Annotated in this window: 104 protein-coding genes, 1 other RNA gene and 1 pseudogene (1 of these 106 running past the window's edge); 27 read left to right on the top strand and 79 right to left on the bottom strand. The window is 38.9% G+C overall.

All coding sequences use genetic code 11. From position 1 onward, the window contains the following. The 4 genes in view from I6N95_RS22675 to I6N95_RS22660 are tightly spaced (at most 36 nt apart) and all read right to left on the bottom strand, a layout consistent with a single transcriptional unit that may run on beyond the window. On the bottom strand, positions 1–216 hold the start of the coding sequence (locus tag I6N95_RS22675; RefSeq protein ID WP_209531720.1) for a GNAT family N-acetyltransferase. The gene continues 780 nt to the left of window position 1, outside the view; only the first 216 of its 996 coding nucleotides appear in the window; the start codon lies at positions 214–216; the stop codon falls past the left edge of the window. 1 nt (position 217) lies between these two features. Next, a complete protein-coding gene (locus I6N95_RS22670) occupies positions 218–1,036 on the bottom strand; it encodes a DUF2785 domain-containing protein (protein WP_209531717.1) in 819 nt (272 codons plus the stop codon). A gap of 10 nt (positions 1,037–1,046) precedes the next feature. Then, positions 1,047–1,535: a Cys-tRNA(Pro) deacylase gene (gene ybaK, locus I6N95_RS22665; RefSeq protein WP_209531715.1), complete on the bottom strand. Its 489-nt coding sequence runs from the start codon at positions 1,533–1,535 to the stop codon at positions 1,047–1,049. Positions 1,536–1,571: 36 nt separating this feature from the next. Beyond that, positions 1,572–2,747 carry a class I SAM-dependent rRNA methyltransferase gene (locus tag I6N95_RS22660; protein ID WP_283809013.1) on the bottom strand — a complete coding sequence of 392 codons (1,176 nt, stop codon included), beginning with the start codon at positions 2,745–2,747 and terminating at the stop codon, positions 1,572–1,574. A gap of 417 nt (positions 2,748–3,164) precedes the next feature. Between I6N95_RS22660 and I6N95_RS22655 the strand changes: the two genes are divergently transcribed. The 3 genes from I6N95_RS22655 to I6N95_RS22645 all read left to right on the top strand — a co-directional run bounded on the left by I6N95_RS22655 (position 3,165) and on the right by I6N95_RS22645 (position 6,717). Next, positions 3,165–5,267: an LTA synthase family protein gene (locus I6N95_RS22655; RefSeq protein WP_209531751.1), complete on the top strand. Its 2,103-nt coding sequence runs from the start codon at positions 3,165–3,167 to the stop codon at positions 5,265–5,267. 129 nt (positions 5,268–5,396) lie between these two features. Further along, the gene (locus I6N95_RS22650) at positions 5,397–6,161 is read left to right on the top strand and encodes an FtsX-like permease family protein (protein WP_209531711.1); all 765 of its coding nucleotides are present in this window, start codon (positions 5,397–5,399) and stop codon (positions 6,159–6,161) included. Between the two features lie 13 nt (positions 6,162–6,174). Beyond that, positions 6,175–6,717, top strand: coding sequence for a P-loop NTPase family protein (locus tag I6N95_RS22645; RefSeq protein WP_209531709.1), 543 nt, complete (start codon positions 6,175–6,177; stop codon positions 6,715–6,717). Between the two features lie 83 nt (positions 6,718–6,800). On the opposite strand, the gene I6N95_RS22640 is transcribed toward I6N95_RS22645, so the two are convergent. The 15 genes from I6N95_RS22640 to I6N95_RS22570 form a co-directional block, all read right to left on the bottom strand. After that, positions 6,801–15,929, bottom strand: a complete 9,129-nt coding sequence (locus I6N95_RS22640; protein WP_209531707.1) for a SpaA isopeptide-forming pilin-related protein — start codon at positions 15,927–15,929, stop codon at positions 6,801–6,803. A gap of 516 nt (positions 15,930–16,445) precedes the next feature. Beyond that, on the bottom strand, positions 16,446–17,813 hold the full coding sequence (gene rlmD / locus I6N95_RS22635; RefSeq protein ID WP_209531705.1) for a 23S rRNA (uracil(1939)-C(5))-methyltransferase RlmD: 1,368 nt from the start codon (positions 17,811–17,813) through the stop codon (positions 16,446–16,448). A 148-nt stretch (positions 17,814–17,961) separates the two neighbouring features. Further along, complete coding sequence (locus tag I6N95_RS22630; protein ID WP_347340596.1) at positions 17,962–18,984, bottom strand: diacylglycerol kinase; 1,023 nt, start codon at positions 18,982–18,984, stop codon at positions 17,962–17,964. Between the two features lie 71 nt (positions 18,985–19,055). Further along, the gene (gene gatB / locus I6N95_RS22625) at positions 19,056–20,486 is read right to left on the bottom strand and encodes an Asp-tRNA(Asn)/Glu-tRNA(Gln) amidotransferase subunit GatB (protein ID WP_209531700.1); all 1,431 of its coding nucleotides are present in this window, start codon (positions 20,484–20,486) and stop codon (positions 19,056–19,058) included. Further along, a complete protein-coding gene (gene gatA / locus I6N95_RS22620) occupies positions 20,486–21,955 on the bottom strand; it encodes an Asp-tRNA(Asn)/Glu-tRNA(Gln) amidotransferase subunit GatA (RefSeq protein ID WP_209531698.1) in 1,470 nt (489 codons plus the stop codon). The genes gatB and gatA overlap by 1 nt, the downstream gene beginning before the upstream one ends. Further along, a complete protein-coding gene (gene gatC, locus I6N95_RS22615) occupies positions 21,955–22,260 on the bottom strand; it encodes an Asp-tRNA(Asn)/Glu-tRNA(Gln) amidotransferase subunit GatC (RefSeq protein WP_209531696.1) in 306 nt (101 codons plus the stop codon). Before gatC ends, gatA begins: the two co-directional genes overlap by 1 nt. Before the next feature lie 146 nt (positions 22,261–22,406). Next, the gene (locus tag I6N95_RS22610; RefSeq protein ID WP_209531694.1) at positions 22,407–23,501 is read right to left on the bottom strand and encodes a CamS family sex pheromone protein; all 1,095 of its coding nucleotides are present in this window, start codon (positions 23,499–23,501) and stop codon (positions 22,407–22,409) included. Then, positions 23,491–25,515 (bottom strand): NAD-dependent DNA ligase LigA, encoded by a 2,025-nt coding sequence (gene ligA, locus I6N95_RS22605; RefSeq protein ID WP_209531692.1) that lies wholly within the window; start codon positions 25,513–25,515, stop codon positions 23,491–23,493. The genes I6N95_RS22610 and ligA overlap by 11 nt, the downstream gene beginning before the upstream one ends. A 152-nt stretch (positions 25,516–25,667) precedes the next feature. After that, complete coding sequence (gene pcrA, locus I6N95_RS22600) at positions 25,668–27,914, bottom strand: DNA helicase PcrA (protein ID WP_209531689.1); 2,247 nt, start codon at positions 27,912–27,914, stop codon at positions 25,668–25,670. A gap of 312 nt (positions 27,915–28,226) precedes the next feature. After that, positions 28,227–28,427 (bottom strand): cold-shock protein CspD, encoded by a 201-nt coding sequence (gene cspD / locus I6N95_RS22595; protein ID WP_209531687.1) that lies wholly within the window; start codon positions 28,425–28,427, stop codon positions 28,227–28,229. A gap of 280 nt (positions 28,428–28,707) precedes the next feature. Continuing rightward, positions 28,708–30,546 (bottom strand): translational GTPase TypA, encoded by a 1,839-nt coding sequence (gene typA, locus I6N95_RS22590; RefSeq protein WP_209531686.1) that lies wholly within the window; start codon positions 30,544–30,546, stop codon positions 28,708–28,710. 229 nt (positions 30,547–30,775) lie between these two features. Beyond that, positions 30,776–31,543 (bottom strand): inositol monophosphatase family protein, encoded by a 768-nt coding sequence (locus tag I6N95_RS22585; protein WP_209531685.1) that lies wholly within the window; start codon positions 31,541–31,543, stop codon positions 30,776–30,778. 4 nt (positions 31,544–31,547) lie between these two features. Beyond that, positions 31,548–31,829: a UPF0223 family protein gene (locus I6N95_RS22580; protein ID WP_209531684.1), complete on the bottom strand. Its 282-nt coding sequence runs from the start codon at positions 31,827–31,829 to the stop codon at positions 31,548–31,550. A 133-nt stretch (positions 31,830–31,962) separates the two neighbouring features. Further along, the gene (locus I6N95_RS22575; RefSeq protein WP_209531683.1) at positions 31,963–33,432 is read right to left on the bottom strand and encodes a sensor histidine kinase; all 1,470 of its coding nucleotides are present in this window, start codon (positions 33,430–33,432) and stop codon (positions 31,963–31,965) included. Further along, on the bottom strand, positions 33,429–34,151 hold the full coding sequence (locus I6N95_RS22570) for a response regulator transcription factor (RefSeq protein WP_209531682.1): 723 nt from the start codon (positions 34,149–34,151) through the stop codon (positions 33,429–33,431). Before I6N95_RS22570 ends, I6N95_RS22575 begins: the two co-directional genes overlap by 4 nt. A gap of 271 nt (positions 34,152–34,422) precedes the next feature. On the opposite strand from I6N95_RS22570, the gene I6N95_RS22565 reads away from it, so the two are divergent. Next, entirely contained in the window at positions 34,423–35,199 is a 777-nt protein-coding gene (locus I6N95_RS22565; protein WP_209531680.1) for a Cof-type HAD-IIB family hydrolase, read from the top strand. A gap of 101 nt (positions 35,200–35,300) precedes the next feature. Further along, positions 35,301–35,661, top strand: a transfer-messenger RNA (tmRNA) gene (gene ssrA, locus I6N95_RS22560). 233 nt (positions 35,662–35,894) lie between these two features. Here the strand turns inward: ssrA and I6N95_RS22555 are convergent. From I6N95_RS22555 to I6N95_RS22545, 3 genes are all read right to left on the bottom strand, one after another. Then, positions 35,895–36,659, bottom strand: coding sequence for a hypothetical protein (locus tag I6N95_RS22555; RefSeq protein ID WP_209531671.1), 765 nt, complete (start codon positions 36,657–36,659; stop codon positions 35,895–35,897). 275 nt (positions 36,660–36,934) lie between these two features. After that, complete coding sequence (locus I6N95_RS22550) at positions 36,935–38,503, bottom strand: terminase large subunit domain-containing protein (RefSeq protein WP_209531669.1); 1,569 nt, start codon at positions 38,501–38,503, stop codon at positions 36,935–36,937. 373 nt (positions 38,504–38,876) lie between these two features. After that, a complete protein-coding gene (locus tag I6N95_RS22545) occupies positions 38,877–39,305 on the bottom strand; it encodes a hypothetical protein (protein WP_209531667.1) in 429 nt (142 codons plus the stop codon). Between the two features lie 233 nt (positions 39,306–39,538). Here I6N95_RS22545 and I6N95_RS22540 point away from each other — a divergent pair, with 233 nt between their 5' ends. Next, a complete protein-coding gene (locus I6N95_RS22540) occupies positions 39,539–39,946 on the top strand; it encodes a hypothetical protein (protein ID WP_209531666.1) in 408 nt (135 codons plus the stop codon). Positions 39,947–40,230: 284 nt separating this feature from the next. Here the strand turns inward: I6N95_RS22540 and I6N95_RS22535 are convergent, their stop codons facing one another. The 3 genes from I6N95_RS22535 to I6N95_RS22525 form a co-directional block, all read right to left on the bottom strand. Continuing rightward, positions 40,231–40,875, bottom strand: a complete 645-nt coding sequence (locus I6N95_RS22535; RefSeq protein WP_209531665.1) for a deoxynucleoside kinase — start codon at positions 40,873–40,875, stop codon at positions 40,231–40,233. Between the two features lie 127 nt (positions 40,876–41,002). After that, on the bottom strand, positions 41,003–42,181 hold the full coding sequence (locus I6N95_RS22530) for an MFS transporter (RefSeq protein ID WP_209531664.1): 1,179 nt from the start codon (positions 42,179–42,181) through the stop codon (positions 41,003–41,005). 3 nt (positions 42,182–42,184) lie between these two features. Beyond that, positions 42,185–43,195, bottom strand: a complete 1,011-nt coding sequence (locus I6N95_RS22525) for an ROK family transcriptional regulator (protein WP_209531663.1) — start codon at positions 43,193–43,195, stop codon at positions 42,185–42,187. A 410-nt stretch (positions 43,196–43,605) separates the two neighbouring features. Here I6N95_RS22525 and I6N95_RS22520 point away from each other — a divergent pair, with 410 nt between their 5' ends. Both I6N95_RS22520 and I6N95_RS22515 read left to right on the top strand, forming a co-directional pair. Next, positions 43,606–45,000 carry a PTS sugar transporter subunit IIC gene (locus I6N95_RS22520; protein WP_209531662.1) on the top strand — a complete coding sequence of 465 codons (1,395 nt, stop codon included), beginning with the start codon at positions 43,606–43,608 and terminating at the stop codon, positions 44,998–45,000. A gap of 69 nt (positions 45,001–45,069) precedes the next feature. Continuing rightward, positions 45,070–45,273: a DUF3188 domain-containing protein gene (locus I6N95_RS22515; protein WP_209531661.1), complete on the top strand. Its 204-nt coding sequence runs from the start codon at positions 45,070–45,072 to the stop codon at positions 45,271–45,273. A gap of 98 nt (positions 45,274–45,371) precedes the next feature. Here I6N95_RS22515 and tnpA read toward each other — a convergent pair whose 3' ends face one another. Together tnpA and I6N95_RS22505 are read right to left on the bottom strand one after the other, a co-directional pair. Continuing rightward, positions 45,372–45,893: an IS200/IS605 family transposase gene (tnpA, locus tag I6N95_RS22510; RefSeq protein WP_209531659.1), complete on the bottom strand. Its 522-nt coding sequence runs from the start codon at positions 45,891–45,893 to the stop codon at positions 45,372–45,374. A 188-nt stretch (positions 45,894–46,081) separates the two neighbouring features. Next, positions 46,082–46,630, bottom strand: coding sequence for a helix-turn-helix domain-containing protein (locus tag I6N95_RS22505; protein WP_209531657.1), 549 nt, complete (start codon positions 46,628–46,630; stop codon positions 46,082–46,084). Positions 46,631–47,380: 750 nt separating this feature from the next. Here I6N95_RS22505 and I6N95_RS22500 point away from each other — a divergent pair. From I6N95_RS22500 to I6N95_RS22480, 5 genes are all read left to right on the top strand, one after another. Beyond that, entirely contained in the window at positions 47,381–48,616 is a 1,236-nt protein-coding gene (locus tag I6N95_RS22500; RefSeq protein ID WP_209531655.1) for a GGDEF domain-containing protein, read from the top strand. A 42-nt stretch (positions 48,617–48,658) separates the two neighbouring features. Beyond that, positions 48,659–49,435 carry a 4Fe-4S cluster-binding domain-containing protein gene (locus I6N95_RS22495; RefSeq protein WP_209531653.1) on the top strand — a complete coding sequence of 259 codons (777 nt, stop codon included), beginning with the start codon at positions 48,659–48,661 and terminating at the stop codon, positions 49,433–49,435. A gap of 445 nt (positions 49,436–49,880) precedes the next feature. Then, positions 49,881–52,334 (top strand): trans-4-hydroxy-L-proline dehydratase, encoded by a 2,454-nt coding sequence (gene hypD, locus I6N95_RS22490; protein ID WP_245249821.1) that lies wholly within the window; start codon positions 49,881–49,883, stop codon positions 52,332–52,334. 239 nt (positions 52,335–52,573) lie between these two features. Continuing rightward, a complete protein-coding gene (locus I6N95_RS22485; protein ID WP_209531652.1) occupies positions 52,574–52,840 on the top strand; it encodes a hypothetical protein in 267 nt (88 codons plus the stop codon). Beyond that, entirely contained in the window at positions 52,837–52,974 is a 138-nt protein-coding gene (locus I6N95_RS22480) for a hypothetical protein (protein WP_209531651.1), read from the top strand. Before I6N95_RS22485 ends, I6N95_RS22480 begins: the two co-directional genes overlap by 4 nt. A gap of 121 nt (positions 52,975–53,095) precedes the next feature. On the opposite strand, the gene I6N95_RS22475 is transcribed toward I6N95_RS22480, so the two are convergent. The 6 genes from I6N95_RS22475 to I6N95_RS22450 all read right to left on the bottom strand — a co-directional run bounded on the left by I6N95_RS22475 (position 53,096) and on the right by I6N95_RS22450 (position 59,615). Continuing rightward, positions 53,096–53,662: an NADPH-dependent FMN reductase gene (locus I6N95_RS22475; RefSeq protein ID WP_209531648.1), complete on the bottom strand. Its 567-nt coding sequence runs from the start codon at positions 53,660–53,662 to the stop codon at positions 53,096–53,098. Between the two features lie 15 nt (positions 53,663–53,677). Further along, positions 53,678–54,700, bottom strand: a complete 1,023-nt coding sequence (locus I6N95_RS22470; RefSeq protein ID WP_209531749.1) for an LLM class flavin-dependent oxidoreductase — start codon at positions 54,698–54,700, stop codon at positions 53,678–53,680. Between the two features lie 48 nt (positions 54,701–54,748). Further along, positions 54,749–55,687 carry a ring-cleaving dioxygenase gene (locus I6N95_RS22465; RefSeq protein ID WP_209531647.1) on the bottom strand — a complete coding sequence of 313 codons (939 nt, stop codon included), beginning with the start codon at positions 55,685–55,687 and terminating at the stop codon, positions 54,749–54,751. A gap of 143 nt (positions 55,688–55,830) precedes the next feature. Further along, the gene (locus I6N95_RS22460; RefSeq protein WP_209531645.1) at positions 55,831–56,487 is read right to left on the bottom strand and encodes a hypothetical protein; all 657 of its coding nucleotides are present in this window, start codon (positions 56,485–56,487) and stop codon (positions 55,831–55,833) included. A 225-nt stretch (positions 56,488–56,712) separates the two neighbouring features. Then, on the bottom strand, positions 56,713–58,050 hold the full coding sequence (locus I6N95_RS22455; protein WP_209531643.1) for a M20 family metallopeptidase: 1,338 nt from the start codon (positions 58,048–58,050) through the stop codon (positions 56,713–56,715). A 71-nt stretch (positions 58,051–58,121) separates the two neighbouring features. After that, positions 58,122–59,615 (bottom strand): YfcC family protein, encoded by a 1,494-nt coding sequence (locus I6N95_RS22450; protein ID WP_209531641.1) that lies wholly within the window; start codon positions 59,613–59,615, stop codon positions 58,122–58,124. Positions 59,616–59,960: 345 nt separating this feature from the next. On the opposite strand from I6N95_RS22450, the gene I6N95_RS22445 reads away from it, so the two are divergent. Next, positions 59,961–60,278: a DUF1700 domain-containing protein gene (locus I6N95_RS22445; RefSeq protein ID WP_209531639.1), complete on the top strand. Its 318-nt coding sequence runs from the start codon at positions 59,961–59,963 to the stop codon at positions 60,276–60,278. A 130-nt stretch (positions 60,279–60,408) separates the two neighbouring features. Here I6N95_RS22445 and I6N95_RS22440 read toward each other — a convergent pair whose 3' ends face one another. The 4 genes and pseudogenes from I6N95_RS22440 to I6N95_RS27550 all read right to left on the bottom strand — a co-directional run bounded on the left by I6N95_RS22440 (position 60,409) and on the right by I6N95_RS27550 (position 61,218). Continuing rightward, positions 60,409–60,657, bottom strand: a complete 249-nt coding sequence (locus I6N95_RS22440) for a Beta-galactosidase C-terminal domain (RefSeq protein WP_209531637.1) — start codon at positions 60,655–60,657, stop codon at positions 60,409–60,411. Beyond that, positions 60,631–60,753 (bottom strand): annotated as a pseudogene (locus tag I6N95_RS27560) (beta-galactosidase trimerization domain-containing protein); the annotation flags it as partial. The pseudogene I6N95_RS27560 and the gene I6N95_RS22440, both read right to left, overlap by 27 nt. A gap of 38 nt (positions 60,754–60,791) precedes the next feature. Beyond that, entirely contained in the window at positions 60,792–61,061 is a 270-nt protein-coding gene (locus I6N95_RS27555) for a beta-galactosidase trimerization domain-containing protein (RefSeq protein ID WP_209531635.1), read from the bottom strand. Continuing rightward, on the bottom strand, positions 61,054–61,218 hold the full coding sequence (locus I6N95_RS27550) for a beta-galactosidase trimerization domain-containing protein (protein ID WP_209531633.1): 165 nt from the start codon (positions 61,216–61,218) through the stop codon (positions 61,054–61,056). Before I6N95_RS27550 ends, I6N95_RS27555 begins: the two co-directional genes overlap by 8 nt. Before the next feature lie 81 nt (positions 61,219–61,299). On the opposite strand from I6N95_RS27550, the gene I6N95_RS22425 reads away from it, so the two are divergent. Further along, a complete protein-coding gene (locus I6N95_RS22425; RefSeq protein WP_209531632.1) occupies positions 61,300–61,836 on the top strand; it encodes a CDP-alcohol phosphatidyltransferase family protein in 537 nt (178 codons plus the stop codon). 140 nt (positions 61,837–61,976) lie between these two features. On the opposite strand, the gene fucO is transcribed toward I6N95_RS22425, so the two are convergent. The 10 genes from fucO to I6N95_RS22375 form a co-directional block, all read right to left on the bottom strand. Then, on the bottom strand, positions 61,977–63,128 hold the full coding sequence (gene fucO / locus I6N95_RS22420) for a lactaldehyde reductase (RefSeq protein ID WP_209531631.1): 1,152 nt from the start codon (positions 63,126–63,128) through the stop codon (positions 61,977–61,979). Position 63,129: 1 nt separating this feature from the next. Next, positions 63,130–63,708: a hypothetical protein gene (locus I6N95_RS22415; protein WP_209531630.1), complete on the bottom strand. Its 579-nt coding sequence runs from the start codon at positions 63,706–63,708 to the stop codon at positions 63,130–63,132. After that, the gene (locus tag I6N95_RS22410) at positions 63,695–65,764 is read right to left on the bottom strand and encodes a BglG family transcription antiterminator (RefSeq protein ID WP_209531628.1); all 2,070 of its coding nucleotides are present in this window, start codon (positions 65,762–65,764) and stop codon (positions 63,695–63,697) included. The genes I6N95_RS22415 and I6N95_RS22410 overlap by 14 nt, the downstream gene beginning before the upstream one ends. Before the next feature lie 25 nt (positions 65,765–65,789). Continuing rightward, positions 65,790–66,836, bottom strand: coding sequence for a 2-hydroxyacid dehydrogenase (locus I6N95_RS22405; protein WP_209531627.1), 1,047 nt, complete (start codon positions 66,834–66,836; stop codon positions 65,790–65,792). Then, positions 66,836–68,257, bottom strand: a complete 1,422-nt coding sequence (locus I6N95_RS22400; protein WP_209531625.1) for a PTS galactitol transporter subunit IIC — start codon at positions 68,255–68,257, stop codon at positions 66,836–66,838. Before I6N95_RS22400 ends, I6N95_RS22405 begins: the two co-directional genes overlap by 1 nt. A gap of 242 nt (positions 68,258–68,499) precedes the next feature. Continuing rightward, positions 68,500–68,802 (bottom strand): PTS sugar transporter subunit IIB, encoded by a 303-nt coding sequence (locus I6N95_RS22395; RefSeq protein ID WP_209531623.1) that lies wholly within the window; start codon positions 68,800–68,802, stop codon positions 68,500–68,502. Between the two features lie 20 nt (positions 68,803–68,822). Then, positions 68,823–69,659, bottom strand: coding sequence for a rhamnulose-1-phosphate aldolase (rhaD, locus tag I6N95_RS22390; RefSeq protein WP_209531620.1), 837 nt, complete (start codon positions 69,657–69,659; stop codon positions 68,823–68,825). 5 nt (positions 69,660–69,664) lie between these two features. Further along, positions 69,665–70,147, bottom strand: coding sequence for a PTS sugar transporter subunit IIA (locus I6N95_RS22385; protein ID WP_209531618.1), 483 nt, complete (start codon positions 70,145–70,147; stop codon positions 69,665–69,667). A 345-nt stretch (positions 70,148–70,492) separates the two neighbouring features. Then, entirely contained in the window at positions 70,493–71,086 is a 594-nt protein-coding gene (locus tag I6N95_RS22380) for a class I SAM-dependent methyltransferase (RefSeq protein ID WP_209531616.1), read from the bottom strand. Positions 71,087–71,305: 219 nt separating this feature from the next. Beyond that, positions 71,306–73,657, bottom strand: coding sequence for an ABC transporter ATP-binding protein/permease (locus I6N95_RS22375; RefSeq protein WP_209531614.1), 2,352 nt, complete (start codon positions 73,655–73,657; stop codon positions 71,306–71,308). 177 nt (positions 73,658–73,834) lie between these two features. On the opposite strand from I6N95_RS22375, the gene I6N95_RS22370 reads away from it, so the two are divergent. The 3 genes from I6N95_RS22370 to I6N95_RS22360 all read left to right on the top strand — a co-directional run bounded on the left by I6N95_RS22370 (position 73,835) and on the right by I6N95_RS22360 (position 75,930). Further along, entirely contained in the window at positions 73,835–74,506 is a 672-nt protein-coding gene (locus I6N95_RS22370; protein WP_209531611.1) for a response regulator transcription factor, read from the top strand. Continuing rightward, positions 74,503–75,537, top strand: a complete 1,035-nt coding sequence (locus I6N95_RS22365) for a HAMP domain-containing sensor histidine kinase (protein ID WP_209531609.1) — start codon at positions 74,503–74,505, stop codon at positions 75,535–75,537. The genes I6N95_RS22370 and I6N95_RS22365 overlap by 4 nt, the downstream gene beginning before the upstream one ends. 105 nt (positions 75,538–75,642) lie before the next feature. After that, positions 75,643–75,930, top strand: coding sequence for a hypothetical protein (locus tag I6N95_RS22360; RefSeq protein WP_209531608.1), 288 nt, complete (start codon positions 75,643–75,645; stop codon positions 75,928–75,930). Between the two features lie 458 nt (positions 75,931–76,388). Here the strand turns inward: I6N95_RS22360 and I6N95_RS22350 are convergent, their stop codons facing one another. Then, entirely contained in the window at positions 76,389–78,044 is a 1,656-nt protein-coding gene (locus tag I6N95_RS22350) for a peptide ABC transporter substrate-binding protein (RefSeq protein ID WP_209531606.1), read from the bottom strand. A gap of 262 nt (positions 78,045–78,306) precedes the next feature. Here I6N95_RS22350 and I6N95_RS27235 point away from each other — a divergent pair, with 262 nt between their 5' ends. Beyond that, positions 78,307–78,633 (top strand): HIT family protein, encoded by a 327-nt coding sequence (locus I6N95_RS27235; protein ID WP_347340595.1) that lies wholly within the window; start codon positions 78,307–78,309, stop codon positions 78,631–78,633. 612 nt (positions 78,634–79,245) lie between these two features. Here the strand turns inward: I6N95_RS27235 and I6N95_RS22340 are convergent. Together I6N95_RS22340 and deoC are read right to left on the bottom strand one after the other, a co-directional pair. Next, positions 79,246–79,809 carry a recombinase family protein gene (locus I6N95_RS22340; RefSeq protein WP_209531605.1) on the bottom strand — a complete coding sequence of 188 codons (564 nt, stop codon included), beginning with the start codon at positions 79,807–79,809 and terminating at the stop codon, positions 79,246–79,248. A gap of 457 nt (positions 79,810–80,266) precedes the next feature. Further along, positions 80,267–80,935 (bottom strand): deoxyribose-phosphate aldolase, encoded by a 669-nt coding sequence (deoC, locus tag I6N95_RS22335; protein WP_209531603.1) that lies wholly within the window; start codon positions 80,933–80,935, stop codon positions 80,267–80,269. A gap of 150 nt (positions 80,936–81,085) precedes the next feature. Here deoC and I6N95_RS22330 point away from each other — a divergent pair, with 150 nt between their 5' ends. Beyond that, complete coding sequence (locus tag I6N95_RS22330; RefSeq protein WP_209531601.1) at positions 81,086–81,826, top strand: DeoR/GlpR family DNA-binding transcription regulator; 741 nt, start codon at positions 81,086–81,088, stop codon at positions 81,824–81,826. A gap of 320 nt (positions 81,827–82,146) precedes the next feature. Continuing rightward, a complete protein-coding gene (locus tag I6N95_RS22325) occupies positions 82,147–82,368 on the top strand; it encodes a hypothetical protein (protein ID WP_209531599.1) in 222 nt (73 codons plus the stop codon). Between the two features lie 101 nt (positions 82,369–82,469). Here I6N95_RS22325 and I6N95_RS22320 read toward each other — a convergent pair whose 3' ends face one another. The 3 genes from I6N95_RS22320 to I6N95_RS22310 all read right to left on the bottom strand — a co-directional run bounded on the left by I6N95_RS22320 (position 82,470) and on the right by I6N95_RS22310 (position 85,333). Continuing rightward, the gene (locus I6N95_RS22320) at positions 82,470–83,240 is read right to left on the bottom strand and encodes an ankyrin repeat domain-containing protein (RefSeq protein ID WP_209531597.1); all 771 of its coding nucleotides are present in this window, start codon (positions 83,238–83,240) and stop codon (positions 82,470–82,472) included. A gap of 14 nt (positions 83,241–83,254) precedes the next feature. Further along, complete coding sequence (locus I6N95_RS22315) at positions 83,255–84,289, bottom strand: hypothetical protein (RefSeq protein WP_245249819.1); 1,035 nt, start codon at positions 84,287–84,289, stop codon at positions 83,255–83,257. Between the two features lie 81 nt (positions 84,290–84,370). Next, positions 84,371–85,333 (bottom strand): DUF4822 domain-containing protein, encoded by a 963-nt coding sequence (locus I6N95_RS22310; RefSeq protein ID WP_209531593.1) that lies wholly within the window; start codon positions 85,331–85,333, stop codon positions 84,371–84,373. Between the two features lie 312 nt (positions 85,334–85,645). On the opposite strand from I6N95_RS22310, the gene I6N95_RS22305 reads away from it, so the two are divergent. Continuing rightward, a complete protein-coding gene (locus I6N95_RS22305; RefSeq protein ID WP_347340597.1) occupies positions 85,646–86,992 on the top strand; it encodes a HAMP domain-containing sensor histidine kinase in 1,347 nt (448 codons plus the stop codon). Continuing rightward, positions 86,989–87,684 (top strand): response regulator transcription factor, encoded by a 696-nt coding sequence (locus I6N95_RS22300; protein WP_209531588.1) that lies wholly within the window; start codon positions 86,989–86,991, stop codon positions 87,682–87,684. Before I6N95_RS22305 ends, I6N95_RS22300 begins: the two co-directional genes overlap by 4 nt. A gap of 64 nt (positions 87,685–87,748) precedes the next feature. Here I6N95_RS22300 and I6N95_RS22295 read toward each other — a convergent pair whose 3' ends face one another. From I6N95_RS22295 to I6N95_RS22285, 3 genes are all read right to left on the bottom strand, one after another. Further along, on the bottom strand, positions 87,749–88,168 hold the full coding sequence (locus I6N95_RS22295) for a phosphate-starvation-inducible PsiE family protein (protein WP_209531587.1): 420 nt from the start codon (positions 88,166–88,168) through the stop codon (positions 87,749–87,751). A 248-nt stretch (positions 88,169–88,416) separates the two neighbouring features. After that, complete coding sequence (locus I6N95_RS22290; protein WP_209531585.1) at positions 88,417–89,223, bottom strand: histidine phosphatase family protein; 807 nt, start codon at positions 89,221–89,223, stop codon at positions 88,417–88,419. Positions 89,224–89,490: 267 nt separating this feature from the next. Then, positions 89,491–91,227 (bottom strand): glycoside hydrolase family 2 protein, encoded by a 1,737-nt coding sequence (locus tag I6N95_RS22285; protein ID WP_209531583.1) that lies wholly within the window; start codon positions 91,225–91,227, stop codon positions 89,491–89,493. A gap of 94 nt (positions 91,228–91,321) precedes the next feature. Between I6N95_RS22285 and I6N95_RS22280 the strand changes: the two genes are divergently transcribed. Continuing rightward, entirely contained in the window at positions 91,322–92,143 is an 822-nt protein-coding gene (locus I6N95_RS22280; RefSeq protein WP_209531581.1) for an AraC family transcriptional regulator, read from the top strand. An 84-nt stretch (positions 92,144–92,227) separates the two neighbouring features. Here the strand turns inward: I6N95_RS22280 and I6N95_RS22275 are convergent, their stop codons facing one another. The 3 genes from I6N95_RS22275 to I6N95_RS22265 are packed head-to-tail and all read right to left on the bottom strand — an operon-like array spanning position 92,228 to position 93,563. Next, a complete protein-coding gene (locus I6N95_RS22275; RefSeq protein WP_209531579.1) occupies positions 92,228–92,929 on the bottom strand; it encodes an LXG domain-containing protein in 702 nt (233 codons plus the stop codon). Next, positions 92,926–93,279: a DUF3958 family protein gene (locus tag I6N95_RS22270; RefSeq protein ID WP_209531577.1), complete on the bottom strand. Its 354-nt coding sequence runs from the start codon at positions 93,277–93,279 to the stop codon at positions 92,926–92,928. Before I6N95_RS22270 ends, I6N95_RS22275 begins: the two co-directional genes overlap by 4 nt. Beyond that, positions 93,276–93,563, bottom strand: coding sequence for a TIGR04197 family type VII secretion effector (locus tag I6N95_RS22265; protein ID WP_209531576.1), 288 nt, complete (start codon positions 93,561–93,563; stop codon positions 93,276–93,278). Before I6N95_RS22265 ends, I6N95_RS22270 begins: the two co-directional genes overlap by 4 nt. 579 nt (positions 93,564–94,142) lie before the next feature. Between I6N95_RS22265 and I6N95_RS22260 the strand changes: the two genes are divergently transcribed. Beyond that, positions 94,143–94,376, top strand: a complete 234-nt coding sequence (locus I6N95_RS22260) for a hypothetical protein (RefSeq protein ID WP_209531574.1) — start codon at positions 94,143–94,145, stop codon at positions 94,374–94,376. 173 nt (positions 94,377–94,549) lie between these two features. Here I6N95_RS22260 and I6N95_RS22255 read toward each other — a convergent pair whose 3' ends face one another. The 5 genes from I6N95_RS22255 to I6N95_RS22235 form a co-directional block, all read right to left on the bottom strand. After that, on the bottom strand, positions 94,550–95,359 hold the full coding sequence (locus tag I6N95_RS22255; protein ID WP_209531572.1) for a metallophosphoesterase family protein: 810 nt from the start codon (positions 95,357–95,359) through the stop codon (positions 94,550–94,552). 1 nt (position 95,360) lies between these two features. Continuing rightward, complete coding sequence (phnE, locus tag I6N95_RS22250) at positions 95,361–96,143, bottom strand: phosphonate ABC transporter, permease protein PhnE (RefSeq protein ID WP_209531571.1); 783 nt, start codon at positions 96,141–96,143, stop codon at positions 95,361–95,363. Further along, on the bottom strand, positions 96,140–96,919 hold the full coding sequence (gene phnE / locus I6N95_RS22245; protein ID WP_209531570.1) for a phosphonate ABC transporter, permease protein PhnE: 780 nt from the start codon (positions 96,917–96,919) through the stop codon (positions 96,140–96,142). Before phnE (I6N95_RS22245) ends, phnE (I6N95_RS22250) begins: the two co-directional genes overlap by 4 nt. Then, positions 96,909–97,682 (bottom strand): phosphonate ABC transporter ATP-binding protein, encoded by a 774-nt coding sequence (gene phnC / locus I6N95_RS22240; protein WP_209531569.1) that lies wholly within the window; start codon positions 97,680–97,682, stop codon positions 96,909–96,911. The genes phnE (I6N95_RS22245) and phnC overlap by 11 nt, the downstream gene beginning before the upstream one ends. Positions 97,683–97,748: 66 nt before the next feature. Beyond that, entirely contained in the window at positions 97,749–98,660 is a 912-nt protein-coding gene (locus tag I6N95_RS22235) for a phosphate/phosphite/phosphonate ABC transporter substrate-binding protein (RefSeq protein ID WP_245249824.1), read from the bottom strand. A gap of 225 nt (positions 98,661–98,885) precedes the next feature. Here I6N95_RS22235 and I6N95_RS22230 point away from each other — a divergent pair, with 225 nt between their 5' ends. Further along, positions 98,886–99,551, top strand: coding sequence for a cyclic nucleotide-binding domain-containing protein (locus I6N95_RS22230; protein WP_209531567.1), 666 nt, complete (start codon positions 98,886–98,888; stop codon positions 99,549–99,551). A 254-nt stretch (positions 99,552–99,805) separates the two neighbouring features. Here I6N95_RS22230 and arfA read toward each other — a convergent pair whose 3' ends face one another. The 5 genes from arfA to I6N95_RS22205 all read right to left on the bottom strand — a co-directional run bounded on the left by arfA (position 99,806) and on the right by I6N95_RS22205 (position 106,513). Further along, a complete protein-coding gene (gene arfA, locus I6N95_RS22225) occupies positions 99,806–101,305 on the bottom strand; it encodes an arabinosylfuranosidase ArfA (RefSeq protein WP_209531566.1) in 1,500 nt (499 codons plus the stop codon). A 49-nt stretch (positions 101,306–101,354) separates the two neighbouring features. Beyond that, positions 101,355–102,203, bottom strand: a complete 849-nt coding sequence (locus I6N95_RS22220) for a carbohydrate ABC transporter permease (protein WP_209531565.1) — start codon at positions 102,201–102,203, stop codon at positions 101,355–101,357. 133 nt (positions 102,204–102,336) lie between these two features. Continuing rightward, the gene (locus I6N95_RS22215; RefSeq protein ID WP_209531564.1) at positions 102,337–103,227 is read right to left on the bottom strand and encodes a carbohydrate ABC transporter permease; all 891 of its coding nucleotides are present in this window, start codon (positions 103,225–103,227) and stop codon (positions 102,337–102,339) included. Positions 103,228–103,324: 97 nt separating this feature from the next. Beyond that, positions 103,325–104,584: an ABC transporter substrate-binding protein gene (locus I6N95_RS22210; RefSeq protein ID WP_209531563.1), complete on the bottom strand. Its 1,260-nt coding sequence runs from the start codon at positions 104,582–104,584 to the stop codon at positions 103,325–103,327. Between the two features lie 18 nt (positions 104,585–104,602). After that, a complete protein-coding gene (locus I6N95_RS22205; protein ID WP_209531562.1) occupies positions 104,603–106,513 on the bottom strand; it encodes a glycoside hydrolase family 127 protein in 1,911 nt (636 codons plus the stop codon). A 153-nt stretch (positions 106,514–106,666) separates the two neighbouring features. Between I6N95_RS22205 and I6N95_RS22200 the strand changes: the two genes are divergently transcribed. Then, the gene (locus I6N95_RS22200; protein WP_209531561.1) at positions 106,667–107,551 is read left to right on the top strand and encodes a helix-turn-helix domain-containing protein; all 885 of its coding nucleotides are present in this window, start codon (positions 106,667–106,669) and stop codon (positions 107,549–107,551) included. A 92-nt stretch (positions 107,552–107,643) separates the two neighbouring features. On the opposite strand, the gene I6N95_RS22195 is transcribed toward I6N95_RS22200, so the two are convergent. The 10 genes from I6N95_RS22195 to I6N95_RS22155 all read right to left on the bottom strand — a co-directional run bounded on the left by I6N95_RS22195 (position 107,644) and on the right by I6N95_RS22155 (position 115,062). Then, on the bottom strand, positions 107,644–108,291 hold the full coding sequence (locus I6N95_RS22195) for a FusB/FusC family EF-G-binding protein (RefSeq protein ID WP_209531560.1): 648 nt from the start codon (positions 108,289–108,291) through the stop codon (positions 107,644–107,646). 224 nt (positions 108,292–108,515) lie between these two features. Further along, complete coding sequence (locus I6N95_RS27545; protein WP_283809012.1) at positions 108,516–108,650, bottom strand: hypothetical protein; 135 nt, start codon at positions 108,648–108,650, stop codon at positions 108,516–108,518. A gap of 240 nt (positions 108,651–108,890) precedes the next feature. Next, positions 108,891–109,625, bottom strand: a complete 735-nt coding sequence (locus I6N95_RS22190; protein ID WP_209531559.1) for a response regulator transcription factor — start codon at positions 109,623–109,625, stop codon at positions 108,891–108,893. Positions 109,626–109,744: 119 nt separating this feature from the next. Further along, positions 109,745–110,476 carry a YusW family protein gene (locus I6N95_RS22185; protein WP_209531558.1) on the bottom strand — a complete coding sequence of 244 codons (732 nt, stop codon included), beginning with the start codon at positions 110,474–110,476 and terminating at the stop codon, positions 109,745–109,747. A 120-nt stretch (positions 110,477–110,596) separates the two neighbouring features. Then, positions 110,597–112,462, bottom strand: a complete 1,866-nt coding sequence (locus I6N95_RS27770; protein WP_209531557.1) for an ATP-binding protein — start codon at positions 112,460–112,462, stop codon at positions 110,597–110,599. A 172-nt stretch (positions 112,463–112,634) separates the two neighbouring features. Further along, positions 112,635–113,159: a uracil-DNA glycosylase family protein gene (locus I6N95_RS22175; protein ID WP_209531556.1), complete on the bottom strand. Its 525-nt coding sequence runs from the start codon at positions 113,157–113,159 to the stop codon at positions 112,635–112,637. Beyond that, the gene (locus tag I6N95_RS22170) at positions 113,146–113,859 is read right to left on the bottom strand and encodes a MerR family transcriptional regulator (protein ID WP_209531555.1); all 714 of its coding nucleotides are present in this window, start codon (positions 113,857–113,859) and stop codon (positions 113,146–113,148) included. Before I6N95_RS22170 ends, I6N95_RS22175 begins: the two co-directional genes overlap by 14 nt. A 2-nt stretch (positions 113,860–113,861) precedes the next feature. Continuing rightward, positions 113,862–114,497 carry an Hsp33 family molecular chaperone HslO gene (locus I6N95_RS22165; RefSeq protein ID WP_209531554.1) on the bottom strand — a complete coding sequence of 212 codons (636 nt, stop codon included), beginning with the start codon at positions 114,495–114,497 and terminating at the stop codon, positions 113,862–113,864. Positions 114,498–114,537: 40 nt separating this feature from the next. After that, the gene (locus I6N95_RS22160) at positions 114,538–114,714 is read right to left on the bottom strand and encodes an NADAR family protein (RefSeq protein ID WP_209531553.1); all 177 of its coding nucleotides are present in this window, start codon (positions 114,712–114,714) and stop codon (positions 114,538–114,540) included. Between the two features lie 24 nt (positions 114,715–114,738). Next, complete coding sequence (locus tag I6N95_RS22155; protein WP_209531552.1) at positions 114,739–115,062, bottom strand: hypothetical protein; 324 nt, start codon at positions 115,060–115,062, stop codon at positions 114,739–114,741. Positions 115,063–115,343 lie beyond the last annotated feature (281 nt).

Below are 115,343 nucleotides of genomic sequence, written 5' to 3'. Positions count from 1 at the left end.
AAACTCTTTAGTTGCAGGGTAACCATTTAAACAAAAGAAGCCTACCACTACTTCTTCATGACAGATAAAAAGTGGAAACAGTTGGCCATCTTCGGTTAACTCTTTGACTTTTTCTTTTGGGTGAGCAGTAAAGGTGGCATTCGTTAGCTGATAGTTTGCTACAACTGATTGATCTTTTTGTGGGTTGTATTTTCTAAGGGACACCTGGGTACTCATTTTATCCCCCTTTGTGTTTAGATAGAATTAACGTTAGAAGTTGTTCACTGATTTCTGGTTTATTGCTTATGACTAATCGAAAGTAAAGTGCTTCGATAAACTGAAAAATTTTCCGTTCAAACTGATATGTTTCAAAGGGATCTTCCTCATTTTGCTTTACAGCCAAACGTACTAACATCTCTTTTAGCCACAAAACTAAATAATCAGCACTCTGTGGATATTTGACCAGTTGGGTCACGATTATTTGACATAAACGGCCTTCTTCATCGGCCATAAATGGTTCTGTTTTTCTGAATAAAACACATTCAATCGTCTGTTGAATCTCCGGTATCATCGCTTGAGTAAAACTAGGATGAGACACGATGCTTACAAGTAAATCCGCCCCATGAGCTACGCCATGCGCCCACCCCTTTGATTCCACATAACCCCGGGTGTCCTGTTCGGTTCTTAAATAAGTATTAGCTAACCTAAAAATCAACGCCAATTGCACCTCTGAAATAAACTGGGACTTACTGTCTTCTGCTATAATTAAGGCTAGAACCAATAGACTAAAGGTTCTTGTGAAAACACGATCTCCTGTCACTTCGTTAATCCCTGTCATAATCAGCTGTTTATCGAGTATTTGATCCAGCAACCACTGCTGTTGCTTCACTGATATTTCCCCTGTTGGAATCCCTGCATAAAATAAGTTACAAATAATTGAATCTCGCAACTCACTGTCTGGATGGCCAATGTATGTCAACATCTTTACTAACAACTCGTCTGAAAAAACAATGGTCGGTTGCTGGAGAACATTCTGTAATTCTGTTTTAATTTCCATCTTTTCTCCTTTACTTCACACTAAGCTCTGCGAACTCCCCTTTGACTAAATTAGCTAAGTCCTCGGCAGCAATTCCCAATTGCAAGCCTCTTTTGCCTGCCGAAACATGAATAATGCCTTTTTCTAAAGCTAGTTTATCAATATACGTTGGAAAAAGCTTTTTCATTCCAATCGGCGAACAACCACCACGAATATAACCAGTGGTCTGCTCTAACTCTTTTAATGGCAACATCTCAACTTTTTTATTGCCACTGACTTTTGCCAAGCTTTTTAAGTCAAGTTCCTGATTGCCAGGGATAACGGCCACAACTGGCCCAGTCTTATTGCCAACTGTTAGCAGTGTTTTAAAGACTGCGTCGACAGCCATCCCTAAATTATGGGCCGCTGTTACAGCGTCAATATGATCTTCGCTCCATTGATACTCTCGTTCTGTGTAAGGAATCTTGTGTTGCTCAACGATCCGAATCGCATTGGTCTTTTGAATTTTCTTTTTAGCCACCTTCAGTTCCTCCCTAAAAATTATGACAGATCATTGCTAGATAACCTCATAAATCAATACTTTTAAATAATTCCCCTCTTTAAAATGAGGATTGATCACAAAATCAGCCGGTAGGCGATGGGTTTCCATGCGTTTAAAGGCTCTCCCTTGATTCCTAAGAGCTGTTTCCACCATATTTCGGTACTTATCAAAGCTGACATTGGCAGCGTTGGTAGAGGCAATTAAGATCCCCTTGGTCACGAGTAAACCAGCAATATCTTCCACTAAGTCGCCATAGTTTTGGGCAACTGAAAAATTACGCTTCTTACTACGAGCAAAGCTCGGTGGATCTAAAATAATCATATCAAAACTCATTTTTTTGCGTTTCGCATAATTGAAGTATTCAAATACATCCATCACGACTATTTTATTGTTATCCAGTGACAATCCGTTAATTTCAAACATTTCCTTGGTTTTTGCTAAACTCCGTTTGGCTAAGTCCACACTGACGGTGCTTGCAGCCCCTCCCATCGCAGCCGCCACGGAAAATGCCCCAGTATAACTGAAGGTGTTCAACACATTTAGCCCTAAAGCTAAACCGTCAACTAAACGTCCACGAACGTCTTTCTGATCTAAAAAGATTCCCGTCATCATGCCATCATCTAGATACGTCGCAAAGGTCACCCCGTTTTCTTTGACCAATAAAGGGGTCGCTGCCTCTGCACCGTAAATGTGTTGACTTTCAGGTAGTCCGGCCAAATCAAAACGATTTTTTTCATAGGCCCCGGAAATAAAGGGAGCTTCTGCTAAAAGGGCGGCTATAATGATATCCCTCTGCTGATAAATGGTCGTATTATACCAGGTAAACAGCGCAAACGTATCATACACGTCAACGGTGACGCCCCCTAAACCATCTCCTTCACCATTAAACAAACGATAAGCAGTAGTCAGCTGATTGTCTATCTGTTGCCGTTGAACCACTGCTTTTGCAAATAGGTCACAGAAAAAATCCTGATCAATCAGCTCCTCCTGATTCTGACTTAACAACCAACCACAGCCTTTATTTTGTTTACCTAAATAGCCGGTTCCTAAATAATTTCCCTGAGGGTCCGTAAATCTCACCCAACCAGCTACTAATTGATCTGCTTCATTGATCAAATCCTGACTAGTAATTAAGGGGTATCCCTTTGTCAATTGCAGTGCTGCTCGCTTCGTTACTTTCACTTTTTTCATAATTATTCTCATTTCTGATATAAATTTCTTCACACTTTTTTAGTATTATTGTCTCAAAGACTATTCTATCACACTTAATACTAGTAGATAAGGTCATATGTATGACTTTTCAATCATAAATTTAGGATTATTTCTTAACACGTAAAGCTGAATTTTTTCTTAACATTTTCATGAAAATGATACAAATTGACTTTTTACTAGTATACTTGGTAAAATAGATAGTATGGGTTATTCTGCCCAGTGCTTATACCGCATTTTTGCACAGGAAGATGAGCTTTATTCGTGTACGATCAAACGTTCTGTCTTTCCTGATGATCAAATGCCTATTAACTTGAATCCATCATTTAATACCTTTAAAATTGAAAGGAAGTTTTGACATTGAAAAAATCGCATTACCCTAATTGGTTAAATACACGTATGGGGTTCTTTGCTCTCCTAGTTATTCTAACGTGGGCCAAAAGTATCTTCGCCTACTTAGTTGACTTTAATTTAGGAGTGGAAGATGCTTTCCAATACTTAATACTATTCATTAACCCATTTGCTACCACCATCTTTATGTTATCGGCTGCCCTCTATATTAAAAAGACCAAGGGCTCTTATATTACGATGCTGATCCTTTATTCACTGTTGACATTGCTCCTTTTCTCCAATGTCATTTATTATCGTGAATTCACTGATTTCATCACCATTAATACCATGTTAGGCGCTGGTAAAGTTTCCTCTGGATTAGGTGAAAGCGCGTTGCGTTTATTTAGACCTTATGATGTCTTGTATGTTGTCGATATTGTGGTGCTAATCGGATTATTGGCCACTAAAAAAATTAAAATGAGCACCACGCCAATCCGTGCTCGCTGGGCTTTTGCTATGACCGCTATGTCCTTCTTGTTATTTGCTGGAAATTTGTCTTTAGCTGAAATGAGCCGTTCCGAATTACTTAAACGGACCTTCTCCCGTAACCACATTGTTAAGTATTTAGGATTGAATGTCTTTACAGTATACGACGGTGTTCAAACATACAAAGCCAATCAAAACCGTGCGCAAGCAAGTGAAAATGATGTGGTCAGTATCAAAGAATACGTTGACCAACATCACGCAGCTCCTAACGCTGACAAATTTGGTATTGCCAAAGGGCGTAACGTCATTTACATTCACTTGGAAAGTCTGCAACAATTTATGATTGACTATAAATTAACAGACGAAAACGGTGTGGAACATGAAGTAACACCTTTCTTAAACAGCTTATACCATGCTCAAGATACCTTTAGCTTTGAAAATTCGTTCCATCAAGTTAAAGCTGGTAAAACCAGTGATGCGGAAACATTGTTAGAAAACTCCTTCTTCGGATTAGATCAAGGACCATTGTTTACCCAGCTAGGTGACAAAAATACCTTCCAAGCTGCTCCAGCTATCTTAGGCCAGGAAGCAGGCTACACAAGTGCTGTGTTCCACGGCAACGCCGGAACTTTCTGGAATCGTAATGAAACTTATAAACGATTTGGTTATAATTATTTCTTTGACGCTAGCTACTATGATGTTAATGAAAACAATTCATTCCAGTACGGTTTGCATGACAAACCATTTTTCCAACAATCCGTACAGTATCTGGAACATTTGCAACAACCTTTCTATACGAAGATGATCGCTGTCTCAAATCATTATCCTTACTCTGAATTTAAAGATGACGAGGCCGGTTTCCCGATGGCGAACACCAAAGATTCAACAATCAATGGCTACTTCGCAACCGCTAATTACCTTGATAAATCTGTTGAAGAGTTTTTCAACTATTTAAAAGCAAGTGGTTTGTATGAGAATTCAATGATTGTCTTATATGGTGATCACTACGGTGTCTCCGATTCTCGTAACACAGAGTTAGCTGAATTGCTTGGCCAAGATCCTACTACTTGGAGTAACTTCGACAACGCTCAAATGCAGCGTGTACCGTTGATGTTCCATATTCCAGGTAGAACTGATGGTAGCATTCAATCAACTTATGGTGGCCAAGTAGACATCTTACCGACATTATTAGGCTTGTTGGGCATTGACAGCTCTAAGTACTTACAACTGGGGCAAGATTTATTCTCCAAAGAGAACGAACAAGTGGTTGCTTTTAGAAATGGAAACTTCGTCACACCTAAATATACTGTTCTTGGAGACAAAATTTACATCAATGAAACCAAAGAATTAGTTGAAGAGCCTGGTGAAGAATTAACCCAAGAAATTGATGCGCTACGGGAAAAAGTGCAACTCCAGTTAAAAACCTCTGATGCCATCACCAATGGCGATTTGCTTCGTTATTATGATAGTGGCTTGAAAGAAGTTGTACCTGAAGATTATAATTACAAAAATCAATTGCAACAGATTGAAGATATTGAAAAAGAAAAAGGGGCGGCTTCAACGAGTGTTTACAGTAAACACAATAATCAATCAACGGTTGACTTATATGAAACAAAAACCTATAAACAATATCATCCTGATGCAACAGATCAAACTGCTACTTCTTCTTCGGAAGACAAAAAATAATCACTATCTAAGCAAGGAATCACATAAGATTCCTTGCTTTTTTGTACTTTATCCTTTTTTTTTCATATATTTTTCACATGTATTCTTTATACTATAGATATAAGGTTACCTTCTATACGGCGAATGGGGATGAGCAAAATTAAGAATGTATTTTCAAGTATCACTTATTACAAAAAATACAATATTATTCTATTTATCTTTTTCTCCATGGCCTTGTTGTGCCTGACTTGTCTCATCGTTTTAGATACGACGAGAGAATTAAAAGTCAGTGAGATTTCAGCCCGTTGGGATATTATCTACAAATTTTTACCTGGGATGAAGGCTAACGGTTTTGAAACTTTTTCTGCGGCTAGTCAAGCGCTTAAATCACGTTATTATCTGGTGGCAAAATTAGTCGTGGCGGGGATCAGTTTATTGCTGATACTCCTAACAGGAACACTGCTAATTAAACGCAGACGAGATATTAACTCTTTGCTAAACTTAGGTATCAAAAAATGGCGAGTCACGTTTCAATTAGTTGTAGAAGCCCTCTTTCCAATCATATTTAGCTTTTTTGCTATATTAGCTTTATTGTTAATTTTTCAATCAAGCTTCAAAACAGCAACCGTCTCTATCAATGATCATTTATTCAACGCTGAATTGCCTTATGAGTTAAACTTCGATACAGCTCATACGACTGCCATCGAATCAGATCAGGACAAAGAAAAAGTCCTTTTGCCTTTCAATGAACGCTCATTCTACTTTGTTGAAGCAAGTGACAAAACCTTTTCTTATCACAATGTCTTTTCAATTGTCTCACTCAGTTTTATCTTTTTATTATTGCTAAGTTCTCTGGCAGTGACACTGACCACTGCATTTCTTGTTAACTTTTTAGCGCAAACAATGTACTACTAAAGGTGGTGTTTTAATGGAACAACAAATCGATTATTGTCAGCACAATTTCCCTCCGGAACAGCCCTTTACCCTACTTTATTTAGAGTCTAGTGCCAAACACGGGGTTGAAAAAAAGAAAAAAAAACTATCTGATACGTTTGACAACTTTTATTACATTGGGCACAACAATTCTCTTTTACCATTTCTTACAATTGAAGAAAACATGATGCTAGGAGTCCATAAAAAAGAGCTGACTGGATACCAGCAAAAGCTTAAACAATGGGGGCATTATTTCAAACTTAAATCAACGCTGTCTTCTCTAAGACCTGATTCCATTACAGCCGAGACATGTATGTTAATTCATTTAGTTAGAGCTTTTTCCTTAGAGCGAGAGTTAGTTTTTATTGACGAAATTGCTTTGGGATTATCACATGATTTTGTTGATACCTTAATTCCTACGCTGATTAATTTAGCACATGATCAGCAACTATCGATTATCTTTGTTACAAATCGCATGGAGCTGATAGAAAAGTATCCTCAACAAGGAATTATTTTAGATGATAAACACAGCCTTTGAGGGGTTGTGTTTTTGGTTATGCAAAAAACCCCAAAGCTTAGAAAAGCTTTGGGGTTTTTATTCAGATCTGCATATTGACGATCTTAAGACACTCGCCGTTTTCTTCTAATTATCACATTCACCGCGATGATGCCTACCCCTAGAAGGGGGATAAATGGCCTTTGGTGATTGCTGGCTTGTGGTAAATCACCACGTCCTTTAGTTGATGTTGCTGGGTGTTTCACTGATTTCAATGGATCATTGTATTTGATTACTTGGACCGTTGGCAAACCAGTCCCCTCTTTAAGCGTTTCTTCAGCTTTAGCATTAATCTTAAAGGTGGTTGGCTCACTATTTAAGCGATAACCTGCTGGAGCCTTTGTTTCAATAAAGGCATAGTCTCCTGGTGCTAAGTCCTTAATCGTAATCTGCCCCTGAGAGTCAGTTATTATTTTTTTCTCAATGACATCGCCAGTATCATTAATTAACATAAACTCAGCGCCCTCTAAGGGTTTCATCGTCCCTGTGGCTTTTTTCGTTAATTTGACAGACCCTTGAAGATTGATCGCTTCAACTGTGACCACTTCTGGTTTATGACTACTTTCAGCTGGAATAGTAAAACTGAACTTATTGATTGATAAGACGTATCCAGCTGGCGCCTTTGTCTCTTTAAAGTAATAAGTACCAGGCGCTAAATCAGTCACTGAAATCGAGCCTTTAGCGTCAGAAACCAGCTCTTTGGCTATTAAGGTATCTTTTCCTTTATTTTGCAAATACAGCTCAAATTCGGCTCCTATTAACTCTTTTCCGTGATCGTCAACTTTGTTAAGGACGACTGAGCCTTGATAATTGACCAGACGTAAATTATTAATATCCTCATGACCATCTTGGCTTTCGGCAGCAATCGTAAAGGCCACTTTCTCGGTGTTAATCAGATAGCCTTTTGGTGGGACGGTCTCGACAAAGTAATAGGTTCCTGGCGCCAGATTTTCCGCTTTTACCCGACCATCTTGATCGCTTGTTAGACCGGTTTTGATTAGCTGATCATCACTGTCCACAATATTGAAGACTGCTCCTTGCAGACCTTCGCCGGCTTGATTGGTTTTTGTCAATTCCGCTGTCCCTTGATAGTTTTCAAAGATTAATTCTTTATTTAATCGATAAGCATTCTGTGGTTGTTCATCAGCACTGACCCCAATTTCAAATTCGATTGGTTCCAGACGCTTGATAAAACCAGCCGGTGCTAAGGTTTCTTCTAGGATGTATTTACCTGGAGCTAAGCCCGTTAATTCAATTTTGTCTGACCCTTTTAATGTCACCACATGGTCATCCAAGATCTCTTTGGTTTGCCCAGTGATCTTGCTCAATTTGAAGATCGCATCTTTTAAAACTCGTGTTGTTTCCACGCCGGATACTTTTTCAAAACTGATTCGGCCTTGATAATTGGTAAATAGGCCAGCTTTAACGACAGCAGGTTCCCCTTGAGCGCTATGAGCAATTGTAAAGGACTGCTTTTTAGTATTTAAAAGATAGCCATCAGGGGCCTGAGTTTCCACAAAAGCGTAATTGCCAGGCGCTAATCCTTCAACCGATACTAGCCCTTGATCATTTGAAACCAGTCCTTCGGCAACAACTGCCTCTTCCTGATTGATGACCTTAAACACAGCCCCTGCTAATGGTTGCCCATTCTCCGTTACTTTTTCAAGCTGAGCGACTCCTTGGTAATTGATTAAGGAAGGGCCTTTTGAGACTTCTGGTTGGCCATCGTCACTTTCTTTTACAACCACTCTGACTTTTTCCTTATTGACAAGATACCCCTCCGGGGCTTGAGTTTCCTCAAAGAAATAGGTTCCCGGCGCTAGGTCGGTCGCTATCACAATTCCTTGAGCGTTTGTTTCCAAGTCTTTGCGGATGGCCTTTCCTTCACTATCCAGAAGCTGGAAGTGAGCCCCTGTTAAAGCCGTCCCCTCGTGATTAACTTTTGAAATCTGAGCTGACCCTTGATAGTTAACAGCCGTTACTGCTACTTCTTCTGGCTTTTCTGTGACATTATCACTAATCGTAAACCAAACCTTTTCCGTGTTTATCAAGTAGTTACTTGGGGCTGCTTGTTCACTAAAATAATACGTTCCTGGGGCTAGATCAGCGACTTGTATTTTGCCAGCTTGATTAGTCAGTAAATCCTTAAAGACTAATGTGCCGTCTGCGCTATACAAATTAAAGATCGCATTTGCCAGTTTTTTATCTGCTTGATTAACTTTAGTTAATTCAACCTGTCCTTGATAATTGACTAACTGACCACCAAAGACCACTTGAGGGCCATTTAAGGCACGATCAGCGATGGTGAAGGCAATCGGTGTCTCATTTAACATGTAGCCCTTAACTGCCTTTGTTTCAACAAAGAAGTAGTTTCCTGGAGATAGGTTTGTCGCCTTCACGATTCCCTCTTGATTGGAAACAAGATTTTCTACTACAGTTTGTTTGTTTTCGTTTACGACCTTAAAAACAGCTCCTGCTAATCCTTGGCCTTTTTGATTCACTTTTGACAATTGTGCTGTCCCTTGATAGTTAGAAAAATTGCCTGCCATCACTACTGCAGGTTCGCCAATCGTTTCATTGACAATCGTAAACGGTAATTTTTCATCGTTTAATAAGTAGCCTGACGCCGCTTTAGTTTCGACGAAAAGATAGTTCCCTGGTGCTAATTGATTCGCCGTTACTAATCCTTCGTCATTTGACATCAGACCGCTTTGAACCAGTTTGCCATCAGCGGTCAGCACACTAAATTCAGCTCCTGCTAACTTTTGTCCTGCTTCGTCTACCTTAAGAAGTTGGGCGGTTCCTTGATAATTAGTGGCCGTAACCCAAAGTGTTTCAGGTACTTGATTAGCTTCTCCTTCAATGGTAAAGCTGATTTTTTCCCCATTAATCAGATAACCTGACGGTGCTTTCGTCTCTTTAAAATAATATGATCCTGGTGCTAAGTCGCCGACACTAATAAGCCCTTTTTCATTTGAGACTAACTCTTTGGCAACTAATGTGTCTTCGGCGTTATTTTGCTTAAATAGGCTAAACCTTGCATTGGCTAATGTTCCACCAGCTTGATTTTGCTTCGTCAGGGTTACTGACCCCCGATAGTTAATTAACTCCAAGCCTGAAATATCTACCCGTCCACTATCACTTGTTTCAGCAATAACAAACGGCACTTTTTCTTTGTTTAAAACATAACCAACAGGTGCTTGGGTTTCTACAAATACATAGCGACCTGGTGCTAAATCACCGGCCTTAACAACACCTTGACCATCTGATATCAGATCTGTTTGAATCACGTTCCCTTGACTATCTAAGATATTAAATACCGCACCAGAGATCCCTTTCCCCTTGGAATCCCGTTTGGTCAATTGGGCTGTCCCTTGATAGTTTTCAAATAACTCGCCGCCACTGCCATCGAACACACTACTAGGTATGCCACTGTTTTCAGGGGCAACTTCAAATTCAAAGGTCTTGGTTCTCGTAATAAAACCGACCGGTGCTTCGATTTCTTTGATTTCATAGTGCCCTGGCATTAAGCCAGTCAGAACAACTAGCCCTGTCGCATCTGCCGAGATTACTTGTTTCTCTAATTTTTCGCCTTTAGCCAAGCGACTTAGCTCAAATTTGGCGCCTCTCAACCCAAAGTTAACTGAATTTGGTGATTGACTACCATTTACTTTTCTAAAGCTAAATCTGCCTTGATAGTTCTTTAAGCTACCACTATTGACAACTGCCGGTTGTCCTGCCGCTGCTTCATCAATGGTAAACTCTTTTTCAATCGTATTTAAAATATAACCAGCAGGTGCTTTGGTCTCAACAAAAGCATAACGACCTGGGGCTAAATCAGTCACTGACACGACACCGTTAGTGGCCGACTGAAGCCCTTCACGAATCACAAGATCCTGACCAGTTTCATCTTTCTGATCTTTGCTGATAACCTTAAACTTAGCCTCGGATAAGGGCTGGCCGGCTTCATTTTCTTTTAATAACTGGGCTGATCCTTGGTAATTAATCGCCGTCACTTCAACGGAGTCTATTTGACTTTTGGCCGATGAGACCACTTCGAAGTTAACTTTTTCAGTATTGATTAAATAGCCAGCAGGCGCTGCCGTCTCTTCAAAATAATACTTCCCTGGCGCTAAATTCTCGACGACTAATTTACCTGCCTGATTCGTCATTAGTTTACTAGCTACTAGCTCTTTATTTTCCTTGTAAAGTGTAAATTCTGCGCCCTCTAATGGTTTCTTTTTATCATCACTCTTACTTAATTCAACGCTTCCTTGATAATTGATCAGTTCACCAGCTTGTTCCACCACTGGCACTCCTAGGTAACCACTCTTAATCGTAAAGGGCTGCGGGGTTTGATTTAACATAAAGCCAGCTGCTGCTTGTGTTTCCACAAAGGCATATTCCCCAGGGGCTAATCCAGCGACTTCCACAATCCCATTTTGGTTTGAAACTAACTCTTCAACGACTGTCTTACCTTGCTGATCGACTACTTTAAAAACGGCACCTGCCAAGCTATTTCCTGATGCTGATTTTTTGATTAATTGAGCCTTACTTTCGTAGTTTGTCAATCTGCCTGCCGCGACTTCCACAGGTTCCCCATAGCTAGATTCAACAATCGTAAAGGCGATTTTTTGCTGATTCAGAGCATAGCCATTAGGTGCTTTGGTTTCTTCAAAGAAATAATTCCCTGGTGCCAAGTGTTGAATCGAAACTTCCCCATCTTGATTCGCCACTAATCCAGCTTTGACTAATTCGCCAGTTTCTTTTATTACGTTGAACTCAGCTTTAGCTAATCGCTCACCTGCTTCATCTTGTTTAATCAAGCGGGCGGCCCCTTGGTAATTAATCGCTTGACGCGTTTTTACAACTGTCGGTTCTGTTTTGGCTTCTTGGCTGATAGTAAATTCATATTTTTCCGTATTGATCAAATAGCCAACAGGCGCCTGTGTTTCTTGGAAATAATATTCTCCACTGGCTAACCCACTAACCAGAACTTTACCATTACTATCTGAGACTAAAGCTGATTTTACCTTAGTGCCGTCTTTTTGGAATAAACTAAAGATCGCCCCTTTTAATGGTAATTTCGCCGCCGAAACTTTTTCAAGTTCAGCTGAACCTTGATAGTTTTCCAAAGCATCTAATGTGATGACTGCCGGTTCCCCTTCAGCGGTTCCACTGATCTCAACAGTCTTCGGTGTCTGATTTAATAAATAACCTGACGGTGCTTCTATCTCAACAATCGTGTAACGTCCTGGTGGTAACTCGACTGACACAAGCCCTTTTTCATCAGAGCTTACCACTTTGACAACCTTCAAGTTGCGATCTAAAACATTGAACTTGGCCCCTTGTAGGCCCTTGCCTTGATTATCAATTTTGCGAAACTCAACGGTTCCTTGATAATTAATATAGGCTCCTAAGGAAAGTTTGCTGGTCTCCTGACCAGTTATATTAAACTCAACCGTTGCCAAATTTTTAATAAATCCTGGAGCAGGGCTGACTTCTGTCAGACGATAAGCTCCTTTTAAGAGTCCTTCGATCAACACTTTCCCTTGTTGATTACTAGTCAACTCCTGATAGCCAAGAACTGGTTGATACCGGCCTTGAGAATCTTTCATACTAAGGTTAAAAATAGCTCCCGCCAACGGATTGCCTTTAACATCTTGTTTAATCAATTCGACTTGATTAAGTTGATTGGTGACAATCAGTGGATGAGCGACATCTGCATTGGCCTTGCTGACAGTAATAAGTTTGCCATCTCGCAATTCTTCTGACACCAGATAGCCATCTTGCTGAACAACTTCTTTTAGTATGTAAGTACCGGTTAACATGTTTTGGACGAATGCCAAACCATTGTCATCGGTTGTGATCGTCCGCATTAACTTGCCGGTTTTACTATTTAAGATTTCAAAAGTAATCCCCTTTAAAGGCTGGCCATGGTCATCTGTTTTCTTCAAATAAAAATGAAGTTTTTCACCACTCCCTGTCCCTCCACCTTCAGAGGTTTCAACTTGGATTGTACTTTCTTTATCTTGAGTGACTGTTCTAACGTTATCGCCAGAAATTGAGACTTTATTACTTACTGCTTTTTCGCCTTTGGCCAGCATTAAATCCGCTGTATAACTGATTTGATAGGCCTTCGAAATTTTGTGATTAAAACTGATTGTCATAACTTCTTCCCCAGTTGTATCATCACGGGTTACTGAAAGTTGATAGTCGTTGTCTTTAGTTAAAATGGTGTCTGTCAATGACAATTCGCCTTTGTCATTGCTCGCCAGTTCGACGACTTTTACACTCTCTGGATTGAGTTGCTGATTAACTGATGGATAATCTTTCAAGACAACATTACTTAACGTGGACTGGCTTGGATTAACGAGAATATCCCAACTAATAATATCTGGATTATTCGGATCTTGTCGACCACCCTTGCTAGCAAACGTTCCCCCATTTTTAATGGAGACACTGCCAGTAATCGTATCTTTAACTTTTCCCTCTTCTTCTAAAGTCGCCGTATTTTGATAGTTTTTGTCAGCATCAACAATTTGATCGGCTAAAGTTGTTTTAAAGACCAGTTGATAGCCAACTTTTTCGCTATTTTCTGGTAAATTTACAATTAAGGTCTTAACTTCTTCATCATTTTGTACGATAATGTCTATAGGGGTTATTTCTTTCAGTTCTTTGATTTCGCCGTCAGAAGATACTGTATAAGAATATAACTTTGCTGAATTTGGGACGTATTGCTGATTTCCTCGGATAGGGTCTACAATACGTCCTTTATTAATGGTGTCACGATTAAAATTTGTATTAAGGGTCCAAGTAATTTCTTTTGAGACCGCACTATAAGAACCATACTTACTGCCGTTGACATAGGTTTCTTTTTTAGGTGTAAATTTATCCTCAGATGTATTGGTTTTCTTGTCGCCCTTTTTATCGGTCCAATTTGCCACAGCACGATTGAGGTAAGGAAGATTTTCGCCAATCAATTCCTTCTTATCAAAGGCAGTTTGATACTCAATGGTGAAGGCTTTGTTCGTTGTTTGATACTGGCCTATCAGTTTAATTCTAAAACCATCTTTTGGCTCTGTTTTGATAAACTCATAGTCCACGCCTTCTTTGAGTAATTCGCCACCCTGCTCTTTCATCACAAATGTTTCTGGTAGAAAGGTTAGTCCTTTGTTGGGAAAACTATCGGTTAATTCCCAATTTGTCATCTGGTAGTTATTATTATTGACCGTCATTCCCCAAGATAAGGTTTTATTCGCATAATCCACACCAGCGTAGCGTTTAATTAATCCTTGTTTAGTTGTTGTGCCACTTGTCCCTGATTCGATGTCACCGACTGTTTGAATCTTATTACTCACTTTTTGCTGAGTATCATCAATAATTAGACCATCTTTGATCTTCGTCGTATAAGTCATGTTAATCGCTTTGGTCACATCATTCACAAAATCGACTCGGAAACCTTGATCAACTGGTGTTAATTTATAATCTTTATCCACTATCAATTTAGCACCGAGTTTATAGGTGCCGTCTGCTTGGGCATCCATGAAATGAAGGGCTACCGATTGATCCACTAGGACGAGATTATCAGAGAATTGATCTGCTAAATAAGCATCACTGGCTTTAATCGTCTTTTCACCATAATTGTATTTAACAGTCCAATCAAAACTCAAATCGGCTGGTCGGTATATCGGCTGCTCTTTTTCAAGTACTTTACCGTATTGACCTGTCACCGTGGCAGTTGCTTTTAGCTCACTGCCGTCAGCAGCAGTCGTTGTCACATGATTAACAAATTCTAAGGGACCCCCCTCATCTGGTTTGCTATCTTCATTGATGCTGGTTTCATAAACAATTCGGTAAGCTTTCCTACTAGTTCCAGAAAATAAGACTTCTTGGCCTGACACTTGATACTCCGATGGAGGGATTTCTCCTAGATTCTCGTTCGTCACATTCCCTTCAAAGTCCACAGCAATTTCGTAAACTTTAACCCCTTTTAGCGTTAAGCCTGCTGGTAATTCTTCTTTCACCAATAAATCGGTGCGTTCAGCTTTCGTTTTATTCACAAATACTTCCCAGGTGACCTGAGTTGGATTAAGAGCTTTATCGAACTTCCCACGTTTATCAATCGATTCATTTTCTTCCGAATAAATTGGCACTTTTATGGTGACATCTTTCTCTTTAACAGGGAAAACAATGTCCACATCTTCTGGTGAGGTAATCACTTTTTCATTAAATTTTGTCGTAAACCAAAAATCACCCGCAATATTTTGCAAATGTTCCACTTCTTCGGTAAAGGTGAAAACAACTTTCCCATCAGTGGTCACTGTGTATTTGGCAACAACTTCACCATCACTATTTGTTAATTCCTTATCAATCGCAGCGGCTGTCACCTTTAATTCTGGTGGCAACTGGAAGGTATAAGTATCGCCAGCTTTGATAGTTTGACGCAGTTCTTCAGTTAAGGACCATTTGTATGTCACCTTAATTTCAGAGGTAAGTGTCGGTTTTAATGGATCTGGTGTAATCTCCAGGGTTACCCCATCAAAGATGTTTTCCAAAATAGCATTGCTGACTGTTCTGTTAAGGTTGTTCTTGTTGACCTCTTCTTTAGTTTGACTAGTTGAAGTATTATCAGCTGATTCAGCAATGGCTGAATCAACTGCTGAGTCACTTGACTCTAACGTTGACTCTTGAAACACTGGAAAATCAATAGCCATTTCTCCCAATTGACTGCTTAGTACAAGCTGATCGCTTTCCACGCCTTGGCCTTGATAACTAAAAGGAATCTTTAGATCAAATAGTTGACTGCCAATAACTTCAGGTAAGATTTTAAGGGAGACTTTTTGCCCTTTGATAATAGCCTCTCCAATAAGTTGGTTGTCATTATTAATTACCTCGACTGACTCTTCTATCATCTTGATATTGGAGCTAACTGATATGTCAATTGACTCTGTATTTTCTGTAACTTTGTGTAGCGTTCCTTTCAGAGCTAACCAATAAGTTTGGGCCTTTTTTAATGGCCGTTCTTGATTAACTACTTCCTGATGTTCATCCATAACCTCCCCATCAAGTTCTTTTAAGGTTAAAGGTGACACTGGTTGCTCATTAATTGACTCCGCTACAGCCACAACTGGCACCAAAATACTTTGTAACAACAGCACAATCAGTGCAATCAGCGGTATGATTTTTTTCATTATCTCTCCGTCCTCTCCTACTAAATATGATTAAAATGCAAGATTCGTTATGTTTAACAGCTCATTATCGAGAGTATTAACGAACACAAAAAAAGTCAGCCTATTTAGTATATGTTTAGACATCCAGATATTCATTTCAAAAAATTCACATCAATATCACATTTTTGAATCTCATTACTTTTTGTTAGTTACCCTCAAACAGTTTCACGCTTACATCATGATAAAATAAGAACTTCAGAGAATTGTCTGAAAATTAAAACCGTTATCAATCTATTCCCTATCATAGTACAAAAAATTTGACATTAATCTTTTTTTAAGTATAATTTAATCTTCAACTAGTTCACTTAGCGTAAATAAACATGTTCGTAAACAGATGCACAAAGTTCCTTTTCCAAAGATGACTTCTTCCTACCTCGTAACATTCACAAAAAAAGAATATTTATTCAAAATTAATTCAACCAAGACGACAAAAAAAGACCACATTTCCGATTGATATGTGATCTTTTTCCTTATCTATTATTTCTTAACGAGTTCCGCAACGACTTCCACATGTGGTGTTTGAGGGAACATATCAACTGGTTGAACTTGCTTAACTTCATACCCGTGAGTAGCAAACAATTGGCAATCACGAGCTAAGCTAGCTGGGTTACATGAGACATAGACAACCTTCTTAGGTTGCAGCTCAACCGCTGCCTCAATGAAACTTTCAGCTAAGCCTTTGCGAGGTGGATCAACAATTAGCACATCTGCTGTGACCTCATCTGCTAGCCAAGCTGGCATGATGTACTCAGCTTTGCCTACTTCAAATTTAACATTGCTAATATTGTTCATCTGAGCATTTATTTTAGCATCAGAAATCGCGTCTGGATTGACTTCCATCCCCAGAACCTGTTGCACTTTGTCCGCAAGAGAGAGACCGATCGTGCCAATGCCACAATAGGCATCAATGACTGTGTCCGTCTTTTTTAGTTGAGCAAAATCGATGGCTGTTTGATACAACACTTCTGCTTGGACAGTATTCACCTGATAAAATGATTGTGCTGAAATTCGATAGGTTTTACCTAATAATTGATCCTTAATGTAGTTTTGACCAAACAACGTTTTATTGGTTTTACCTAGAATAACATTGGTTGCATCTGGGTTAATGTTTTGAACGATCGACACGACTTCCGGCAATGCCAGATGTATTTCTTGGACCATTTTTTCATAGTTAAATAATTTGGGTGTACGAGTAACCAAGACAATCATCATCTCATGAGAATAATGACCGCGTCGAACGATAATATGGCGTAAATTCCCGGTATTTTCTTCTTCGATATAAGCTTTAACACCATACTTTTCCAAGACATCTCGGACGATAATAATCGCTTCATCGATCTTTTTATCTTGAATGTAAAAATCTTCAAGAGGAACTAAGTCATGACTGTTTTTGCGGAAGAAGCCTGTCGTTAGTTCACCGTTCACTTTACGGACAGGAATTTGGGCTTTATTACGGTATTCCAGCGGGTTTTCCATCCCTTTGATCGGATGAATCTTAACCTCAGGCATTTTAGCAATACGTTGAAAAACATTTTTCACTTGTTGTTCTTTAAACGCTAATTGAGCGTCATACGACATGTGATTTAATGGCGCAATGCCGGTTCTAATCAAGGTTTCATTAACCGCTTCAACACGATCTGGACTTTTTTTTGTCAATGTGATTACTTTGGCAAATCCAAATTTTTTACCGGCTTTTAACACCAGTACCTCAGCCGCTTCGCCAGGCAAGGTATTTTCAATAAATAACGGATAGCCAGCTACTTTAGCAACCCCAAGTCCTTCATGTGACAAGTCAATAATGTCCACATTGAGTGTTTGATTCTTTTCTACAGGTAAGTTTTTCATTTATTTGCTCTTTTCTTTTTTTATCTATTCTCTATTCTAAGGGCTAAAGAGGTAAAACACAATCTTTATCGCCTATTTCTAATTAAAGACAAGCAATCCGATCCATTAGACCAGATTGCTTGTCCATTTTTCCAGCTATATATCGCCCTCAGGAAATTTTGCCATCACCGTCAATATCTTCATCAGTCAAATGTTCAACTTCCTTAATAAACGCATCTGAGGCTTCCAACATATCATGATTATCACCTGTCACTGCTTCCTCTGGAATTTTATCCAAATTGGCATACATCTCGATATGCTGGTGTAAATTCGTAAAGTGCATCGGCGCATCGCCACCATATTCGCCGTCTAAATTAATCATCATGCGGACCCCTTCATCAAGGGTTTCAGCGTACAAATGAGAGGTTTTAGCATAGATAACTCGCGGATCATTGACATGTTTCCCGCCATTAATCATCAGAGCAACCAAATGCATGATTTCCACAATGTTAGCCGTTTTAACGACGATTAGCGAAAACTTGCCATCGTCTAATTGGGCATTGGGGGCAATTTGCTCAAAGCCACCAACCGAGTTAGTTAACCCTAAAAAGAACATGGACGCTTTGCCGATATATTCTCCTCCATCATATACGAGCCGCATATTAATGGGTTTAACGCGAGGTAACATCTCGGCTCCTTTAACTAAATATGCTAAATACCCAAAAACACTTTTAAGTTGGGAGGGCACCTCATAAGTTAGTTCTGTTAAGTTGCCTCCCGCTCCAATGTTCATAAAATACGTCTCGTCTGCTTTGCCAATGTCCATGCGAATCGTTTGTTTCTTAGCGATCACACGAGCCGCTTCGACAATATTATCGCGAGGGACTTTTAAAGCCCGAGCATAATCGTTGGTTGTTCCTCCTGGAAGAATGGCCATCTTTGGTCGCTTTTCAAGAGGAGCAATTCCATTGATGACTTGATTAATTGTGCCATCACCACCGGCGGCAACGATCAAGTCAAAACCAGCTAAGGCAGCTCGTTCTGCTTCTTTTTGAGCAGAATTTGGTGCGGCAGTTGTGGCAAAAGCGCTCGCTTCATACCCAGCCCCCTCCAATATGTCCAAGACATCAGGTAGACTTTTTTTGATGGTTTCTTTTCCTGATGTGGGATTATAAATCACTCTAGCTTTCACGGAAATGAACTCCTTCTTCTTCATAGTAAACGAGCCAGTTGAGACTGTCACCAATAAACTGGCTGCGGTTTTTACTTTTTAGCCAATTCTTCTTGTAAAAGTTTATTAACTACGCCAGGGTTGGCCTTACCTTTAGTTGCTTTCATAATTTGTCCCACTAAGAAGCCAACCGCACGGTCTTTACCGTTTTTAAAGTCGTCGATTGATTGTTGATTATTGGCCAAAATCTCATTGATCACTGGCAATAACTGAGCCGGATCGGATAATTGGACTAAGCCTTTTTTCTCTACCACGTCTTTGGCTTCGCCACCATTTTCAATTAATTCTTTAAAGACTTTTTTCGCAATTTTAGAACTAATTGTTCCATCTGCAATCAAATTGATCATGCCTGCTAAATTGCTCGGCGTCAATTTCGTATCATGTAATTCCACATGTTCACTGTTTAAATAAGCTGATACTTCACCCATCAACCAGTTGGAAGCTTGTTTGGCGTCCGCCCCATTGGCCAGAGTCGCTTCAAAGAAATCTGACATTTCTTTTGACAAGGTTAGTACCATGGCATCGTACTCTGGTAAGTCTAATTCTTCAACATAGCGGGCCCGACGAGCAGTCGGCATCTCAGGTAAAGAGGCACGAACTTCTTCGATCCATTCATCACTGATCTCAAAGACAGGTAAGTCAGGTTCTGGGAAGTAGCGATAGTCACTTGCCCCTTCTTTAACACGCATTAACAATGTATCTCCTGTAGCATCATCGTAGCGGCGAGTTTCCTGCTCGATCTTACCACCGGATAATAAAACTTTGGCCTGACGTTTTTCTTCAAAAGCTAAGCCTTTACGGACGAAGTTTAACGAGTTTAAGTTTTTAATCTCCGCCTTAGTCCCAAAAGCCTCTTGACCGTATGGACGCAATGAAATATTGGCATCACAACGCATGGAGCCTTCTTCCATTTTGACATCGCTGACGCCGGTAAACTGGATCACTGAACGGACAGCTTCTAAATAAGCATAGGCTTCTTCTGGTGAACGCATATCTGCTTCAGAAACGATCTCAATTAACGGCGTTCCTTGACGGTTTAAATCAACGTATGAAAACCCTTCTGATCCGTGAATATTTTTACCAGCATCTTCTTCTAAATGAACTCGTTCAATGCGAATTTTTTTCTTTTTACCTGCGACTTCAATCTCAATCCAACCATCATGGCCAATCGGATGAGTATCTTGAGAAATTTGATAGGCTTTCGGATTATCTGGATAAAAATAATTTTTGCGATCGAAGTGAGTTTCTTGCGTAATGCCACAATTTAACGCCAGCGCGGCTTTAATCGCGAACTCAATCGCTCGTTCATTGGCGACTGGTAAGACCCCAGGATAACTCCAATCGACCACATTGGTGTTGGTATTTTGTTCAGCACCGAAGTGAGCAGGTGCTGATGAAAAGATTTTTGATTCTGTTTTTAATTCAACGTGGATCTCTAGTCCAATAACTGTCTCAAAGTTCATTATGCATGCCCCCCTAAAATAGCTGGCTGTTGCTTGTGGAAATTCGTTGCTTGTTCGAAGGCATAAGCCGCTTGATACATTGTTGCTTCATCAAAATGTTTACCGATCAATTGGAGACCAACTGGTAAGCCGTCAACAAAGCCACATGGAACTGACATACCTGGCAAGCCAGCCAAGTTTACCGGAATCGTTAAAACATCCGCCGTGTACATCGTAATTGGGTCTTCAATATTTTCACCTAAACCGTAAGCAACAGTTGGGGTTGTTGGGCCAATGATTAAGTCATAGTCATTAAAGACCGCGTCAAAATCACGGCAAATCAACGTTCGAACTTGTCCAGCCTTTTTAAAGTAAGCATCGTAATAACCAGCACTTAATGAGAATGTGCCTAACATAATGCGACGTTTCACTTCGAGACCAAATCCTTCAGAACGTGAATTGACATAGACATCTTCTAAATCCTTCACATTTTCAGAACGATAGCCGTAACGAATTCCATCAAAACGTTGCAAATTAGAAGACGCTTCAGACGAAGCAATAATATAGTAAACTTCGACACCATATTTAGAGTGGGGTAAGCTCACTTCATCAACCGTTGCCCCTAATCCTTTAAAGGTAGTGACCGCTTTTTCCACGGCAGTGCGAATCTCTGGCGCCACTCCTTCTGTCATAAATTCTTTTGGTACAGCAATTTTTAGTCCTTTAATATCGCCAGTTAGCCCCGCTGTAAAATCAGGCACCTCAATTTTAGCACTACTGCTGTCTCGTTTATCCCAACCACTAATGGCATTTAACAGGAAGGCATTGTCTTTAACAGTTCGCGTCAAAGGCCCAATTTGGTCTAAACTTGAAGCGAAAGCAATCAACCCAAAGCGTGAGACTCGTCCATAAGTTGGTTTCATACCAACAATCCCGTTAAAAGCGGCTGGTTGGCGAATGCTCCCCCCGGTATCACTCCCGAGAGAGGCACCGATTTGCCCAGCGGCAACAGCGGCCGCTGAACCACCTGACGAACCACCAGGGACTTTTGTTTGATCCCAAGCATTTTTCGTTTTCTTAAAATAAGAAGTCTCTGTACTGCCACCCATGGCAAATTCATCCATGTTTAGTTTCCCAACCGGAATCATGCCAGCAGAGTATAGTTGCTCCATAACGGTTGCATCGTAGATTGGCTCAAAATTGAACAACATTTTGCTGCCGGCTGTTGTCAGTAGGTCTTTTGTGACAATATTATCCTTAATCCCAATAGGTAAACCTGCCAAAGGTTGGGTCTCATCAATGCCTGCAACATCTAGCTTTGTGGCTAATTCAATGGCTCGCTCTTCATTTAACGTAATAAAGGCATCTACTTGTGGTTCCGTCTCCTTGATTCGTTTAAACGTGGCTTCCGCAATTTCTTTCGCTGTCACTTCTTTTCCAGTCAATAAATCATGCAACTCTGTTAAATTCTTTTTGTACAGTTCCGTCATTATGCGCCAGCCTCCCCATTTTCAATAATTACTGGCACTTTAATATAGCCATTTTCTTTTTCAGGTACATTTTTCATCAATAATTCGCGATCTGTTCCAGGAACAGCCACGTCTTCCCGCATTACACTCTTATTATAGATAACATTAGTCGTAACAGGTACACCCTCAGTGTCAACCTCTCCTAATGTTTCGACCATGTCAATGATCTTACCTAATTGTTCGGTAAAACCGTGAAGCTCTTCTTCTGGAAAAGCCAATTTCGATAATTTTGCTACATGTTTAATTTGTCCTTCACTAATTGCCATACTTAGCCTTCTTTCCATTCATTTTCATGAAACCATTTTACCATAAGTTTCTGTAATATGCTGAAACTCTTATCATTTAATTGCTAGCAGATAAAGCTTTTCCGTGAAAAAACGGTAGCTGTTACCTCTATGCTTTCGCTTATTCGTTAGTTAAAAACGTGACCAACAGATTTATCCGAACCAACTTGCTTCTCAACAAAACCTTGAGGGCCTTCTAACGTATTAACTTGGACTTCTATATTGGCATTAATATTGAAAATGGTGTCCACTGTCGTTGAAATAAATTGCGTAAAGTTTAAGATTTCTGTTTCACTAAAATACTTCGTTTCAATCACGATAGTCAGCTTTTGTAACTCATTATTACGGTAAGCTGCTACGCCAGAAATACCACTAGAATTAGGAAAAAAACTTTGAATACTGTTTTTAAAATCAGTAAATTTATTGGATAAGCCATCATTTGTCGCATTGTTTTGTTCGCCTTCTTTAGCCGGCAAAACAAGGTACGCTTCATTAACTTCTTCCCAACCACTTAACTCATTGCCACTTTTACTCGTAGCTTTAGCAAAGTAACTGCCTCCACCAATATCATCTCTGGTGGCCTGTTTAAACAAGCCAATGGTGATCGGGATATTCTCCAGCCCCTTAATAGTCCGAACTCTCTCTAATACCTTCCCAGCAATGCGCTGTCCTTCTGAGTTAACCGTTCCATCGTCAATTTCAACTGGTGGGGTGGTACTATAATCCACAGAATTTAAGACAATCCCTAAACTAACACCACCTAACTGCTCGTTCTCTTTGCTTAAATAGTTTTGTTCTACGATTTGTTCGAAAATAATGGGGCCACCTCCCTCTGCAGGATTTAAGCCTAAAGGAGCACCATCACTTTGACGACTGATCAACTGAATGATGTCCTCACGACTGATGTATTGCCCTTCTTGAAATAAAAATTTGTCTACTGGATAAGGAGTCTTAGACATCTCCATCAACCCTTTTTCAACATTTGACAAATTGTAGTTACTATTTACAGTACTTTTTGAGACACCTCTCGCTTTTCCTGTCTTATATTTACCGTCAACCAGTAGGGCTTGATAAGACGAGTCGTTCAGCTGTCCTGTGGTGGCAGTTTTATCGCCACTTGCTTGATTAGGCGAAATATTCGAGGTCCCTTTTTCCAATTTACCACAGCCTGCTAAAAGCAAAACTGCACCAATTAAGCCAATCATTATTTTTTTACGTTTCATCGGTCGTGCTCCCTTCAATTGCGGCAACCATCTCTGCTTCGTTCCAAACATCAATCCCCAATTCCTGAGCTTTTGTTAACTTACTACCAGCTTCCTCGCCAGCGACAACAATATCCGTCTTCTTGGACACACCACCAGTGACTTTTCCACCAAGTGCTTCGATTCGCGCCTTGGCCTCATTGCGGTTAAAATGAGTTAAACTTCCCGTTAACACCACGGTTTTATCTTTAAAAACGGAGTCAACCTCTGCTAAATCAGCGGCTGTTACTCCAAGATAAGTTAAATTAACACCTGCTTCACGCAACTCATCTATCAGCTGGTGAACTTCTTCTTTTTCAAAGTAAGTCACTAAACTATCAGCAATGATCTCTCCTAGAGAATCTATTTCAGTGACTTCCTCCACAGTTGCCGCCATGACACCTTCGATTGTTTTGAAATTTTCAGCTAAAATTTGCCCTGCTTTAGCGCCTACGTGGCGAATACCTAAACCAAATAAGAGTTTTTCCAAAGAATTTTCTTTACTCTTGGCAATAGCCGACAGCAAATTTTGAGCAGACTTTTCTTTAATCTTGTCCAACGTTAACAATTGCTCAGCGGTTAATGAATACAAGTCCGCTACATCAGCCACCAATTTTTTATCATACATCTGCTCAATGACTCGTGGACCAAGCCCATCAATATTCATGGCATTCCGTGAAACAAAATGGCTTAAGCCCTCTTTTATCTGGGCTGGACACATCGGATTAATGCAGCGTAAGGCAACTTCTTCATCAAGATGAACTAGTTCACTGTCACAAACTGGACAAGTGCTAGGTGCTTCATAAGGCAAACTATCAGCTAGGCGTTTATCTAAAACCACACGGGTGACTTCTGGAATAATGTCTCCTGCTTTGTGAATCATCACGTGATCCCCAATCCGAATATCTCGTTCGCGAATTAAATCCATATTATGCAGACTAGCTCGAGCCACAGTCGTTCCTGCTAAACGAACTGGGTTCATGATAGCAGTAGGAGTGACAACACCTGTGCGGCCAATCGTCCATTCAATCTCATTCACCACCGTCTCAGCTTCTTCAGCGGGAAATTTATAGGCGATCGCCCAGCGCGGAGCTTTTACGGTGTAGCCAATTTCTTGTTGAGCTTGCAAAGAATTGACCTTAATGACAATCCCGTCAATCTCATAATCCAAATGAGGCCGCTTTTCTTGAAACTCTTGAACAAACTCCCAAATCTCAGCAACGTTTTGGCAAATACGGCGCTCATGATTGGTGGTCAACCCTAAACGATCCAACTCATCTAAAGCACCACTTTGAGTAGTTGCTGACAAGCTACCTAAATCCGCCACTGAATATAAGAAGGTGCTTAAATTACGCTCTGCCACTACCTTCGTATCCAATTGACGTAAACTACCAGCAGCCGCATTGCGAGGGTTAGCAAAAACTTCGTGACCATTCTCCTCACGAACTCTGTTTAACTCAGCAAAAGACGTTTTAGGCATGTAACACTCACCGCGTACTTCAATCGTAAGAGGTTGCGCTAATCGACGAGGAATTGACTTAACGGTATTCAGATTGGCGGTAATCTCTTCGCCAATCCGCCCATCTCCCCGCGTGGCCCCTTGAACAAAGCGGCCATTTTCATATTTTAACGAAACTGCTAAGCCATCAATTTTTAGTTCGCACATGTATTCAATCGGAAGTTCCGTCAATTTGCGTATCCGTTTATCAAAAGCCTCTAAATCCTCTTTATTAAACGCATTGCCAAGACTCAACATAGGACTGTCGTGTGTGACTTTGGTAAAACCAGTGGAGATCGCCCCACCAACACGTTGCGTAATGGAGTCAGGGGTAACCAATTCAGGATAAGCCGCTTCGAGAGCAACTAATTCAGCATAAGCCTTGTCAAAAATATGATCTTCTACTAAGGGCTGATCTGCATCATTGTAAGCTGTGTTCCATTTATCTAAATCTTTCCGTAGTTCTTCTATTCTCAAAACCGCATCTTCTTGCTTCACGGTAGTTCCTCCTTATGAAAAAGCTTTATAAATCGGGTTGTGCTGATTTACAAAGCTCATTAACCTTGAGATTCCCAGAAGAACAAATCCCCCTGGGAATGACTTACTTGCATGAGTCTTTTAATAAAGCCATCCAAGAAAAGCTGTAACCTTTATTTTTGAATCTTTTCAATAGGAGCAAAGGCTGCTAATAAACGTTTGATACCTTGAGCTGGGAACGCAATATCCAGCTCCACATCTTTGGCACTGCCGCCTACTTTGACGACTGTTCCAACACCCCATTTTTTATGCTGAACTTTGTCACCAGGTTGCCAGGCCTCTTGGTCACCGCCGGTTTCTACTTTACTGGAAACTTTGGTTTGCTGAGGTTGTGTATAAATAGCTTTGCGAGTAGCGGCTCCTGTAAGGGTTGATTGACGATTTTGAATAGATTTAACGCCGCCGTCCCCTTCCAGTAGTTCTTGATTAATCTCATCGATAAAGCGGGACGGGCGATTGTACTGAGTCCGCCCATAAAGGGTTCGCGAAAAGGCGTTGGAGATGATCAATTTTTTCTCCGCTCGCGTAATCCCAACATAAGCCAAACGACGCTCTTCTTCCAACTCTGCTTCCTCCATCAAAGCTCTTGATAAAGGGAATATTCCCTCTTCCATTCCCAAGAGAAAGACTACTGGAAACTCCAGCCCTTTAGCCGCGTGCAATGTCATCAAGGTTACTTGGGAAGTCTCTTCCTCTAAAGAATCGATGTCTGCGACTAAAGCCAAATCATTTAGGAAAATCGTCAGCTTGTCCGCTGGATTTTCCAGCTCCTCATCTGCTGCCTCTTGTTGCTTATCAAACTCCTGAGTTACAGATATTAATTCTTCTAAGTTTTCTAATCTATTTTGCGATTCCAGTGTATTTTGCCGTTTCAAATCAGCCTCATAGCCACTGCGCTTTAAAGTTTCTTGAACCAATTCAGTAATGGATAAATAAGGAACCATCTTTTGTAGGTCCTGAATCATCATGCCGAAGGCCGCTAATTCTTTACTAGCTTTGCCTGAGATATTAGCCAAATCAACATTGATTGAAGCTTCTAGCAAAGACCATTCATGAATTGCTGCAAATTCACGTAGCTTCTCTACAGACGTATTCCCAATCCCCCGTTTTGGTTCATTGACCACTCGGGCAAAACTTAACGAATCCATGGGATTAGCGATCACATTTAAATAGGCCAAAATATCTTTGATCTCTTTGCGATCGTAGAACTTGTGCCCTCCGACCATTTTGTAAGGGATATTAGACTTAAGTAACATTTCCTCCATTACCCGTGACAAGGCGTTAGTCCGGTAAAGAATAGCAAAATCACCGTATTTCCGCCCTTTTTCCGCAATTTCCTTTTGAATGGTTGACACGATATACTGTGTTTCACCACGTTCTGTTTCACCGCGATAATAGGTGATCTTCTCCCCGTCCTGATTGTCAGTCCACAGCTTTTTATCACGGCGTTGACTGTTATTTTCAATCACGTGATTGGCCGCTGCCAAAATATTCGATGTTGAACGATAGTTTTGCTCCAATAAGACCACATTGGCCTCTTGATAGTCTTTCTCAAAATCCAAGATATTTTGCATATCTGCACCACGCCAACCATAAATACTTTGGTCAGCATCCCCAACCACGCACAGATTTTTAAAGCGGGCAGCCAACATGTTAACCAAAGTGTATTGAGCATGGTTAGTATCTTGATATTCATCCACATGAATGTAGTGAAATTTATTTTGATAATAAGCCAATGTATCTGGGTGCTCATCGAATAGCCGAATAGTTAGCATAATCAAATCATCAAAGTCCATGCACTGATTATTTCGCAATTCTTTTTGATACGCACCGTAACACTTTGCCACAATCGCCTCAAAGAAACCATTATTTAATTCGGCGTATTTTTCTGGCGTCTGCAATTCATTTTTAGCATTGCTAATCATTCCAATAATACTGCGAGGGTCATATTTTTTAGGATCAATGTTTTGTTCCTTAACAATCCGCTTCATCAGCGTCAGCTGCTCCCCACTGTCTATGATCGTAAAATTTCGATTATAGCCAATATGATCGACATCCCGACGTAACATCCGGACGCACATTGAGTGAAACGTGGAAACCCAAACGTCTTCTCCACCACTAGTAAGGAGATTATTGACCCGCTCTTTCATTTCCTTAGCGGCCTTATTCGTAAAAGTTATGGCCAAAATATTCCAAGGATTCACATTTTTTTCAGTGATTAAATAAGCAATTCGGTGAGTTAACACTCGGGTCTTACCACTTCCAGCACCAGCCATGATTAACAACGGGCCTTCTGTTTGAAGAACCGCCTCTTTTTGCTTTGGATTCATTCCATCTATTAAGGAATCTTTAGTTGACATTCATAACGTCCTCTCTAGTTGTTCTGTATCAAAAAAATGCTGACAAGATCACTGCCAACCCCATTTTTCAATCTCTTCCATTATAGCAAATTTCAGGCCAAACTTCTTCTAAAAAAGTATTAAAGTACGAAAAGCTTTGAATCATTTTATCGGCGCTATAAAAATCCAGCTGAAAGCTGATTTGTTTCCGTTAACTTTTCGATGTGTCAAACCAGATATTCTCTTTTTCACACTAGAAACTGAAAGTTACGGCAAAAAAAGTACCCTATCATAAGATAAGATACTTTTTCGATAATTGGATTAAATAAATGCTTAAAGTTTAATCACTTCAGCAGCTTGAGGACCTCTTTCGCCTTCAACGACTGAAAATTCAACTTCTTGTCCCTCTTCTAGGGATTTGAAGCCATCGCCCTGAATAGCTGAAAAATGTACAAATACATCATCATGACCTTCAACTTCGATAAATCCAAAACCTTTTTCGTTGTTAAACCATTTCACTTTACCTTGTTCCATCAAATAGAGCCTCCATCAATTTTACTTTGTAATTAAACATCCTTACTACAATTGTTCAAAAAGACAATTAAGGACTCTTTTTCGGAACAATTCATAAAGAACTTTTCATTACACTTAATATTATACTTCACTATAGTTAGAACTTCAATGCCTATTTAAACGTTTTCTTTTTATTGTTGTCCTGAAAGTTTACTCTTTGTGAAAGGAAGTGTCACACTGCTTCAATGTGTAACATAACTAAAACTCCAAAGACACAATCATCTTTGGAGTTTCAAATTAATTAATCAGCTTTTTTGCTTTTTTTAGCAGCTTTTTCACGTTCACCTTTGTTTAAGATTTGTTTTCTCAGGCGAATGCTTTCTGGTGTCACTTCACAATACTCATCGTCATTCAAAAATTCTAATGATTCTTCAAGTGACATCACTTTTGGTTTTTTAATGACGTTTGTTTGATCTTTATTTGCAGAACGAACATTGGTTTGTTGTTTAGCTTTGGTCACGTTAACGCCCAAATCATTTTCACGACTGTTAGCTCCGACAACCATGCCTTCATAAACTTCTGTTCCAGGTTCGACAAAGACTGTCCCACGTTCTTCAACACTCATAATACTGTAGGTTGTCGCTTTTCCAGTATCAACGGACACAAGGGCCCCATTACGGCGTCCTCCTATTGTTCCTTGAATCATAGGTAAATATTGATCGAAAGTATGGTGCATAATACCATAACCACGAGTCATCGACATAAATTCAGTCGTATAGCCGATTAAACCACGAGCAGGTGCTAGGAAAATCAAGCGAATTTGACCATTTCCTGTATGAATCATGTCTTGCATTTCACCTTTACGTTGGCTTAACGATTCGATGATGCTGCCCATATATTCTTCTGGTGTGTCGATTTGCACACGCTCAAAAGGTTCGCATTTACGGCCATCAAATTCTTTTACAATAACTTTAGGACGTGATACTTGTAATTCAAATCCTTCACGACGCATGTTTTCAATCAAAATAGATAAGTGGAGTTCACCACGCCCGGATACTATCCATGCATCTGGTGAATCTGTCGGATCTACTTTAAGTGACACATCTGTTTGCAGTTGATTTAACAAACGCTCTTCAATTTTCCGAGACGTTACAAATTTACCTTCGCGACCAGCAAAAGGTGAATTATTTACCAAAAATGTCATCTGCAAAGTTGGCTCATCAATATGTAAAATTGGCAGTGCATCTTGATGATCTGTTGGTGTGACTGTTTCTCCTACGAAGATGTCTTCCATTCCAGAAACAGCAATTAAATCGCCAGCTTTAGCTTCAGTAATCTCCACACGGTTTAAACCGAAGAATCCGAATAATTTGGTTACACGGAAGTTCTTTGCAGAGCCATCTAACTTCATTAATGACACTTGGTCACCAACTTTAATTTTTCCACGGAAGACGCGCCCAATCCCAATACGACCAACATAGTCATTATAATCTAATAAAGATACTTGGAATTGTAAGGGTTCATCACTATTATCAACTGGCGCTGGGATATGTTCCAAAATCGTATCAAAAACAGGGTTCATTGATGCTTCTTGATCTGCTGGATCCTCTGACAAGCTCGACGTTCCGTTGATACCAGACGTATAAATAACAGGGAATTCCAATTGATCGTCATCAGCACCTAGTTCGATAAATAGTTCTAGAACTTCATCAATAACTTCAGCCGGACGAGCAGAAGGTTTGTCAATTTTATTGACTAACACGATCGGAATTAGTTTTTGCTCAAGGGCTTTTTTCAATACAAAACGAGTTTGTGGCATTGTGCCTTCGTATGCATCAACAACTAATAAAACACCGTCAACCATTTTCATAATACGCTCTACTTCACCACCAAAGTCCGCATGCCCTGGCGTATCTAAAATATTGATCTTGGTTCCTTGGTAACTAACGGCAGTATTTTTCGCTAAAATGGTAATACCACGCTCTTTTTCGATATCATTTGAATCCATTGCGCGCTCTTCCAAGCTTACATGGCCGTCTAATGTATCAGATTGTTTTAATAATTCATCTACCATTGTTGTTTTCCCATGGTCAACGTGGGCAATAATGGCTACGTTGCGGATATCTTCTCTTAATTTCACTTTTTATTCTCCTCACTATATGTAAAGCACTAAATCTTACTAGCTATCTTTCAAAAGGTTGCATTTCTCTTTCATTTCTTAAGAGAGACACAACTTTAAAAAAAAACTAAAACGACTATCTCAAATTAACTCGACTTTTCATTATAGCAAAAAACTCTCATGAAAAACAATAAAAAGTTTTCAGAAAACATAAAAAGTTACGAGTCTCATTCAAATAGTAAGCAACCACTTAGTTTTGGCGGGTTTGAATTTCGGCAAAAGCCGCCGGCGTCGCACCCAATATCGGGACTTTTTGCCTTAAATCTAAGGGTTCACCATTTAGTGCAATCATCTTAAGTCCTAATTCTTCCATTAGCACTTTAGCTGGAGCGTAATCCCATGGTTGAAGATTACTAATGTAGGCATTTTGATTGCCTTTAATCAACTCTTTAAAACCAATTCCGGCACAACCGATCATTCTAACACCAATTGATTTCATGGCAACCGTTTGCGTTTCATAGGTATTATTTAAAAACATATGAGTGTTGACACTGATCAAACCTTTTTCCAAGGTAATATTTGGTACATCCTTAATCACTTGCTCATTGAGATAGACACCCATTCCTTTACCACCCCAAAGCAGTTCATCTCGCATGACCTCATAAATAAATGCCATCTGACCGATTCCCTCTTCGTAAACGGCAAGCATTGTACAAAAATTGTCTTGTTGCTTAACAAAATTCAAGGTACCATCGATGGGATCAATAATCCACACGCGACCACTAAAATCAGTCACATGGTCACCGAGACCTTCTTCCCCTAAAATTTGATCGTCAGGATAATGATGGCGAATTTTATCAATGAAAAAAGCTTCGGTTTCTTTATCAACATTGGTAACTAAATCAGACTTATTGGTTTTTTCTTCCACAATTAAAGGGGATTGTAATTTTCGTTTAATGTTTTCCCCAGCTTCGTAAACCCAGCCTTTAATTTCTTCGACCATTTGCTGCTGACTCATCGTCTTAGGCTCCTTTCATCTTAAGCATTTTATCAGGTGCAGCTTTAGCTGCTTGAACAGCACGATACAAAGAATAGCCTGATACTTCTTCAAAATCGCGCCCAAGTTTTCGCTCTTCCCCGATACTCTTAATCACAGTTTTAAACTCTTGATAAACAGTTAAAAATTGAGCAGCAGGCAATCCTTTCTCATAAGTGTCTTCCAGCGCTTGCCACATTGCCATTACAACTAACATTTCTGGTTGTGTCCACTCTATATCTAGTGGGTAATTATAATTATCTTGCATGTTACCACCTTTATGTTCGTCTATTGTCTTAGTGTATCAAAAAAAACCTCTTACGTACATCAATAGAACATTTTCATTAGAATTTTTTCAGTAAAATGGCAGACTGATTTGCACAGCCTGCCACCTTTTTTTCTTAATTTGATTCCTTCGGTTCCTCAATCAATTCTCGTGCTTCTTCATCTGGAAAGGTCACGTTGAATGTCGTACCAACGTCTTTTTCACTTTCAACAGTGATCGTGCCTTTATGAAGTTTCACCAGCTGATGAACGATCGACAAACCTAAGCCTGACTCGCCATATTTGGTATTTTTTCGTGATGGATCGACTTTATAGTAACGTTCCCAAATATTTTGAACTTCTTCTTCTGTCATACCGATTCCCGTATCGCTAATCTTCACAGTCGTTTCCAAATACCCTCGTTCTACTGACACAGTAATCTCGCCGTCTTGTGTAAATTGAATCGCATTTTGAATGATATTAACCATGATTTGCACAAAACGATCATAGTCCGCATACACCTCAATTTCGTCTGTGGTCGTCAGACTAAGCTGATTGCCTGAAGCTTCCGCTTTTCCTTGAAGCTGTTGTACCACTTGCTTCAACGTATCTGTGGCACTAAACTTTTGAATCACCATGCTAATTTGATTGGTGCGAATTTTTTCATAGTCGAGATTTTCATTGACTAATCGAATCAAACGAGTTGTTTCATTACGCATTAATTGGATACATTTTTCTTCCTGATCCTTAGGAATAGCATTGTAGGCAATTCCTTCCAGCAAGCCATTAATGGTTGTCAAAGGGGTTCGCATCTCATGAGCCGCATCAGCCATAAATTGTCGGCGTCGATCCTCTTGACGCTCGATTTCTTCGTTGGATTCTTTCAATGCCTGAGCCATTCGGTTAAAGTCCGTCGCCAGCTCATCCAACTCATCATTGCTTTTGACTTCTAAGTTAACATCAAAATTCCCTTCTGCAATTTGGCGTGCGGCTTTTTTCATTCGGTTTATTCGATTAACTTGAAATTGAGCCAACATATAACTAAAAATCAACGAAAAGATACTTGAAATTAAGAAGGCTTTAAACAGATTTTCCGTCAGTCCACTCATGCTGTTTTCAATATTACTCGTCGGTTGCAGCACCGCAATCGTCCCATAAAACTGACTTTCATTCGTGGACTTATTAATAATAAACAACGGTTTTAAGACCATGGCCATGTGAATCTTACTATTAGTGCTAGTCGTAAATTCAACTGATGTAGAGACCCCTTCACCATTTTGAACTTTTTTCCAATTGCTTTTGGAAATAAAATTAACTTGTTGCCCCTGTTTTTCACTGGGGTATTCCACGACTTTGTCTGCATTGATATAAAAGAAATTGATATTTTGATTTTTAAGAGCCAATTCCGTTAACAATAAACTATTGTTTAACATGCCTGGATCTTCTTGACTATTCTCCTGAATTGAATCAGCGTAAGCTTGCATCTGATCGTAGGTATTCGTTAGAATGGTTCGCTTAGTAAATTGTGTAAAGGACACGCCTACCACAATTAAAATAGTCAAAATAATCGCCCAAAAGGCAATCATTTGTTGAAAGAGATACCTCATTTAACATCGACTCCAGAGTCATCGAATTTATAACCGACACCCCAAACGGTCTGAATAACTTGAGGGCCAACTTTTTCGATTTTTTGACGTAATTTTTTTATGTGAGCATCAACGGTTCGCTCATCACCAAAGTATTGATAATCCCATACCATTTCTAATAATTGCTCCCGAGAAAAAACTTGACGAGGCTTTTTAGCCAACGTATACAATAAATCAAATTCTTTCGGTGTTAGGCCTTCAATCAATTCCTCATCCAAATAGGCTTCTCGTGTTTTCGTATTCATCTTGAAGTGGTCGGTGGCAATATCGAAATCACCATTTCCGTCTTCACTACTGACAGTGCCTTCGACTAATTCAGCCCGTCGATGAAGGGCCTTAATCCGGGCGATCAAGGTAAGTGGACTAAAGGGTTTTGTCACATAATCATCGGCCCCCATCTCCAAACCAATAACCTGATCACTTTCCGAATCACGGGCCGTTAACATAATAATGGGAACCGTACTGGATGTTTTACGGATTTCTCGACAAACTGCTACTCCGTCCATGGTTGGCAAATTCAAATCTAAGGTAATCATATCCCAAGCTTCAGGTTCCTCTAAGAAGGCATCCAAGCCCTCCTTGCCGTCATATTTAAAGGTAGCATCCCATTTCTCATTTAAAAAAAACATCTGCATCATTTCTGATACTGATTCATTATCTTCTATCATTAGCACTTTCATTTTTACAATCTCCTCACTTATCTCTTAATTTGTATTATACTATAGAACGTTTATTAAATTACACTCTTCACAACTTTTTCAAAAAGCTTTCAATGATTCCCCTAATTTCCCCTAACCTATGTCTTTAGTATACTCTATTAGCAAAGGTTTCAACAAACATAAACTGTCAAATTGAAAAACCTAGCACTGAACCTGTTTTTTTGCTAAGATAGGGGTAGCATTTTTTTCTTTGATAGCAAATAGAGCACTTATAAAAGGAGTATTTATACTTATGACAGAAGTAAAAGGTTTAGCATTTTTTGATTTAGACGGCACCCTCTTAGATGAGCATTCTGATGTGACGATTGAAATCATCGAAGCCATGATTGAATTACAAGAAAATAAAATTATTCCCGTGATTGCTACCGGTCGCACAAACACTGAAGTCAGAGAAATTAGCCAACGCACTGGCATCGACTCATTGATTACGATGAACGGTCAATACGTGTTGTTTGAAGGCAAAGAGGTCTACAGCGGTTTAATTCCTCAAGATATCTGTGAAAAAATGTACCATCAAACTCAAGCCTTAGGGCAAGAAATAGGCTTTTATACACCTGACTTAATTACCGTCTCTCAACATACCCCGATGGTCGAGAAAACTTATAACTACATCCACTCTCCTCTTCCAATCGTCAACAGCCAACTTTATCGCGAACGTGATTTAAATATGTTGTTGGTCATTGGAGAAGAGCATGACGATGTTTATAAAGAAAACTTTCCTGAATTGACCTTTTTCCGTAATGGTCCCCATTCTATTGATGTTATCAGCAAGGGTGGTAACAAAGGAAAAGGCGTCCGCGAATTGGTCAAGGCCCTGGGACTGGAAGGCGTTCCAACTTACGGCTTTGGTGATGGGCTTAATGATATCGATCTACTGAAAGCCTGCGATCATCGGATTGCGATGGGGAATGCCAAACCAGAATTAAAAGAAATAGCTACCTATATCACCACTAAAAATACTGAAGGTGGCATTTTAAGGGCCCTACGACAATACAATTTGATCTATTAAGATAAAGCGAGCACTAAAGTTTTTAGTGCTCTCTGACTTTAAATCCCCTTAGACTTGTGTTATACTATTCCAGTACAACACCGTACACCCTTATTATTTAAGGGGGCGTTACGGATTCGACAGGTATAGTCGAGCTTGAATTGCGTTCCGTAGGTTACGTCTACGTAAAAACGTTACAGTTAAATATAACTGCTAAAAACGAAAACACTTTCGCTCTAGCTGCCTAAAAACAGTTGGCGAAGATCCTCCCAGCATCTCCCATGTGCTGGATCAGGGTCTCAAACTAAGTGGGATACGCTAAATGTTTCCGTCTGGAATGTTTAGAAGAGTTTATCAGACTAGCGAAGAGCAATGTTTGTTTAATGTCAGAACTCTCAGCGAAATTTAAGCATTAAACTATGAGCGTAGATATTGAAGTGGCGATGTGCTTGGACGCGGGTTCGACTCCCGCCGCCTCCATTTGGTGGTAACACACATTCACAAACGGAGTTAAAACCCTTGATATATAAGGGTTTTTTATTTTACACTTATCACTGATTAACACTCATTAACAATAAATGGCATTTAATTTGGCATTTAATTATGGCATTTAGCAATTAAAATTAGCGTTGTGGGAGGCAATTTTAATTAGTCCCTTTTAGGTTATTTTTTTACTTTTTCACACAATAAAAAGATAGCCATATTTGACTATCTTCTTAGCTAGGGGCATTAATCAATTGTGCATAACAAAATAATTTATGTATCTTTTTACTATCATTATACTCCATTCCAATCAAACTAATCCCCAAATTAAAGTCATTATTTCTTTTTTCATTTTTATAATCTTGATACTCTAAAATTATTTGTATTTTAAAATCTTCATAATTATGTTCAATTTCACTTTTATCAATATTATCCATATGATAAAAATATAATTGACTTATTGATTTACCTAAATTTACATTTTGTTTCTCGCCCGGCATCAAAACTGAAATGTATTGAATTTCGGTAGAACTAGCCATCATGACATGTATTTTATCAATGTCAAATGAGAAAAAATTGTTACTAATATCAATTTCATCTTTTCCAGTATTCGATAATGTTTCTTTAAGAATAACATAACTGATTTTTACATTAAACACCGGAGTTTGACCACCGTTAATGATTGGAACTTTTATTACTTCGGGGTTTAGTAAATATCTTTCCAGTGTAATTGCTTCACCTTTACCTAATGTTAGTATTGGATCACGTTCTTTTTCTTCTTGTTCTTTTTCAACATTTAGTTGCTCCTTCATAACTAAGTACGCTCCCATAATTCCAATCAGAGAACCTAAAGTACCTCCCCAATAACCCAGCCAGCCTTCTTCACTTCCACCTATAAAAGGAAGTCTAGGTATTTTCATCACAATTCCTATTATCAAAGTAAATAACACTGTAAAAGCAAGAAAAACCATTAAAGTACAAATTAGCCTTTTTTTCAAAAAGTATCACCTCTTAATCAGTATACACAATAAAACACGCCCTGTTAAGAGTGTGTTCATCTTCTAGCTAAATTCTTTTCCTACAATCACATCAAATTCCTTACTACTCGTATCAGCATTAATTTTTACAATATTATAAGACTTACCTTTCCAATGGATATTCATCTTATTATTAAGGGGCACTGGTTGCTGACTTGTCTTTTAACGTGTCTAAGTGATTAAAGCCCGTCTGGTTCGTCATAATTACTTTATTCAATGCTGGGTCAAGGTCAACATTATAAACTATGCAACGGGGATAAGCCTACTATGCCGTCTTGCGAAAAGTATTTGAAGTGAAGCACATTTTCGGCATCAAGCTTTCTAGTGTTGGTTCCCTCTGTCACTTCATAGTACAATGACCCGCTGTCACTCTGTTTCAGGCTTGTTTCTGAATTTAGTAATAGGTTCAATTCTGTTATTTCTTCACCCTTACGAACTATTTCAGCAAAACTATTGCCATTCAACAACATATTAGCCGCCAGTGCAAACTTGAAATGCCAGCCGTCCATGATGCTATTTGGCTTCACATTGATTAAGTAATCTAGCTTAGTTTGCTCGTCAACCATGCCACCTTTTACTACTTGTAGCTGACTTGACGCTATGTCGCTGGCAATGATCTTGACAGCGGTAAACACATCACTATGACTGTCACAGTAAAACTGTCCTTCTTCAAGCGGTATGATCCATGATAAACTGGTCAGGTCATTTGTTTTAGATAGGTCAATTCCGACATAAACACTTTTCCCTTGAATATCAAGTTCTTCTACTTCGGCATTCGCCCAATCCTCAGATGCAACATAACTATTGTCTGAAGCTTGTAACCACAAATTGAAATTTTTAACTAAAACCGCATTTAAGTTGCTTTGTTTTATCCCTAATGCCACATCATCGCGTATCGCTTGAATCATGGTATTTTTAATTTCTTCACTCTCAAAAATTGGGTTAGCTTTAATGTATAAATCTTCATTGTGTATTTCTTCTTTATCATCAAGTTCCCATATGGCAATAAAATAACGGTCAGCCTCTTCTTTCCCGTCTAATACCTTTGAAAGAAATTCGTATTCTTCAAACATTGGCACATTGATATTCAAGCCAGCTGTAGACACAACTGCCAACAACCCGTTTTTTTGGTTGCTCATACCTGATTTGATAACGTTGTAAACTTTTCTGTCCTTTGCTTCATGCCATTCATCTAATATGGCAGTAGTAGCCCCGAAGCCATCTAGCGTGCTTGTCTCAGATGCTAAGGCGATGGCGAAACTATTACTTTCTAAATCTGTAATTTGAGAATTTAAAATTTTCAGCCGTTGGCGCATATATTTTGATTGTTTAGTCACATTACGTAGACCAGCGGCCATCATGTTATACCCTATCTTAGATTGTTTTAAGGCATTCGATACAAATAGTATCTGCCTACCTTCTGCCGGTTCTTTCTCCATGAGTAACGAATTTGAGCCCATTCCACTAACGAGATACGTTTTTCCATTTTTCCGACTCATTGAAATAAAGGCCCGATTGTATCGCCTGTTATCTGTTTCTTTCTCTCGCCATCCATTAAGTTCAGCGATCAACCATTTTTGGAAGAGTAACATCTCAATTCGGCTGCCGTCAGTACCAGGTAATAATCCCATGAATTTAATTGATTGAGTTGCTTTATCATTATTAAAATAATAAGGAAAATCCGACTGTTCAGACCGTTTCAAATCTCGTTTGAATCGGGTCACAGCTTGAATTATCTTTTTACCAGCAATAATCTCACCATTCAGCACCTTGTCAGCATAATCTAATGCAAAGTTAGCTTCCATTTAATAACCTTTCAAAAGGATCTGTCGGCTTTTCCTTTTTAGCATTAGTGATAGCAAGGCGTTGTCTAGCTTCCAAAGTCATGCCTAGACTGGTTGCGATGGTTCGCATATCTCTAATCGCTTGTGATTCTCTTGTAACTTTCTTTTGACCTGTTCATATGTCGCCATCAATGAGTGATTTTCAGTGTCTCCCAATTCTCCACACGCAAGGACAACAGAGTGGTGGGTCTAATGCCAGCCAGCTCCATTCGGGCAACCGGATCGATTAAAATCGCAAAGAAACCTCTGAGAAATCAGAGGCATTTTTTATATCTGAAAGGCAAAAAAGATTGGCACCTTGCTAAATGCTTTCAACAAAAACAAATAGCACTGCCTAAAATCCGTGCAACGCTTTATAATCATCTAGTACTTGTTTAAATTCGCCTTGGTAAACTTTAAAAAGCTTCACTCTTTCGCCAGATTCTAGCATAAGGATTGGATAACAAAGTATTCCTGTTTTAGTAATCGTGGGTAACTCTTTAAATTCAATGTTTTTGATCTGGTTTGCTTGAATGACAACTGTTGAAAAAGGTTTTTTCAAAAATATTACACTAGTGTAAAAAAATAGATAATGATACTTATAGCGCCTTATAACATACCATCCAAACGCCATTAAAATAACACTGATAAAAAATAGAAGTGCTTTAGCAAAAACAAAGTTGGCCATGACTCCAATCACCGCTCCGATTAAAACAAATGTTAAACCACTCATATCATTATCTGCTTTTGCGTGATATATTCTCTTTCCAAACTCCTTATCCATAGCTCCTCCTCCTTATACTGATAGTCTATCAAAAGCCCTTTCTCCTGACAATTATATAACACTTACCATCAAAAAAAAGACAAAAAAAAACCTCGCAAACAGAGGGTTAATTAAGTAATATGCAGCTGTTCACAAATTAATTATTACAGCTGATCACCAATTCATGATAAACTATTGATATCAACTAAAACAAAAAATTTATTCTGAATTTTGTTTTAAAAGGAGTACTGGGAATGACGCTTACAACTATTTTTTCGCTTTTTTTAAACCAGCAAGACTCGGAAGCAAAACAATTGCTAACAGCATTTATCGTGGCGAATAATCACGCAAAACAAAGGATTCAAGACTTTTTAAACTCAGAACTGATGCGAGTCAGCACCATTGAATCACTTGAAGTAATTGAAATCTTTAGTCATTTTTCCGATTTATCTTTGATCTCAAAAGTTGATGGTGGCACCGTTGAAGAATTTCAGCCCGCTGTGATTGACATTGAAGATTTAGAAACTTATAATCGTTGTGGCCGCCGTGAGTTTAAGCAAGTGATTAACCCAGACCTTCTATCATTCTATAACAATAAAACAAGCTTAAGAGAAGTGATTAAGATCAGTGACATTAGCACTCATTTTAAAGTAAACCATTAACTAAATGACGAGTGGTGACCGATTGTAACCACTCATCGTTGAAACCCATCGTCGCTTAGGCTAGTAGCCCTTAGATTTCAATTAAAGTTCATTTTTCTGATTCATATGGTAAATATTGCAATTGGTTACTAACATCAAAAACACAAATGAAAAAGTTATCGCTATCATCGTTAGTGACTAATTGTTAATATAAAAAACGGTTGGAATTAAATCATCTTCTAACTCACATCACCTTAATTCCAACCGTTACTATTTATACGAACCACTGACGGTTGTATGTCTTTTTACTTGCGACTCTCAGCTAGTTTCTCTTCCACAAGCGTTAATACATATTCCCGTGCTAAAGGATCTTCCACAAAATCGTGGCGATCTCCATCTATTTGAATTTTTGGACTTTCATGATAATTCTCAAACCACTGATCATAACGATGATTTAATTCCTTATAATAATCATACAGAGTAGGATCGTATGACAATTGTTCAAATTCTCGGCCTCTTTTTTCAATGCGCTCCAACATTTTTTCAAAAGAAATTTTAATATGAACCAATAAATCAGGATGTTTTTTCTGAGCCGCAAAGGGCAACTCTTCCATCATATTCGCAAGTAACTCATCATAAACCTTCACCTCAGTTGCTGACGCACGTCCTAGATCGGCATTTAAATGAAAAAGTAATGAGTCCTCATACATCGAACGATCCAATACATTATTCTCATCTTGCAACGCTTGTTTTATACTGGCAAACCGCTTATTTAAAAAATAGATCTGCAATAAAAATGCATACTTATTTGGGTCTGCATAAAAAAGTGGTAAGACCTCATTATTTTCGACAGATTCATAAAAGGCCTTACTGCCAAGTCTGTCTGCTATCATTTCTGTTAAACTTGATTTTCCTGCTCCAATTGTGCCTGCTAATACTATCACGCTCATTGCCTCCAACTTCCAATCAATATATAGTGGTTAATCAATACTTAACCATATTAACACACTATATAGAGTATTCATCATAAAAAGCAACTTTTTTCATTTTTTCTTAATTCTTACCTCTTATTCTTGGTTATCTCTCATTTAGCTGGCCTTCAGCATCTAATTTTTTATTGAGCAATTCCGACGCCACATACATCACACTACCATAGCCAATTAGGAAAATAGGCAACACTTCCATGCCTAATTTTGGTGCCAAGAAACCAAATAAAGGTGGTAGTACTACTGATCCAGTATAGGCAATCGCCATTTGAATTCCCATTATCTGTTGCGCAATGGCTTGCCCAAAACGTTCAGGAGTTTCATGTAACATGGCGGGATAGATCGGCGCACATCCGAAACCAATTAAACAAATCCCCAATAATAACAGCGGGTAACTTTTAGCAAGAATTAACAATAATGCTCCAGATACAATTAATATTTGACCAATCCTAATCAGTTGACGATTAGTCAATAACATCGAAACGAAACCTGAAATCAGCCTGCCAAACATGATAAAACCGAAAAAGCCTGAAACTGCAATAGCTGCTTTTGAACTATCAATTCCTTTAACATTAATTAGATAGCTACTGGACCAAAGCCCCATCGTCGCTTCAACCCCGATATATAAAAAGAAGGCATACAGCGCTAGACGAACTTTTTTCATTTTAATCAGAAAAGAAAGAGTAAGTGCTCTTTCCTGTTGTTCCGCTGTCTTTTTTTGTTCCTTCCCTCGCCACATTGGCAATGTCATCAATAAGACGATTGCCAAAATAAACTGGATAACGGCAACAACTAAATAGCCAACACGCCATGAGCGATCCTGGGATAAGACTTGCGACATTATCAGAGGGCTTGTTAAAGCCCCTATTCCCCAAAAACTATGCAACCAATTCATATGATGAGCTTGGTAGTTTTCGGCCACATATTCATTTAGGGCAGCATCAACTGCTCCAGCTCCTAAACCAAGTGGTACGGCTGCTACTAACACCCAGCCAAAAGCAGGTGCTAAATAAAAACCTAGTAACGCCGTTGCTGTTCCCAGTACGCTAACAGCTGTCAGCTTCCCAGTTCCAAATTTTCGAATTAACTTACCACTGAAAAAACTGGAAGTGATTGTCCCAAAAGAGATCGTCATTGAAACCAAACCCGCATAACTCTGGGGGACAGCCAAATCACGATACATTTCTGGCCAGCCCACACCAAGGAGTGAGTCCGGTAAACCTAAACTAATAAATGTGATATAAATAATGCTCAAAAATACTGTTGCCATTCATTACCTGCTTTCTTCTGAGTGAAATTTATTTTCTAGTACTTGAATTGCAAGAGATTTAACTCCGGCCAGATAGTCTGTATTAAAGCTCTGTAAAAAAGCAATTTTTGGTACACTTACTTGGCCAAATAAGTCAGTTAGTTGGTGTTCAATTACTGGCAACATAGCTGCTTGGGGTCGCTTACCGTAAATAACAATTTGATGAGGATCATAAGCGATCATCATCGTGATAATCGTTTGACAAATATTCATTGTCAAATCGCCCTCTTCTTCTGCCACCTGATGCCAATGAACTGATAGTGGTAGAAGATTAATTTCTCCTACAAGCCCATTAACACCATGAACGATTTGATCATTAAGATAAACCGCACTACCGGGGGGATAATTATCAGGATAATATAGTGCTACCACCGTTTCTCCTTGAAGCCTTTGAGTATGACAATGTCCTAATAACACACTATTAACATCATTTTCTATGATGACTGGTAACTGACAAGTCTCCATTAAATAGCTTCGCAAAAAAACATCTTTCATCAACACGAAATCACTCATGTTAATTTTCCCAGCTATCTCCACGCCTGGCATTCCTATTGCTACCTGTTGTATTGCTGAATACTCTTTCTTAGCAGATTGAATAAGTTCTGAAATCGTTTCTTTTGTCACCAGCTGGAATTCAACAGACCAATGGGCCTTCACTTCTCCCGCTAAGTTACACACGGTAAAATCCGCCACATCTGTCACTTCTTTTTGATACAAACAGATGGCCAAAACAAATTGATAATCAAAATTATAACTAAATCTGCTGGCAGGCCTTCCTCCTGTCATAGAACTTTCCGTTAATTGATAAACTTCCCCTTGATTAACTAGTTTTGTTACTAAGGCATTTACCGTCACCACACTTAACCCACTTAACTTGGCTAACTCAGGTTTTGTCAGAGACTTGTTCACTTGAAGGATCTCTCTGACTTGTTTCATGTTTATTTCTCGCATTAACTGCGGCTTGCCTATTTTCATAGTTCCTCCTTAATAAAGTCTCTTAATAAAGATTCTTTATTAAAGATAATAACGTCTCTTGACTGTCTTGTCAATCATCATTTTCATAACAAACATGGCGATGTAATCACTCAGTAGATTAACAAGAGGTCTGTAAATTTGTGTGTAACCATCCCAACACTGTGTAAACGCTTTACACACTAAATAAACATCATAACATTATACATTATGCGGTTTGTCGTTTATTTTTATTGGCACACTTCTTGCTACATTAAATAGTGGAACTATTGATTGGAACTGTTTACGGTTCCTCGGTTCATTTATGAAAGGAGGCTTATTATCAGGGTTAGGTAGCATTAATATAACAAAAAAGAAAAGCTTGGAGATCGCCTACCGCAACTAACAAGACTTTTCAATTAGGGGGAAAACAAATGAACGGTTTAATGAATTGGATGGAAAAATACATTTTGCCAACCGCAACAAAAATTGGTTCGCAAAAACATTTGGTCGCTTTACGTGATGCTTTTATTGCGACCATGCCAGCGACAATGGCAGGGGCTATCGCAACTTTACTTAATGCTTTTTTAAGAGATTTTCCAAGAGATTGGGGCTATGATGGTTTTGTCGAAGCAATGGCTCCCATAATCGGGATTAATGGATTGGTTTGGACGGGAACATTAGCAATTATGGCTGTGATTTTTTCAATGACACTAGGCTCCAATTTAGCTAAAGCTTATGATGTCGATCGTCTCTCTGGCTCCGTTGTGTCATTAGCAGCCTTTTTCATGGGACTAACTGACTCAGCACAAGCTGTGTTAACATTGCCAAAAACACTTGGCAAAGATGCTGTTGCAATCATTACAGAAGCTGGCGGCACAGTCGCTGTTGATAAAGGGGTACAAACCATTACAACTGGTGCTTGGGGATACTTTAACTTCGGGAAACATATGGGAGGTTCTGGCTTATTTACTGCCATTATCTTCGGTTTTATTGCCACAATTCTTTTTGCAAAATTAATGCAAAAGAACATTATTATTAAAATGCCTGATTCAGTTCCTCCTGCTGTATCAAAAGCTTTTGCCGCAATTATTCCTGCAGCTGTTGCTCTTTATACAGTCGGAATTATCAACTATACTTTTACAAGAGTTACTGGACAACGAATGATAGATTGGATTACTGAAACGATTCAAGCACCGATGATTAATTTATCTCAAGGGTTTGGTGCTGTTCTCTTAATCGTCTTCATGGTACATCTGTTATGGTTCTTTGGGATTCACGGAACAAACGTCATGTCTCCCATCTTGCAAACTTTGTATGGAACCGCTATGACTGAAAACACCAATGCTTTCCAAACTGGGCAAAAAATCCCTTATAAATGGGTGGCAGGAAGTTTTGAAGCTTTCGTCTGGCCTGGTGGAGCAGGTGTTACTTTAGTTTTAATTATTTCTGTTTTATTACTATCTAAACGAGCAGATTACTTAACTGTTGGAAAATTATCGATTGGACCTGGAATTTTCAATATTAATGAGCCAGTTATGTTTGGGATGCCAGTCGTTCTAAACCCACTCTTTATGATTCCCTTTATCTTAGCTCCAATGGCAACAGCCGCTATCGCATATGCCGCTACTTTTGCCGGCTTGGTTAAACCAGTAGTCGTTAATGTCATTTGGGTTATGCCAACCATTATCAGCGGCTTCTTAGCCACTGGTGGAGATTGGCGCGCGATTGTCTTAACTCTGATTAACCTAGCCGTCGCATTTGTTATTTGGGCTCCGTTTATCATTGCAGCAAATAAAATGGACCCATCGTTAGGAGAGAATGATTAAAGTCTCGTAGGAGTAAAAACAGATTATGTGGAGACTAACATTAGGTAACACGAAAGGAGGGACCAGGTAATGATGGCAAAAAACGGCTTATTTTTAATTAGCATTGGTCTCATTTTAATCATGTTAAGCGCCAATGCAAACACCGGTGTATACGACGGCCTAAGCCTTGTGACAGCAGCCTTTCTCATAATTGTTGGCATTGCTTTAATGCTTTGGCATAAAAGAAGAGCCAAACTTAATAACCTAAACAAACAGAATCGTACTCTAAGCTAAACACAATCAAAACCTCCAGTGAGAACTGGAGGTTTGCTCTTCGGCTGGAAGCCTCTTTTACCGGCCACGGCCTAAAAGGCCTCCTGAGCGGGTCTCCCTCACGCGCCACTTTTTCTCACTGATTCTAAAAGAATCTCATTCTTTTTTATTTTTTTGCTATTTTTATTGCCTGTAAACGGATCATATTCCTCAAATAACGTCAGCTGATCTGCTACGTGATCTTCTTGTACTTGATTACGAATATATTCTTCTATTTGTTTTTTGTTGTGACCAACGGTATCGACATAATAGCCACGACACCAAAACTTACGATTACCATAGCGGTACTTTAAATTCGCATGTCTATCGAAAATCATTAAACTACTTTTTCCTTTTAAGTAACCTATAAAGCCCGATACACTTAACTTTGGTGGAATACTTACTAGTAAATGAATGTGATCTCGACAGGCATTTGCTTCAAGTATTTCAACGCCTTTTCTTTCACATAAAAGTCGAATGATTTCTCCGATGCTTTTCTTGTACTTGCCATAAATGATCTGGCGACGGTATTTAGGCGCAAAAACGATATGATACTTACATTTCCACACGGTGTGTGATAAACTTTGATTGTCCTTTTTCATAAAGGGACCTCCTTTAATGTTAATGATACGGTCGGGAAACCAATATCAGTTTAACATTTTAGGAGGCTTTTTTAATACCTCGCTGGAAGCTCTAAGGAACCACCCGCATAGCAGGTGGTTTTCAAAACATATAAAATAAAAGGATTGACGCTGAAAAATCAGCGCCAATCCTTTTTACCTTTCTTACGTTAAAAATCACTGGGTGTGTGAACAGCGATAAACTTAACCATCTTATTAGTATAATTGGCCCAATTGTGAGGTCGAGAAGACATATAATGGGCAGAGTCTCCTGGATAAACCTGCTGTTCGGTACCATCAATGATCAGCGTCAAAATACCTTCTAAGACATAGATAAACTCTTCTCCCTCATGAGGAGCCCCTGTCACCTGCTCAGTATTTTGACTAGGCAACATTTCTACTAATTTTGGCATCATCCCTTTATCCTCAGGGTTTGAACTCAAAGATTTATAGATGTTTTGATTAATGATTCGCAAAACTGGCTGGTCGTAGCTACGAGTCACGACGTCTTCTCTAGTAGCAGATTCGTCAAAAAAGTAATTGATTGAAACACCTAAAATATCAGCAATTTTAGCCAATTGCTCAACTGCAATCGTCGTGATGCCTCTTTCAAATTGAGATAGATAGCCAATCGAAAGATTCGCCTGTTTGCTTATATCTTTAAGAGTATATCCACGATCTTTTCTTAGCTTTTTAACGGATTCTCCAATTGATTCCATCTTAATTCCCCCTCTTTCAAAACAGCCCTTTTATTATGTTGCGTCGCTCTATTTGCTTAATGAAAATTTCATTCTTATAAATAAAACTATAAAGCACTTTTGAAAAAAGTCAACTTCCCTTTGTGGTTTTAATAAATATTTCACTATTATGAAATAAAACTTGAGATTCCCTTCGCGATAGTCTATAATAACCCTATAAACGTTGATAAAACGAAAACAACCCATTTATCTGTTTCATAAAAATGAAAAACCGGCCTTCAACTAAAGTTTTTCACTGGTGAAATTCACATCCTATTTTCTCCTGTAATAGATATCAGTCAAAAAATGTTGTTAGTTTTTTCACTAAAGGGTTATATAATGGGACCAAAGAACTCATAACCACTGATTACAACTCGCCTAGCAATGTCATTTATTCTTGGAATAAGCCTCCACATTTTTACGAAGAGAGTGACATTTTTTCAATAAAAGATCTTTAATTGTCCTAAAGCGCGTCAACTTAGTGCACTCATTTCGTTTCTAGCACTGCCTTCTCAATTACTTCAAGCATTTGACGGGTTACTGAATTAGAAAAGATCATTTTTAATTAATGGTGAAACCCGATGAATACAAGGGCTAGCAAAACTTTATTCCAGGTCCGACAAGATGGCAACGAACATATTGGGGCCTAACAAACAAAACTTCCTAGTATCTACGCATTTGAATCAAATGGCTCGGAGCTAGTTCACAATAAATCAGAAAGGAGACAACATGATGTTTAATTTATCTGTTATGAACGCGATATTAACCAATTTATCACTAATCATCGGGACGTATCTGACTTTTTACTTCGCCTTTCTTTACTTTGCAACAAAGAAAAAAAGTGCCAATATCTCACTTATGTCCTATCTGGTTTTTAATCGCGCTTCTCTTTCAGCACTTTTACCTATGGGTTTCGTATTTGGTTTCGTCAGCTTTCTGCTTTCCCTTAACCAAATACCGATTTTAGGTGAACATAGTGGTGTCGATACACGTTTCATTCTGATTTATTTTGCCATCATCTTCGGTTCTAAGCAACTGGGATCCATCGCAGCTGCCAACCTAATCTTGTTAACCATTGCTAGCTATCTATCAGGATTTTCAAAAATAGCGCTTGATCAAACATTTTTATCCGTAATTTTAACCATTGTTTTACTGGTTCTTTCTTGTTTTATTAAAGATCGACAACTAACCCTTTGGCAGGCTCATCTTTCATACTTAATTGGGTACTTTATCATCAAACTAGTCATGTTCTCATACTTGACGCCCCCTCTAGTTAATTTGCGAAGTCTGGCTACATATATTCTCTACATTCTGATTTATGCGTTCATTTTCTTTTTATCGGCCTTCATCATAAAGAGTGCCATTACTGTTTCGCAAATCTTACAAAGTTATAAAGAGGCGGCAACCATTGACAGCTTAACAAAAGTTTATAACAAAGACGCCTTTACTTTCTTTTTAGATTTCGTGGCTAACTCCAGTCAAAATAGCAGCAAGACCTTGTCCTTATCTGTCTTGGATATTGATAATTTCAAAAGTATTAACGATACTTACGGCCATCCGATCGGTGATTTAGCTTTACAGCATTTGGCAAGAGTTCTAACGACAATTGACAGTGACAGCATTCATTACGTTTGTCGAATTGGTGGCGATGAATTTGCTGTTATTCACGATCAAAGCCCTGAGGAAGCTGAAGCTTATTATGAAAAAGTCTTTGAGCACTTGCAAACTGAAGCAATTGTGTTGGAAGATCACGCTTTTTTACTAAAAATTTCAGTGGGGTTAACACACTTTGTCCAAAGCCCGAGCTTTAATGTGGATACGGCCGTAAAAAAAGCTGATAATGCTTTATATCAAGCAAAGAAAAATGGGAAAAACCAACTGGTGGTGACAACTAGCCAAGCTTATAAGAAACGTTTTCCTAACTTTACGTTTAAAAAAAAGTTAGTCGCAGATAGACTTGCTAGTTAAGCAAGTTCTAGCTGCGTAACAAGAAAAGAACGAGGTGACTGAATGACTACTCCACTCATATTTAATATTCAGAAATTTTCGGTTCACGATGGTCCAGGGATTCGCACCACGATTTTTTTTAAAGGTTGTCCGATACGTTGTGCCTGGTGCCACAATCCAGAAAGCCAATCTTTCCAAAATGAAGTGATCCTCACAAAAGATGGACAACAGGAGATCGTTGGCAGAACCTATTCCATTGAGGAATTAGTCAGAGAAATTGAAAAAGATACGATCTTTTATGAGCAATCAGGTGGTGGTGTTACTTTATCAGGTGGTGAGGTTATGAGTCAAAATATGGATTATCTCGAAACACTTGTCAAAACCTTAAAAAATCGAGGGATTTCGGTAGTAATTGACACTTGCGGTGTTGCTCCCTTTAAACATTACCAACGGTTAATGCCATATGTTGATTTATTTCTGTACGATTTGAAATTTATTCATTCTGCTTTGCATACCAAATATACTGGAACATCCAATCGACTCGTTTTAGAAAACTTAAAAAAACTAAGCGATGCTGGAGCCGCGATTGATTTACGTCTGATCATGCTAAACTCCCTTAATTCCGATGAACATTCTGTTCAAAAAACGATCGAATGGTTACGAGAAAATATGATTCACTTAGCCTCTATTCACTTACTGCCCTACCATGAATTTGGCAGAGATAAATACCCTCGATTACATAGAGAGACGCCACAACTATTTGCTTCACCTTCCCATGATCGATTGGTGGAGATCCGTCAACAATTTAACTGCTATTGCCCAACCTTTATTAACGAATGAACAAGACAACCAACAATTAACCCAAATGAGGCTTCTAGAAACCTCATTTGGGTTAATCGTTGGTTGTTTTTCGTCTCACTTAAGACAGTACTCCTACTATTTTAAGAGAAGTCAGCTTATTAAAAACGTTCATTAAAGTAATGTTCGTACACTAATTATTATTAGCAATTTATCAAAGAGGAGCCTAGTGTCTCTAAAAGCAAACATACATTTTTTCTGTTTATGAAAATTTATTACTTGAACAAACAAGAAAATAAGCTATAATAAAGGGAAAGAACTAATTTAAACGGTCCTATAAAATAACATTTATTCAATATTTACTTCACAGTTAAGTTATAATAATTTTATTATATGAAAATTTGTTATTTTTTTCACTAAACGAGACTATAATAGAGATTATACCGTTCCATGACTTATCACCAAAATTGAAGGAGGAGATTAAATTATGACGCTCACACTTGAGCCTAACTTACGAGGCTCTACCGATAGAATCAGATTTTTGCGTCAAGAAAGCGAGAAGGGCTATACCCCAACAATTTCCATGGAACGTGCTCAACTCGTCACTGAAGCTTACCAAAAATATGAAGGTGTCTGTCAAAAAAATACGTTACGAGGTAAAACTTTTAACTATTTAATGACGAATCGAACCCTTTTTATCAATAAACGATCGCTAATTGTTGGCGAAAAAGGCCATCAACCATGGGCAGCTCCGACCTTCCCTGAACTTGCCTGCCACTCTCTTAAAGATTTTTACACGATGAATGCTCGGGACAAAGTCTTCTTTAAGGTAAGCAAAGATGATTGTCGAATTCAAGAAGAAAAGATTATTCCATACTGGAGCCAGCGTTCAATGCTTTCTCAAATAACCAGTGTTCTACCTGAAAAATGGCATGACTTATATGAAGCTGGCCTCTATACGGAACCCCTTTTGCAGTTTGGTTTGGGACAAACCGTGGGTGACGAAAAAATTTATCAGCGAGGTTATAAGGACTGCATTCACGATATCGACCTTCAGCTAAGTAAATTGAATTATACTGATGATTTAGAGGCCTTAACAAAGCGGGATGCTCTTGCTGGAATGAAACTAGCCTGTGAAGGTATGGTTACGATGGGAGAACGTTACGCAGAGTTGGCCAGAGAATTAGCTGAAGAAGAAGAAGAATTAACAGCAAAAGAAGAATTATTGCAAATTGCGGAGGTTTGTGACGTAGTTCCCGCCTATAGACCAAAAACATTTAGACAAGCGATCCAAATGTATTGGTTCACTCATATTGGTGTCACCCTTGAAACCAATAATTGGGATTCCTTCTCACCTGGTAAGTTGGATCATTATTTGGAACCTTTTTACAATAAAGAACTTGCCGAAGGTACCTTAACCCGTGAAGAAGCAAAAGAATTGATTGAAAACCTCTGGATTCAGTTTAATAATCAACCTGCCCCACCTACTATTAATATTTCTTTAGTAGGAACGGGAACATATACTAATTTCAGCAATATCAACACTGGCTCGTTACGGGCAAACGGTTCTTCAGGTGTTAGCGATTTGAGCTACTTAATTCTCGAAGTAACCGATGATTTAAAGCTATTACAACCCAGTTCAAATATCCAAGTATCTCGAAAGACCCCTGAACATTTCTTGCGAGAATCTGTTAAAGTCGCTCGTAAAGGATGGGGACAGCCCGCATTTTTAAACTCTGACGCCCTTGTTCAAGAACTTTTAGGTATGGGGGTTTCACTTGATGACGCCCGTGCCAATGGCGTTGCCACTGGTTGTGTCGAAACAGGACTTGCTGGCAAAGAAGCGTATATGTTAACTGGTCACTTAAATTTACCTAAGGTTTTAGAACTGGTGCTCAATAACGGCATCGACAGTAAAACAAATCGACAAGTTGGTTTAGATTTAGGTTCACCTCAAACATTTAGGAGCTACCAACAGCTCTACGATGCTTTTTGTAAACAACTGCAATATGTAGCCAACGTCAAGCTTTCTGGGACAAATATCATTGAGCGTATGCATATGACCCAGTTACCCGTTCCCTTAATGTCAGCTCTCACTGACGACTGCATTGCCCGAGCAAAGGACTATAACAATGGTGGTGCTCGTTACAATTCAACTTCGATTCCTTGTGTGGGGATTTCCACTTTGGTTGACTCGCTTGCCGTTATCAAAAAACATGTTTTCGAGGAAAAACGACTAACACTCGATGAACTACTAATCGCCAGTCATGATAACTTTGACGGTTATGACGATATTCTTAAAATCGTTCGTCATCACACACCAAAATACGGCAATGATGACGACTATGCAGATGATATTTTATATCAGGTAAATGACAGTATTCAAGAGGCTTTAGCTAACCGGCAAACTGTTAAAGGCGCCACAACCAATGTCAGTTACATTCCGATGGCTAATCACATCCAATTCGGACAATCGATGGAAGCCAGTGTTAATGGTCGTCTTGCTAACACTCCTTTACCAGATGGGATTTCGCCTGAAAAAGGGGCCGATCGTTTAGGACCTACAGCAGTGATCAAATCCGCAGCTAAATTAGATCACTTGAAGACTGGTGGAACCTTGCTTAATCAGAAATTCAGTCCAGCAGTAGTGGCTGGCGAAGCAGGGCTCTCCCATATGGTGACCCTTATCCGTTCCTATTTCGCAATGGATGGCCATCATATCCAGTTTAATGTGCTAGACAAAGAAACGTTAATTAAAGCTCAACAACGTCCTGAAGAGTATGAAAATCTAATTATCCGAGTCGCCGGTTACAGTGATTATTTTAACAATCTTGAGAAAGCACTCCAAGACGAGATTATCAACCGAACCGAACAAGGATTCCGACCAGCCGATGTCGAAACAAGCCAAAACGCTCCCCTTCCAAGCATCTGGTCGTTATAGAAATCAATCACCAACCAAAAATCAGAGTTTAGGACTAATGTCCTAAACTCTGATTTTTTCTCACGCCTGTTAATTGAAAAATACACTTCAAAAGGTTTGTGCTCTTTGGCCTAGAAATAAGGGACATCGGAGTAAAACGCCTTCATGCCACAACTGCCTATTTTTTGTTTAAGTTTTCCTTAAGATTCTCTCATACCACACTTATACTATTGGTATAATAAAGTTTGGAGGTGTTAGATATGGGAAGTTTCCAACAGTTTACAAACAGACAGATACAAGAAAACGAGCTCAACAAGTCTTATCACATTGGTGCAACAATCAGTGCAACCAGTGAGTTGATTCCGGGGGTGTTCATCGGACAATTGCTGAAGAAATACACTCATAGTTGTCTCATAGACTTGTCACATAATCAGCAGATCCCTCAAAAGGAATTAGATAAGTTCAATCAGCGAATTATTGTCAGTTATCACAACTGTCAGATTATTTCAGCAGAGGTGATCATGTGAATAACTCGACTTTTGAGGAAATTGAAGATCAACTTAATGAATTAAAACGTTTGATTGCTAGCTATCCTTCAAAGACAACAAAAGAACAACAATTACAGTTGAACTCACTAAAAAAGAACTGGCACATTACCTAGATACCTATCGACAAGTGATTGAGTCTCATCAGCCAATCGTGTTACATCAAAATCAGTTGGACTGGTAAAAAAGAGCCTGAATTTCAGACTCTTTTTCTATTTAAAGCAAGGTCGTTTTAAATTAAAAATCGTATTGAGCATCTTTTATTTCGCGCATGTGCTGGTAAGCTTCAACTAGTAAGACCGTATCTTCAGCCAACCGCTCCAACCTAAAGACGACATCGTCATTGATGATGTCTTTTCTTAGGAAATCTTTTTCCTCAATGAAGACATAGGTTGGAACTAAATTACCTTTCATATAAGAAATAATCGGTTTTAATTGTTGATCAACCATTAAATAATGCTTAGCAGAACCGGCCGTAGCAATTAATGCGACCACCTTGTCACGAAACCCATTGATTGGCAATAAATCAAAAATATTTTTTAATGTCGCTGGGATTGAAGCTTGAAAAGTTGGCGTTCCAATAATTAATGCGTCTGCTGACATGATGGTCTCTAAGACTTGCTTCGTGTCTCCTTCATATTCCCAATAGTTACGGCCATCACTAAACACTATATCATACTCTTTTAAATCGATTAAGGTCACATCATGTAATGGGTATTGCTTTTTAACTTCCGCTAAAGCATATTCTACAGCGGTCCTTGTCTTACTACCTAGTGTTGACCCTGAAATTCCGACTATTTTCATTTCACTACCACCTGTTTATTTTTTTGTGTGTTTCTTCACTTCTGGCATAATTTTGGTGGCAATCAACTCGATATTTTTTTTCAGTTTATCCATCGGCACGCCACCAAAGTCAATTTGTGCTAAGAAACGTTGCTGACCAAATAATTCATATTGATACAGTAACTTTTCAACAATCTGTTCAGGGCTGCCAACCATTAAAGCATCACGGTAATCAGTTGCTTGAGCAAACTGTTGTTTGGGGTACCCGCCACCACGAATGCGTTGCATCCCCACATTTAAGTGAGGATACATCTCTCTTAAAGCTTCTTGAGTCGTATCAGCTGTATAAAATAAGCTAGTGGTCGCAACAGGCATGTCATTAGGATTAAACCCACTTCTTTGCAATGCCTCTCGATAAGCTTCTACAGCCACTTTAAAGTTAACAGCTGGCCCACCAAGCGTCGTTAACGTCATTGGAATACCTGCGTAACCAGCTTTGATAGCACTTGCTGGCGGCCCTCCCACAGCCCTCCAAATAGGTAAGTTACCATTTTTAGGTTGAGGAATGATTTCTGCGTTATTTAATGGTGCTCGAAATTTCCCTTCCCAGGTAATTCTCTCGCCCTCGTTGATCTTTGTCAACAATTCCAACTTTTCTTCGAATAATTCTTCATAATCATCTACGTCATACCCTAACAAATAGTAGGCTCCTACTCGAGACCCTCGCCCTGCCACGATTTCCATTCGACCATCACTAATTAGATCTAAGGTAGCAAAGTCTTCGTAAACCCGAACTGGGTCATGAACACTTAAGACCGTAGCAGAACTTGCTAATTTAATGGTATTCGTTGCTTGGGCGATTGCCCCCAAAATAACCGTGTGGGCCTGACTGGTAAAGTATTCCTGATGACTCTCCCCTAAGGAAAATACATCTAATCCAGCTTCCTCAGAAAATTGGGCTAGTTCGATAATCTCTTGAATCCTTTCTTGATTGCTAATTCGCTGATTATTTAATGGGTTAGCCATATGATCCCCTAATGAATAAAGGCCAAACTCCATTCCCTTAGATTGATCAATTCTATATTTTTCCACACTATTCCCTACTTTCTAAATTAATGGTGACAAATTTGCTTCTATTTCACTGCGGCGTTCCTCTAAAAATGATGGCAACTCCAATTGCTTGCCCAACATTTCCAAGCTCGAATCAATCATTAAGCCTGGACCATCAGTGGCTAACTCAAATAAAATACTGTTTCGATCTCTGAAGTAGAAACTTTCAAAATAGAAACGATCCTTTATCCCACTATTACGATAACCGGCAGTCTCAATCCGTTCAGCCCAGATTTTCATCTCAGCAGAATCCTTAACTCGTAACGCAAGATGATGGACTGTCCCTGCCCCTTGGCGTTCTCTTTGGCCCTTTTGTTGGCGAATAATAATTTCACCACTCGCTTCGCCGGGAACCGCTTGATAAACATCCTCTCCATCTGTCATTTTTACTTTTGTATACCCCAATAAATCAGTTAACATCTTCCCGGTCTCTTCTAATTCACGGACCGTCAAAATAACGGGGCCTATCCCTAAAATGCGAACATTATCTGGGACCTCTGAATGATGGTATCTTTGCCAAAAAGCTGGGATGAAACCATCTTGATGATTCATCAGGTAGAGAGGCAAACCATCAGGATCCTCAAAATAAAGAGCGTCCCGATTATTAATCTTTTCTATTTGACCATGTTTAATTCCCAATTGTTCAAAACGCTGTTGCCAAAATATTAATCCTTCATAAGACTTAACGAGCAATCCAATATGAGAAATGGCGTTGGTTCCTCGCCGAGTTTGTTGCTGTGCCATCTCAAAGAAAGTTAGTTCTGTCCCGGGACTTCCAACTTGATCACCATAAAACAAATGATACATCTGCGGATCATCTTGGTTAACCGTTTTCTTCACTCGACGTAAACCTAAAACTTCCGTATAGAAATGATTGTTTTGCGTCGCATTATCGGTAAACATTGATATATGATGATGCCCTAAAATCCTTGCCATCGTCATCCCTCCTCGATTTTTTTTACTTCTTGAGTATCACTTTACTAGTAAAGTGATGCTTTTGCAATTTTTATGCTTACAAAAAGAAAGCAACTCAAAAAAACTTGTCGCCGATAACAGACCACAAGTTTTTTGGAGTGACACTATTTATTTTTCTTTAACTGTTTAATTTCTTTTTCAATCGCGTCGATTTGTTTTCCTAAAGCTTTTTGCTCGTTTTTATCACGAGAAACTTTCTTTTGAGCTACTAATTCCATTTTTTTGGCAATCAACTCTTGAATTTTTGCTTCGTTAGATATTTGACTTGTAGTATCCCCGGGTGTTACCGTTGAACCACCTTGATTACCAGCTTTCAAAGCTGTAATTTCGCGCTCAATTTCCCCTAAACGAATACCCAATGCTTGTTGTTCACGCCAATCGGTCGATACTTTTTTCTTAGCGATCACTTCTTGTTTTTCTTGAATCAAAGCCGCAATTTGTTCTGCTATAGTCAAATTGCCATTATTCTCTGAACCTGTACTACCATTATTTCCAGTATTTCCCCCACTCTTAAGAGCGGCAATTTCACGTTCGATTTCTCCAAGACGAATTCCCAGAGCTTGTTGTTCACGCCAATCAGTCGATACTTTTTTCTTAGCGATTACTTCTTGTTTTTCTTTAATTAAAGCATTGATTTTATCCGTATTACTCGCACTTACTTTGACTGCTGCTTCCGCCTCAACTGAATTAGCAACAACTCCTGCACTTGCAACTGTTAAAACCGCTCCTGCAAGTAATAACCCTTTAATCATTTTATTCATCCTATTGACCTCCGTAAATGTTTTTTAATCACTATTATTCTATTTAGTATTCTTTTATAGATAATAGTGATTTGTATCTTAACTATAGTCTCTTTGTACATATATGTCAACTACTATTTTATTAACATTAGCTATTTATTAAAATTAGCCCTGTTATCAAGCCATTCTCATTACAAAAGAAAAAAGCCAACATCTCTTAGACATTGCCTTTTTTCACAAACCTATTTACTTTTTACCACACAAGCGATAAATCGCCTCTGCGTATATTTCCATTGTTTTTCCCATCTCTGCTAATTGCCAGATTTCATTTGGTTGATGCATTGTATCTTTAGTAGTGTCAAACATCGCCCCAAAAGCGACACAATTAGCCATTGTGCGAGCGAAAGTCGCCCCACCAGAAATTTGCGGCTCACGCATATCTCCTGTTACATCACGATACGCCGCTAATAAAGTTGTCACTAACTCAGACTCAACAGGGACATACAAAGAATCCAAATAATCATGTTCCTCATAAACTAGTCCATAAATTTCGCCAGCTTCTTTCAACTTTTCTTCAACATCTATCTTCTTAAAAGTAACAGGTATTCGAATGTCAATGCCTATTCTGGTCTCATTTTTATTTATTTCAACAGTTGCAGCATTAAATGTCAGCGCACCTGAAGCCTCATCCTTAAACTCACCGATGACACTCTTGCCATTGGCATCACTTTTTATAACTCTCCCTAAGAAGTCGATAGCTTTGTGATCGTAGACAGCAGTCATGGCTTCTGCTAAACGAGTATTAGCATTTATGCCTTGAGGGGCATCTTTCGAATGAATTGACTTTCCTTTAACGTATAATTTGTCGTTCTTTTCCTCAAAATCATAACCTAGTCGACTTAATTCCCGGCTTACCTCTGGCAATCGATCCCCAGAATAAACCGCCGTGTCTGCTACAACATTTAAGGCTGCCCCGCCGCTAAATGAGAACTCATCACTCCCAGTACCAGTTAAATAAACTTGCAACAACCCTTTTTCGGCGTATATTACAGGGAATTGAGCATCAGGCGCAATGCCCATATCAATTCCTTTTTCCTTTTTATGATACTGCTCCATACAACGCCACAGATTCTCTTCATCTGTTCCAAAAATAAATCTGATTTTTTTGTCAAATTCGACACCAGCATCCATTAAGGCTTTCACAGCATAAAGGGCGGCCATGGTTGGTCCTTTATCATCTTGAACGCCACGGCCAATAATAGCCCCATCTTTAACTGTCGCTTCAAACGCTGGTGTCTCCCACAAAGATTCATCTCCAGCAGGTACTACATCCATATGACAAAGCACACCAAAAATCTCTGTCCCTTGTCCCACTTCCGCATAACCGTAATAGCCTTCAGGATCAAGATAGGTGGAAAAACCTTGCTCCTTAAAGATGGCAAGACACTCTACCAAGCTATCCAAAACATCTTGACCAAATGGTGCCCTTTCAACAGCCTTTTGCAAATAAGAAGGAACACCTACAATTCGTCGTAAATCGTTAATTGCCGCTTCCTTATGTAGTTCTGTAATAAATGACTTCATAATTTTCACTCACTTTCTTTGATTATCTGTAACGCTTAATTCTCAGTTACTTCATCACTAATAAAGTAACCTTAAAAAAGGGTCAAAATGGCTAAATAAGTACACGTAATGATAAAAATTAGGATCATTAATTTAGTGACAAATTTAAACCACACCCTTAAATCAGTATGGGCAATTGTCACAGCTCCCATTACAATGGCTGAAGTTGGGGTGACTAGATTGGCCCAGCCAGAAGCTGCTTGGTACGCCGTGATAATAACATCTTTTGAGACACCTGCAAAATCGCCCATCGGCCCGATTATTCCCATCGTTGCAGCTGCCAAACCAGACGTTGAGGGAATCAAAAAGGACATTGGAATATAGAAAATATATGCCAGAACAGCGAACACTCCTGAAGATAAGTTCTTCAAACCAGACTCACCTAAATGGAGAATTGTCGCCGTAATAGCCCCATCGTTCATCACAACTTGAATTCCTTTAGCAACGGCAACGACAATGGCAACTCCCACAAATTCTCCCGCACCTTCCAAAAAGGTTGAAACAAACACTTTTTCTGACATTCCATATAAAAAGGCAATGACGATCGACATCGTTAGCATCAACATCGTAATTTCACCAAAGTACCACGTACCGAGTGGTGCCATATCTTTGCCTAAAAAGACCCCAATTACTGGCAAGCCAGTTACCCATGCTGTCAGTGTTTCAAAAAAAGTCCAATTAGCATTAATAGTTGACCAGGGAACTAAGCCGATAATCAGTATGACAAACGTCACCACAAACATTAACAATACTTGTTTTTGTTTTTTACTGATATCTTCAATGTCATCAATATTTATTTTGAACCTTTCCAAGTCTTCTTCTCGTTGATTATATAGGAGAGAAGCTTGCGGATTATTTTCAACCTTTTGTGCATAGCGATACACATAAATAATACTCACTGTTAGTAAAATAATCAATAGAATAATCCGTGACAGCAAGCCTTCGCCAGGACTAATCCCTAATATACCGGAAGCCACCCCAGTGGAAAAAGGATTAACAGTTGATGCCAAACACCCGATTTGTGACCCAATCAAAGGCACCGCAATGGCTACAACCGAATCAAACCCCACTGCTAGCATGACAGGAATAAGCAAGGGATAAAAGGCCAATGTTTCTTCCGCCAACCCAAATGTTGTTCCGCCGATGGCAAAAATAATCATTAAAATGGGAATCAACGATTTTTCTTTCCCTTTACGGCTCTTAATGATCGTAGCCACCCCTGCATCAAAGGCACCTGTTTTATTAACAATTCCTAAAAGCCCACCAATAAACAAAATAAACAGAGAGATTTCAATTGCTCCACCAGTTGTCTCGTTTCCCACCATACCGATAACTGGTGCCATCAAGACATCCCATAACCCTTGTGGTTGCCTGGAAATTCGTTCATAAGTTCCTGCGATGTAATTTCCTGTTTCTGAATCAACCTGATAGTGTCCAGCCGGTACAATCCAGGTTAATACGGCAATAACGGCAATGATGATAAATAAGACCGTATAAGCCGAAGGCATTTCAAACTTCCTCTTCATCCATCTCACTCCTCTTTTTTCATCGTGATTCGCCCTTCATGTTTGTCGCCAAAACAAGCGGACTTCGTTTGATACTCCCATGAGATCTAGCTAAACATCCTCTAATTCTCGCTCACCCCTTTTCTTACCTACAGTCTAACATTTTCACAGATCATTCACTAACAGTATGGTAAAACTATCATAAATAAATCACTGTCTTTCATGACGATTTAATCCGTTTACATATACTTAGAAAAAGAACTGACTAAAAGACTAGATAAAACTCCGACCTCAGTCTGATGCTGGAGCCTTTCCCAAATGCTAAACTTAGGTCATAAGTTAATCACACATTGGAGGAAGTACATTATGAGAAAAGTAAATATTTTTGCAGTAATCGGGTTATTCTTTTTTAATCTAGTCGTTATGTTAGGAGCGGTTATCACCATTTATGCCTTACTAGCCAGCGCTTGGATTGTCGCAATTAGTTTCATCGCTTCACCAGCTTTACTTGTTTTAGCCGCACTAAGTGGACTACAAGCGATGTCTGTTGTGAATTTAATCTCATCGATCCTATTAGCGACGTTAGCATTTATCAGCTTCCCACTTTTAACGCGAGTTTCTGCTTTAATCCTCACACTTTCAAGACAATATATCGATTTTAATAAAGCGATGATTTATCGTTAAAAAGCTTTACTACAGGAAAAAAAGAGTCAAAACCAGCTGATTGGTTTTGACTCTTTTTTTGTTACTTTATAGGAAAGTATAAAACTTTCTATATATCGCAGTTTGGATCCAGCTTCACGTTCAGCTTTTCTTATTTAATCAACACTCTAACCTCATAAGGAGCCAGTGTGACTTGACCTGAGACCCTTTGATTTGATACTAGATCCATGATTGGTGCTTGCAATTCTACAGTTTGCGATTCTTCCGAAAAGTTCATCATAAAATAATAGTGATGATCTTTATCTTGTCGGCTTTGAATCGAAACATTCGGCTGACTTTTAACCACAATGTTATCTAATAAAGTTAAGTTATCCGTGATCTCTCCATAAATGCGTTCCAACAAGTCGCTGTTAGTGCGAGCACCTATATAATAAGCTTTTCCTGAACCACACTGATTGACGGTAACAGCAGGCGTTTGTTGATAAAACTGATTCTGATAGACAGCTAACTCGCTATATAGTTCCCATTAAATAATCATCCAATGGAACTATATGTTTGATTATTTAACAGGATGTATATAGCACCTTTTAAGACAACTCGAGAACAATAATCTTTCGCCGAATACATTTGCGAACCATAGTCTATGGAGACCTGATCTTTCGGATACAGAGTATCAGTTTCTAACAGATTAATGCCAAAAATAGCTTGCAACTCCTTCGGCCATCCGCCCAAATAAGCTAAATCCGACTCATTAACATATCCTGTTAAATAGGTTGAGACTAACTTGCCACCTGCTTCAACCAATTTTTTGCCACTTCAGCATTGTTTCCTCACGAATTAAATACATCATCGGGGCAATGACTAACTCATACTGACTAACATCCTGTTCAGAAGTAATCACATCCACTGAAAAATCATGGTTCCAAATGATATCCGGTTGACAACTTAACCAAAACTTCAATCACCTAATAAAAAGGTTGACTAGGACGCTCTTCAAGATGATAATTTAATCAAAGCATCGTTACATAATCGGAGGAAAATCATGCTAATTTATTTGCCGAATGTTCTCTCAACGCTCCGCTTGTTACTGGCGCCCACTATGTTTTTTGTCACAAACCAGCCACTAGCATTGCTGGGGATTTATCTTTTAATTGGTATCAGTGACATAATGGACGGTTGGTTGGCTCGCCACTATCAAGTGGAAAGTAAACTTGGTGCGAAACTTGATAGTTATGCGGATTTTGTATTTTGGATCACGATTTTACTACTCATCCTAACACGCCTTGATCTAGAGTTTCCCCTCATATCCAAGCTGTTCATTAGTTTAACTTTGATTATTCGACTCGTGAACTTGGTTCTAACCAAACTAAAATTCAACAACTGGGCAATGATGCACACTATCGCAAACAAAATGGCTGGCTTTTCTTTATTTATTTTTCTACCATTGGTTTTCTTTACCAAAAATGCTCATTGGTTTATAGTGATCCTCCCCATGATAAGCGCTTTGGAAGAAACGGTTATTCTTGCAACCACCGATAGATATGACATCAATCAAAAATCCTTGCTAAAGAAAAGATAAATCAAATTTATTCAAATCAGACTTATCTTTTTAGCATTAAGCATCGCTGATGGTTTTGAGCTATCTCATCACTTCCAACTGAACAGAGACCATTGATCAGCAGCAACATACCGATTACCTTTTATGCAATAGAATCGCCTTTACATCAAACTTTGATATAAATCCATAATTTCTTCAACCATAACCTCTCTAGGATTTCCCGCCGTGCAAACGTCACGAAGAGCATCCTCAGCAATAGCTGAAATATCCTTTGCCTGAACCCCCAACTCTGAAAGAGTGGCTGGAATCTCAACATCTCTGCTCAGCTGACGGATCGCCCTTACTGCCGCCTTCCGTACTGCTTCTAAACTCATTGTTTGAGCTTCTGGTACCTTCAAAGCATTAGCAATATCACGGTACTTTTCTCCAGTAAAGTCTTTGTTAAACGCCATGATGGTTGGTAAGAGTGATGCGCAAGCCACTCCGTGAGGGATATTGTACCAGGCACTTAAGGGGTGAGCCATGCCGTGGACCAACCCAAGTCCAACGTTGGAAAAGCCCATTCCCGCAATGTATTGACCTAAAGCCATCGCTTCACGGCCTCTTGGGTCACCCTTTACCGACTCTCTAAGCGAACTCCCGATGATCTCAATCGCTTTAAGATGCAACATATCTGTCAGCTCCCATGCATCTTTGGTAAGATACCCTTCAATGGCATGAGTCATAGCATCCATCCCCGTGGCTGCTGCTAAGTTTTTCGGCATTCCCATCATCAGCTCGCTGTCCACAAATGACACAATCGGGATATCATGTGGATCAACACACACAAACTTGCGATGAGTTGTTTCATCCGTAATCACATAATTAATCGTCACTTCCGCAGCCGTTCCAGAAGTCGTAGGCACTGCAAAAATTGGCATACTGGGATTTTTCGTGTCAGCAGTCCCTTCTAAACTCAGCACATCAGAAAATTCAGGATTAGCCACAATCATTCCAATCGCTTTAGCTGTATCAATTGGCGAACCACCGCCAATCGCAATCAAGCAATCTGCTCCTGAAGCCTTAAAAGCCGCTACACCAGCTTTCACTATAGTGATGGTCGGATTCGGCACAATGTCGTCATAAACCTCGTAAGCCACTTTTTCTTCATCCAGTAAGTCAATGACATTCGTTGCCACTCCAAACTCGATCAAATTCTTATCCGTTATGATCAAAGCTTTTTGAAAATCTCGTGCCTTAAACTCTGGCACAATCCTTTCAATTGCGCCTTTTCCAAAATACGAAGTTTCATTTAAAATCATTCTATTTGCCATTTTATCGCTCCTTTAAATAGTTTTTTTTAAGTTGCTTAGACAATTCCTTTGCCTCTTGTTCCTTTTTAAATGGGATTACCTTTTTTAACTCACCATAATATAAGGTCAGAGTATAATAACTATCTTTGGCGGCAATCTGGGTCTTAGTTAACCCTTTTGTGGGAAATAGCTGAAATAACCCCTCTCTAAAGTCCAACAACAAATAATCTTTAGTTCCAACAATTTGATTTTTATTCGAAACAAAGAGCTTATTCAATTTTAGCTGTTCGACTAACTGTTTATCCAATTGTTTAATCGCTTCAATACTATCTATTTCAAAGGTTTGATAAAGCTCATCGATTAGTGGTTGATTTTCGCTCCTTCTCTTCATTAAAGACACGATAATTCCGCCAATTGGTAAGATAGCCATTGTCCATAAAACGGCAGAAGTATTTTGAAAGGACGTATTTTTTTGCCAAAAGTATTCATTAATCACATACAATAAGCAAATCACGGCCATCCCTTTAAGAAAAATAGTTAGCTGATTCAAGGTTTGACTAAAAGATATTTTTCGCATGAGGATTCCTTTATTTGAAAACATATTCTTGATTCACCTCCTGTAAAACCTTTTCTAAGTATTTCCGCAATTCTTTTTCATAATTTGTAGACAAGATATTTTTTAAGTGAAGCGAATTATGGACTAACGTGTAGAAGGTGGAAACAGCGTTCATATGACCTTTTTGATCTTCTGGTGCAATTAACACAATCAACCTGACAGATAACTCTTGACTAAAAGCGACTGGATGCGTCAGCTTTAATAGGGACATACTTAATTTATTCACCCCATCCTCAAAACCAGCATGAGGAATTGCTGTCTCGGGTGCAACAACAAAATAAGGATATTCTGGATTATAATCTGCGATAATTTTATCTAAATATTTAGGTTCGATTAACCCTTCATTAACCAAGGGCTTGCCTGCTAACAGAATCGACTCCGCTAGCGACAATGGTTTATCATAAAATTGAATGTGGTTTAAAGGCAGTAAATCCAATAAAGAGTTTTTACTTGTCGGGTCGGTTTCTGAAATAGTTTCCTCATACTCCAAAGAAGACAAATAGTTATTTAATGCCTTTTCCAAGTGCTCTTTATCAGCAATGTTGCCATACCTTTCAATTAAACCGATTAATTTGTCTGTACTCACTACGGCCGGAAGATTATTGGTTTCTATTCCATTAAGTTCACTTTCAACTTTTTGCTTCAATTCTCTTTTTTCATACTCACTCAAAAAATGCTTGATGATAAAGGTTTGCCGATCAGTATCAAGATAAACAGTCGAAAAAATAAAGTCAGCTGCAGGCTCTTGCTCATAAAACTCACGTAGTGAAATAAAGCGAATAAAATGAAGCTGTGGAAAAAGTTCCTTTAAGGTTTCCAAAAGTAGCCGCGAAACCGAAATCCCATGAATACAAACAACGATAGCTGTTTGTTTAGCCTTAAGCTCCCGCAACTCCTCTTTGAGAAAGCTGAGAAAAATAATCGTTAGGTAAGCCAGCTCCTGTTCTGGGAAACGTAGGTCCATAAGCTCTTCAATTGGCTGAATCGACGTTCGAACAAAGTCATGAAAATAATCATATTCCTGGATAACCTGTTCAGATAAAGAATTAAAATCTGGTACACCAAATTTAATTCTGTAGATTGCAGGGATCAAATGCTGATATAAACTATCGCAAAGTTCTTCTCTCTCTTCCAATTGGGTAATGCTTAACCGTTCAAAATTAGCAACAGATTGAAAGATAGCTGCCATCAACCGTTGATCTTTCAGACTAACGTTATTTTGAATGGTGTTTGTGCCAAGGATTTGAATCGTGATAAATTGCAATTCATTTTCAGAAAGTGAAAATTCGGAAAATATTTCTGAAATTTTCTGATGAACGGACAAATCCACATATTTCTCTAGCCACTCAACTTTAAGAGCCTCCCCTCGGGACGTTCGCCACACGCACATATATATAACATAAGAAAGTTGAATTAGCTTGCCTTCTGAAAAAAAGACATTTAGCTTTTGTTCCAACTCGCCAATCTTAGTTTCAATTTTGTGAATCAGCTTTTGATCAATTTTAAGAACCTGTTGAATCGTGTGAAAGACCACTCTATCCTCAATTACTTCCTTTAAGAGCGTAATAGCTAACCGACGAATATCCAGCTCTTTTCCGCTAATAGCATAACTGTTTTTTCTGGAATAAATTAAATCAAGCCCTTGATTTCTAAGGAGTTGCTTAATTTTTCTCATGTCTGATAAAACTGTATTTTTACTGACGATCAAGGTCTCTGCCATAGAGGCCAACCTTTGATTGCGGTTAAATATCAACATCAATAATATATAATCCAGCCGTTCTTGGTCTGAAAAATGGATCAATGACGAACAATTTTCAATGAACTGTTTTTTCTCCAGCATCGTCAACTCAATATACAAACGCTGGTTTTTTCTTTGAATCACGGGTAATTCGGCCTGCATTAACTGCTCATTGATTTTTTTCAAGCGATAAGTCAGCTGCCCTTTTGTCATTCCAAGTTCAGAAAGAAGCGTCATCATAGAAATACCTGATTTATTCACAATCATTTCAATCATCTCAATCGTCATCGAGTCCATCTTCATTCACTACCTTCTTTTATACGATTGTTTACAAGCGGATCAACATGTCACTTTTTCCAGTCTCAAAATAGCCATTTAGAACATTTCTCAATAAATAAGGTGACCGAGGGATCGCATCAATGGTATCCCCTGCAATATGCGAGGTTAAGGTGACATTATCTAGTTGTAATAAGTCATCTTCTTGTTGAATAGGCTCTGACCAAATAACATCTAAAGCAGCTCCAGCAATCCGTTTTTCCTTCAAAGCTTCAACTAAATCCCCTTTATTTAAAATCGCCGCACGAGCTGTATTAATCAAATAAGCACTAGGTTTCATTAAAGAGATTAACGCCTTGTTTACCATATTGGTTGTTTCTGGTGTAACACGCACATGAAGAGAAATAACATCCGCCTCTGAAAAAACTTCCTCCAATGCTTTGAAAGTTACTTGCAAACCTTCCGCAACAATCGCTTCTTGATCCACAAAGGGATCGTAGACTAGCACCTCTACACCTAAACCATTCAGACGCTGAACAACCAATTTTCCAATATACCCTAGCCCAATCAATCCTACTTTTAAATTAGCAAGAGTCGTTTTATAGGGATCATTGGAAAAACTTTTACGCCATTTGCCTGCCATGACTGCTTGATGAGAACGGGCAATATTACGGGTTTCAGCAAAGATCAATCCTAACGTAAAATCAGCAACAGGCTCTGCATTTCGAATCACATGAATTAAGGGAATGCCCTTTTCTTTCACAGCATCTACAGCGACGTGTTCAATTCCACCACGACAAGTGCCAATTAGCTTAAGTTGCTGTGCAGCAGCGATCATTTCCTTTGAAACGGGAGCGATGTGCACTAATAAATAATCAGCCTCTATCATTTCCGGTAAAATGCCTTCAGGAATATCAACCGCCTCTGGCCCGCCTTTTTCAATCAACAAAATCTTTTCTTGAAATTGATCCTTTGTTAAATCCCCATGCCATTGAAACTCTACCACCTCAATAGGTCCAGGGATATTTAGCTGTCCAGCTGCTTCTTTTAGGGTGGCACTGCTAACTAAACGATCTCCTACTACGACTACTTTTGTCATTAAGAAATGACCTCCTCTGTGATGATTTGCGCACCGGCTTCCAATTGCGCCTGCCGTTCAAGATAGTCGTGAATGGCGGCTTTTTTCACTCGAACAAATAAATACAAGGCAATATAGACAACAATCGATAACCCGATCCACAAGGGATTTTGAGTCATAAAAATTAGAAACAAACCTCCCATAATGTGATTCGTCATGACAGCAAAACTACATATTAATAACGCCCCTGCTGGCAAATTTACGCCCACTTCGATCGCAACTTCGGTAAAGATTGGCGCGACGGCCGTAATCATATACAACCCGCCAACACACCATAAAGTACCACTGATTAAGGACTTAAAAATATTTCCATTAGATATACAGATAATCAATTCAATCATATAAGGGATCGCAATCAAATCAACCATCGGCAAGGTTTCATTACCTGGTAGAACAATCGCCAAAATCAAGACAATTGGCATTAATAGCATTCCAGTTAACAACGTTGCCGTTTCTCCGTAACCTGCTGCATCATTAATCGCAAGATACCAAACCCGATCTTTTCCACCCGATTTTGCCGTGCGTTTTGAGGCATCTGTGATAGTGGTAAATGCTGAAGCAAAAATCCCAGCAATCTTCGGAAAAATCGCCATAATTGCGGCTGTGGCAACACCAACTGTCGCAATTTCTCCCCAACCTTCAAAAGTATTCAGCCGCATAAAGTTGCCAGCCAGACCTAATAACATTCCTAGAATAAACCCAAGCGAAACAGGTTCACCAAGAAAGCCTAATTTATCTTGAATCGTCTCAGGGTTCCATTGAACTTTGTTTGCTCCTAGCTTAGTTAACAACCAATCCATTCCGACCGCTAAAGGAACTGAACAAATATGATGAGGGGCCGTCATGGTACACCTTGGATAACCATAATAAACTGACCAACGTTTTGCCACAATTTCTGAAAAAACTAATGAATACAAATTTGACAGAACCATTAAACCAATAGAAAGCCAAAGATTTTTAGTTGAAATGTAAAGCATCGAGCCCCAGAGCATAAATGAATAGTTATTCCACAAATCGGAAGGCATAAAAATATCCGTATACTTAATTAAAAATAGCACCAGTTGCATCACTAAACCAAGACCTAAGAAAATCATTCCCACCTGTGTTGAATAAGCCACGACACTAGTGGCCTGCCAGCCTGTATCCAAGATTCTTAAATTTACACCTGTTTCCTCAACCATCCGGTTTACGGCAGGGGTTACAATTGGTGAATAAGCACCAATGATCATATTGAAGCCAGTTAAACCAATTCCAGCATTTAATGCTGCTCCAAAAGCCTTCTTAGGCTTAACCTTCATTATTAAAGCAATAAAAAAGATAATTATTGGGACGACAATTGCAGCACCAAATGAATCCATTATTTTAGAAAGAATATCAAGCATTTTTTTCATCTCCTCTACGCTTACGACTGCCCTTAGCAATCATCTTTGTTGTGTTTGGTGAACATCCTGAAAATGAGGCAATCTCAGTAGTTTAGTTACCTGCTTACGCAGCCGATTTTTGGTCTGTTCATCCTTCAAACAGTGATACGGCCCAAACTTTGAGCAAGTACTTTATTTGACAGTCTACATTTCTTTAAGTCTTCCCTTTGGCAGCCTCATTTTCTAATCTTCCTAAGAATCAGTTATCCCAAATCTAGCGTTTTAACCGTTTCTAACAACTCAGCAAAAAACTCTTCTTCTCCCATACCAGTCAATAACCCTACTGAATTAATAGTTGGGACTTGGTATTTCTTTTTTAGCGGGCTCGTATGAACGATCACATCCCAGCTCCCCAATTCCAATTGCCCGTCAACGCCATTGGGATTAACCTCAACAGTTTGGGCCTTAAAGCCATTTTCTTCTAAAAAATCCTTGACTTTCCCCGCAACCATTGAACTAGTAACGGTCCCAGAACCGCACACCGAAATCACATTTACTTTTCTCATTATTTTCACCTGTCCTATTCTTATTTTTTGGGAGCTAAGATTCCTGCTTTCGGCACAACGCCGAAGCGCTCTGCTAAATCCCATAATTGCTGATCCGTTATTTTTTGAACAATTCCAGCAGGTGTTGACACAGCCAGCAAATAGATATCGGCTGCTTTTTCAGCTGTTTCAACTAAACCAAAGGCATCGTCCATCGACTGACCAGCCCCCATAATTCCATGGTGCGGCCAAACAACAAGTCGTGAGTCCCTCATCTTTTCGGCAGAAGCTTCCCCCAACTCAACAGTGCCGGCTACCATCCATGGCAACACAGCAACCCCGTCGGGAAAAACCACTAAACATTCGGTAATCATTTCCCACAATGTCTTGGTAAAGGCTGCCTCATTTAACTCATGGACAAAGGTCATTGCTGAAATAGCAATCGAATGAGTATGTAATATCACACGATGGTCTGGATCTTTTTTTAAACGTACACTGTGGCATTTTAAATGTGAGGCCAATTCACTGGTTGGAACGCCGCCAGTTTCCAGTCCCCACAAAACCTGATAGTTCAGTCCATCGGCAGAGATCTTTAAAATGACCAAATTATCAGCTGGGTTTTGCCAAACATTTTTAAAATATTTACCTGAACCTGAAACTAAAAAAATCATATTTGCTAACTCTGGTATTTCAAAGCCTAGACTAACTTCATTTAAAATACGATCCGTCTCAAGATAATAACTAACCTCTGCAGCATCTAAACGATAACTAATATTACCGCCATTTCGTTCTGCCCACCCATTATTCCATAAATTTCTCGTGGCTTCACACATTTCTTTGATAAATGGCGCTTCATAAATATTGTGAATTTTTGTCATCTTGTTTACTCCTTTATTGTGTTATTAAAAAAATCACATACAATTTGATAGAACCCAGTTACCTCTTTGACCTCTTTTAGTTGAGTCATTACCCGTTCATCTGCAAACATTTTCATTAAACTTTGCAATACAACTAATTGATCGTCCCCTTTTTCCACCCCTAGTACAAATGTAACCGTTACTTGAATTTCTGTATCTGTTGTCCCCATTTGTCCAAAGACGATTGGTTTTTCTAATTTGACCATGTAAATAAATGGCTTTTTGATATATTGAGGATCCGTGTGAGGGATTGCCACTGATAAAAAGGGAGTCTCTAGCCCCGTCGGATAGGCCTTCTCTCTTTCAACAATTGCTCCGAGATACCCGTCTTCAATATAATCTAGTTGGTTCAACTTTTGATAGACTGCTGCAAAATACTCTTCTTGCCCACCTTGAATATCAAAAATATCCACTAAGTCTTTGTTCAAATAGTTCTTGGTCAACAACATTGATTCACCTCCATCCTGTCTTAACTGACTCTTAGTATACGGATTTCCACGCTTTTTTGTTAACGGTTTCATCACAACTTTTTAATCTCAGTACAAAAAAATTGTGATGAAGAACTTTTGATGGTTGATACGATACCCAAACTTTCATTTTTTAATCTCTCACAAGATTGATACAAACAGCTTAAAAGGCTCTAAGTACTTCGTCACTATAGGATCTCATTTAGCTAATCACCTCGTTCAATTAGTTGACAAGTTTAAATGAACAAAATAATGAAACATCAGACTTCGCTGATACGCTCTGTTTAAGTAACGGTTTTTCATAAAAAAAAGATAAATCGATTTTATTCAAATCAGACTTATCTTTTTGGCAATCATTACCACTGACAAACTACCAGATCGTGTTTCTTGAGATAACTCAATCATAAACCCTTTGTCCTTTAATAAATTCTCGTAACTCGCGACTGGCCATAAACGAAACTTCATCATCTGCATCGTCATTCGGGTAATAATTGAAACAAATTGCTGTTCTTTAAACGTTGGGACTTGGATAATCAACACTCCCTCTGGTCGCAACACTCGGGACAATTCAGTGACAACCTGCTCAATGTCAGAAACCACATGGAGCACGTTCATTCCCACAACCACATCAAAACTTTCAGATCCAAAGCTCAACTGTGCCCCGTCTTGAATACTAAATCGAAGATTTCCCGGATGTGCTTTTTCCTGAGCTTTTGCGACCATGTCAGGTAAAAAATCACTTGCCTCAAGTGATTGACAAAATGGCGCCAATTGAAGAGCTAAGTTCCCTGTACCAGCACCAATTTCTAAAACCTGAGATTCTTTCTCTAAATGCGCTTTAATCAAGGTCACAATCGCCGGATCAACCACATCTTGCTGATCAAAATTTTTTGCTAATCTATTCCAAAAACCAACTTTCATTCCACAAGACCCTTTCTAAAAAATATTACAATAACTTCCTTAATAACCAGTATTTAACTAATTATAAATCATCTCGGTGTACTTTAAAAGTCACCAACCCATGTCCAATAATTATCGGCATCAAGGAAATTTTAGCTCCTCATCCTGATCTAACGCATTTTTGACAAAGTAAAACATCACAATCACGTAAACTCACGTGATTGTGATGTTAGACAACTATTATTCAGAACGCAAGGCTTCGACAGGATCCTTCTTAGCAGCCATCCGCGCTGGAATACTACCTCCAATTAGTGTTAAGACCACACTGATGATCACTAAACTAATGGCATGTAATGGTTGAAGTTGGGCGATATTAGCTAAACCAGTCATGTTCTCTAAAATAATGTTCGTTGGAATCGTTAAGAGGTACGCAATCAGGATTCCCAAGAAACCAGAGAACGCTCCGATGATTAACGTTTCCGCATTAAAGACGCGGGTAATATCTTTCTTGCGAGCTCCTAGAGCGCGTAAGACACCAATTTCCTTCGTCCGTTCAAGGACAGAAATATACGTGATAATTCCCACCATAATCAAGGAAACCACTAATGAAATTGAAGCAAAAGCAATTAGAACCATGGTAATAGCATCCATAATTCCGCCGGTCATTTCCGTCATGGAACTGGCCAAGTCAGAATAGACAATCGTATCCTTTGTTTCTTTTCCTTTATTAAATGCATCTAAATAGTCGATGATTTTGTCTTTCGAAGCAAAATCCACTGGGTAAATGTAGATCATCATCGGTGTTGAATCGCCTCCAAGGTAGGCCACAAAAGTTTCTTTTTCATCGGCCTTAAAGGGTTCCATGGTCATCACATTCGTATCGGAATCCCTCTGAGCTTTAACAATCTCTGAGTCTTTTTCCTTCTCTAAAACTAAATCAACTAGCGCATCACTGTATGCCACACCATTGGCTAAAATGGCTACTTGAACATCTTCTTTTTGGCGAACGACTGCGGCAATTTTAAGCTTAGTGTTAGCCGATGCTGTGTAAGCTTTTTCCAAATCTTGAGTCGGCATAAAGTTACCCAATTCAGATTTATCATAAAAATCATTATTAGCGACTAATTGGAGTTCTGTTCCCACGATATCCGTGAATTTCAAACTTTCAATATCTTCTGTATCAAATCCAAGATTTTTCATCGTCTCGACATCAATCCGGTTTTGATTGTCCACAACTAAGACCATTTCTGTTTCGTCCTTTGGATAATTTCCTGCTAGGACGTCGTAGTTTTTCTTTAAGTAGCTGCTGCCTTTACCATCGATTGACACGGGATAAGAGGACAAACCAACGCCACTCATACTAGAAATCCCCCCTGCGCCAGCACCACCTACACCAGAAATGCCAATATTAATTGAAACAGGCGTAACCTCATCATCAGTTTTTCGCAACAAATTCATGCCAACCATGCGAGTAAAGCCAATACTTCTGACAAGTTCCGGATCAATCTCCTGTAAGTAATCCACATATTCTTGGGTGATATTATTTGTATGAGTCACGTTACTGTCAGCAGGATTGTACAGATACACCTTATCCGATTTCACAAATTCCTTTTTAGCCATGGGACCTTGTGATTGCATCTCTTTTAGCGATTCCTCATCCATACTAACGGCTTGACGAGATACCGTGATAGGAAATTCTGACAACGCATCACTTTGGAACTCATCGATTTGTTTCTGGAAACCAGAAGACAAACTTAAAATTAAGGCAATACCGATAATCCCGATACTAGCAGCAAAAGCCGTCAAACCTGTTCGCCACTTTTTAGTTGCGATGTTCTTACCAGAAAGTTTTAGGGCAGTAAAGTAATTCATGCTTGTCCGCTTTAATTCATAATTTGAATTCGTCGTGGTTTCCACATATGGGTTACTGTCTTTAACAATATGCCCATCCTTAAAATTGACAATTCGGTCAGCGTATTGTTCTGCTAATTCCGGGTTATGAGTGACCATAATAACCAATTTATCATCAGCGATTTCTTTGATGAGATCCATGATTTGCTCACTAGTTTCGGAGTCCAGTGCCCCAGTTGGTTCATCCGCTAAAATAATATCCGGATCATTTGCTAGAGCTCGGGCAATCGCGACCCGTTGCATTTGACCACCAGACAATTGATTGGGTTTTTTATGTAGATGGTCTTTCAGTCCAACTCGCTCTAAAACTTGAGTGGCGCGCTGCTTCTTCTCAGAACTGCTTACGCCACTTAAGGTCATGCCCATCTCCACATTGTCGAGTATGCTTAAATGCGTAATCAAATTATAACTTTGGAAAACAAAACCGACACTGTTATTCCGGTATGCATCCCACTCACCATCTTTAAAATCCTTGGTGGATTTACCATTAATCACTAAATCACCACTGTCGTATTGATCAAGACCACCGATAATATTTAATAAAGTTGTTTTACCTGAGCCACTTTGCCCTAGGATGGCCACAAATTCATTCTCTCTAAAATTGACACTGACACCATTGAGAGCGACTTGGGTAAAGTCTCCTGTCGTATAGCTTTTCTTAATATCCGTTAATTGTAACATCAAATTCCTCCGTCCATTTACTACGCTTGTAACATTTTCTGAAAAAAACATATTTTCTTTCAGAAGCTATATCTAATATAACATAACAATGTGTCTTCAATATGAACTCGAAGATTTCTTTTTTTTACAAGTCGAATATGCTATAGTAGTGAAAAGAAAATGATGAGAGGTGAGTTGATGGCCACAATATTAATCGCAGAAGACGAAAAAAATATCCAAACCCTTTTTACACGACTTCTAAAACAAGCCCATTATCACTCGCTGACTGCCGATAATGGAATTGAAGCACTGGCAATCATTGAGGAACAACAAGTTGATTTATTGATTTTGGACATTATGATGCCTGAAATGGATGGGTTTGAAGTGGTGGAAATGGTTCGTCGTTGGAACCCAGACTTGCCAATCATGATGGTCACCGCTAAAGAAGCTGTGACAGACAAAAAAAGAAGCTTTCTTTCGGGAGCCGATGATTACTTAGTCAAGCCGGTAGATGAAACTGAATTTATTTTAAGGGTTCAAGCTCTCCTCAGACGATCAAAGATTTATAGTGAAAAACGATTAACCGTCAACCAAACCACCCTTAATTCAGAATCATTCACCATCCAAACTGGTGGAGAACAGTGGGAACTTCCGAAAAAAGAGTTTATGCTACTTTTTAAGCTTCTTTCTTATCCAAACAAGATTTTTACTCGCCAACAACTAATGGAAGAATTTTGGGAGAGGGACAGTCATTCTGATGAGCGAACAATTGATACTCATATTAAAAAGTTGCGAAAAAAATTTGCGGATAACCCTGATTTTGATATCATAACCGTCCGCGGATTAGGTTATAAGGCGGTGAAAAAATGAAACGCACTTGGACTCTGCGCTGGCATTTTGTCGCCAGTGTCATGTTTATTATGCTATTAGCTGGTATCATCTCAGTGATACTTTTCATTGTGTTAACAAAACTAAATATCCCGGGCTTTAATAATTCTCCTTGGATTCGTTTAATCAGCTTAAGTCTGGCCAGCTTTATCATCGGTAGCCTAGTCTCAATCGCCATTAGTAACAGTGTCTTACGAACTTCCCAACAGTTAATAAAAGGTACACAACAAATCGCTAATGGCAACTATAAAGTTAAAATTCCGATTACCAATCATCATCAAACAGAAATTAATGAATTAATCGGCAATTTTAATCAAATGGCTCAGGCTCTTGACAACGTGGAAATTATCCACAACGACTTTATTAATAATTTTTCTCATGAATTTAAGACACCGATCGTCTCAATCAAAGGGTTTGCCAAACAGCTTCAAGATACCACACTATCTGAAGCCGAGCGTCAAGAATCCATTCAAATCATTATCAGTGAATCCGAGCGCTTAGCTCGACTCTCTTCTAATATTTTACAATTATCTAACTTGGAAAATCATGAAATCGTTCGCCTTCAACTAGCGCCTTATAGTTTAGATGAACAGCTCCGTAACTGTCTCTTACTTCTGCAGCAAGAATGGGAAGAAAAAGAATTACATTTGGATTTAAATTTAGAACCGATTACTTTTACAGGTGACCAAGAAATGATGATGTCCCTCTGGCTTAACCTCTTGAACAATGCTATTAAGTTCAGTCATCCTCAAGGAACACTAACCATCAGGTGTTATCACGTCGCCGACCAAGTCAAGGTAAAAATTCGCGATACCGGAATCGGCATGGAAGACACGGTCAGAGCCCACATATTCGATAAGTTTTATCAAGGCGACCCTGCCCACCAAGAAATCGGTAGTGGTTTAGGCTTAGCTATCGCCCAGCGCATCACCACTCTTCATCAGGGAAAGATTAGCGTCCGTTCTGTTTTAAATGAAGGCACCACCTTTACAGTAAAGTTTGAAAACAATTAAAGGCTCCTTCCCCCCTTAGGAGCGATTATATATTTGAATTTTCATTCTATTTTCATGTTATTTTCATCACTGATGTGTATTGTACAATAGAAAGGAGAGCTGTGCATGAATAAAAATATCTTTTTGGTCAGTCTCAATATCCAATCGGACTCCGTCGAAAAATTAGCAAAGTTCAAAGCTCTTGCTAAAGAACATCAATGGATCGGTAAAAATCTATTCGATACGACGATTATCCTTAAATGCTCAATTGAAGTTGATGATCTTTTGGACCTACTACAAGCTCATATTTTTGATAGTGGTGACTACTTGTTTATCACTGAAGTAACTCGTAACTACATCGGGTATTTACCTGAAGAGAAATGGCAAAGAATCAATCACGATATTTTCGGATAAATAGGACTACCACGGTAAGATATGCACATCACTCCAAAACAATCTAAGCTCTAACAAAAAGTAGGACTAAATCATCACTAGACCTTAACAATCACATTCTCTGACCGATTTAGTATGTAGCTGATTATTTCGCAGAGGAGGAGACATCATTAATTATCAAGTCACGCATATTAGACGGAGAAGTACCGATCGTGAGTCTACAGAAAGTATCTTTGAAGTTCGTTTAAACAACGGCGATCATCTGACCATCGATACCTTAATTAGTTACATCGACATGGGGTTTACCTACTATTATCGGGATCAGCGCAATCAAAAGATTACGATTGAATCTTTTCATCCATTCTATAAGCAGTCCTTTATTCGCTCTAACAATCACATGGGTGTAAGTGATTGTTTATTATCATTACCGTCATTTTAAAAAAGCCCTCAGCACTTTTTAGTGTTCGAGGGCTTCTTTACTATTTCTTAATAAACATCTGTTTATATTCAAATCGGGGACCTACATTATGAAAGATCAGATCCTTTAACTGTGGATTCCGCAAGTATGTTGGGGCACTGAAATAAATCGGAGTAATTCCCTGCTCGGCCATCAGTGTCTCCTCTGCAGCTAATAAATCCTGCCAGCGCCGCTCCTCATTTAAAGCGTCTTCCTCTATTGCTTTATTCAAGAAATTATCATAGGTCTCACTCTTATATTTTCCCCAATTGTACGATACTTCTGATTGAAATAGCTGAAATAGGCTACTTGGATCAGGATAATCCGCCCCCCAACTTACTAGATATAGATCAAACTCTTGGTTGGAGGCATTCTTCATAAAAACCGAAACTGGATAGACTGAAAGCTCTAATTGAGCCCCTTGAAAATTATCAGCAAATAAACCTTGTAGATACTCTGAAACTTTTCTCATATCTTCATTTTCAAATGTTATCAATTTTATCAGCACTTCATCCTCACTTGTCAGTCCTACTTCTTCTTTCCCTTCCAACCATAGTTTTTTAGCCTCATCAACATCCGTCTTTAAATGATTGCCACTGGCTTTAGAAAAATCTTCCTTCGTTTCTGGATGGACGTACAATCCGCTAAAAATAAGACCAGTCGCTGGTACAACACCATTACCCAGAACACTGTCAGCAATACTCGCTCGATCTATCAACAGTGAAATCGCTTGGCGTATTTTCTTATTTTGATACAATTTTTTAGTTTGATTATACCCTAAGAAAACGGTTTGAACTGGCTTTTCTGCGACAAAAGCTGGATCATTTAACTTACTTTTAGCGTATTCTCCTGAAATACTCACATCATCCACTTCACCATTTTCAAACAAACTAACATTGGTTGCAGTCTCCTTCACCACTTCCACATTGATTTCCTCAATCTTCACCGTTTGATGATCCCAGTACTCACCATTTTTTTCATAGGTCCAATTACTACCAATCCCTGGACCATCGAAGTTTTTCATCGTAAAAGGACCATTGTAAATCACATGCTCGCTATCAGAAGCAAACGACTCCCCCATCTCAGAGACAAAAGTTTCTTTTAAAGGGAAAAATGCTGGAATTGCCAACATTGCTGTAAAATAAGGTGTAACTTTCGTCAGCTTAATTTTTAAAAGATAGTCCCCTTCAGCCGCGACACCTAGTTCCTCTTTATCTTTATTTCCTTGAATGATCTCATCGGCATTCAAAATACTCGTATACAAATAACTATTCTCTGCAGCACTTTCTGCTGCCACAGCCCGTTTCCATGCAAAAACATAATCCTCAGCTTTAACAGACTCTCCCGTTGACCATTTGGCCTCTTTCCGTAATGAAATAGTATATTCAAGACCGTCTTCACTTATCTTAGGTAATGCCACCGCACCTGCTGGTAAAGGCTGATTATCTTCACCTAAGCGGTACAAGCCTTCGTAAATATTATTTAAAGCAATGTTGCTATTCGAATCAACTGTGTTAGCAGGGTCAATGGAGTTCAATTCTTGCGTCACGTTTATGTTTACCACTTGAGTGGAAGCTGTAACGGGTGAGCTTGACTGTTCCTGGATCTCTTGGTTAGCACAAGCACTTGCTAATAAGGACATACAAATAATTGTCGAAAATTTGACTAATCTTTTCACATCAGTTTCCTCCTGGATTTCAATTTTGTTATTCTAAAATCAACTTGCTCACTTTTTCACTTTAATAATCAATGAGCCTGATAAAAGGGACCTCCTCACTATTAACCAACGTATTTTATCTAAAGTTTAGCATGAATTCTCACTGGCTTCTACGGAAAGCAAGAATTTTGATTAATAACCACGAAGGGCCTAGATTGAGACACGTTTTACAAATAAAATAGAAATAGCTATTTTTACTTCCTAACCTATACATGATAAAATAATGACTAATACAAATTCATCAGCGATTAGTCCGTTAATTACAGTGGAGACCGGACTTACTTTTACTCGCTATTTGAAGGGGGAGAAACCAATGCATTGTTGCTTTTGTCATGATATTCACCAAGAAAATAAACTGTTAGAAACAACTCATTTCTTCCTCATTTATGACCATGATCCAATTCAATCGGGTCACCTATTACTTATTTCGAAAGACCATATCGAAAATATTTCTGCACTAACAAATGATGCACTCAACGAGTTAATTCATTTGGAAAAAATATTATTACCATACTGGAACAGAAATTACCGATTGAAGGCCTCACACTAATTCAAAATAATGGAAAACTAATGGATGCCGGAACACACTTTCATGTGCACTTCATCCCTCGTTATCAGAACGATAACTTTTGGAAAGGCCAGAGCGTCTCTCAACGAACACTAAATTTATCGCAATTAACTGAATTATTAGCTCATGCCAAACTATAATTGATTCTCAAAATTAACTTACCATAATGAGTATAAAATTTTTTTACTCCCTTCCCTCTTAATCCAGTAGAAAAAGCTAAACAAGTCATTGCCATTGTTCTTATTGCTTTACTTCGTAATTCCTCGTCTCTAATGAGTAAATAACAGCAGTCAATAGAAGCACGGAACGCCACACTTCGGTTCGATCTCTTCAATCCCTAAAGGCTGAAGCATCAAACAGCGCTTTTTTTCTTAATACTTTAACATTTAGTAGCAGGTGAAAATCGAAAAGTGCTTAGAATTCATTAAGAATGAAGCCTTGCGCAGTGTATAGATTAAGGTTACATATGAAGTAGTGCCTCATAAAACGTTCTCTAAACTACGACATAGAGAACGTTTTATACTTTCTGATAAAGTCAAAAAAATTCCTAGCTACTGTCGAATAGACAGTAACCAGGAATCCCTTATAACAGTTTTATTTAATGCTTTCTTGTGTGTACTTGTACGCTGTACCTAAAGAAATATTACATTCTTCGGCAATTTGACGTAGAGTATATTTATTATTGTGGTATAAGAATTGAACACGTTCAACTGTTTCCTCAGAAATTCTAGGACGTCCGCCAATTCGGCCGTTGCGACGAGCTTCTTCTAAACCACGAGAGGTTCTTTCACGAATAATCGCTTTTTCCATTTTGGCCATGTTAGTAATCATAGCCGTGAATACTTTATTATCTAAACCTTTTAGTGCTTCATCTTTTTCCAAGACGATTAATTCAACACCTTTTTCGTCTAATTCTGCAATAAAGTCAGCTAACTGAATCACTGATTTGCCTAAACAAACAAGTTCAAAAATAATTAATTGGTCGCCCGCTTCCATTGTTTCAAGCGTTGCTTCTAACTCAACATGAGGGTGAGTAGTTTTGGCCTGATCATCCGTTTCTAAGACAATACGGTCACAACCATATTTTCCTAAACTTTCTAGTTGAGATGATAAGTAACCTTGGTCTTCACTTTTATATGCATATCCGATTGTTGTCATGATATTGTTCCTCCTATAATTAAATAATTATCGTTTTTTATAAATAGTTTCTTTTAAATGACTTCTACACTTATTAGTATAGAGAAACTCACCCCTCATTACTATGTCAAGCTTTGCACATGTTTATGTAATATCTGAAATTACCACCCCTTAAATAAACAAAAAGCCTATTATAGAGGGATTTCGTTATTTTATGTCAATATTTACACATCCATGCGCAATCGTTAAATACACCTATTTTATAAAGCGAAAGTTACTTTTTTTACCTTCTGCAAACTAAAAAAGAGTGCTACCTCACTAAACACTCTCTATAACCCACTTATTTAGTTACCTAAAAGTCTCTTCATAATTAACCCCCGAAATAATCTATTCATCAGCAGTTATTGAAACTGATCGAGAAACCAAAAAAGCCTACCTATAAAATAAGTAGACCTTAAGCTCTCAACCTCGAATGAAACTAGTAACCAGCATGTCCTTCTTTACCATTAAAAGCACTAATTGCACTACTAGCGCCAATTCTAGCAACTCCCGCTTCAACAAAGGCTTCAAAATCTGCTTTTGAACGAATTCCACCTGAGGCTTTAATGAGGACACCGTCACTTAAATGTTGCTTAAACAAAGCAATATCTGCCAGACTTGCTCCAGCATCAGAAAAACCAGTTGAAGTCTTAATAAAATCAGCACCAGCATGACTAACAATTTTACACATCTCGATTTTTTCATCTTCTGTCAGATAGCTCGTTTCGATGATAACTTTTAAGATATGAGAGCCAACCGCTGCCTTCACTCGCTCAATTTCACTTTGAACACGGTCAAACTCGCCGCTTTTCACCGCTGAAACGTTGATCACCATGTCGATTTCATCGGCACCGTCAGCGACCGCTTGCTTCGCTTCAGCCACTTTTGCTGCAGTTGTCATATAGCCTAAAGGAAAACCGATAACCGTTGTAATCGTCAGTTTTTCGCCAAATTTGGTCTTCATATCCATCACATAACAAGGCGGGATACAAGCAGAAGCCGTTTGGTAGGTAATGCTTTCCTGGCAAATTCGTTCTACATCCTCTCTTGTGGCCGTTGGGGATAGAATGGTGTGGTCCACTTTACTTAATACATTCGTTTTATTCATCCGAACACCTCTTTGTTGTTATTTTTTAACATTTGTCATCTAAATTCTAACATTTAAGCGATTAATAGTCAATCACAGCTATTTTTATAACAAAATTCAATTGATAACTGTTATAATAAGATAACTTACTGATGACAAAAGGAGCTTCTTATGAAAAAAAAAATAAGACAAGACAAAATCTATCAGCATATCAAAAAAACTGGCCACGTATCCGTCAAACAATTAGCCCAGTTGCTTAAAGTCTCCGAAATGACCATTCGCCGTGATCTGCTGGACTTAGAAGCGATTCATGACACAGAACCCCAAAAAACCAGTCAAACCAAGTACGATTTACTAACTGCACTAAAAAAAGAACATCAGAAAAAATTTAGAATTGGGGAAAAAGCCGCCGCTCTGATTGAAGACCATGAAACTATTATTATCGACACAGGAAGTACGACAGCTAAGATTATTCCCTATTTAGATGAAGACAAACAAACAACTATTTTAACCTACAATTCTCACATACTTAGCGAGCTGCTGACTAATAGTCAGATTACCTTAAAATTTTGCGGTGGCGACTACCATCCTGAAACTGGTATGTTTGAAAGTCCTGAAAGTATTACCTTTTTAAAAAAGCACCGCGCCACCAAGTACTTCGCTTCAGCCTCAGGTATTCATGAATCCTTAGGCGTGACTTGCATCAATTCCTATGAAACCGCCATTAAACAAGCTAGCATTGACAGTTCCTTAGAATTCATCTTAATGGTTGATTCAAGCAAATTTGGCGTACTATCACCAGCAGTTTTTTGTGAATTACATCAGGTTGACACCATTATCACCGATGATGACCTATCACCTAAATGGATAAAACGACTTGAGGAACAGGGGATTACTGTTCACACAGTTTAAAGTACTTCCATGAAAAAGATTACGACAATCTGCACTATTCGTGATGATACTGCAGATTGTTTGATCCACCTAGCGCACCTCTTCTCAATTAATTCAACACACATCCCTCTCTCCTCTACCTGCCATCAAATTTATTTTTGGCAGTCAACTTAATCGTCTTACATGTTCTTAAACTCACAAGACTTTCCGCTATCATACACATTAAACAAAATTGAATACATATGAATGATATTATACAACTTAACACCTTTTTTTCATATAATAAAAAAATAACTGTTGATGTTTGATCAAAGATATAATGAAGCTGAGGAGGTTTTGCTATGGATAAATATATTTACAATAAAAACTGCGATGCAAACGCTCAACATGAAATTCATAAAAGCACTTGTTCATACGCACCAACTTTTTTTAACAAAGGCAAAATTGGCCTCAAAATTGACAATCAGTACGCTTTTGAAGCTGCTCAAAAAATGAGTCCTTCCAAATCTTTTTATATGTGCCGTTGTTGCTGCCATACTTGGTATCTGATCCATCCAAAATAAATCCACTGCGTTTGATAATCACAGTGGATTACGACGAGAAGTCAGAACAGATTAATCCGATTGTCAAGATTAGCGATAAGCGCCTTTATCATCAGAGAGCCCTAATAGCTCTCCATTAACTTAATCATGCTCTGATACCCGTAGTTAACAGCATAATCCATCGCCGAACGGCCACTTTTATCTTTTAGCGATGGACTTGCACCGTACTCCAGTAACACTTTGGCAATGTCTTGATAAAGCTGTGACCCATCGTTTAGCGCGACAGTCTCAATCAAGGCAGTATATCCGTAGTCATTTTGAAAATCGACCGTCACTCGACCATCCTTTAACAACAGAGCGACATTATCTAGATGCCCCTTTTCTGCTGCTGGAATCAACGCATTACCGCCAAAGCGATTAACTTTTGTCAAATCAGGCTCAGCCTTCGCTAACATATAAGCTAATATTTCCGTTCGCCCCTCAGCACCAGCATACAAATATGGGCTGTCACTAATAGCATTTTGCCGATTAATATCCGCACCGCGATCAATTAACTTTTTCGCTATCTCCACTTGATTCTCATGAACGGCCACATTCAATGGTGTATTTCCCTCTTGATCCACTTCATCAATCATGTACTGACTGTCTGTCAATATGTTTGCTACTTGAGAGAGATTCCCTTCTTTGACATAATTTAATAGCGAATCAGGCTCAAAATGCTCGACTGGTAGCCTTTCAGTGGAAATCACTTCTTGAATCGACTCACTGCTCTCACTGCTCACGATCTCTTCTTCGTTGGTGGTACTCATTTCCATTTTTGCTAGCTCCTCTCCCTTGCAGCCATAAAGTAAACCACCTAAAATAATTAAACTAATGAACCACTTATGTTTCATGGGACCTCCTCCTATCATTGCGCCTTCAATTGAATGTGCTCTGCCAACTTCTGGTAACTCTCATATGAAGGATAGCTCATTAAGCGCTCCGTTGAAAGTACCAAAGACTGGGACTCTTTAATCTCTGCAACTAACTGATCAGAAAAAGTCACAAACTCATGATTGGTTTTTTCATTATACATCAGTGAATAATATTTAGATTGCCGATAATAAGGCTTTAAGTCAGGATCGGTTATTTTTTCTTGTGTGTCGGCAAAATATTCATCATAGAAAACCTCTGTGATTTTTCCAGCTGTAGTAATGACTTCCAACCGCGCAATTAAGCCATTTGCCAATTCTTCTGCATATCCTTGATACTTAGTATTGGTCGGCTTTCTAATTGAGTCATCCAAGGCTGCTGCCAAAGGCATAAAGCCATCCCTGGCTGAAGTAGAAGAACCATTTACGGTATTAAACTCCCCAGTTACTCGATTTTCATCGCGCATCTGTTTTTCAAGGTAAGTGATTCCGTTAACCACTGTTACCAGCGTAGGATCAGTTCGAGTATTACTTGCTTGAAAAAAAGCGTAATCGGATAACCGTTTATTAACACCTGAATACTTAGATTCGTAATATGGGTCACTAGCAAATTCGGTAAATTCCACATTCAAAATTTTCCCTTTATTTTCTTCCGTCACAATTTCAACAATGCCATAGTTACCTCCTGTAAAGCTGCCTTCATTTCGATAATAATCACCTTTTAAAAGTCCTAAGGGCGGTTGATTCGACCAAAACATTTTTTCTTGCTTCTCCTGCTCACTGTAAAGAGCAGGTGGCGTTGTCCCGAAAGTCGTTTGTGTCGCTCCTGTTACCACATCATACTGATACTCATGTTGATCAAAGACCAGTTGATTGAGGTCACGGTCGCCATCAATCACAGTCTCATCATCTCGATTAGTGACTGTCACCTTTGTCAGTGGTTCCGAGCTTCCTTCTACGGCCTTGTCTTTTCTGATATCTGCTTTACAACCTGTCAACACTAAGACACTCACAAAAAGCATGCTACTCATTAGTTTTTTCCTCAACTTCGTCACCTCATTTTTAAACTAACCAAGACCAGCTTAGTTACCTAATTCTGGTCTCATCACTCACTAAAATGTAAAAACTGGTTCAAATTCACCCGCATAAGGTTCATGTTCCACAAAGACTGTCATATCATTTCCTGCTTTGTCTTTACCTAATCGTTTATAAGTAAATTTTTTAGCTGTTAGTTCTGTTATTTCGAGAACTGCGCCATACTTGTTTTCACCAATTGAGACATGCGCTCTTATTTTATTATGAGCTAACACGTCATAATAGCCAAAATCACCACGAGTCGCCCCTGTTTTCAGATCAAAAAATTCATACTTGCTTGTCGTGCTGTCAAATTTAGCTAAACTGATAAACGGTTGATTTTCTTCTGTAACATCATTGCCCGCTTCATCTAAAACCTTAGTGCCATTCCACAACGTTTCACCTAAAATCTCTGATCCGGGCTTATTCGTTTCAATTGTACCAGTTGCACTGCTTAATTCAGCGCGGCCAGTAGTAAACGCCAATTCTTGATCTGCATAAGGAATGTGTTCGACAAAAACCTCAATGTCTTGCCCCTCTTTGTCTTTCCCCATCCGTTTGTACGTAAAGATATCTTTAGTTAGTTCAGTTATATCAACAATAGCTTGATAGTTTTTAGTTGTGGAAATCAAGATTCGCTTGTCACCGTCAGCCGTCATAAAGAATGTCCCTTCATCCCCTCGTGTCTGACCAGTTTCTTTGTCAAAAAATTCATAATAGCCAGTTGCTTGATCATACTTTGCTAGCCCAATAAACTCTTGATTTTCGGCTGTCAAATCATTGTTATCTTTATCAAAAACCCTTGTTCCTTGCCAATTAGTTCCAGATAAAAGTTGGGTTAACTTGTCGCCTTTTTTATCATCAGCTGTTTTCGCGACTTCAGTACTGCTCTCTGTCTCACTTGACGATTCCCTTGTTTTTGATGCATCAGTCGAACACCCTGCTAAAACCACTCCTACTAACATCATCGCACCGATTACTGGCATTATTTTTTTCTTCATCTATAACTCTCTCCTTTGGTTTATTTAATAACTTCAGTATAGCAAGCCTTTATAAACTCCTAAGAGACAAAAAATGAACAAACTATAAACTAATCTGAACAAACTATAAATTAGCAGTCGCTCCAGTAAGTTTCTTCTAACTAACATGTTATAATAAAACTTAAAAAGGAGGCCATTATGACCATAAAAAAACGTTTCCTGATTTCCTATTTAAGTGCCTTTATCATTTCAATTGGCTCACTGTTATTGATTTTATCCTTAGTCTTTTACATCACACTCAATAAAATTCCCAGTGTTACTGATGTCTATAAAATGATTACTAAACAACGTGCTCTGACGCCTGAAGAAGAAGATAGCTTCGTGGCCTTGGAGCGAATGGTAAAAAAATCGCCAGATCTATTGAACAGTCCCTTTAGTGAGGAACTTCTGGAAACCATCCAAGCAATCGAAGGAAAAGGGCTTGAAGTTGTCATTAGAAAAAATACTCAATTTCCCTATTTTTCAGAAGACTTAGTTGAGAAATCATTGATCGCACACTCACCTGATTACGAAATCAATAACTTTTCACCTGCTGGGACAATCGACAATGCTGGACGCTTGTTTCATTACATCAAACTTGATTTTAACTACCTAGATGGTAGTAACGGTAGTTTTATCATTTTAAAACGAGAAAGTAGCCTATTTGAATTTTTCACCAAATGGGGGATCTGGATTGTGCTAATTATCATCCTCATCGCAATCGTTTCCGCTTGGTTAATCAATGACCGACTTGCCAAAACAACGATTAAACCACTAGAAGAATTAGAAACAGCAACCAAGTCTATCACGAACTTCACTTCCTTTATAGAAGCTAAAGAACAGCTACCTGTCACCAAAAAATCTAAAGAAGTTCGCCAACTTGAGCAAAGTTTTGAACAAATGTGGCGAGAGCTACAAAAAGCGGAAGCAGAACGTCGCCATTACGAAGCAAACCGCAAAGAATTAGTCGCGAATATCTCCCATGATTTAAAGACACCCCTTACTTCTATCATTGGTCATGTCGAGGGGTTGCAAGATGGGGTTGCCACGACTGAAGAAAAGCAACAGCACTATCTGGACGTTATTCATAAGCAAAGCATTCACCTAAACGATTTAATTGAAGAATTATTTCTTTACTCTAAACTTGATTTAGATGCTGTGATCTTTGATAAACAAACCATCGATTTTGTGCCTTATCTTCAGCATATTATTGAAGAACAACATTGGGAAAAAGATTGCCTGATAACAACTGATTTTCCTGATAAAAAACTACTAGTGTCACTTGATCCGATTCAAATGAATAAAGCTATAACTAATTTAATCCAAAACAGTTTAAAATTTAAAGATAATCAAAAAAGTCAACTAAAATTAGACTTTCAAGTCACCTACGACAAGCAAAAAATAGTTTTTTCTCTAACTGATAACGGAACAGGGATTGACCAAGAGGAGCTAGATCATATTTTCAGACGATTTTATCGCGTCGATAAATCCCGAACACCAACGGTTAAAGGTAGTGGCTTAGGGCTCAGCATCGTAAAACAACTAATTGAACACCATGGTGGCGTGATAGCGATTAAGAGTCAGTTAGGAATTAACACGCAAGTTACCATCACGCTCCCTCGACAAGGAGGTACATTATGACAACACACATTTTAATCATTGAAGACGATCCAAGCATTGCGAACCTCCAAAAAGACTATTTAGAAATCAATCATATGACCACTACTATTGAACACGATGGCAGAAAAGGATTAAAACTCGCTTTAGAAAAGGCTTTTGATCTAATCATTATCGATATTATGCTACCAAACATGGACGGCTTTGAAATTTGTAAACAAATTAGACAACATAAACAAACCCCGATTATGATTGTTTCTGCTAAAAAGGAAGACATCGACAAAATTAGAGGACTTGGATTAGGGGCTGATGATTATATGGTCAAACCCTTTAGTCCTAGCGAGATGGTCGCTCGGGTCCAAGCCCATATCAAGCGTCATCAGACGTTAACCTCGGACAAAAGAGACGCTCAACAGATACTCGAAATAGAGAACTTAACGATTGATAAAGGGGCTCATAAAGTCTTTCTCTTAGATCAAGAACTCACTTTCACCACCAAAGAATTCCAACTACTCTTATTTTTAGCCGAACATCCTAATCGCGTTTGGAGTAAAGAACAGCTCTTTGAACAAGTTTGGGGAATGGATGTCTTAGACAGTGATGTTTCCACAGTCGTCGTCCATATTAAACGCATTAGAGAAAAGGTCAAAGCTACGCATCTCGCTGATATTCCCATTGAAACCATCTGGGGAAGTGGCTATCGTTTTAATAAATAACGTCTAAAAAAACTAAACCTCTTTCAGTGTCATTAAACTGAAGGAGGTTTAGTTAAATTCCTGATCAATAAGGTTCAGAATCATTCTCTAAAGGAACAGCTGTCTTATTTATCGTTTTCTGCATCAGAACCAAGGTGCTAACTAAAACCAAAATAGACAATGAAATCAGCAAGGTATCCAAAGCATTGGTTGGACTGCCTATCTGATGCCGAAGGATTGCTGTAATGCAGATATAAATCAAATAGCGAATTGGCAGATGATGATCTTCTTGGAGATAACGCAAAATCATCGTAAAAAATTCAAAAAACAAGAAAAACGATAACACATCGTGAATCACTTGATCTGGATTCCCACCTGAAAGCTGAAAAATTTCGATCCCTATTCCCAAAATTTGTTTCCCCATAACAATGATCAATAAGATACCTAATAAAACTAAAAAAGAATCAACGACACGGTTTACTAATTTCATCGATTTTGTGCTCAAACAAAACGCTCCCATCCTTTTGACTGATGTCTATAAGGTATCTTAAAACATAGTGCCATCACTTTACAAGTAAAATGGCTTCATTTTGTCAATTAGCATTTAATCAATAATGGCACTCAAGATAATCGTGGTTGCCAGATAACACTCACAGCCAGAAAATCCTTCACCATTTATTACTTCTTCTGTTCCGCCTTGCCTGATCACCCCCATCTCCAGCTCATCATCTCTCTTAAGTGAAGGTCAATCAATTATTTTGTTCCTGCCTCAACATAACTCAAATCATTCACCGTTTTCAGCTGATACTCACCATCTTTATAAGTAACCGTTGAAACACTGGCATTTTTTAATCCTCCTTCTGGAATATCAAAATCATCAAATAAAACGGCTAACAAAGCTGAAATACTGAGACCATGACTAGTGATTAAGATATTACCATTCCCAGAATTATTTAATTCTTTTTCAACAATCTCGTCAATTCCTGCTGTCAACCGTTTGGTAATAGTATCATAATCTTCCGCTGGCCAATTACTTACGTCTTCTGTCACATTTTTAGCGTCCAGTTTTGCCACACTATTTGCAAAAGATTCCGGCGTCATATTTTTCATAAACTCCTCTAATGACACCCCTTGGTCATCTGCCACATCTTGCCACATCGTATGATTTAAATCGCCTTCATAGGTACCAAAGTTAAACTCTCTCAAACGATCATCCGTTTGAATCTTTAAATCCGACGATTTGGCATTTTCCTTCAATATTAACTCTGCCGTCTGAACTGCTCTACCACTATCACTGCTATAAACATTTTGAAATTCTACATCTTTTAACCCAACACCTGCTGCCGTTACTACCTCTTCGCCACTTGGTGTTAAGACAGCATCAGACCAGCCTTGCACACGATCCGTCGTGTTTAGCATGGTCTTACCATGACGAACAATATATAAAGTCAATTCCGTTGGTTTTTCACTTTTCTCTGTCTCTTTACTGGCCGTATTACCCGTCCCGCATCCTGTCAACATGATTAAACAAATAACAAATACACTTGCTAGTTTTTTCATTCTCTCTACTCCTTAATTATTTTTTATTGTTGACGCCATGTTTCTAACAGTTTATGAGTGATCACCCCCTTGTCAAACTGACCTTAATCGCAAAAAAACCTAATCATCCATAAAAAAAGAGAAGACTTCTCCAGATTTATGTCTGATTAGGTTTTGCCCAATAAAGGTAACAATCCTACGTTTAATAATTTCATCTTATCATAAAACACCCTAAATGTAAACGCATTCTATAAAATAACATCTGACTGAAATTTAAGTAGCCATCATTTACTTGATATCACCATCTACGAATACAGTCTCAATTTCTGCTTGCTGCTGGTTAATTTCGCGGATCACTGCCATATCAAATTTAGGATTGCGATGGTAGTCGTAAAGACCATTTTTCTCCTGCTCCACATCATACAACTGTGTGTAACAGAACCCAAACATTTTAGGATGGCTTAACAAGACTTCCGTTAATCCACGATATCGCTCAATAAATTCACTTTCAGAACGGGGCTCATTGCCGTATCCCCACGATTCACCCGTATCGGTGGGGTCCCATTTTATGCCACCGTACTCACTGACACAAAAAGGTAAGCCTTTTTGATAGCGTTGACGATGGTCATGTTCATCCCAGAATTCCCCGTTATCTTGCAATTCCCCAATAAAATGTTCCTTGAACTGCTGAATATCTTGAGTATAATCATGCACATCATAAATATCTGTGATCACGTGATAATTACCGCTAGCATCGATGCACGGTCTGGTGGGATCCAGTTCTTTAGTTGTCTGATAGACCATCTCCAACAACTCATCTTTCTGGGGTCTATTGTCATAATCCCAAGACTCATTAATCGGGCACCAGATAACCAGTGAGGGATGATTAAAATCCCGCCTTACCAGCGTTTGCCACTCAGGTAAAAAATCCGCAATGGCTGAATAAGAAGACACATCAATCCCCCAATTGGCCATCTCCCCCCATACCAAGTACCCCTCCCGGTCACAATGATATAAAAACCTTGGTTCAAACGCTTTTTCATGTAAACGAGCACCATTAAATCCGGCATTTAAACTCAAATGAATGTCTTGTCTAAGGGCGTCATCATCTTTAGCGGTGTAAATTCCCTCGGGATAAAACCCTTGATCAAGAACTAGTCGTTGATAGACAGACTGATTGTTAAGTAAAAAGCGGTAGCCATCCATTCTAACCTCTCTCAAGCCAAAATAACTTTGAACACGATCATCTTCGAATGAAAAACGAACATCGTACAACCTACCATGACCAACTTCCCAGACATGAGTTTCTAATAAGCTAATATTAACAAACCCGTGACCGCCGATCCTTATTTCCTTACTGCCACACTCTCTTCCTTCATAAAACACCTCTGCCTTTAAGACCCCCGAACCATTGGTCTTAACCTCAATTGTCACACTGCTTTCAGAGATATTTGGAAAATACTTAATTTCTCGAATATGCTTGACCGGTAAAAATTCCAACCAAACAGTTTGCCAAATCCCTGTTGTTCGCGTGTAGTCACATCCTCGAGAATAATAAAAACTACTTTGTTTTCCTTTAGGTTGCCTTCCTGAGCGGTTATCGTCTTCGACATATACCACTAAAGAATTTTCACCTACTTCAAGAAAACTATTTATCTCAAAAGAAAAGGGAGCATATCCACCTTGATGGCTTCCGACTAATTTGCCATTAATGAAAATTTGACTGTTATAGTCAACTGCACCAAAATGAAGCTTAATACAATGTTTTAACTGTTGATCTGAGATAACAATCGTTCGCCGATACCAAACTGCCGGCATAAAATCCGTATAACCAATCCCACTTAAAGAACTTTCAGGACAAAATGGCACATTAATTACTTGATCAAAAGGGCCTTCCTCGTACCACTTTCGATCTAAACCACTTTTACCAAAATCAAACGCAAATTGCCAAATCCCATTTAAATTTTGCCATGTCTGCCGCATAAACTGTGGTTGAGGGTGTTCTGGTCTTGGAATTGTCTTCATAACTAAACCTCGCTTTCTTATTTACATTTACAGTATACAATCGTATTATTAAAATACAAGGCATAATCCGACTAAAAAAGTGAGGAATACACGCATGGAAGAATTCATTTTAAGTTTTTTGCCAGAACAATTTGCCTATCCAGATATTTTCCGAATTGAACTGGCTGGTATCACCTACCCCTTTGCTAACTATCACGTCAAACGACAACACTCCCGCATCTACAGTCTCGAATACCTTATCTCTGGAAAAGGCGAAATTCACATCGACGAGACTGCTTATTTCCCTAGCAAAGGCGATGTTTACATCTTACCGAGAGGCCGCGATCATCATTACTGGTCAGATAAAAAAGATCCCATGCACAAGCTGTGGATCAATGTCTCAGGTAGTCTCTGTGATCATTTATTTCAAGTCTATCAACTGCATCAGACCTGTCTCTTTCAGCAAGTCGCTGTTCAACCTCTCTTTGATGAACTAATCATGATTTGCAAGACTGAGTCTCTAAGTAATTATGAGCGATCACAACACGCTTCCCTCTTGTTTCATCAATTACTTGAGTCTCTTTTTCATCTGTCACACGCTCATTCAATAAAGCCAATGAGTGAACCTGTCAGACGAGCCAAAGCTTATTTAGACAATCACCTTAATCAGTCATTAAGGATCGAGCATGTTGCCTCCACTGTTAATTTGTCTACGTCTCAACTCACTCGACAGTTCAAAACTGCCTTAAATCAGACACCCTACGACTATTTTTTAACTAAAAAGCTTGAAATGGCCCAAATGCTCTTAGTAGAGACCCGCCTACCTATTCAACAAATCGCTGAACGATTAGCCTTTAGTGATGAACACTATTTTTCAAATTTATTTAAGAAAAAAATCAAATGCACGCCAACGCAATGGCGCCATCACAACACGTAAATAAGCCGGCCGTTGTGCAAGCATAACGACTGGCTTTTCAATCTGTTGCTAAGTGTGGTCTATCCGTTCATTTAAACGGTAGATCTAAAGTAGTTTTTTACCTCTTGGCCCTCGATCCCAAACGTCGTCGACCGACTTGACCCAACTTAACGCCTGACTCTTGGGCATGATAAACTTCCCATTCGCAGCATTCCACGACGTATTGGCTAACTCGACACCTTGGGAGACAGCCCTTCTTAACTCCTCAATTTCAGCAAAAAGGTTCGGTGAGGTCGCATTAAACTCCAATAGATGATCCAATTTTTCTTCCAACTTTTTTTTCACGAAGACATAGGAATCCATCAATGAGTCATTTGTGCGCATTTGAGAATCAATGGAACCTTCTAAGACCCCGTCTTGTTCTTGAAAAAACAAAATACTCTGCAATCGTTCTTGCAAAGACGCCAACTCAAATATATGACGATTAATTTGTTCAATCTTCTCCCTAAGATCAGACTCTTTTAAATCACCACTATCCACTCGAAATATGTAGGCTTCCGGAAAAGCCTGACACGCTTCCATCACTGCTTCAGATAAAAGTATTCCAGCCTTTGATAAAGGAAGTAACACTGTGGTAAAGAACTGTTTGGCTGAATCATAAGCAGCACCACTCAAGACTTCACTGTTTAAAGCAAAATCGTTGATCGCTTGTTGCAACTCTTCATATCCTTGTTTTTGCTGGCGGCATATGTTGGCAATACTTGCTGCTTGACTCTGAGAATCCAACAGATACATATCCACACTCATGGCATTTTCTCCTCCCCATCGCGACTTAATTTTTGCTTTTCTTCATAGACCTCATCTAGTTGACTTTGAACAATTTTTCGCCGATCTCTAACCTTTTTCTGCATCGCTCCTAAAGATTCTTCCATCTTCCGCGAATCTTCATGTATTTTCTGGGAAATTTCTTCATAAAGCTGAGCCTCAGTCCCATGAAAAAGCTGTTGTGTTTCTCTGAACAAATGATTTGTTTTAAATAAATGATCGATGTAGTCTTCCTCTAATCGCTCAACTTTTGCTTCTTCGCGAACTAAATCAGCCTCTTGCTCCATAAGTAGTTGTTCTTTTCTATTTAATTCTTCCCATTTATCGCTCATTTGAAATTACCTATAGATCCTCGCAACGACTCCCCCAGACTACTGTCCATCGCTTCGAATTCCCTGGCCACACTTTGAAGGTTGCTTGTCGCAGTTTTCACTGCGGCAGAAATCTCCGCTCCTCCTGTTAAAGTTGCTTCAATAGCATCATGAGCTGCCCTATTTCCCTGAACAGTTGTTTGAGTATCCAAAAGTGGATTCCCTACTTCTGAAAGAACAGTCAATGCTTGAGAAATAGCCGTGGCTCTCTGGATTGCTACGTCTAAATCGCTAGAAATCGTCATATATAATCCCCCTTATTATGATACTCCTGTCTTAATAATATCTAAAAAGGGACGAAATGTATACAGAAAAACAAAACTTACTAAAAAAGTAGTCGTTCCTAATCAAAAAACTTGTAAAACTTTCGTTATTTAATTGAAAACAATCCTCAGTTCACCTCGATAAGAACCACTCAGAACATTCAATATCATCATGATTATATAGTTCCCATTAAATAATCAGCCTTTACCGTTAAACTTTCAGCCAGAAAAAAGCTGAAAGTACCACTCTTGGCGGATGATTATGGGAATTATCCAGTGGAACTATCTATTTGATTATTTAACAGGATATATATATCTTGATTAAACGCCTCTAAACCAAAGAAATCCATTATTTTTTCTTGTTATCTATCAATTAATAAGCGACCCCATAGTTTTCACTTCCTAATCACTTTTAGACACTACTATCTTAATTAGAGCACTAATCTTGAACCTCTCACTGCAAGAAAACACATGATTATTGCAACAAGCTACACCGTTCATAGTCAATCATTACATTCTTCGATATAGTTAATGTATCAACTAACAAAGGAGTTTTACAACATGAAAACACTCACTAAAAACGAAAAAAAGTTCTACTCAATCGCTGGAAGCATTTACGGATGCTTGGTCAGCTGTTACATGATCATTCACTTTCTATTCCATGGTATGCAAGGCATTACTGCCAACATCTCCACACTTACTTTTTTAGGCATGTTATTTGGCGCTACCATGTCAATTTGTTCAATAGTCTTATATATTCGCAAACTAATCGCCTCATTATCAGCCGAAAATTAAAAGTGAAAAGCCGTTGAAAGTCTCCTTTCAACGGCCATATAGTTCCCATTAAATAATCATCCTTTACCATTACACTTTCAGCCAGAAAAAGCTGAAAGTACCACTTTTGGCGGATGATTATGGGAATTATCCAACGGAACTATATGTTTAATTATTTAACATGATGTATCTAGTTAACATTCTTCTTGCATGTTCACATAGGCGATGATTGTCCCTGTTACAAAGTTTTCAGTCGTTTGTTGCTTAATCTCTCCTCGATTTAAGGTATAAAGATTGTAGCCATAACGCTCCTCAAATCGCACCAAACCTTGACCCTCGTCTTCACCAACAAAGGACATTCCACCTGCTGTATAATATTGTATCCCCAAAAGGTCCCCTGTATAGGCATGATGAGTATGACCGTTTAATAATGCCACCACAGGATAGCGTTCGATCAATTTCAATAATTGAACCGACTCTGGCAAACAAGGTGTACTACTCTGATGTTCAAGTAAATGGTGATGGGTAACCAGTATAATCGGTTTGTCTTTTAAGGTTTCAAGCTGTGTTTCCAGCCAATTAAACTGCGGTTGAGTCAGTTGCCCATCTGCCATGCCATAAACCGAGCTATCAACAGAAAGGACATGAAAATCCGCAAAAGAGCTTAACTCATTATAAGGAGCATCACTTCCCTCTTCATCAAGCCACCCAACCCGAAAATTAGCTTTAATATCATGATTTCCCAAAGTAACCACCAGCGGTATTTCGCCTAATTCCTTGGTCAACCAGTCTTTTAAATAGCGGTAATCCTCCACCGTGCCATCCTCTGTTAAATCGCCACTGACGATTACCAAATCAAGTGACACTCGATCTTTGACATGAGCTAGTGATATTGCTAGGTGTTCTAAAGGATTAGTCATTTTTGAAATCATTCCTTTATAGCCCGTTTCAAACTGAGCATAAGACTGACAAAAATGGATATCCGACATATGTAATATATTCATCTTATCGTAGTTTCTTTCTGATTATTCCCGTAACTAAATCAAGTAAAAAGACTGTTATGACAACGCCTAACAAAATAATACTGACTTTACTCCAATTACGAGTTTGAATGGCAAAGATCAAGGGTGCGCCAATCCCGCCAGCTCCGACTAAACCTAATGTGGCCGCACTGCGAACAGCAATTTCAAAGTGATTTAAGGCAAGGGAACTATAAATAGGCATTAACGCAGGAATTCTCACAAAAAACAATGTTTGCCAAAAATTAGCACCAATTGCTTCAACTTCTTCTATAAGACTTTCATCCATACCTTCCAGTTCTTCCGTAAACAACTTGCCTAACATGCCAATTTGATGAACCCCAATTGCCATCACACCAGCAAAAGGGCCTGGCCCCACCACTTTAACAAAAATAATCGCAAAAACTAATTCCGGAAAAGCCCGCAACACGTTGCACATAAACTTACCAAGTTTGGACAAGTAGGGAGCACTCGGCCAAAGATTACTTGCACTTAATAAGGTGAAAGGGATCGCTAAAACCGTCCCAATGACTGTGCCCAAAAAAGCAATTCCCATGGTTAACAACAATAAGCTAACTAAATCCTCGCCGCTGCCATCGTACAAAAAGGACCAATCAGGTTGACTCAATCCTTTTAAAACATCCAGCCCCATGGTCAACGAAAAGCTACTGAGTCCAGAATAATCAATACTTAAGGCTGAATATACAATCAATAACAACAAAATTGCCGTCAAAATAACTGTCCGCCTGCTAATGTTTTTTATCATCATAACAAAGACCTCCTGACAGCTTCACTCAATTTATCAACTAACGCAACGGTGACCAAAATTGTCAAAATAATCATGGAAACCCGTTCATATTTCAATAAGGCCAGTGAGGAATTTAAAATAACGCCAATTCCCCCAGCACCAACATAACCTAATACCGTCGAGGCTCTGACGTTGACCTCAAAAGCATAGAAGGAGTAGCTGGCAAATTGACTAAACACCTGAGGGGCAATCGCCCAAACAGCCATTTGCGTCCGTGTCGCTCCAACTGCTAACTGAGCCTCAATCGGAGCAAAATCAATTGTCTCAATGGCTTGAAACATCAACTGCGACACCATTCCAAAAGTAAAGACGGTAATCGTTAAAACACCTGTTGCCTCACCAATACCAAAAATAGCCACAAAAAGGGCGGCAAGTAGTAACGTCGGAATTGTTCGCACAATCCCTAGAACTAAACGAAAAATTGTGGAAACAATCTGATTCCCTGTCACGACGGTCGTCGCTAAAAAACTGACAGGAATAGCGATTAATACCCCGATAAAAGTCCCCAACAGTGACATCTGCAAGGTTTTAATCAACGGCGCGATTAATTTGGGAAAGTAACTGAAATCAGGACGAATCAGACGTGATAGAAACACTCCAAATTGATCCGAATTGGTCACAACCTTTTGAAAATCAGCCTCCGTCACCATGGCACTGAGTTGAAAGAAAATAATCAGGATAATAACAATCATCAGATGTTTGTGCCACTTAAAATGAACCGTATCTTTAATTTTCACTGACATTCCCTGCCGTTTCTTCAAAGATACTCTTCCCATAGATTTTTTCCAATCGTTCATCTGTCAAGGCTTCTGGCAGACCATCAAACACAACTGTCCCCTCTTTTAAAGCGATAATCCTTGAGGAGTACTCTCGAGCCAATGGAATCGAATGCAAGTTAATCAAAATAGTTTTAGCCATCTCTTGATTAATGCGCCGTAAATCATCCATTACTTTTTGGGTGGTGACAGGATCTAAAGAAGCCACCGGTTCATCAGCTAAGATAATCGGAGCTTGTTGCACCAACGCTCTAGCAATTAGCACTCGCTGTTGTTGCCCTCCACTGAGTTCATCACTTCTCGTCTGTAACTTATCAGACAAACCGACACTTGCCAGTGCTTCAACTGTTCGCTCATAATCTTCCTTTGTAAAAAGTCCGAAAATGCTTTTAAATGTACTATAATACCCCAATCGTCCAGACAACACATTTTTTTGAACAGTACTCCGCTTTACCAAATTAAACTGTTGTGAAATCAAGCCGATCTCACGACGAATCGCACGCAGTTCCTTCTTATTCGCCTGGGTAATGGAGCGACCGTTGACCTGAATATCTCCAGTCGTAATGGGAACTAATTGATTCACTGCCCGCAAAAGAGTACTCTTACCAGCACCACTTAAGCCAATAATAGATACAAATTCCCCCTCATTGATTGTTAAATTAATATTCTGTAGCCCTTTAACCCCATTTGGGTAAGTCTTCGAAACCTTCTTGAAAGTAATCATTTTTTATCGCCACCAATTCTATCAATAGAAACCGACAATTGCGACTTGTCGGTTTCTTGTTTTATGTTATTCTGCTGCTTTTTCAGTATATTCACGAATCGTGTCATAGCCAGCATCAGCTGCTTCTTCATAACCTAAATGACTCCAAATAGTCATAGCTTCGGCCCCTTTTTCATCATCCTTCATCTTTAAAAACGCTTCTTTAACTTGTTCTTTTAAAGTCTCATCCATCGTTGGCTGTACAGCAATCGCATCATTAGGAATATCTCCTTTAGTTAAGTAAAGAACTTTCAACTCTTTAAATAAATCCTTGTCACCAAAGCTAGCACCAAAAACATTACGAGCCCCTTCAAAAACAAAGGCGGCATCCATTTGCCCATTTAATACTGCTGTTATCTCACTAGGGATATCATTGACTGTCGTTAAGGTCGCTTCAGTTGTTGGGTCAACCCCTACTTCTTTAAGCTCAGCAACTGGATAGATATACCCACTGGCTGAATTAGGGCTTAAGGTAGCAATCTTTTTGCCTTTCAAATCCTTTAACTCTTTCATCGGGCTGTCTGCTTTTACCAAGACCTCCCCTTTAAATGTATTCGTCAATTGACCTTCAATTGGCAATCCAGTCTCCTCATCATTGTCTCCAAGTTGAGACGTTAAGATCGCTTCGGCCGCATCCATATCTTTCGCTTGAACGTAGGCCGCAGGTGGCATAATCCCAATATCAACTTGCTTTGATGCCATCGCTTCAACGATCGTTGAATAGTCAGTTGCTAAGGTCACTTTAACTTCACGATCCAAGGCTTTTGATAAATATTCAGCAAAGGGTTTCGTTTTAGCTTCCATGGAACCATCATTATTCGTCGGGACGAACTGAACGACTAACGCTTTCTTTTCCTCTTTATTTCCCTCGGCAGACTCATCCTTTTTGCCGCAACTTGCCAACGTCGCCACTGCTAAGACACCCAATAAACTAATCATTAACTTTTTAACTCTCACTTTTCTTCCCCCTATTTAACTAGTCTTTGTCTTACAACTAAAGCATAACAAGATTTTGCTTTTTTTGAAGTGACACATGTCACATTTACAACATGTTTACTTGTATTTTACATTCAATTTACAGATAAATCACTAAAAACGTTCGTGTTGTGACATTTCCCATTCTGATATATAATGAAAGAAAAAACTGAGGTGAACCGTCAGCTTATGAAAAAAATAGTCGAGCCATCCCGCCTATCATCTTATATCCAAAATTATCAATTACAAAGTTACTTGGACAGTGATTTACTTCCCATTTCCTCACTTTATTTTTTTGATCAGGAAGAACACTTAATTCGCGCTGAAGCGCCGTCAGATTACCTTTATTTCCTAGTCGATGGGTCTGTGATGATCTATTCTTATTCATCTGACACGCAAAATATCTGCATCGATCACAGCCAACCTGTGACCCTGTTGGGAGAAGCCTCATCCCTTTGGGAGCTTTTGCCTCAAAGTAACGTTAAAGCCATTTCTCCTTGCCTATGTGTTGGCATTAGTCTAAAAAAATACCGACATCTTTTACAACAAGATGTTCGGTTTCTGCAAAATATCTGTCAAATTTTAAGTTATCGCCTAAATTCAGGCGTTACTTTGGCTAATTCATTAACAGAACCGGTTGAAACCAGATTAGCAAAATTCATTTTAGCCAATTCCCAAAACAATCAATTTTCCTTTCAATTAACGACTTGTGCCTCTATTCTAAATGTTAGTTATCGTCATTTACTTCGTACCATAACTAATTTTAAAGAAGAACATATTCTAAAAAAAGAAAAAAACTATTACTTAATTCAAGATACGAATGCCTTAGAAATTATCGCGGAGAATTTGAGTTAACGGCAAAGAGTCCTGTCACTTGATTCATGACAAGACTCTTTGATGTTAACCTTTGACAAATATACAGTGCCTATTAAATAATTACTACGCAAAGCTTTGATCTCAACAAATTCGAAGTGAAGGCGATCATTCGTTATGTTGATAAGCCAAGAGTGGTACTTTCAGCTTTTTTCTGGCTGAAAGTTTAACGGTAAAGGATGATTATTTAATGGGAACTATATAGTTAAAAACTTCAAAAAATTAACCGTAATAACTTACTTCACTTTCAAACGAATGACATTCCATGAAAGTGGTGCTAATGTTAACTGCAAAGACTGCCCTTCCAGATAATAATTCTCAACCTCACAAGGAACTACTCGTTGTTGATCTTTGGTATTGATGGCTTTTAAATCATAACCAGCCAATTCACTAGAACCCATCACCCCTTCTACTACAAATTCCTCAACAACCAATTCGACCTCCATAGCACTAGTTTGATGACGATTAATAGCAAAAATTGTCAACGTTTGGTCGTCAGGCTGATAAACCGTCACCGAATCAACAAAAGGAATCTCACCAATCCCCTCTACAACGTAATGATCAACTGCTAGCTCTGTTGCCAAGGCCACTCCCCTGCCATAATGGGAAACTTGTTGAAAAGGATAATAGATGGTTTGCTTCCAAGCCGGCCCCTCTTTTTCTGTCATAATCGGCGCAATTACATTGACTAATTGAGCCAAACAAGCAATTTTCACTCGATCGGCATGCTTTAAAAGAGTGATTAACATCGATCCTAACAATAAGGCATCCTCAAAGGTGTAAATGTCTTGCAATAAAGGTGGCGCCTCTTGCCACAAAGCCTGTTCCTTGTCGGATTCCAAGGTATGATACCAAATGTTCCATTCATCAAAAGACAGCATCATCTGTTTATCACTTTGTTTTTCTTTTTGAATCTGATCGCAAATATCCGTCACTTCCTGAATAAACTGTGACATTTCCACTGCTCTTGCTAAATATTTGCCAATATCATCCTCTTGGTTGCCATAATACTGGTGAAGGGACAGATAGTCAACATGCTCATAGGTGTGACGAAGAACGGTCTGCTCCCATTCACCATAGGTGGGCATTTCCCGGAAAGAACTGCCGCAAACGACCAGTTCAATCGTGGGATCAACTAATTTCATCACCTTAGCAGTCTCTTCTGCCAAACGGCCATATTCCTCTGCCGTTTTGTGACCGATCTGCCAAGGTCCGTCCATCTCATTGCCCAAACACCAAGTTTTGATTGCAAAAGGTTCTTCTTGACCATTTTTTCTTCTTAAGTCACTCCAATAAGTCCCTGAGGAAAAATTACAATACTCCAATAGATTTCTCGCTTCACTAATCCCACGAGTCCCTAAATTGACGGCCATCATGGCCTGAGACCCTATTTTTTGACACCAATTCATAAATTCATGAAGACCAAACTGATTGGTTTCGATGGACTGCCAAGCCAACTCCAAACGAACTGGCCGCTGCTCTTTAGGACCAATACCATCTTGCCACTCATACCCTGAAACAAAATTGCCACCTGGGTAACGAATCATCGGGATCTTAAGTGCTTGACATAACGTCGAAACATCTTGACGAAAGCCTTCACCATCTGATGTTTTATGAGATGGCTCATAGACTCCTTCGTAAACCGCACGACCCATATGCTCAAGAAACGAACTGTACAAACGCTCATCGATTATCCCAATTTCTTGCTGCCGATTAACTTTAATTCCTGCTTTCAAACTAAATGTCCTCCTTTTCTGACTGCGCCCTTCTTTGTCATCTCACTGCTTAATCTTTCATTCCACTCGTCTTCATTCCTGTCACCAAATACTTATTGGCAAACATATATAAAATCATCGGTGGCACGATCATCAGCACTGCGAAAGCCATTTGCAAATTCCAAGCGGTCATATTTTGCCCACCTTGCAAGGTAAAGGATTGAAGGGAACCAATAGTTAATGGTTTTAAACTATCCGAATCAATAAAAATCAACGGCGCAAACAACTCATTCCACCAAAAAACCGTCGATAAAACACCAACCGTAATAAATGTTGGTTTCGCCAAAGGGACGATGATTTTAGTGAAAATCTGAAATTTACTGCAACCATCAATCATGGCTGCTTCATCAATACTTTTAGGAATCGTCTTAAAGAACTGTCGAAATAAAAAGACATTATAAGGATAAGCAAAAAAGCTCGGCACAATCATCGGCAAAAAGCTATCCAGCCAACCAAATTCCCGGAATAAAATAAACTGAGGAATAATTAAGGTAACGGTTGGCACCATCATCGTCGCCAAAATCAAACCAAAGACCGTCCCTTTTCCTTTAAACTCCATTCGCGCCAACGGATAAGCCACTAGCGAACTAGAAAGCAACGTTCCAAGAGTATTACCGACGATCAAAATCAAAGAGTTTTTCATATAACCCAAGACATTTGTCTGTTTAAAAACCTCAATATAATTACCCCATTGTGGATTTTTCGGAAAAATCTGTGGTGGGTATTCTGAAATACCATTAAGGGTTTTTAACGAATTAGAAAAGACCCAAAAAATCGGGAAAAACATAAAAATTGCGACAATAATTAACAACAAGTACTGAAATACCTTGATATATCGCTCTAACTTATATTCTTTCAACATCCTACCTCCTATATGAAAAGTTTTAGTGACTCGCTTAACTCTGTCGAAATTTAGGAAAATTGAGGCGTGATGCTTTTTATCACAACGATAGTTTCTCTAATTTCCTAAGAGTTGAGTCAATTAAACTAGACTAGCCATAATTAACTTTTTTATCTCCAAATTTAAACTGGAAGATTGAAATCAAACCGACAATGATAAAGAGAATAAAAGCCAATGTAGAAGCCATGCCCATATCAAACTGTTTAAAGGCTTTTTCGTAAATCTCCAGACTAAGGACCTTGGTGACGTCTCCCGGTCCACCACCTGTTAGTGGGTAGATAATCGTAAAGGCGCCATTAAAAGAATTGACCGTGGCGACAATCGTGTTAAATAATAAAATCGGTGAAATCGACGGCAATGTCACATGAATAAATCGTTGCCAAGCATTGGCACCATCTAAACTGGCCGCTTCATAACGTTCAAGTGGCACTTCTTTTAAACTTGAATTAAAAATCAGCATCATCTGACCGGTGGAAAAAGTAAACACGCTCATCATGCCGACCACCACCCAAACCAAGTTGGTATTTCCAAGCCAATTAGGACCATCAACCCCAATATAAGACAAAAGATAATTGACAATTCCCAGCTCATTGTTAAACATCAAAATGAAACAACTGGCCATCACGACTGACGGCATGACTGCTGGTACAAAAAAGAAGAACTGAAAAACTTTCATAAACCGCAATTTAAAATTCAATAAAATAGCCAAAAACAGAGACCAGAACACCGTAATTCCCACATTTAAAACCGTAAAAATAAAGGTTGCCTTTAACGTATTGTAAAACGTTGATGATGGACTAAACAGTTCCTGATAGTTGGCGAACCCAACAAAAGTTGGATTTCCCAACAGGTTCCATTTCGTTAAGCTTAAAACAAAAGAGGCAATAATCGGTCCTCCTGTAAAAAGTAAAAAACCTATGATCCAAGGGGAAAGAAACCCAAAGGCCGTCAGTTGATCTCCCATCGCTTGCTTTTTTCTCATGTTGTCCCTCCTATTACCACTAGATGAGTCTGGAACTTATGTCCCAGACCCTGATTTTTCGCGACTATTAACTCAATAAACGCGCTCCGCTCATAAATTATTCCTCTTTATCGATTTGTTTTTGAGCGTTGGGAATGGATTTTTCAACAATCTCATCCAATGTCTTAGCTCCCAATAAATATGAATCAAAATCATTTACCAAACTCGTCGTGACCGACGGGTTAATCAAGGTATAGCCAAACTGGCCTGAATCAGCTGATTCTGTAAAAGTTTCCCAGTTACTTGGCCCTGTCTTACCAGGATTCTTAAATGCCCCTTGCGCCGCAATTGATTTTAAAGCTGAGGGATTATTGCCCCATTCCGAGGTCATGGTTTGCCCTGTCTCGCTCATCATAAAATCAATAAACTTCCATGCTTCTTCTTTATGTTTGCTGCTTGAAGCAATTGTGTAAAAACCAGTATGCAAAGTATTATAATCCCGCTCCTCAGCAGGTAATGGGGCAATATCCCAGTTAAACTCATTGTCCTTGTACATCATGGTCATCCAGCTACCAGTTCTAGTCATAGCTGCACTTCCTGAGGCAAATAAATCGGAGACAGCATCGCCAGAGGTGGGTTGAGGTGACACTTTTAGGTCATTGGTCAATTCATTTTGAAATTCCAATGCTTTTACCAGCCCCTCTCCCAAAGCTAAATTCCCCTCTTTATCGACAATCTCATCACCAGTTGCGCCAATCATGGAATACCACATGCCTCTAAAACTAATGGCATCTGCCCCCCATTGAGTGGTTTTATTCCCCTCCCGTAGAGTTAACTTTTCAGCTGCCGCTTTGAAATCATCCCAGGTCCAATCAACAGTCGGATAGTCGACGCCTGCTTTATCAAACATGTCTTTGTTGTAGTACATAATCTCTGAAGCATAGGCCCAAGGTAAGCCGTAATTGCCACCTGTTGATTCACCAATTGTCTCAACAGCGGGAATAAAATCCGCGACATCGAAGGATGCCCCTTTTTCAATATAAGGATCCAGTGACTCAATGGCGCCACTCTGGGCAAATCTTGGCAAATCAGCTTCAAATGATAAAATTACATCCGGTGCATTGCCACCAATGATCATCGTATTAATCTTTTGTGAATAGTCACTGTCGGCCACTTGAATATTTTCAATCTTAATGTTAGGGTTTTCTTTTTCAAAAGCCTTAATAATGCCTTCATCAAAATTATCCCAACTAGAAAATTTTATCGTGACCTTGCCATCTTTTTCAGCCCCTTGTTCTTCCTTTTTGCCACATCCCACTAACACTGAACAGGCTAAACCAACCATTAATGCCCCTGCTAACCACTTCTTTTTGTTCATCTTGTCTCCCACTTTCTTTTAGTATTTATTTAACCAAACACGCATTTCGCCATAACCACGATTTCCCCACGCGTAATAAGGCACAGCGGTTAATGCGGTTTTTTCAAATGTCACACCTTTATCATGATACATCTTTGTCGAGTTTCCTGCCATCCGATAACCCGTAAAAGTTAGCGCTTTTCCCTGATACAAGGAAGGCAACTCCTGAGTCTCAACATCCGCCAATTCTTCTACGTAAAGTCTGGCCAGATCAGCCCCATTATCCAACTCTTCCAAACAATAAATCACTGGCCCCTTTTGAATCGCCACCTTGCCGATATTTTCTATGACTTGCTGATTGGCATAAATCAGCTTAGGGCTCATATCAAACTCAAGGGTGATGGTATCTTGATTCTGCCAGCTTTCTTCAAGGGTCACATAACCTTGTTCAATCGGCAGCGTCTTACTTTGCTGATTGACATAAATTTGAACAGTTTCCTTAGTCCACTCAGGAATTCGCAAACGAATCGCTTTTTTCACCACCTCTTTGCTTTTAATGGTTAAACGAATTGCCCCATTCCAAGGTAAATCGGATTGTAACGTCAAACTAAAGCCTTGTGACTGGTACTCACAACTGATGTATTGATGAATCGTGATTGTTTCAGTCTCTTCACTTAAAATATAGCGATCCAAAGAGGCAATAAAGCGGGCTAAATTCGGTGGACAACAAGCCGTTTTTAACCACTTCTGTCGCTCGTAAAGAACGTGCTCTTGGTCTTTGCGATGCTTTTGAAATTGATTAATTTCCAATGGATTGACATAAAAGAAACGATCTCCTGTCAAATTCATGCCACTAATCGTACCGTTGTAAATCAGTTTTTCAAAAATATCACCATACTCCCCTGATAACTCAAGTTGCTGCATTTTATTAGCAAAAAACGCTAAGCCAACTGAAGCACAGGTTTCACAGTACATGGTATCATTTGGTAGATCATGATGACAGGTAAACGATTCGCCAATGGCGCTAGAACCAATTCCCCCTGTGATATACATCTGACGCTCCACAATATCTTGCCACAATCTTTTGACCGTCTCTGTTAATGACTGATCGCCGATTTTTTTAGCCAAATCTGCTACAGCCGTGTAATAATAAACCGCTCGGACCGCATGCCCCACTGCCTGTTCTTGCTGACGAATCGGTAGGTGGGCTTGCTGATACTCGTAACCTAAACCAAAATTAATATGATTATCGTCATTCCACGTTAAATCCTTGCCCTGACGCTCCTCTTTTTCGCCTTCAAAATAATTAGGCGCCTTGCCGCGTTCTTCAATAAAATATTTCGCCAATTCCAAGTGCATAGGATTGTCAGTAACATCGTACATTCTTAACAAAGCCAATTCAATTTCCTCATGTCCGGGGTAACCATGACGCTTGCCAGCTTCACTGCCAAAGGTTTGCTGAATCAATTCAACAAATTTTTCCATAATCGACAACAATTGCCGTTTACCCGTTGATTGATAATAGGCCACTGCCGCTTCGATAAAATGACCAGCACAATATAGTTCATGGTTGTCTCGTAAGTTTGCCCATTTATATTCAGGATGTTTTAACTGATAATAGGTATTTAAATAACCATCTTCTTCCTGAGCTTGCCCAATAATCTCGATTAAGCGATCAACCCTTTCACTTAATTCTTGATTCGGGTACTCACGCAAACTATAGGCCACCGTTTCAATCCACTTTGCCACATCACTGTCCTGGAAAACTTCACCATAATACTCACCTTCCGCCAAACCTGCAGCGATTTCAAAATTCTTCACCGCATGACTTGGTTCAGCATCTGGCAACTGATCATTAAGGGCTTGCCACTGATACGGAATTACATTTTTTGATACTACCTCCTGGTAGCGACTCCAAAATTCTGACGTTAGTTTGATCGTTTCTAGCATGTGACAACTCCCACTCCATTTCGTTTTATAATAAACACTCAAGCGTTTTCATTTAACTGATGACTATAGTATAATACACTGAAAGAACAAAAATAAATAATCGATGCCAACCAAAAGTTATAAAATCACACACAGTCTCAGGAGGTTTTTCAAATGAACTTAAGTCCCTTGATTTTTTCTATTATTGCCAACCCCTTTCCGATTTTTGTTGAAGGAAACATTGAAACTTACCGGACCGGACGACTCCATCCTCGCAGAAAAAACTTAGGTTACTTCGACATTATCATCGTCATCGAAGGCACTCTCTATCTAACGGAAAATGACATCAACTATGAAATCAAAAAAAATGAAGCGATTGTTTTGTCACCGGTTCACCTTCACTATTCTTACAAAAAGAGTCAAGACAATACCTCATTTTACTGGCTCCACTTCTATACCGAATCAGAGTGGTTGGAAAGTCACAATCCAGTTTTTCTAAATTCAACCTTTAAGATTCCACAGCTTCATTTTCACAATAAAATCTATACCTTGCATTTGCCTAAACATCAGGCTATCAACAACTCACGTTTTATTATTCAAACCATTACGACGATTTTGGATAACACAAAAAAGAACGATGATTTCACCTTCTTTGAAAATCAAAAATTGTTTATCGACCTGCTTAAACAACTGGAACTTCGTAAAGAACAACACAACACTTCACAACAGTTAGCTGAGAGCATTAAGGATTTTTTATATAAGAGCATTTCTCAAAAAATTGACGCGGAGACCTTATCTCAAGAATTTCACTTTCACTATAATTATCTCTCACGAGTCATGAAAAAATATTATGGCACGACACCGATTGAATATTTAAATGAGTTGCGTTTGGTCTACGCCGCTGATTTGTTGTTGCAAACCAATCACTCCATTCAATACATTGCGGCAAATGCCGGGTTTCAAACGATCCCTTACTTTTCGAACTGTTTTAAAAAGAAGTATCTTCTGTCCCCACGTAATTTTCGAAATAGGCACAGCAGTCAAAGTGCCGCAGAATGAGGATAAACCAAATAGAAGTCGGGGACATGGGTCCTCGACTTCTATTGTTTTTTAAAACTCGTTGTTGTTTTAAATGACACTCAAAAACTACTTTATTTTTTAGGCCTAACAAATTCAATGAATTTAAATAATTCAGTGACTTGCTCAATTTGATGATTACATTTCTCACTATCATAACAAATATAGTTGCCATGATTTAAGTAGGTGCCATCTCCGCTACTTTTGACTTTCGCAGTAAACGACGTCAGATCAGCAGTTTTATGACAAATAGCACAAACCCCTTTTTTGAGAGTAGGTGAAAAAATCCCCTCTACTCCCACAAGCTCACCATTTTGATATAAAATCAGATATTTTCTTTGTTGACCACTATTGTTCCAGCCATAAAAAGTATAATCCTTCAAAGCTAATGACTCCCATTTAGGAAATTGCAGCTTTTTAGTTTTCTGAAATACCTTCTTTAATCGTTGATCAGAAGGAGCCATAAAAGGTCGAACACATCCTTTTACCTTCGCCAAATAGGCCTCTACTTCTTTACGTGACTTTTGAATACTCAAAATCTCCATTAAGAAAGCTAATTCTGCTGGCTGGCAGTCCCTAAACTCCAATGCTATTTTTTCAGAGACTAGTGCTCTCATTGTAGCAATAGTCGCAGAATCATTGACATGCTGATTCGTCTGCAATAGAGTGAGAGCCTGTGTTTCCAAAAAATTATATTGATAGGGTTGAATAAACTCGTTCATTACTGTTTCCTCCTTTAGTTTCACTTACTAAACTAGCTGCAGTATTGAAAAGTTTATCTTCATTTGATAACTACACTAAACTCAATACTGAAGTCTGTGAGTTTGTGTAGAGTAATGCATTTTATTGTGCATCATCCGATCACCACCTTAGGTGATATTATACAATGGGGATATTAAAGGAGCAACTTTTTTTCACCACATCGTTAGTATGACCAGCAAGCTGACTAGATACTCCGCACCAATAAATCAAACTGTACTCCTTCCCCATTTATTTTATGCCAACCACTACTAGTTTCGGTTACACTATGTTCAAGATCTAATCCGTGACAAGTGATAAAGATGATTTTGGCCTTTGTCACTTGTCTAGCTCCCTCTAACTTGACTACCTTATCAAACAACTCATCAAGTATGCCCTGTTAGACATCCCTTCCTTTCTACCTTGATACTCGAACAAAAAAATCACTTGTCTCTGTTTAAGCCGAAACAAGTGATTCTATTAGAGCAATATTTACTATGCGAAACTATACAAATGTAATAATCGGGTTAAATGAGCAACCTAATTATTTAATAATCTGACTATCAAATACAACCATATTTGTTTAATTCTCTTTTTTCGATTCCGGCTCAAACGAATAGCCGATTCCCCAGACCGTTTTCAAATAGATGGGTTTTTTGGGATTTTCTTCAATTTTATTACGCAAGTAATTCATATAAACCATGACTAAATTTAATTCAGATTCTTCTTCAACTTGTTTATCTTGTGACCAAATATTGTCGTAAATCTGCTTTTTTGAAAAAACCTGATTGGGATTCTCCATAAAGAACTTCATCAGCAAAACTTCCTTAGCAGATAAATCAATCTCTACCTGATCTTTTTTTAGCACATAGAGCTTCTTATCAAAGATAAAAGGACCATTCACAATATCTTCATCTTCATCGTATTCCAAACTTTTAGTGATCATTTGATTACGATCTAATGTATTGAGAACCTGAGCCCTTAAAATCGAGGGACTGAAAGGTTTTGTCATATAATAATCTGCCCCCGTTTCCAAGCCAGTGATCACATCTTGTTCCTTTTTTCGTCCACTGATAAAGATAATCGGAGTAATAACTTCTTCATCTCGAATTAGCCGGGCTAAATGAAACCCGTCGTTATCGTTAACTAGCATAACATCTAATAAAAATAAATCGAACTTAATTTTTTTGATTAATTCCAGGGTCTTTTCAATCGTCTCAGCCTGATAAATCAAGATTCCGGTCGATTGTAGTGATTTCCAAACAGACCGCCTAATAGCTGGATCGTCATCAACCACTAAAATTTTTTCATTGCGCATCCGTCTCCCTCTCTTTCCAGCTGAGTCATCATAAAATATACAACCGTTCACACCCAAAACACCTGTGCTCTTCCAATATGTGGAAAAAGATTGGGCTTGTTTAGGCCCAATCTCTCTCACTACTTTTTAATTTCAAACTCAATTTTAGCTTTATTGGTATAACTCGCTTCAAATTCAAATTTGCTGTAATTAGAACCTGTTCCTAACGCATTCGTAATGTAAGAAACAATTTGAGTCCTACTCGCTCCCTTAAAATCCATCCCGTTCATGATTGATTCAATCTTTGTTTGGGCTTGAGTCCCAGTTAAATACTCACCTGTTACTTGATTATAATACTTGGCTTTAACAGAATTATTTTTTACTTCATAATCAATTTCCACTTTTTTGTTGCCGTATTTAAGTTCTACTTCAAACTCTTTAATCGCTGTCGGTGTAGTTGTCGGTGGTGTTGTGACAGCCCCCGTTAAGTTGAACTTAATAGTTTGACGATTCGTATACTCGGTTTCAAATTCAAACTTAGTATAGCTTTGAGTGCTGATTTGTGAGGCAATTGCTTGAGCAATCGTTTCACGAGAATCCGTTTTAATATTGACATTCGCCATCAACGCCTCAATCTTATTCCGAGCAGCATTCCCCGATAAGCGTTCGCCAGTCAACTCATTTTTATAACTAGCTTGAACACCATAACTCTTAACTTCATACTCGAATTCCACTTCAGACTTGCCATACTTGATCTCAACATCTACCTCTTTAACATCAGAGGTAATCGCTGCATCAGCAGTCGTTGTCAGTCCAATCCCCGCGACGATTCCAATAGCAGCTATTGCCATCAATTTTTTAATAGATTTCATTTTTATTTCTCCTTTCAATTAACTATACTTAAATCATAATCAGTTTGGATATTTTTGTCTATTAAAAATCAGTATAAAAAGAGTGTTTTTCGAACTTTATTTTTTCGTTTTAAGATTTGTTTAAGAATTGGATGGGGTAGATGTATAATAAGGTAGGGTAACACTGATCGTTGTCCCTTCCCCCAGCTTGGACGCAACCTTAATTTGCCAATCATACTTTTTGACAATTGACGAAACTACGAATAATCCGAGGCCAGTTCCTTCGTCTTCATTTTTTGTTGTAAAAAACGGTTCATATATTTGTTCCTGAATTTCCTTCGACATTCCTGTCCCAGTATCTCTCACTTCAAAGAGGACAGCGCCCATATCGTCTTTACCATGATAAGCTGTTCGTTTAAGAAATTGCGCTAAGGAGTGTTGACTGACCTTCTTTAGGGTAATAAAAATCTTTCCTTGTTCGCCATGGTTTGACTGATAAGCATTCTTCAGTAAGTTGTAGACCAAATTTTGAATATCCACTCGCTCAACTTGCGTCATTCCAAGGTCCTTTTCGATTTCAACCTCAAAGTTAATCGATTCAGGAATGATACTAGCAACTTGGGCGACAGCTTCCCGTATCACATCAGACACATCGTATAAATGCTGACGATTCGTCTCTTCACTATTTTTTGAAAATCTTAAAATATTGGTCGACATTTCTTTACCAATGCGAGCGGCTTTCAAAATTTCTTGTAAATCATCATACTGCTCATCCTCTTGAGTATAACCTTCAGCAATAAGTTCAGCATTGGCGATAATAGGTGTTAAAAAATTGTTCATATCATGGACAATTGTCGTCGTCACAATTCCAATCGTTTCCATCTTGCTCATCTCATACAATTTTTTTTCTTTCTCATGCAATTCATCTTTGCGGGCCTGCAGCTCCTTAAGAAATTGATTTTCTTTCTCTACTTTTTCCTTATCCTGAATTTTTTTCAATGCCACTAAAGCAATTAAACAACCAATAATCACCATTACAAACAAAGTAGCGATCACAAATCCCATCTCGGCAATATCTCGGGTGACCTCCCGATAATCAGCATCAATCATCACCAACCAAGAATCATCGCCAATGTCGATCCATTGAAATGCCCCAATTCGCCGTCTTTTTTTATCCTGATTATCATCCGTTTTTCGATAAGAATAAAACTCCACTTTACCAGATTGCTGTGACAACTGCTGGGCCTCCAATTGCTCCAAGTCGGAGACGTCGGCATCGGGGGAATCCTGTTGTCGCAACTCCACAATACTCTGGCCAACACGCTCAGTAGACGGGTGCATAATGTAATCCATTTTTCTGTTTTTTACCACTGGATAACCATTATAAGATAGTTCAAAATCACTTAAAAACTTTTCAAAGAAGAGTTGCAAATTGACCGGTACAATAATAGTCCCTCGAATCTCTCCTCGATCATTTCTAACTTCCTGATAGATGTTCATATAAGAATCCTGACCAATGTAATAAGCCTTTCCAGTGCTGGTCCCATCAGATTCACTGTAATAATTATTCGGAAAATGGCCATCGACAAATTGACGAACATCTTGATCCGCCATCACTGTAATTTGTTGGTTATCATAATGATAGCTAGTAGTAATGTTACCTGAAGTATCCAGAAAAACAATCGTATTAACCTCGTTATTTGAACTTTGGAAAATGTGCTTCAAATGGGATTCATAGGTTTTCGTTTCCAAATTATCATAAACATGATTAATCAATGAGTCATCGAAAATCAAATTATTAACATCTTCCTTTTTATTCTCGATTGACAATTCTAAGGCCTTACTAAAAAACTGAACCGATTGAAAAATAAAATTTTGACCATTTTCTTTTGTTATTTTAGTCAGCCCTCGATAGCCAAACCAAGTCAACAACACCGAAACTAATAACAAGCAAGGAATTAACGCAGTTAAAATATTATTTCGATTAAGCAATCTCTTAACAATCACACACACCTCCTTTTCACTTATACCTCGTATTATAGCAAACAATAAAACAAAAAAGAATAATCTATTGTCATCTCAAGCTAGATATGAACTTAAATAGCAGATAACCTTATTGACACAACTCCACACCTAAATAACAGGAATGACCGTTTACCACAATCATTCCTGTGAACCTTTATTTAAGATAATCCAACGCAGAAGTAATATCACTAACAATCATATCAGCCTTGGATTTTTCAATCAGGATATTTTTGCCTGTCATGATGTAAGAAGGCATAACTTTTACCTCACCGTAAAAGAAACTAGTGGCTCTTAATTTATACGTGGCTCCAGAAGGGATCACATTTTTCCCAGAGGTTCTCTTTGCAATAAAGTTAAAAGATTTTTTCGCCACATCCCCCATTAACATGATCACCTTCACTTGATTAAAAGCTTTCAACTCATCTTCAAGCATAAATGAGTGGTCTTTAATGATCTCCTTTGGAATCTCATAACCTGTTTTAGGTGTTTTCACTGCATTAGTCAAATAGATCCCCATTTCCAATAAATCCTGAGTAGAGGAGACACTTACACCAGCTCGCTGAAACAAACCGATGATCGATGTGGCATATTCAGAATCCGCTTCCCCATAAAAATCATCAACAGCTCTTGCTGGCACCACCTCATTAACCATCACTATTTTAATCTCATTTTTCTCCACTCCAATTCTCCTCTCCTGATGCAAGTAACTCGACAAGCCCTTTTAAATAACAATAATTCTCTCCAGTCATCCCATACGAATGGGGCGCTACTTGATAGTTCAACTCAGCCACTTTCGTCAACTCCTTTTTACTTTCTCCTAAAGAATTAAGCACCCTCTGCCAATACAGCCCGCATTTTTTAGCCAAAGGATCACGAATCGTCAACTGATTTTGACGACAATAATCCAACTCTTTCATAAATTGACTCGTCTCAGCTAAATCAAAAACCAGTTGATCAATCGGCAACTCCACTATTTTTGCCAACTCCAATGGGTCCAGATTCTCCTGAGAAAACAGCGCAATAATTGCTGGGTCACGAAGTGAAAATTGACTTTCATGAATCTGGATATTTTCTAGCATACTTCTTTTACGTTGCAACGCACTTATTTCATCTTCTATTCGCTTTTTCTCTTCTTCAACAAACACCCTTATTGAAAAAGTCGAATCTGATAAGTAACTTTCAATATCCTTTAAACTCATCCCTACCTGCTTTAACGAATTAATAATAAACGCACAAGTAAAATTATGATGACCATAATACCGATGACCATAATCATCAACATTTTCTGGAACCAATAAGCCGATCTCATCATAATACTGAAGCGTGCGGACACTGAGTCCAACTAGCTCTGAAAATTGTTTTATCTTAATAAGAGCCATCTCTATTCCACCTTTTTACACCATAATTGCCTGCCCACATCACCAAAAACCCTACCTAACTCCCACCCATTGGCTTGATCACTTTGCTGCAAGCACGCCATTAATTCGTTTTTCAATTTTTTTAGGTTGTCATTATCTGCAAATGGCAGAGGCTGCATAACAAATCCAACCGAAGGATTCACCTCACTTAAAATAAACTCAGCTGGTATCTGATCACTCTGCTTAGCAAAAAAATTAAACACGTTGCTAACATTGCCTTTTTGAGCTAAAACCGCACTAGTATGTAGCCCTGAAAAATCACCAATTGTAACAGAAAGCGTGGATCGCATGGTAAGTTTCTCCTCAGGAGATTCCCTGATTTTTTCAAACATCGGACTGTACTCAATCCGAACCTGCTCCTGCTGAACTGTACAACTGGCAGTTAATTCTTGGTCAATCTTAAACGTTACACTCGTTTTTGCTGCAAAATCACTGATTCCTGAAAATAAAACACTTGTGGTTATCAACTCTTTTAAAAATGTTTTAGCAGCAATTCCACCGCGAAACTGCCTTAAGCTTGCCAAAGCAAGCTCTGTCCCATCAGTTACCACTATTCGACAATCTTTCTGATAGGATAAAAATTTTAACGTATTTTCCATGATAGTCACCTCTAAGACTACTGTAACCTATCACGTTACGTTAGGTGCAAGAAAAAAAGAAACGATCCCCCTCAGTGAATTGACAAGGCCACCACTGACTTAAACAACTTTGCGAGATACTTTCAGTTTTTGACTGCTGATGCCCCCAGAAAAACAACCAATTTATTTCCTTTTTACTTTTGTACAATTGTTGAACTTTTTCCACCGTTAAGATCATCCCCCCCCCTCTCCCTCTGTATGACTAGTTTTTAGCTTGATTTGACGAGTTCTTTTTTAATAACTCATTGTATATGTCAATGACAAGCGCTTCTCCCACTATCGTTCGACCTTCCGAGAACTCAATCCGTTGTCCAACTGTCAACGTCTGGGGATAATGTTCTGGCGAAATAAAGGTGATGGTACCCAGGGTTTCCTCTCCTGGCATCAGTTTGTCAGTTCCAATGTATTGGTGCTGCCCTGTTGTTAAGTAATTGTTTTTTATTTTGTGAGCCGGACGGTAACCACTATAAACAGGGCCTTTTCGCGACTCATTAAGTTTGATCCTCGCCTTTATGTCAGGATACATCTTTTTCTCCTTTTTTTAGGTCTTCTTGCCGACTTGCTACTAATCAAGATACTCTCCTCATACTATCACGTAAGCGCCGCACTGTGAATAAAAAAAGTGACATTTTACCCGTTTCTTATTGCCTCTTGAGCTGGTTCACAAACTACTCTTTTATTGACAAAAAGAGGCTGACCCATAAGTCCTCAACATAAGCCAAAAGGCCAAAAATCTTTTTTAAGATTTTTGGCCTTTTTTGACGAAATAAATAGCACTTCCTTGTATAATTAAAGTACCTAATCAAT

It is taken from the genome of Vagococcus allomyrinae (genome assembly GCF_017829975.1).
GTDB classification, from domain to species: domain Bacteria; phylum Bacillota; class Bacilli; order Lactobacillales; family Vagococcaceae; genus Vagococcus_D; species Vagococcus_D allomyrinae.
Note: the sequence above shows the minus strand (reverse complement) of the source record. Positions and strands in the feature narration are given on the sequence as shown.

Excerpts from the sequence above, each read along its gene's own strand:
- hypD (WP_245249821.1), top strand. The coding sequence starts at position 49,881 with ATGACGCTCACACTTGAGCCTAACTTACGAGGCTCTACCGATAGAATC.
- I6N95_RS22340 (WP_209531605.1), bottom strand. The coding sequence starts at position 79,809 with ATGACAACAATCGGATATGCATATAAAAGTGAAGACCAAGGTTACTTA.
- I6N95_RS22670 (WP_209531717.1), bottom strand. The coding sequence starts at position 1,036 with ATGGAAATTAAAACAGAATTACAGAATGTTCTCCAGCAACCGACCATT.
- phnC (WP_209531569.1), bottom strand. The coding sequence starts at position 97,682 with ATGATTACTTTCAAGAAGGTTTCGAAGACTTACCCAAATGGGGTTAAA.
- I6N95_RS22660 (WP_283809013.1), bottom strand. The coding sequence starts at position 2,747 with ATGAAAAAAGTGAAAGTAACGAAGCGAGCAGCACTGCAATTGACAAAG.
- I6N95_RS22360 (WP_209531608.1), top strand. The coding sequence starts at position 75,643 with ATGAATAAAAATATCTTTTTGGTCAGTCTCAATATCCAATCGGACTCC.
- I6N95_RS22160 (WP_209531553.1), bottom strand. The coding sequence starts at position 114,714 with ATGATCTTAACGGTGGAAAAAGTTCAACAATTGTACAAAAGTAAAAAG.
- I6N95_RS22455 (WP_209531643.1), bottom strand. The coding sequence starts at position 58,050 with ATGAAGTCATTTATTACAGAACTACATAAGGAAGCGGCAATTAACGAT.
- I6N95_RS22375 (WP_209531614.1), bottom strand. The coding sequence starts at position 73,657 with ATGTTACAATTAACGGATATTAAGAAAAGCTATACGACAGGAGACTTT.
- I6N95_RS22610 (WP_209531694.1), bottom strand. The coding sequence starts at position 23,501 with ATGAAACGTAAAAAAATAATGATTGGCTTAATTGGTGCAGTTTTGCTT.
- I6N95_RS22645 (WP_209531709.1), top strand. The coding sequence starts at position 6,175 with ATGGAACAACAAATCGATTATTGTCAGCACAATTTCCCTCCGGAACAG.
- I6N95_RS22215 (WP_209531564.1), bottom strand. The coding sequence starts at position 103,227 with ATGAGAAAAAAGCAAGCGATGGGAGATCAACTGACGGCCTTTGGGTTT.
- I6N95_RS22580 (WP_209531684.1), bottom strand. The coding sequence starts at position 31,829 with ATGCAAGATAATTATAATTACCCACTAGATATAGAGTGGACACAACCA.
- I6N95_RS22500 (WP_209531655.1), top strand. The coding sequence starts at position 47,381 with ATGTTTAATTTATCTGTTATGAACGCGATATTAACCAATTTATCACTA.
- deoC (WP_209531603.1), bottom strand. The coding sequence starts at position 80,935 with ATGAATAAAACGAATGTATTAAGTAAAGTGGACCACACCATTCTATCC.
- I6N95_RS22515 (WP_209531661.1), top strand. The coding sequence starts at position 45,070 with ATGATGGCAAAAAACGGCTTATTTTTAATTAGCATTGGTCTCATTTTA.
- I6N95_RS22170 (WP_209531555.1), bottom strand. The coding sequence starts at position 113,859 with ATGGCTCTTATTAAGATAAAACAATTTTCAGAGCTAGTTGGACTCAGT.
- I6N95_RS22380 (WP_209531616.1), bottom strand. The coding sequence starts at position 71,086 with ATGAAAGTTGGTTTTTGGAATAGATTAGCAAAAAATTTTGATCAGCAA.
- pcrA (WP_209531689.1), bottom strand. The coding sequence starts at position 27,914 with ATGTCAACTAAAGATTCCTTAATAGATGGAATGAATCCAAAGCAAAAA.
- I6N95_RS22365 (WP_209531609.1), top strand. The coding sequence starts at position 74,503 with ATGAAACGCACTTGGACTCTGCGCTGGCATTTTGTCGCCAGTGTCATG.
- I6N95_RS22265 (WP_209531576.1), bottom strand. The coding sequence starts at position 93,563 with ATGACGATTTCTAGCGATTTAGACGTAGCAATCCAGAGAGCCACGGCT.
- I6N95_RS22290 (WP_209531585.1), bottom strand. The coding sequence starts at position 89,223 with ATGAAAAAACTAGCAAGTGTATTTGTTATTTGTTTAATCATGTTGACA.
- I6N95_RS22260 (WP_209531574.1), top strand. The coding sequence starts at position 94,143 with ATGAAAACACTCACTAAAAACGAAAAAAAGTTCTACTCAATCGCTGGA.
- I6N95_RS22275 (WP_209531579.1), bottom strand. The coding sequence starts at position 92,929 with ATGAGTGTGGATATGTATCTGTTGGATTCTCAGAGTCAAGCAGCAAGT.
- I6N95_RS22200 (WP_209531561.1), top strand. The coding sequence starts at position 106,667 with ATGAACTTAAGTCCCTTGATTTTTTCTATTATTGCCAACCCCTTTCCG.
- I6N95_RS22565 (WP_209531680.1), top strand. The coding sequence starts at position 34,423 with ATGACAGAAGTAAAAGGTTTAGCATTTTTTGATTTAGACGGCACCCTC.
- gatA (WP_209531698.1), bottom strand. The coding sequence starts at position 21,955 with ATGACGGAACTGTACAAAAAGAATTTAACAGAGTTGCATGATTTATTG.
- I6N95_RS22285 (WP_209531583.1), bottom strand. The coding sequence starts at position 91,227 with ATGAAGACAATTCCAAGACCAGAACACCCTCAACCACAGTTTATGCGG.
- phnE (WP_209531571.1), bottom strand. The coding sequence starts at position 96,143 with ATGATGATAAAAAACATTAGCAGGCGGACAGTTATTTTGACGGCAATT.
- I6N95_RS22305 (WP_347340597.1), top strand. The coding sequence starts at position 85,646 with ATGATTACTAAACAACGTGCTCTGACGCCTGAAGAAGAAGATAGCTTC.
- I6N95_RS22230 (WP_209531567.1), top strand. The coding sequence starts at position 98,886 with ATGAAAAAAATAGTCGAGCCATCCCGCCTATCATCTTATATCCAAAAT.
- I6N95_RS22545 (WP_209531667.1), bottom strand. The coding sequence starts at position 39,305 with ATGGATAAGGAGTTTGGAAAGAGAATATATCACGCAAAAGCAGATAAT.
- I6N95_RS22485 (WP_209531652.1), top strand. The coding sequence starts at position 52,574 with ATGGGAAGTTTCCAACAGTTTACAAACAGACAGATACAAGAAAACGAG.
- I6N95_RS22320 (WP_209531597.1), bottom strand. The coding sequence starts at position 83,240 with ATGAAACATAAGTGGTTCATTAGTTTAATTATTTTAGGTGGTTTACTT.
- I6N95_RS22460 (WP_209531645.1), bottom strand. The coding sequence starts at position 56,487 with ATGAATAAAATGATTAAAGGGTTATTACTTGCAGGAGCGGTTTTAACA.
- I6N95_RS22330 (WP_209531601.1), top strand. The coding sequence starts at position 81,086 with ATGAAAAAAAAAATAAGACAAGACAAAATCTATCAGCATATCAAAAAA.
- I6N95_RS22235 (WP_245249824.1), bottom strand. The coding sequence starts at position 98,660 with ATGATTAGTTTATTGGGTGTCTTAGCAGTGGCGACGTTGGCAAGTTGC.
- I6N95_RS22315 (WP_245249819.1), bottom strand. The coding sequence starts at position 84,289 with ATGAGTAGCATGCTTTTTGTGAGTGTCTTAGTGTTGACAGGTTGTAAA.
- I6N95_RS22310 (WP_209531593.1), bottom strand. The coding sequence starts at position 85,333 with ATGAAGAAAAAAATAATGCCAGTAATCGGTGCGATGATGTTAGTAGGA.
- I6N95_RS22185 (WP_209531558.1), bottom strand. The coding sequence starts at position 110,476 with ATGAAATCTATTAAAAAATTGATGGCAATAGCTGCTATTGGAATCGTC.
- I6N95_RS22280 (WP_209531581.1), top strand. The coding sequence starts at position 91,322 with ATGGAAGAATTCATTTTAAGTTTTTTGCCAGAACAATTTGCCTATCCA.
- I6N95_RS22570 (WP_209531682.1), bottom strand. The coding sequence starts at position 34,151 with ATGAAAGTGCTAATGATAGAAGATAATGAATCAGTATCAGAAATGATG.
- rhaD (WP_209531620.1), bottom strand. The coding sequence starts at position 69,659 with ATGACAAAAATTCACAATATTTATGAAGCGCCATTTATCAAAGAAATG.
- rlmD (WP_209531705.1), bottom strand. The coding sequence starts at position 17,813 with ATGAAAAACTTACCTGTAGAAAAGAATCAAACACTCAATGTGGACATT.
- I6N95_RS22445 (WP_209531639.1), top strand. The coding sequence starts at position 59,961 with ATGAGAAAAGTAAATATTTTTGCAGTAATCGGGTTATTCTTTTTTAAT.
- fucO (WP_209531631.1), bottom strand. The coding sequence starts at position 63,128 with ATGGCAAATAGAATGATTTTAAATGAAACTTCGTATTTTGGAAAAGGC.
- I6N95_RS22425 (WP_209531632.1), top strand. The coding sequence starts at position 61,300 with ATGCTAATTTATTTGCCGAATGTTCTCTCAACGCTCCGCTTGTTACTG.
- I6N95_RS22650 (WP_209531711.1), top strand. The coding sequence starts at position 5,397 with ATGAGCAAAATTAAGAATGTATTTTCAAGTATCACTTATTACAAAAAA.
- I6N95_RS22405 (WP_209531627.1), bottom strand. The coding sequence starts at position 66,836 with ATGACAAAAGTAGTCGTAGTAGGAGATCGTTTAGTTAGCAGTGCCACC.
- I6N95_RS22525 (WP_209531663.1), bottom strand. The coding sequence starts at position 43,195 with ATGAAAATAGGCAAGCCGCAGTTAATGCGAGAAATAAACATGAAACAA.
- I6N95_RS22410 (WP_209531628.1), bottom strand. The coding sequence starts at position 65,764 with ATGAAGATGGACTCGATGACGATTGAGATGATTGAAATGATTGTGAAT.
- I6N95_RS22195 (WP_209531560.1), bottom strand. The coding sequence starts at position 108,291 with ATGAACGAGTTTATTCAACCCTATCAATATAATTTTTTGGAAACACAG.
- I6N95_RS22575 (WP_209531683.1), bottom strand. The coding sequence starts at position 33,432 with ATGAGGTATCTCTTTCAACAAATGATTGCCTTTTGGGCGATTATTTTG.
- I6N95_RS22450 (WP_209531641.1), bottom strand. The coding sequence starts at position 59,615 with ATGAAGAGGAAGTTTGAAATGCCTTCGGCTTATACGGTCTTATTTATC.
- I6N95_RS27235 (WP_347340595.1), top strand. The coding sequence starts at position 78,307 with ATGACTAATACAAATTCATCAGCGATTAGTCCGTTAATTACAGTGGAG.
- I6N95_RS22400 (WP_209531625.1), bottom strand. The coding sequence starts at position 68,257 with ATGCTTGATATTCTTTCTAAAATAATGGATTCATTTGGTGCTGCAATT.
- tnpA (WP_209531659.1), bottom strand. The coding sequence starts at position 45,893 with ATGAAAAAGGACAATCAAAGTTTATCACACACCGTGTGGAAATGTAAG.
- cspD (WP_209531687.1), bottom strand. The coding sequence starts at position 28,427 with ATGGAACAAGGTAAAGTGAAATGGTTTAACAACGAAAAAGGTTTTGGA.
- I6N95_RS22255 (WP_209531572.1), bottom strand. The coding sequence starts at position 95,359 with ATGAATATATTACATATGTCGGATATCCATTTTTGTCAGTCTTATGCT.
- I6N95_RS22655 (WP_209531751.1), top strand. The coding sequence starts at position 3,165 with ATGGGGTTCTTTGCTCTCCTAGTTATTCTAACGTGGGCCAAAAGTATC.
- I6N95_RS22385 (WP_209531618.1), bottom strand. The coding sequence starts at position 70,147 with ATGTTGTTGACCAAGAACTATTTGAACAAAGACTTAGTGGATATTTTT.
- gatC (WP_209531696.1), bottom strand. The coding sequence starts at position 22,260 with ATGGCAATTAGTGAAGGACAAATTAAACATGTAGCAAAATTATCGAAA.
- I6N95_RS22155 (WP_209531552.1), bottom strand. The coding sequence starts at position 115,062 with ATGTATCCTGACATAAAGGCGAGGATCAAACTTAATGAGTCGCGAAAA.
- I6N95_RS22535 (WP_209531665.1), bottom strand. The coding sequence starts at position 40,875 with ATGAGCGTGATAGTATTAGCAGGCACAATTGGAGCAGGAAAATCAAGT.
- I6N95_RS22210 (WP_209531563.1), bottom strand. The coding sequence starts at position 104,584 with ATGAACAAAAAGAAGTGGTTAGCAGGGGCATTAATGGTTGGTTTAGCC.
- I6N95_RS22520 (WP_209531662.1), top strand. The coding sequence starts at position 43,606 with ATGAACGGTTTAATGAATTGGATGGAAAAATACATTTTGCCAACCGCA.
- I6N95_RS22530 (WP_209531664.1), bottom strand. The coding sequence starts at position 42,181 with ATGGCAACAGTATTTTTGAGCATTATTTATATCACATTTATTAGTTTA.
- I6N95_RS22190 (WP_209531559.1), bottom strand. The coding sequence starts at position 109,625 with ATGCGCAATGAAAAAATTTTAGTGGTTGATGACGATCCAGCTATTAGG.
- I6N95_RS22640 (WP_209531707.1), bottom strand. The coding sequence starts at position 15,929 with ATGAAAAAAATCATACCGCTGATTGCACTGATTGTGCTGTTGTTACAA.
- I6N95_RS22465 (WP_209531647.1), bottom strand. The coding sequence starts at position 55,687 with ATGGCAAGGATTTTAGGGCATCATCATATATCAATGTTTACCGATAAT.
- I6N95_RS22585 (WP_209531685.1), bottom strand. The coding sequence starts at position 31,543 with ATGAGTCAGCAGCAAATGGTCGAAGAAATTAAAGGCTGGGTTTACGAA.
- I6N95_RS22395 (WP_209531623.1), bottom strand. The coding sequence starts at position 68,802 with ATGAGAAAAGTAAATGTGATTTCGGTGTGCGGTTCTGGGACCGTTACT.
- I6N95_RS22540 (WP_209531666.1), top strand. The coding sequence starts at position 39,539 with ATGACGCTTACAACTATTTTTTCGCTTTTTTTAAACCAGCAAGACTCG.
- gatB (WP_209531700.1), bottom strand. The coding sequence starts at position 20,486 with ATGAACTTTGAGACAGTTATTGGACTAGAGATCCACGTTGAATTAAAA.
- I6N95_RS22300 (WP_209531588.1), top strand. The coding sequence starts at position 86,989 with ATGACAACACACATTTTAATCATTGAAGACGATCCAAGCATTGCGAAC.
- I6N95_RS22325 (WP_209531599.1), top strand. The coding sequence starts at position 82,147 with ATGGATAAATATATTTACAATAAAAACTGCGATGCAAACGCTCAACAT.
- I6N95_RS22370 (WP_209531611.1), top strand. The coding sequence starts at position 73,835 with ATGGCCACAATATTAATCGCAGAAGACGAAAAAAATATCCAAACCCTT.
- I6N95_RS22505 (WP_209531657.1), bottom strand. The coding sequence starts at position 46,630 with ATGGAATCAATTGGAGAATCCGTTAAAAAGCTAAGAAAAGATCGTGGA.
- I6N95_RS22475 (WP_209531648.1), bottom strand. The coding sequence starts at position 53,662 with ATGAAAATAGTCGGAATTTCAGGGTCAACACTAGGTAGTAAGACAAGG.
- I6N95_RS22550 (WP_209531669.1), bottom strand. The coding sequence starts at position 38,503 with ATGGAAGCTAACTTTGCATTAGATTATGCTGACAAGGTGCTGAATGGT.
- I6N95_RS22495 (WP_209531653.1), top strand. The coding sequence starts at position 48,659 with ATGACTACTCCACTCATATTTAATATTCAGAAATTTTCGGTTCACGAT.
- I6N95_RS22415 (WP_209531630.1), bottom strand. The coding sequence starts at position 63,708 with ATGTTTTCAAATAAAGGAATCCTCATGCGAAAAATATCTTTTAGTCAA.
- I6N95_RS22165 (WP_209531554.1), bottom strand. The coding sequence starts at position 114,497 with ATGGAAAATACGTTAAAATTTTTATCCTATCAGAAAGATTGTCGAATA.
- I6N95_RS22470 (WP_209531749.1), bottom strand. The coding sequence starts at position 54,700 with ATGGAGTTTGGCCTTTATTCATTAGGGGATCATATGGCTAACCCATTA.
- I6N95_RS22270 (WP_209531577.1), bottom strand. The coding sequence starts at position 93,279 with ATGAGCGATAAATGGGAAGAATTAAATAGAAAAGAACAACTACTTATG.
- I6N95_RS22205 (WP_209531562.1), bottom strand. The coding sequence starts at position 106,513 with ATGCTAGAAACGATCAAACTAACGTCAGAATTTTGGAGTCGCTACCAG.